The sequence below is a fragment of the Halomonas sp. 72 genome (assembly GCF_052379785.1).
GTDB classification, from domain to species: Bacteria; Pseudomonadota; Gammaproteobacteria; order Pseudomonadales; family Halomonadaceae; genus Vreelandella; species Vreelandella citrativorans.
On record NZ_JBQSYY010000002.1, the window covers coordinates 169,476 to 284,818 of the forward strand.

Sequence of the window (115,343 nt, forward strand, 5' to 3'; positions counted from 1 at the left end):
ACGGGCTGGCGCTCAAACATAAAGGACACCAGGGTTAGTACGGTGCCCACGGATAACAGCTGAAGTGTGGTGAGCGGTAGGGCGGCTACGTTTCGCACGACGCGGGTATTAATATTGATGAGTAACGCAAAGCAGAGTGCTGCGCAGACCATCAAAAGCTGGCTGGTTTCTACCTTGAAACCAGCATTAAGGGAAAGCAACGCGAAGCCCAGCAGAGCAACGGGCAGGGCGATCCAAGTGGTGCGTGGAGGTCTATCGCCAAACAGCAGCTTGGCAACGATAGGCACCAGTAATATCCCCAGGCTATTGATAAACGCACTTTCGCCCAGGTGATTTGACGTCGCAAGCCCCATGATCCAGAAGCCAATGGCGCCGCTAAACAGAAAACCCACAAAAATACCGCGCCGAATACGCCGTGCTGGCATGGCGCTTAAGGCGGGCCAGGCAAAGCCCAGCAGGATGAGCCCAGCCAGCAAAAAGCGAGTGCCGATAAACAGCATCGGCGGCATACCGGCAAGCGCTTCCTTGGAGAAAATCCATCCGGCTGCCGCCAGTATGGTTACCAGCAGTAGCAAGGCATCCGCCTGCCAGGGCGAACGTTTAAGCGTACTCACGCCGCGCCGCTACCAAACAAGGCACCTACAATTCGAAAGCCTGCGACCCAAGTGCCCACGGCTGAGCCGAGCGTGGCGAGGATAAAGACCAGCAGCGTGCGCGACACCCGGTTTTTCCACCACCCTTTGAGGTGGGTGACATCCTGACGTAGCGAAGCGAAGTCGCGCACCTTGGGTTTGCGCATGTAAAGCTCCACCCCGGCGGCGACAAAACCGGCCCCAATCGTTGGGTTAAGCGAGGTAAGCGGTGCGGCAAAGAAAGTGGTAATAACGGTGACCGGGTGAGCAAGCGCAATAAGGGTCGCCCCGCCGGACAGAATCCCGTTGATCAAGAACCACTCCAGCACCAACTGCCAACCCAAATCGGTATTGCGTGAGAAGCCAATGGCAAAGCCGGTAATGACCAGCGCCGTAATCAGCCAAGGCAAGGCTTTCCAGAGTTTGGAGGGCGGCGGTGAAGCTTCCAGCGCTTCGCGTTCTACCGTTGGGTTCTCGGGTAATGGTGCTTCCAGGTGCTCAGCGGTGCCTTTCAGGTGGCCAGCACCCAGCACCACTAACACGTTCTTGAAGCGCCCAGGCGGCGCCTGTTCGGCAAGGCGTAGCACCATGTAGCGGTCGCGCTCGCGAATCAGCGGGGTGTAAAGGGCTTCCGATTCAGCGGCAAACTCGCTAAACGTGGCTTCCAGCATATCGCCTTCTTTTAGCTTTTCGATCTCTTCCTTGGATACGTCCTGGCGCGATAGTACGCTGCCAATCAGGCCTGAAAAGAGTGAAAAGCGTTGCCACCAGGGCACGTTGCGGTAGATGCGCTTAAGCGTTATCCCGACATCGCGGTCAACCAGTAAAAGCGGCAGGTTACGGTTACGGCACTCTTCAAGCGCGGCGCGCATCTCGGCACCTGGCTCAATGCCGGACTGCTCAGCGATACGCTGTTGAAAAGCGCCCAGTGCCAGGCTTGCCGCGACCATACCCGCTTTGCCCTGCTTGAATACCTGAAAAAGGTCCTGCTCACCCATGGCATCCGGGTTCGTCATGCTGTGATGGCGGGCGTCGCACAGCTCAATTGCTACGGCGTCATAAAGCCCGCTGTCAGCCAGCATTTTTACATCGTCAGCACTTTGTGCCGACACGTGCGCCGTACCCAGCAAAGTGTAGGTAGTGCCGCCCACGGTAACCGTTTTCAGCGGCCCGCTAGTGGCGGGTAGTGCGTCAGACGCCGTGGCTAGCGGGGTGGTGTCGTCTTGGGTCATTAGGTGTCTCAACTCAAATAGTAAACGGCATCATCCGAATTAGCGCCGCCAAAAAGCGGGCGTAAATAACACTAACACGGTAAAAATTTCCAGGCGGCCTAGCAGCATGGCAAGCACCAGTATCCATTTGGCAAGATCAGGTAGCTCGCCGTAGTTGCCGCTGGCTTCTCCGAGTGCCGGGCCAAGGTTATTAAGCGCTGATCCCACGGTCGACCAGGCGGTGACCTGGTCCACGCCGGTTGCCATAACGCCCATCAGCATTAAAAAGAACAGCATGACGTAGGCGGAGAAGAACCCCCAAACGGCCTGGGCGATGCTGTCGGGTACACTCACTTTGCCGACTTTAACCGCGATAACCGCATTGGGATGGATCAAGCGCATAACCTCGCGCATGCCCTGCTTGAGAATCAGGATAATCCGGATGACCTTCATTCCCCCTGCTGTTGAACCGGAGCAGCCGCCCACAAAAGCGGCAATAAACAGTAAAAAAGGGATAGCGCCAGGCCAGGCCGAGAAGTCGGCGACGGAAAAGCCTGCTGTGGTCGCGACGGACACCACCTCGAAAAGCGCGTAGCGCAAGCCGCTTAGCGTATCGTAGGTGTGTGTCAGCCACAGGGTAATCGCGGTAATCGTGACAAGTCCTGCCAGAAACAGCATTAAAAAGCGTGCTTCCGGGTCTTGGAAGTAGTGCAGCAAGCGCTTTTCACGCCAGGCGATAAAGTGCAGGCTAAAACTGAACGCGGAAATGAGTATAAAAGCCGCGCAAATCAGCTCAATCGCTGCGCTGTTGAAGTAACCGATGCTGGCATCATGAGTAGAAAAACCGCCAATCGCCACGGTAGAGAAACTGTGCCCTATGGCATCAAACCAATCCATGCCGGCCAGCATATAGGCCACCATGCAGGCCATGGTGAGAGTGGCGTAGATGTACCAAAGCGCTTTGGCCGTTTCGGTGATTCGTGGCGTTAGTTTGGAGTCTTTCAGAGGTCCTGGAATTTCGGTGCGGTAAAGCGCCATGCCGCCGACCCCAAGCGTAGGCAGAATCGCGACGGCCAGCACCACAATCCCCATCCCGCCAAGCCACTGCAACTGTTGGCGATAGTAGAGAATCGATTTGGGCAAAAAGTCGATCCCCGTAATCACCGTGGCGCCTGTCGTGGTCAGGCCTGAAAATGATTCAAACACCGCATCGGTAATGCTCAGCGACGTATCGCCAAACAGCATCAGCGGTAGCGAACCAAACAGCGCCAGAACCGTCCAGAACATCGCCGCGATTAAAAAACCATCACGGATGCGTAGCTCTTTGTGGGCACGGCGGTTGGGTAGGTACAAGGTTAAGCCGGTGATCGCCGTAATGGCGATACCGATCATAAATGCGTACCAGACCCCATCGCGAAACCACAGGGAAATCAAAATGGGGGGGAGCATCGTCAGGCTGAACAGCATCAGCAGCAGCCCTAAAATGCGTAAAATGACCCGCAGACTCATGGTAGGTGCATGCTCCTAAAAGAACGTCAAACCGACCTGGAACATACGCTCGACATCGCGGATGCGGCGCTTATCGATCACAAACAGAATCACGTGATCGCCGCTCTCCACCGTGACATCCCCATGAGCGATAATGACGTCCTTGCCGCGCACAATCGCTCCGATCGTGGTGCCTTCGGGCAGGCCGATCTCGCGAACGGTACGACCGACAACTTTCGAAGAGTGTTTGTCGCCATGAGCAATGGCTTCAATGGCTTCTGCCGCTCCACGGCGTAGTGAATGCACATTGACGATATCGCCTCGGCGTACGTGGGTTAACAGGCTGCCAATGGTGGCCTGCTGGGGCGAAATTGCGATATCGATCTCGCCACCTTGAACGAGGTCTACGTAAGCGGCGTTGTTGATCAGCGTAAGCACCTTCTTGGCCCCCAGCCGTTTGGCTAGCAGCGACGACATGATATTGACTTCGTCGTCGTTGGTCAGCGCGCAGAAAATGTCGCAGTCCTCAATGTTCTCTTCTTCCAGAAGCCGCTTGCTGGTCGCGCTGCCGTGAAGCACGACGGTGCGGTCAAGCCGTTCGGAGAGCGTGGTACAGCGCTCAAGGCTATGCTCGATAATCTTGACCTGATGGCTGTGTTCCAGATGCTCGGCCAAGCGTTCGCCAATGTTGCCGCCGCCCGCAATGACGACGCGGCGAAAGCCCCGTTCGATTCGCCGAAGCTCGCTCATGACCGCGCGAATGTCTCTCCTGGCAGCAAGGAAAAACACCTCATCGTCGGCTTCAATGACCGTGTCGCCGCGGGGGATGAGGGGCCGGTTACGCCGATAAATAGCCGCGACGCGAGTATCCACGTTGGGCATATGACTGCGCAAAAAGGCCAGGTCCTGACCCACCAGTGGCCCGCCATACACCGCTTTGACCGCCACTAGCTGCACCAGGCCATCCGCAAAGTCCAGCACCTGCAACGCACCGGGGTGCTCAATCAAGCGGCGGACGTGATCGGTGACCACCTGTTCGGGGCTGATCAATACATCAATGGGGATCGCTTCGTGGGCAAAAAGCCCCTTGCGAGTCAGATAGGGCGTGGCGCGCACACGGGCAATTTTGGTAGGCGTGCGGAACAGCGTATGCGCGACCTGACAGGCGATCATGTTGACTTCGTCGCTGTTGGTCACCGCAATTAACATGTCAGCATCTTCGCAGCCAGCTTGCCGCAGAACGATAGGGTAGGAACCCGCGCCGGTGACGGTACGAATATCGAGCTTGGTGTGCAGCTCGCGCAGCTTATTGGCGTCGGTATCGACAACGGTGATGTCATTTTCCTCGCGAGCGAGGTGCTCCGCCAGGGTGCCGCCGACCTGGCCGGCGCCGAGAATGATGATTTTCATTACTGAGCATCGGTTCCATTGAAAGCGCCAGCGCAATAGGTAGCGTTGTATATCTAACGTAATGCGCTGCAATAAAGACGGCGGCCAGTGTAAACCAGCCGCCGTCGAAATGCAGGTAAGGATTATTCCAGCGTGAAACCGACTTTAACGGTGACCTGCCAGTGGGCCACGCGGCCGTCTTCAATATGGCCACGTGTATCGGTCACTTCTAGCCAGCGCATGTGCTGGATAGACTCGGACGCCTTGGCGATTGCATTCTGCACGGCTTCCTCGATGCCTTTCTCGGAAGAGCCGGTGATTTCTATGTGCTTGTAGGTGTGGTGAGTCATGGTATCTCCATCCTTAGTCATGAGTTCACTGCCTTGGCACCAGAACGCGCCTAGGCAGACTGCTTCTCAAGCCTGGCATAAAAAAAGCCGTCATGACGTCCTTGCTCTGGAAATAGCTGGCGGCCCTGACCGCTTTGGATACCCCAGGCCACATCGCTGGGCGTGGTCACTTTGGCATCAGGTGTGCGCGCCAGGAAGGCCTCGATCTGTTGGGCATTCTCCTCAGGCAGTACCGAGCAGGTGGCGTATAACAGCGTGCCGCCTTCGCGCAGCATGGGCCATAAATTGTCCAGTAGCTGCTGCTGTAGCTTGGCCAGCTTGCGGATGTCCTCTTTGCGTCGCAGTGTTTTGATATCCGGATGGCGCCGTATAACGCCGGTGCCCGAGCAAGGAGCGTCAAGCAGAATAGCCTCAAACGGTGTGCCGTTCCACCAGGCGCGCTGGGTGGCATCCACATTCTGAAGCGTGGCGGATAGGCCTAATCGGTCTAGCGTACTCTCTACCCGCGAAAGGCGTTGGTTATCGCTATCCAGGGCGGTTAGCGCAATATCAAACTGTTCAAGCAAGTGGGCCGTTTTGCCGCCAGGCGCGCTACAGGCATCCAATACCTGCGCACCGGGGCGAGGTGCCAGGGCCGGGCCAAGTAGCGCAGCACACAGCTGGGCTGCCTCATCCTGTACGCTAACGTGGCCCTCGGAAAATCCGGGTAGCAGGGTGACATCGCAGGGCGTGTTAAGGGTAATGCCATCCGGCGAGTGGGCGCAGAGTTCACCGCTTAAGCCTTGTTCGGTCAGCCGTTCTATATAGGCTTCGCGGTCATTGTGATGCTGATTGACGCGCAGCGTCATAGGGCCAGGCTGATTATTTGCCTCAACAATTGCCCGCCACTGCTCCGGCCAGGCGTTGCGTAGTGCCTCCAGCAGCCAGCGGGGGTGGGCCAGCGCAATACTCTCATCCTTATCAACGGCGGCCTGGAGTTCATCCGACTCGCGCTGTAGGCGGCGCAGGCAGCCATTGAGTACGCGGGTCGCCCACTCTTTACCCAACAAGCGCGCGGCACCGGCGGTTTCGCCGACGGCCGCGTGGGCGGGAATACGCATATACAGCAACTGATAAATACCCAGCAGCAGCAGCGCGTGAATATCACTGTCACGCTTTTTAAAGGGCTGCTTTAGGAGGCTGTTAGCCAGCGCTTCCAAACGTGGAAGCTGGCGACAGGTGCCAAAGCAGAGCTCTTTTAAAAGGCCCCGGTCGCGGGCAACGACACTGTTCTCATCCAACGCGGCCAGTGAACCTTGCTGAGAAATAACCGGCGCTAACGCACGGGCGGCGGCGGCGCGCACGTCCTGGCCGCTATTGCCTGATGCGCGTTTACCGTGTTGTGAGCGTTGCTGACTCATAAAGCGTCTCCTTGCTGGGATTCAGGCTGACCAAGGCGGTTACCGGGCGTCAAACGGGCATGGCGGGCATTGAGTAAGTCGCGCACAGCCATGGCCTTACCGCCAGGAAGTTGGGCGCTGCTGATACATAAAACCTCGCGGCCTTCCGGGCCACAGGCAATACGCAGATGGTCTTCACCGTTTTCAAGCAGCGTGCCGGGCGGCGTTGCGCCCTGTTCACCGGCTGCAACGCTTGCCATGAGTAAGCGTAAGCGGTCATCACCCATCTGACACCACGCCACCGGCCAGGGGTTAAAGGCGCGGATTTTACGCGCAAGGCGTTCAGCAGGCTGAGTGAAGTCCAGCTCGGCCTCTGCTTTGCTGAGCTTGGTGGCGTAGGTAACGCCTTCTTCCGGCTGGGGTGTCGCACTGGCGTTACCGTTGGCCAGTTTATCCAGCACGCTGGTGAGCGCAGTGGCGCCTTGAAGCGCCAGGCAGTCATGCAGGTCGCCACCGGTGGTTTGCTCGGTGATCGGGGTGCGTACTTCGTGCAGCATGGCGCCGGTATCAAGCCCTGCATCCATTTGCATGATGGTAACGCCCGAGGCGTTATCACCGGCTTCAATCGCGCGCTGAATCGGGGCGGCGCCGCGCCAGCGGGGTAGCAGTGAGGCGTGGACGTTAATGCACCCCAGGCGCGGTGTGTCCAATACTGCCTGAGGCAGCAATAAACCGTACGCCACGACCACCATAATATCGGCGTTTAAGGCGGCAAGCTCCGCTTGAGCGGCCGGGTCTTTTAGCGTTTGTGGCTGGTAGACCGGAAGCGCATGCTCAAGAGCAAGCTTTTTAACGGGGCTTGGCGTGAGTTTGCGACCACGACCTGCCGGGCGGTCGGGTTGGGTATAAACCGCCACTACCTTATGTTTGCTAGCCAGTAGGGCCGCAAGGCTTGAGGCAGCGAAATCAGGCGTGCCAGCAAAAACAACGCGCAACTGTGACATGACAACAGGTACCTGGTGACAGGGGAAATGAGAAAGCCTGGGGCAACAATAAAGGCCGAGAAGCAGGGTATACAACGGCTGTTGTACCGTTGTATGGAGTACCAGGCTTCTCGGCCTTAAGCGTTTTAAATACGCTCATTTACAAAACTTCTACAAAAACCGAAGTAAACTGTGCTAAAACGGATGGCTGTTAAGCGTCGTCTTTCATCAGCTTATGACGTTTCTGCATTTTTTTCATGATGCGGTCGCGCTTTAGTGGCGAAAGATAATCAACAAACAGTACACCTTCAAGGTGGTCGTACTCGTGTTGAATGCAGTGCGCCAGCAGGCCATCGGCCTCAAGCTCATACGCCTCGCCGTTACGGTCAAGCGCGTTGAGTTTTACCGTAAGGAAGCGCGGCACTTCCGCGTAGTGCTCGGGAATCGACAAGCAGCCTTCAGAAAGCGGCTCTTGGTCTTCGCCGACCGGCGTATAGCGAGGGTTGATCAGCACCAGCGGCTGCGAGTTATCTTCGCTTACGTCCATGACGACGATACGACGATGGACATCAATTTGGGTGGCTGCAAGGCCAATGCCACGCGCGTCGTACATGGTCTCTAACATATCGTCGACAAGCTGGCGGACCTCGTCGTCAACGGTTTCCACCGGTACCGCCTTGGTGCGCAGGCGCTCATCGGGGAATTCGAGAATAGGAAGTTTGGCCATGGGGATTACCGTCATCGTTAAGCTAAATCTTGGATAATCAGGCCGAATAGCGGCGGCCTGGTACTTTGCTAATCGCCACTATATCACGCTGGCAGCGCTCCTGGGCATCAGCACATGCGGTGAAGCGCCATGAAAATGATCGAAACATCCTTCACGGAGTACGGGATAGTGCTAGCCAACTTTATGCGCCGCGCGGCAAGACAAAACGCGCTTTGTGGCGTGCTCAAGAGGGTAGTAAGCCTGCTGTCTGGGTTGTTAATAAGTCTTCACGCCGTTGGCGCTGAAACGCTGCCGGTGGTGACGCTTTCTCCCCAAATACGCACCTTGCCAATGCCCGATGGAGCGCTAGACGCGAGGGTAAGTGAACTCGGCGCACTCTCGCTTGAAAGCCTTAACGCTTTTTGGCGTGAACACCGAGTAATAGAAGCCGGAGTGCGCCAGCCTGAGATGGCCTATGTGTTGGCCGGCGAGCATCAGCGATTGATCAACGGTGCAGGTGACCGGATTTACGCCCGTGGCGCTATGCCGAGCCACGCACTGGAAAGCGTACCGAGCAACGTGACGAATAGAGCAACGACGGGCCTTGCCACCTTCGGTATTTATCGTCAGACACAGACCTATACCGCTGACGACGGCGCGGTGTTGGGGCAGGCGTTAAGTCACATCGGCGAAGCTCGCCTTGTACGCAGTGAGGAGGATATTGCCCTGCTGGAAGTGCTTAGCGCTCATCAAGAGGTGCGTAGTAACGATCTTATTCTTGCCCTGGAACCCGATGCGCCTCGAACGGCGCTTCAACCCCGCTTGCCGAGCAGTGCAATAAACGGTCGTATTCTCGCCGTGCCCGGCGGCGTACGTTTTATAGGTGCCTTGCACATCATTGCTTTGGATGTAGGCGCGCAAGACGGCCTGGAGCCAGGGCATCTGCTTCAAGTGAATTCGCCCAGCGAAACTGTTTTCGACGCGCGTCGCCAGGCAGTAACGCCGTTGCCACCGAGCCCAGCGGGCTGGGCAATGGTAGTGAAGCCTTACCAGCAGGTGAGTTATGCGCTGGTGATGCAAGCGTCCAGCATGCTGGAAGTGGGTGATCGTGTGGTGACTCCGGATTTATAACGCAATGGGGATATTCAGCATGCACGTTGAGGAGCGTCGATGAATACCAGTGAGTGGTTAGTGGTCAACGCCTTGCCGGGCATGGGCGCACTGCGCATTACCCAGATGGTGGCACGCCAGCCGCGCTGGCCGGAAGGTTGGCTGGCGACACTGCCCGCTAACGCCGCCAGTGCCTTACGGCTGTGGCTTGAACACCCCGAGCGCAGCCCGCTTCAGAGATGCGTAGACGATGCGCGGGCATGGCAGCAGAGCGGACCAGCGCGACATATTCTGCATCGTCACCACCCGGCCTGGCCTGAGCTGCTCAACGAGTTACCGGACCCGCCCACCATTCTTTGGGCTCAAGGGGATTTACAGGCGCTTGAAGGGCCAAGGATTGCCATGGTGGGAACCCGCAAACCCACCTCGGAAGGTAATGCCAATGCCCAGGGCTTTGCGCGGGAACTGGCTCGCCGAGGCTGGTGCGTGGTCAGCGGTATGGCGCTGGGCATTGATGGCATCGCACAGCGTGCCGCGCTGAGTGCCGGTGGAAGCAGTATTGCGGTGTTAGGCTGTGGCGTGGACGTTATTTACCCGGCTCGACATCGCGACCTGCATGAGCAACTGAGCTGCGCGCCTGGCGGGTTATTGTTATCAGAGCATCCGCCGGGCACCAAGGCACGTCCCGCGTTCTTCCCGCGCCGCAACCGGATTGTGACCGGGCTTTCATTGGGGACGTTAGTGATCGAAGCCACCGAGAAAAGCGGCTCGTTGGTCAGCGCTCGCTTGGCCCTGGAGCAGAACAAGGAGCTTTTTGCCCTGCCTGGGTCTTTGCACAATGTCCAGGCTCAAGGCTGCCTGCACTTGTTGCGGAATGGCGCAACGCTGGTGCGCCATGTCGACGATATGCTTGAAGAGTTGCAGCAGTGGGCGGGTAGCTTTTTACCCGCGTCCGTGAAGGCTTCGTCTCCCCCTTCAGGGGCGATGGCGCCATCAAGCGAACCACTGCCTGATGAGCTGCTTAACGTTTTATCGGCAACGCCGGTGCCGCTTGATTCACTGGTTCAGCATACCGGGGAGTCTGTCAGCAGCTGCCAGCAGCGGTTATTGATGCTGGAGCTTGATGGATGGGTCGCTCAGCAGGTGGGTGGTTGGGTACGCTTACCCAGGCCATGATAGGATGTGAGCATTCTCTTATCGCTAATTGCTTGTAGAGCAGGAGAGCCAATGAAACCGGCTGTCGACCTCGAAGCTGCCATTCATGCACTGCATGCTGGCGGTGTTATTGCGTGCCCCACCGAAGCCGTGTGGGGGCTTAGCTGTGACCCGGATAATGATGAAGCGCTTACCCGGTTAATGCGCATGAAAGAGCGCGATCCTTCCAAAGGCATTATTTTGGTGGCGGCCAGTATCCAGCAGTTTCAGCCCTGGCTAAACCAATTGCCGCTTGAACTGCATGCTCCACTTGCGGCCAGTTGGCCTGGCCCTAACACCTGGCTGGTGCCGGATAACGGTCGCAGCCATGCGCTGGTTCGCGGTGCTCATCAACGCGTGGCCTTACGCGTGACCGACCACCCCTTAATGAAAGCGTTATGCGAAGCGTTTGGCGGGCCACTGGTGTCGACATCGGCCAATCGTGCGGGTGAGGCACCTGCCATGAGCGATGAAGAAGTCGCCGCTATTTTTGGGCAGGAAGTCGCCGCGATAGTAGCGGGCGAGCTGGGTGGGAATCCACGACCCAGCACTATCCGTGATTTAGCCAGTGGCCAGGTAATGCGCGCTTAAAGAGATACGTAAACGGCTTAAGTACCAAGTGCTTAAACGCGCTATGGTGAAGATTACTGTGTAGTAAGAATTTTGAACGGGAGTCATCGTGGCGCACGAGCATTTAGACGACGTTAAGCAGTACCTGCTCGGCCTTCAAGACCGGCTTTGTGAGGGGCTGGCCGCGGCTGACGGTAAAGCTGCGTTTAAGGAGGACAGCTGGCAGCGTGAGGAGGGTGGTGGCGGACGCTCACGTGTGATTGAGCAGGGCGGTGTCTTTGAAAAAGGCGGCGTCAACTTTTCCCATGTGTATGGTGCTCAACTGCCGCCCTCGGCAACGGCAGCCCGGCCGGAGCTTGCCGGTCGCAGCTTTCATGCGGTTGGAGTTTCTTGGGTGCTGCATCCTGAAAACCCGCATGTCCCTACCAGCCACGGCAACGTACGCTTTTTTATTGCTGAAAAAGAGGGCGAAACGCCCGTCTGGTGGTTTGGTGGAGGCTTTGACTTAACGCCCTACTACCCGGTGCTTGAGGACGTGGTGCACTGGCACCAGGTGGCCAAAGCCGCCTGCGACCCTTTTGGCGATGATGTTTATGATCGCTATAAAGCGTGGTGCGACGAGTACTTTTATTTAAAGCACCGTGATGAGACCCGTGGGGTGGGCGGGCTGTTTTTCGATGATTTGAATGCTGGCAGTTTCGAGGAGTGTTTCGCCTTTCAACGCGCCGTGGGCGATAGCTTTTTAGAGGCTTACGTGCCGATTGTTAAGCGCCGCCAACAGGATGATTGGGGCGAGCGTGAGCGAGCGTTTCAGCTTTACCGTCGCGGCCGCTATGTAGAATTTAACCTCGTATGGGACCGAGGAACGCTGTTTGGCTTACAAAGCGGCGGGCGCACCGAGTCAATTTTAATGTCGATGCCACCACTGGCGCGCTGGGAGTATGCCTATACGCCTGCCCCTGAGAGTGCTGAAGCCACGCTAAATGATTACCTGGTGCCAAGAGACTGGCTCAACGTGTCGGATAGGGCTTAAACATCGTGATCCACAGAAATATAAAACAGCGTACAGGAACGAGTTGATGAGTGACCTTTACTGCGTATTGGGTAATCCCATTGAGCACTCAAAATCCCCCCTCATTCATAACGAATTTGCCCTGCAAACACAGCAAAAAATTGAATACACAGCACAACTGGCGCCGTTGGATGGCTTTACCGATGCCTGGCGCACATTCGTTGATAAAGGCGGGCGGGGGGCCAACGTTACCGTACCCTTTAAGGAGGAGGCGTTTGCGCTCTGCGATACCCTGAGCAGGCGTGCCCAGCGGGCTGGTGCGGTGAATACGCTGATAGTCGGAGGTAATGGCCTTACTTACGGCGATAATACCGATGGCGTTGGCTTGTTACGCGACCTTGCATATAACCGTGTAGCGCTTGCCGATAAGCGCATCCTGGTGGTGGGCGCTGGTGGGGCCGTGCGGGGAATTTTAGAGCCGTTACTCGCAGAAAAGCCTGGCGAGGTGGTGGTCGTTAACCGAACGGCTGAAAAAGCCCAACAATTGGCCGACGATTTTGCTGATTTGGGCGAGATTCACGGCGGAGGGTTTAAGGCAGCAAAAGGCCCTTTTAGTGTCGTGATCAACGGAACCAGTGCCAGCCTAACGGGCGATTTACCCCCTCTGCCGGGTCATCTGTTTGCAAACGATACCTGGGCCTACGACATGATGTATGGCGCTACGCAAACGGTTTTCTTGAAGTGGGCAGGAACGCATGGTGCCCAGCGGTTGGATGGCCTGGGAATGCTGGTAGAGCAAGCCGCTGAAGCATTTTATCTATGGCGAAATGTACGCCCCGAGACGACTCAGGTACGCCAGATGCTGCGCAGAATGCTCAACGCGGGTTAGCCGCTTGCATGTGTTCATCAAAAAAGGGCCGAGATGGATCGGCCCTTTATCGTTACAAATTAAAGCAAAGGGTTACGGACGCTGGCAGTTAGGTGTGTGCCCGCTGTTGCGCGCCTGCTCGTAGGTGGCAAGCGCTGTGTCCATATTGGCTTGTAGGCCCTCAATGCGCTGCCCCTGGCTTGGGTGCGTCGACATCCAGGCCGGTGGCGCGCCACCGCCCGAGGCGGCCTGCATGTTTTCCCAGAGCGTAACGCTTTGACGCGGGTCAAAGCCTGCCTGTGCCATCAGGTCCAGGCCAATCACATCCGCTTCGCTTTCATGGCTACGTGAGAACGGCAAGGCAATGCCGTATTGCGCGCCCATGCCCAGCACGCCCATCAGCTGTTGTCCGCCAGGGGTTTGCATACCCGATGCGCTGGAAATAACCGAAAGCCCTAGTGACGTAGCGTTTTCGGTCGATGCCCGCTCATTGGCGTGGCGGGCAAGTACGTGACCAATTTCATGGCCTACCACGGAGGCCAGTTGATCCTGGTTGGTGGCAACATTCAGCATGCCGGTGTTGACCCCCATATAACCGCCTGGCAGTGCGAAGGCGTTGGGCTGTTCGGCTTCAAATACCCGGATTTGCCAGTCAAGGTTACGCTGTTCAGCCGGTAATACATCCACGATGGCATTGGTGATGCACTGCACATAGCGGTGGCTTGCCTGGCCTGCGGTAGGAATATCCTGCTGGTACTGGGCGAATGCCTGTTGGCCCATCTCGTTAAGCTGGTCATCAGAAAGCAGCAATAATTGCGAGCGTCCGGTAGGGGACGTTGAACAGGCCGCTAAAGAAGCGCATAGCGCAGTAACAGCAAAGGGACGAAGCCAACGCATGAGATGATTTCCTTAAAGATGATTGAATTCCATGCACACAAGATAACCACTGTGCAGGGTAAATCAATCCCCTTGTTGCCACTTAATGCACTTGAGGACAGTGATTAAGGACAGGGATTGAGGCTAGGGGGAAACGCTGAACTGAGCCGACATTTAACCAGATGACTTGACCACGTGGAGCATTGGCTAGCCTCTGTTGCCATGCTGGGCAGAAACAGCTTAACGCTGAGGGATTAGCTGACCATCTTCACCCACATTAAGGCGAATGGTCGGTGTGAGTAGCCCCGCCGGTAGCGTCATGCCTAGGCCGCGTAAATCGCCCGGCGTGATCGCAAGCTCACTGCCTGCGGGTAGTGAGCCTTGAGAGGCAAGCTTCTGGACCAGGTTCAGCATTGGCGCCATTTTTTGGGCATCGGTGCCCAGGATATCAAATGCCACCGGCAGGCGTAGATTGGCGCCGTCGCCCGAGGTTAATGAAACATCCTGGGTATACTCCCCTTCCACGGGGTCAACACCTGGCATGTCCAGCGTCCAGTTAAAGCCTGACATGGCTACCGCCGGCATCCCCGCAGGCAGCCCAAGGCCCATCGCGAGTGTTGCCTGAACCGGCAGGCTACCCATGCCCAGGCTTGAAGCCAGCAGGCTGGTCAAGTCGCTGGTGTCCAGGCCTGCGTCAACGGAGTAGGGGCCAATACGCACATCCTCCACGCCGAGTGAGGTAATGGCCAAGCGAAAGGCAAATAGGCCCGTTTGGGGGAGTGCAAGGCAGCCGGTAAGCAGGCTTGCCAAACTCAGCATCACAAGCCAGCGCCAGTAACGAACGGCATATAACATAAGGTTCCCTCCTGAGAAGGGTGGTGGCGGCAAGCGCCGGGGAGCATGAGCGAGAAGCGCGGCTATTTGAGGGGCCGCGCTGGTTTCTGTCAAGCAGCTTTGTACATGTTAGCTTAAAACAAAAAACGCCTGCTTAAACAAGCAGGCGTTATTACTGCGGGATAGCGCATAGAGCGTTTAGCGACGGCTTTTCCGCGCATCTTTAGTGCGGGTAAGCTCGCGCTTTTTGGCTTTCTCTTTATCACTGGCCCCGGCCATAGAGTCAAACGGGTTATCGCCTGAGCGGAACTCAAACCGCATGGGCGTGCCGCGCACCTTCAACACTTTACGGAAAGTATTGATCAGATAGCGGCGATACGCTTCAGGAACCGACGCGGTCTGATTACCGTGCACAACGATAATCGGCGGATTACTGCCGCCCTGGTGGGCCATACGCAGCTTAATACGCCGCCCGTTAACCATCGGGGGCTGGTGCTGGCTGACCGCATCCTGTAAAAGGGTCGTCAACCGGTTGGTCGACCAGTGTGCGTTGGCCGCATTAAATGCCCGCTCAATGGAGGGGTATAAATCACCCACTGCGGTACCGTGCAGAGCTGAAATAAAGTGCATTTCAGCGTAGTCGGCAAAGCCCAGGCGGCGCTTGATATCGGCACGCATCTTGTCTTTTGCTTCGCTCTCCAGGCCATCCCACTTGTTGATCGCCAGTACCAGCGCACGCCCTGTTGTCAGCACGTAATCCAACAGGTGAAGATCCTGCTCAACCAGGCCGCTGCGGGCATCCAGTACCATCACTGCCACATGACACTCTTTAATCGCGTCAAGGGTTTTGATAATGGAAAACTTCTCGGCAATCTCGCTAACGTTCTTGCGGCGGCGAATACCGGCGGTGTCGATCAACACATACGGCTTGCCGCGGCGCTCGAAAGGAATCTCGATAGCATCACGCGTGGTACCGGCTTCATCGAACACCACGACACGATCTTCACCCAGCAGGCGGTTGACCAGCGTGGATTTGCCCACGTTGGGGCGACCAATGACCCCAATGCGGATGCCTTTGGAACCGATATCCGCTGGAATGCTGGGGTCGCGCTCGGGAAACGGCTCAAGCACGGTATCAATCAGCGTTGAAACGTTACGTCCGTGCGCGGCAGCAATGGCCCAAGGGTCGCCAAGGCCCAGCTTCCAGAAGTCGGCCATGGCCGAGTGCTCTTCCAGACCATCGGTCTTGTTCACCACCAACCAGGTTTTTTTCTGGTTAACGCGTAGGTGGTTGGCAATCGCTTCATCCGCTACGTTAAGCCCGGCACGGGCATCGACCAGGAACAGGACAATATCGGCTTCATCAATCGCGGCAAGCGACTGTTCTGCCATCGCCGCATCAATGCCTTCCTCATCACCACTGATACCGCCGGTATCAATCACCGTATAGGCTTTGCCGCCCAGCATGCCGTTGCCATACTTGCGGTCGCGGGTGAGGCCGGGAAAGTCGGCCACGAGTGCATCACGCGAACGCGTTAGGTGGTTAAAAAGTGTCGATTTGCCCACATTGGGGCGACCGACCAAAGCAATGACGGGTGTCATGGAGTGACTTCCAGGGTTTCCAGACGACCATTGTCGGCCTGGACATGAATGGTGCTGCCATCAGTAATGGGGGACACGCTAATGCCGGATTTATGCACCCGGGTGCGGCCCACGATGTTACCTTCACGCGCGTCGACCAAATGGACATAACCTTCAAAATCGCCAACCACGATACGGCCATCAGCAAAGGCTGGGGCGGTAAGCCAGCGATCTTCAAGTTCATTGTTACGCCATATTTCTTGGCCATTTTCGGCATCAAGCGCGACGAGGTGGCTGTCGTCGGTAACCACATAAAGATAGTTACCCACCATCAGCGGTGAATGGCGGCTAGAGAGATTACTTTCCCAGAGTACGCTGCCGCGTGTGGCTTCCAGTGCCACCACGCGACCGTTGTAACTGGTGACAAACAGGCGGCCGTCAGGCGTAATCAGCGGCTGGCCGGCAATATCGACCAGTCGCTCAACTTCGCTACGGCCACTGGGGGTGGCGATTTGCATATCCCACAGCGGCTGGCCGCTACGGTTATCAAGCGTGGCCAGGCGTCCGTTTGCGAGGCCGACGAAAGTGACCGGGTCAATGACCATCGGCGTCCCGGTACCGCGAAGGGTAAGGGCAGGCTGAGAACTGGTATAAACCCAGCGCTCTTGGCCGTTGGTGCGGTCTAGCGCCGTTATCTGACCATCAACGCTTTGTACGACCAGCAATTGCTGGTTGGCTTGAGGCGCGGCCAGCACTTCGCTGGATACTCTGGAGCGCCAGCTGACGCTGCCATCGCGTTGATCCAGTGCAATTACTTCACCGTTGCGAGTGCCCAGGTAGACCTGGCCTGCAATCGCGGTCAGCGCGCTGGAGATCGGTGTATCAAGCTCTACGCGCCACTCACGATTACCGGTATTAGCGTTTAACGCCATGACCAGGCCTTGTGCATCGGCAGCAAAGATCGTGCTGCCTTCACGGGAAGGGGCGATAGGGTAACGCGCACGGCCCAGGCCGCTGCCGATATTCTGGCGCCACTGGGTGGTCAGATTTGATGTTTCATCAAAGCTACGCAGCTCTTTGGGCGTATACGCGGGTTCGCCTTTATTGGCACAACCTGCCAGCAGAGCAATAGCTACCGCACCTAGCGTCACGCGCATGATCTGTTTGGAAAGACGCAGATTCATCATTGTGTCGCCTCCTCGGCGCCAAGATCGTCAAGCTTGAATGGTACGCCGTAAAGCGTTTGGTCGAGGCTCTCTGCAAGTTCCTGCGCGTTTTGCCAAGCGCTCCGCGCCTGATCGGTTTGCCCTAAGGCTGCGTAGGCGTCACCGCGGACGTTGGCTTGCTGCGCCGCCAGGGCTTCGCTGATCGGCTCATCCAGTAAAGCAAGTGCCGCTTCAGGATTACCGTTGGCGACCTCAATGCGTGCCAGACGCAGCCAGGCCAGGCTTTGCACATAGCGACGCGATGAGTTATCAGCTACCTGCTCAAGAGAGACTTTTGCCGCATCGATATCGCCCTGTTGTACAGCTAACCGAGCGTCCATAAGCAGCGCCAATTCAGCATAGAGCGTTTTGCCGTAATCGTCGGTAAGCTCGCTAATGAGCTCGCGGGCGCTGGCCGTTTGCTGCTCATCCAGCTCGTTGGCCGTGGCAACGTTGACCAATTGCTGGTAGCGCACCGAGGCGGCTTCCGACTGGCCTTGCTGATAGTTTTGCCATGCATTCCAGCCAAAGACGCCCGCAGCAGCAAGAGCGGCACCTGCAATCAGAGAGGTTCCATTCTCTTTCCACCAGCGCTTAACGATGTCCAGCTGCTCTTCTTCGCTTCGATCCGCCACGGGCGGCCTCCTATTGCATAAAATCGCCGCAGCACAGCGGCGATTAGTTATTTGTAAGCGCACAGCGCCTGTTCGGTTGGCTTAGTGGGCCAGCAGGTCGCCTAGCGTGGCAGAAAGTGCCGCTTGGCTCACGCGCTGCTGTTCGCGGTCATCGCGCAAGAACTTAAGCGTGGCGGCGTGTTCGGCCAGTTCGTCCTCGCCCAGCAGGATGGCGATGGGCGCAGCGCTTTTATCGGCCTTTTTCATGCGGCTCTTAAAGCTACCGCCGCCGCAGTGCAGTTGAAGGCGCAAGTCGGGAAGCTCACTACGCAGCTGTTCAGCAAGCGTGAGCGCGGCAATCGTTGCGTTATCGTCCATAGGCAGGAGGTAGACATCGCAGCCGCCCAAGGCTTCGTCCGGCACCAGGCTTAGCGTCTCCAGCAACAGGATTAACCGCTCAATACCCATGGCGAACCCAACCGCCGGGGTCGGTTTGCCGCCCAGCTGTTCCACCATGCCATCGTAACGACCGCCAGCACATACCGTGCCCTGGCTACCCAGCGCACTGGTGGTCCATTCGAACACCGTACGGCAGTAGTAGTCGAGCCCGCGTACCAGGCGAGGGTTGATCACAAAGGGGATACCCGCCGCATCCAGCATGGCTTTCAGCTGCTCGAAGTGTTCGCGCGATGCATCATCAAGATGATCCATGAGCTGCGGGGCGCCGTTAAGCATGTCCGCCATGGCCGGGTTTTTAGAGTCCAGAATGCGCAGCGGGTTAGTGATCAAACGGCGCTGGGAGTCCTCGTCGAGAATCTCGCGGTGCTGCTCAAAGTAGGTCACCAACTTATCGCGGTAGGCGGCGCGCGCCTCGGACGAACCCAGCGAGTTAAGCTCAAGCGTGACATGCTCAAACAGGCCTAGCTCTTTCCACAGGCGCGCCGAGAGCAGAATCACTTCGGCATCGATATCCGGCCCTTCAAAGCCGTATGTCTCAACACCTACCTGATGAAACTGACGATAGCGGCCTTTTTGAGGGCGCTCGTGACGAAACATCGGACCCTGGTACCAAAGCCGTTGGGTCTGGTTGTAGAGCAGGCCGTGTTCCATCGCTGCGCGCACGCAGCTGGCAGTGCCTTCAGGACGCAGTGTCAGGCTATCGCCGTTGCGGTCGTCGAAGGTGTACATCTCTTTTTCGACGATATCGGTCACTTCACCAATCGAGCGGGCGAACAGCGCTGTTTGCTCGACAATCGGCGTGCGAATTTCATCGAAGCCGTAGCGATGCATTAACTGACGTACTTTGGTCTCAAAAAATTGCCAGCGAGGACTATCGCTGGGCAACAGGTCGTTCATACCACGGATGGCTTGAATCTTTTTAACAGCGGACTTGCTCAATGAAAACTCCTCGTTCTGCATCCTGGCTGATGCATGGCCCCGGCATTAAACGCTGCGGGCGATCATGTCATCTTCTTGCTGCTGTTTTTGGCGCACTTTTTCGCGGATCATCCGCTCAAGATCATCCACCAGGTGGTCATTACGCAGTTTGCTGGCCGGTTTGCCGTCGATATACACCAGGTTGGCGGGGCTGCCGCCGGTCAGGCCAATATCGGTCTCTTTTGCTTCACCCGGGCCGTTAACGACGCAGCCAATCACCGAAACATCCAGCGGCGTCATGATGTCTTCCAGACGCTCTTCAAGCTGATTCATGGTGCTGATAACGTCAAAGTTTTGGCGTGAGCAGCTGGGGCAGGCAATAAAGTTGATGCCCTTGGCGCGCAGGCGCAGGCTTTTGAGCATATCAAAGCCGACTTTAATCTCTTCTATCGGGTCGGCGGCAAGTGACACACGAATCGTGTCGCCGATGCCGTCCATCAGCAGCATACCCAGGCCAATAGACGACTTAACGGTGCCCGAGCGCAGCCCGCCTGCTTCGGTAATACCCAAGTGAAGCGGCTGCTCAATGCGCGTGGCAAGGTCACGGTAAGCCGCGACGGCCATAAACACATCAGAGGCTTTTACGCTGACCTTGTACTCTTGAAAATCGAGCCGATCCAGGTGGTCGATATGGCGCATGGCGGATTCTACCAGCGCGGCAGGCGTGGGCTCGCCATACTTTTTCTGAAGGTCTTTTTCCAACGAACCGGCGTTAACGCCAATGCGGATAGGAATGCCGTTATCGCGTGCGGCACTCACCACCGCGCGTACGCGGTCTTCACGGCCAATATTGCCGGGGTTGATGCGCAGGCAGTCAACGCCTAGCTCCGCGACGCGCAGGGCGATCTTGTAGTCAAAGTGAATGTCGGCCACCAACGGCACACCCACCTGCTGCTTGATTTTGCCAAAGGCTTCCGCAGCGTCCATGTCCGGTACGGAGACGCGTACGATGTCAGCACCGGCTTTTTCCAACTGCTGAATCTGCCCAACGGTAGCCGCCACGTCCAGCGTGTTGGTGTTGGTCATGCTCTGTACGGAAATAGGTGCATTTCCGCCTACCGCCACACTGCCGACGTGAATCTGGCGGGACTGGCGGCGTTTTATCGGAGAAGGGGCGTGCATAAGACGGGTCACTCTCCCAGGGTGAATCGGGCGACATTGTTGGCGCCTGCGCGTTCTGCAAGGTTGATCTGCTCACCTTGGTAACGCAGTACGACGCCAGTGGCGTTTCCTACGGTTAAACGAAACGGCGGCACACCTTCAACGGTTACATTGGTGCCGGGCGTTTGTAAGCCAACAAATACACGTTGATTGTTGGCATCGAAAATTTCAGTCCAGGACTGCTCGTTAAACGTGAGCTCCATCTGGCCTGGGTTGCCTGCCGGGGCCGTTGCCGCTTCCTCGGTGGCACCTTCATCAGCGTCTGCTGCATCAGTATTGGTCGCATCTGTATCTGCCGCAATATCAAGCGCGGCAGACTCGTCGACTGTCGCGGTCTGCTCCGCGTTATCGGTAGGCAGCGTTTCACTATTACCAGCGGTATCACCCGTGGCCGTATCGTTTTCCGGCTGGGCAGGCGAGGTGATGGCGGGCTGCTGAGGCGGCGTGGGCTCAGCGCCAGTATCCGATACCGGCGGTACTTCGCTACCTTCTTCAACGCTGGACGTCTCATTAAAGCCAGGCGGCTCGCTGCCACCACGGCTCTGCCACCACATGACGGTTACGCCGATCAGGCCAGCAATCACCAGCAAGGTCACCAGCTTAAATAGCCAGGCGCCCAGCTTTGAGGGGGGCCGACTAACCGCCACCGGAATAACTTTTCGCTCGGCATCCGCGGCGCCATAGCGCTCCTGGTAAGCGTCCAGGATCATATGCTCGCTCAGACCCAGGTATTTGGCGTAGGAGCGCAGGTAGCCACGACGGTAAGCAATAACCGGAATTTCGTCATAATGATCATGCTCAAGGCCAACAACGACGGCCGGGCGTAAATTAAGCGCGCGCGCCGCCTCTCCAATGGGCACGCCGAGCTCTTCTCGTTGGCGCAAGAGCATCTCGCCGGGAGAGGAGGTGGAACGGGAGGAAGTAACGCTATCTTGTAACTGTGTGTCGCTCATGGCTGAGCATCCTTAAAAAATTAAGTGGTCAGGGCGTCAGTTCATAAGGCCAAGCTGGCGCTGGTAATCGGCTGCCGTGGCATGGTCGCCTTGGGCATGAGCGATATCAATTGCCATTTCCAGCGCTGCCCGGTCTGGCCCGGCCAACTGCAAATAGGTGTGCAACGGTGACCAGGCCTCATGGTAATTGCCCTGTGAAACTTCCAGTTCGGCTAACGTCAAGTACCCCCGCGACTGCCGCGGGTCGATACGCTGCGCGCGGGCTAAACGCCCACGCGCTTTATCAAATTCTTCCAGCGCCAAATAACATTGGCCCAGGTTGGTAAAAAGCTGGGCACGGTTGGCGTACTGGGCATCGTTAGATGCGTTTTCCAACTGATCGCAAGCGGCAGCAATATGCCCCTGCTGATACAAAAATGCCGCGTAATTATTGCGGGCACGGGTAAATGTCGGGTCGGCGTCGATCGCTTGTTTAAAATATTGGTCGGCAAGTTCGATGTCGCCCTGCTGTTGATAGACCATGGCCAAGGCCTGCAATGCTTTGGCATGATGCGGGTCGATCTCCAGCGCGTGACCCAGGGCGGTGCGCGCCCGTGGGAGGTTGTTGCGCTCCAGGTAGGCAACGCCGAGCTGCGTATACGCATCCTTGGCGTCATTGCTTGCCTGGGAGGGTAACGTGTTTGATGTGGCACAACCGGCGAGCCATACGCTGCTCAACAGTACAGCGAACATGGGCACCCTAAACGGGTTAAAACGCCTGTAGTGACAGATCATGTTGATCCTCATGGTGTAAATAGCTAACTAACCGCCGGCACAACGAATAAACCGTGTCCATCAAAGCGCTGTGCTCGTCGGAAGTCAAGATAAGCACCGTTTAGTCAGCGTCAATCTGTACCGATTGGATATAGCGAGCGCTGCGCTTTGTTCGGTCTTTCACGCGTCCCACTAACTGACCGCAGGCTGCGTCGATATCCTCACCCCGAGTCATACGAACCGTCGCGTTATACTCCAAATCATACAGCCACTGTTGAAAGCGCATGACCTGGTTGCGTGATGGTTTTTCATATCCTGAGTTAGGAAACGGGTTAAACGGTATCAAATTAATCTTACAGGGCAACTCTTTAAGCAGCGCGGCGAGCTGTTCGGCATGCTCTTGCTGGTCGTTAACATCCTTGATCAGGGTGTATTCAATAGTGACCTGGCGATTGTCCGGGCACTTGGACAGGTAGCGATGACACGCATCCAGCAACATTTGGATGTTGTATTTGCGGTTGATCGGCACCAGTTCATTGCGCAGCTCGTCAGTCGAGGCATGCAGCGAAATAGCCAGGCTTACGTCCATCTCGTCGCCGAGCTTGTCGATCATCGGCACAACGCCTGAGGTCGACAGCGTAACGCGACGCTTGGAGAGCCCGTAGCCGTTGTCATCCAGCATTAACTTCATGGCCGGCACTACGTTGTCAAAGTTGAGCAGGGGTTCGCCCATGCCCATCATGACCACGTTGGTAACCGGGCGGTTAGCGGTGTCACGGCGCGGCCCGACGCTGCGTTGTGCAACCCATACCTGGCCAATGATTTCGGCGGCGGTAAGGTTACGCTGAAAGCCCTGTTTGCCGGTGGAGCAGAAACTACAGTCCAGCGAGCAGCCCACTTGAGAAGAGACGCACAGCGTGCGCCGCTTGCCGTTTTCAGCGGGAATCAGCACGGTTTCAACGTAGCTGCCATCCTCTACTTCTAATACCCACTTACGGGTACCGTCGGCTGAGGTGCCTTCGTAAATAACGCTGGGACCACGAATTTCGGCCACTTTTGCCAGCTTTTCGCGCAACGGTTTGGACAGGTTGGTCATCGCGGTGAAGTCATCGCTACCTTCCTGGTGGATCCACTTCATCAACTGAGCGGCGCGGAATTTCTTCTCGCCAATCGACAAAAAGAACGCTTCCATCTGTTCGCGCGACATGCCAAGCAGGTTCTGGCGCTCAGGCGCTTTTGCCGCTGGCGTTTCACTGTCAGGCGCAGATTGGGGAGCGGGCGTATGTTGGGCTACGGTGGTGGTCATGGTGGTCAGCGTTCTAGAAAGGGCGGGGGCCAGGCCCCCGCGAAAATGGCCGGCAACGAATGTTGAAACGGCGCCGCTAAAAATTAGCGCGGGCAGATTTCGTCATTACCGAAGAAGTAGCTAATTTCGCGCGCAGCGCTTTCTGCAGAATCGGAACCATGGACAGCGTTAGCGTCGATTGTTTCCGCGAAGTCAGCACGAATAGTGCCCGGGGCCGCTTCTTTAGGGTTGGTAGCACCCATCAGATCACGGTTTTTGGCAATCGCGCCTTCACCTTCAAGTACTTGAACAACCACCGGGCCGGACGTCATGAAGCCCACCAGGTCTTTAAAGAACGGACGCTCTTTGTGCTCGGCGTAGAAACCGCCCGCTTTCTCTTCAGAAAGGTGGGTCATTTTAGCAGCAACAACCTGCAGGCCGGCTTTTTCAAAGCGAGCGATGATGTCGCCAATGGCGTTTTTGGCAACGGCATCGGGCTTGATGATAGACAGAGTGCGTTCAGTAGCCATGTAAATATCTCCTTGAGGCCTTTAGAGAAAGGGATAAAGCAGAAATTGCCGCCTCGGCAAACCGGGGCGGCGAAGGAAAATCGTTTCGGCAAAATGACGGTAGTGCCCACCGATTACCGAGTGGGCGCGATTATAGCGCCTCAAACGGGGGTTGAATACCGATGATGACATTGGCGCCTACGGTTTACACCGTAAAGCTTTCACCGCAGCCGCATTCATCTTTAACATTTGGGTTGTTGAACTTGAAAAAGCGGTTCAGCCCTTCGCTGACATAGTCCACTTCGCTACCATCCAGCATCTCAAGTGCATCAGGTGCCACATAAACGCTGGCGCCGTGATCTTCAAAGAGAACTTCGTCACTACCGACTTCATCGGCAAAGTCCAGCACATAGCTGTAGCCCGAGCAGCCGCTGGGCTTGACCGATACACGCAGCCCCAGGCCTTGGCCACGTTCATCAAGCACATGGCGGATCTGTTGTGCGGCAGCTGGGGTAATGTTGAGTGTTGCCATAAGGCGTGCTCCTTGTAAAAGCGCTAGCCGCTTAGCGTGGCAGTATTCGTAAACCGCTCACCGCATGGCGAATGAGGGTTAGCGCGTGATCAATATCGTCTTGCGTGGTGAAGCGTCCAAAACTAAAGCGTAGCGATGAAAGTGCTAGCGTGCGCGGAACGCCTACCCCGAGTAAGACGTAAGAGGGGTCAACGCTTGCCGAGTTGCAAGCGGAGCCGGTAGAAACGGCCACATCGCGCAGGGCCATCAACAGCGACTCACCGTCGATGCCCTCAAACGCGAGGTTCAAAATATTGGGTACTGCGCGGTCAAGTGGAGTATTGGCCACCACGCCATCCAGCGTTTCAAGCCCCTTTAAAAAGCGCTGCTGTAGATGCGTGATATGTGCCTGATCGTTGGCATGCTCTTTTTGCATTAACAAAAATGCTTCACCCATCCCGGCAATTTGATGCGTTGGGAGGGTGCCGGAGCGCATGCCGCGCTCATGCCCGCCACCGTGAATCAATGCCTCAAGGCGAATGTCCGGGTGGCGTTTTACATACAGCGCGCCCACGCCTTTGGGGCCATAGGTTTTATGCCCGGAAAGGGACATTAAATCGATCTTTTGCGCCACCACGTCCAACGGGATTCGGCCAACGGCCTGAGCTGCATCGGTATGGAAAACCGCGCCAAATTCATGAGCGACCTCGGCAAGCACGGCAATATCGTTAATACTGCCTAGCTCGTTGTTGACCGCCATTAACGAAACCAGTGCGGTGTCATCTCGCATGGCAGCGCGTAGCATCTCCGGCGAAATGGTGCCGTCGTGCGCGGGCGTAAGCCAGGTAACGTCAAAGCCTTCGCGCTCAAGCGCAGCCGCTGTATCAATGATTGCCTTATGCTCAATGGTAGAGGTAACCAGGTGCATGCCGCGTTCACGGTTGGCACGCAGGTAGCCAATCAGCGCCAGGTTGTCAGCTTCCGTAGCACCGCTGGTCCAGACAATCTCACGCGGGTCGGCGCCAATGGTATCGGCTACCTGGCGACGCGCCTGCTCCACCACCTGTTCAGCCTGCCAGCCCAGCATATGGCTGCGCGAGGCAGGATTGGCAAATAGCTGGTCAGCGGTCAGGTAGCGCTGCATAACCTCGGCCACGCGGGTATCCACCGGCGTAGTGGCGGCGTAATCCAGATAAATAGGCAGTGAAGGTGTGGTTGTCGTCGTCATGAAGACCCGCTTAATTCAATAGCGCCAGGGCAGCGGTAATAACGCCCTTGGCCATTACGGTGATGAGGCGAGAATACCCGCTTCAACGCGATTTTTTTGCCGTGAGGCAATACGTAGAACATCGGGGCGCTGCATCAATTGGGCAAGGGTGATGTCATCAAGAAAATGCCGAATCTGGCCGGATAATTCGCACCACAAGTGGTGGGTCAGGCAAGTGTTTCCCTGCTGGCAGTCGGATAATCCTTGGCAGCGGGTGGCATCTACCGTTTCATCAACGGCATCAATAACCGCTGAAACGCTAATATCGGCCGCCGGTTTGGCCAGCAAATAGCCGCCGCCCGGGCCGCGAACGCTGCGGACAAGCCCAGAACGGCGCAGGCGCGCAAACAGCTGCTCAAGGTAGGAGAGGGAAATTCCCTGACGCTGCGAAATATCCCCCAGACTGGTCGGGCTGAGCTCGCCGTTCAACGCCAGGTCGAGCATGGCGGTAACGGCGTAACGGCCTTTGGTAGTTAAACGCATGACAGGCACCTCGACACTGAACGTTCAGCGTGCTCCCGGCAAATGTGCTGCCATTATGGGAAAGCCTGAGTAGTTTGGTCAACCTTTAGCCGGAGGCGGCGTGTTGTCATCCGAGCTTTTGGGGGCGCAACCGGTATCGTTTTCATCCAGGATATCGGCGAAGTCTTCATCACGCAGCGCGGGCAGGCTTCCTTCATGGTAACTGCCATCAAGCTTACGCAGCGTTGAGCACATGCGTTCAATGCGCTCATCCACCGCGTGCATGTGATCCAGCATTGCCTGCATGGAGCGGGCCACCGGGTCGGGCATGTCCTGGCTGACACCGTAGGCGTCAAAACCAAATTTTTGGCAGATGGCCTCGCGACGAACCGGGTCTACCTCTAGCGCTTCTTCAACATCGGGGTCGGTGCGTTTAACAATCTTGCCGGGAATGCCCACCACCGTTGCGCCAGGCGGTACTTCCTTGGTGACCACCGCGTTCGAGCCAACCTTTGCACCCGCACCCACGGTAAAGGGGCCGAGAATCTTGGCTCCCGCGCCGACAATGACGCCATCCCCTAGCGTGGGGTGGCGCTTGCCCTTGTTCCAGCTGGTGCCGCCGAGTGTGACGCCCTGATACAGCGTTACGTTGTCACCAACCTGCGCGGTTTCTCCAATCACGACCCCCATGCCGTGATCAATAAAAAAGCGCCTACCGATAGTGGCCCCAGGGTGAATTTCGATGCCGGTCAGCCAGCGGGAAAACGTCGACAGCGTACGGGCCAGCCATTTCAGGTTTTTTTTCCATAGCCAGTGACCGCAACGATGAATTAACAGCGCGTGAAGGCCGGGGTAGTTGGTCAGTACCTCTAAAAAATTGCGGGCCGCCGGGTCGCGGTCAAATACGCTGTTAATGTCTTCACGTAGGCGTTGGAACATGAGTGATCCTTGGTCAGGGCTGGCACGCGGTCATTTAAGGCATCGCGGATGACGTAACGCATCGTTCATCGTTAGCAGGATAGCGAGGTTGGGGCGCGGGTGCGTAACTTCAAGTTATGCCTCACCCCAGGTTTGCGGATGCCGGTTATTGTTTGTCTGCTGATTTTTCCGTTGCGGTTAAAATGCCGCGTAAAATGTTCATCTCCATTTTTTCGGGGCGGGCGCGCAAATAGAGCCTGCGTAGCCGCGCCATCAGCTGACGAGGTTGGGCCGGGTCATGAAATTCAATGGTAATCAGTGTGCGCTCCAGATGCTCGAAATAACGCTCCAGTTCTTCGTGGGGCACTAGCTCATCATCAGCATCTGGTGTGGGCGCTGCGTCCTGCTGGCTTAACCAGGCCATGCGGCTCTCGTAGGCAAGCACCTGTACGGCGGCGGCCAAATTTAGCGAGCTAAAGTCAGCATTGGTGGGGATATGGACATGGGCATGGCAACGCTGCAGCTCGGCGTTGGTCAGGCCGCTATCCTCCCGGCCAAACACCAGTGCGACGCGTGATGTTGGTGCCTGACATTCGCCGGGTAGGCGGTCTGCCAGTTCGCGCGGTGTCAGCATGGGCCAGGGCAGGGTGCGTGAGCGTGCACTCGCGCCAACGGCCAGCGTGCAGTCGGCAACGGCCTCTTCAAGCGTTGTATGTACGCTGGCCTGATGGAGCAGATGATCCGCGCCGGAAGCGCGCGAAATGCTGTCCTGAGTAATGATCTCGCAGCGCGGAGCTACCAGCGCCAAATCGGCCAGACCCATGTTGTGCATGGCGCGAGCAACGCCGCCGATGTTGCCTGGATGGCTGGTGCCGATTAAAACGATACGAATGCGCTCAAGCATAATGATAGGGCTCGATAAATGTGAACAGGGCTTGATGAAGAACAGGGCTTGATACAGAACATAGCGAACAAACGCGGAAAACGAGCAGTTTAGCACGAGTCGATAGCGTGCCCGAGAGGGGTCTGCTAGAATTGCGCGCCATAGGCAATTATTCCTTCGCCTAACGTTCTTTAACATCACTGTGACAAGGCCCGATCATGAATCCGATGGTCCAATTTACGTTGCGCGCAGCGCGCAGCGCAGTTGAACAGTTTCAACGTGTTCGTGAGCGTATCGAAAACGCTCATGAAGAATCCAACCTTGACCGTCTGCTTGAAGACACGGCGCGCAAGGCCGAGGCGACCATTATCCACCAGTTGGAGCGTGGCTACCCCCAGCACGGCTATGTGGGTCGTTACACCTCGCATAAAGCGGGTGAAGGCGAAGGTAGTGAGACCGTTTGGAAGATCGAACCCATTCATGGCTACTCTAATTTAGCGGTAGCGGGTAAAGGCTTTGCTCTCTCAGTGGTGTGTCTGGTTAAAGGCCGCCCGGAACACGCGGTGGTTATCTCACCGTTTGGCGATGATGAATATATCGCCAGCCGTGGTCGTGGCGCTCAACACAATGGCAAGCGTATGCGGGTTAGCAAACCCACCGCGATTACCGGTACGCGTTTAGCCATGAGCCTGCCCGAAGCGTGGCTGCGTCCTGGCAACTTGCCGGCATTTCTTACCGTTACCCAACAACTTGCACCTCAGGTAGAAACTCTTGTCGCGACGGGCTGTGGCCTGCTGGACATGTGTGAGCTGGCCAGCGGCCGAGTGGACAGCGCCTTTGTGCTGGGTATGGAAGAGCAGGATATGCAGGTGGGCTCACTGTTTTTGAAAGAAGCCGGCGCGCTAATGGGCACGCCCGATGGTCAGCCGAGCGTTAAGGTGGAAGGCCAACTGATGGCCGCAGGTCCACGTCTTTACAAGGCGCTGATCAAACAACTGGCGCCGCATTTTTGATGGGCTGGTAGTAAATGAATAGTTGGAAATGAATGGCTGGTAGTTAATAGCACGCTGTGAATGTTGAGTGGTAGACGTTCCAGGTTGCCAGCCAACCACTAAAAAGGCTCTGCCGGGTTATCCCGGCAGAGCCTTTTGTCGTTATACAAGAACGGTTTGTTACGGCAGCTCTTCTTCCTCTTCATCAAGCTCTTTTTTGGTGGGGATCAAGTCCTCACGCGAAAGCTTGAGCGGCAGAAGCAGCGCGCCAGAGATGTAGATGGAGGAGAACGTGCCGACGCCAATACCGATCAGCAAGGCGATAGCGAAGTTCTCGATCATATCGCCACCGAGGATTAACAGGGCAAACAGTACCAGCATGGTCGTGCCGGAGGTTGCCAGCGTGCGCGATAGTGTGGCGTTGATGGCTTCGTTGATGATCTGCGTCATATCGTCGATACGTGACGTACGGATATTCTCACGAATACGGTCATAGACGACGATTGTGTCGTTCAATGAGTAGCCGATAACCGCCAGAATCGCCGCCAGCACGGTCAGGTCGAACTCAAGATGAAAGAGTGCGAACACGCCCACGACGATAATCACATCGTGAAGCAGCGCCAACAGCGCACCGATGGCAAACTTGTACTGGAAGCGGAAAGCGACATACAGCATGACCACACCGAGCGCGACCAGCAGGCCAAGGCCGCTTTGATCGCGCAGCTGATCGCCCACCTGGGCGCCAACAAACTCAGCACGCACCAGAGTAACGCTGTCGCCGCTGGCACTTAGCAGGTTGACAACGTCGCTGCCCACGTCAGGATCAAAGGCCTGTTGCAAGCGAATAAGCACCTCGGTTGATGCGCCAAACGTTTGCACCGAAACGTCCTGGAAGCCGCTTTCCACCAGCAGAAGGCGAATGGCATCCAGCGAGGGTGCGGCACCGTAACGAACTTCCACCAGCGTGCCGCCAGTGAAGTCGAGCCCCAGGTTGAGCTGTTGGAAGAGCAGGGCGCCAATCGACACGATGAGCATCACTGCCGAGGCGATAAACGCAATGTTGCGCCGCCCCATAAAGTCGATTTGCAGTTGTGATAGGGGTTTCATTGCCACCTCTTACATTCGGGGCTGAGCACGGGGTTCAGGTCCATGTTCTTCAGATCCATGTTTTTCAGATCCATAGCTTTTTGACGGGTCGGCTGCCATAGGTCAGGTTGACCAGGGCACGCGTCACCATTAGCGCGGTGAACATGGACGTCAAGATGCCGATAGACAGCGTGACCGCAAAGCCTTTGACGGGGCCGGTACCAATCGAGAACAGAATGATCGCCACTAACAGCGTGGTGATATTGGCATCGACAATCGAGGTAAAGGCGCGCTCATAGCCTGCATGAATGGCCTGCTGAATCGACAGCCCGTTACGCAACTCTTCACGTATTCGCTCAAAGATCAGGACGTTGGCATCCACCGCCATGCCCAGCGTTAGCACGATGCCCGCAATGCCAGGCAGGGTGAGCGTGGCGCCCAGCATCGACATGACCGCGACCAGAATCGTCAGGTTAAGGGCGAGCGCAATGTTGGCAAAAATGCCAAACACTTTATAGCGCGCCAGCATAAACAGCACGAGCAGCAGTAGGCCCACCTGAACAGAGAGCAGGCCGCGCTGAATATTTTCCGCACCCAGGCTTGGGCCGATAGTGCGCTCCTGTACAAAATAGATCGGCGCCGCCAGCGCACCTGAACGCAGCAGCAGCGACAATTCGGCAGCTTCAGTGGGAGAGTCGAGCCCGGTGATTCGGAAGCTGTTGCCCAGCGCGCTTTGAATAGTGGCTAGGCTTATCAGGCCGCGCTCTACATAAGGCTCACGCTCAATCGTCTCTTCGCCGGTCTCAGGGTCAATGACGACCGTATCTTCGCTTTTATGCTCGATAAATAGCACTGCCATATTGCGCCCAATATTGGTGCGCGTGGCGCGGTTCATCAGCGTGCCGCCAGTGCCATCCAGGTTGATATTCACCTGCGGGCGGCCGTTTTCATCAAAACTGTTACTGGCGCTGGAAACGCTGTCGCCGGTAATGATCACATCGCGCATTAGCTCAGCAGAGCGTGATGCATCATTGCGGAATACGTGAGTTTCCGTTTCCATGTTCGGCGTGTCGTTACGAGCTTCCAGGCGGAACTCAAGGTTGGCGGTCGCGCCCACGATCCGTTTGGCCGCCACTGTGTCCTGTACGCCGGGGAGTTCAACCACGATCTGATTAGGACCTTGACGCTGCACCATCGGCTCGGCAACACCCAACTCGTTCACCCGGTTACGCAGGGTGGTCAAGTTTTGGTTAATGGCGTAGTCCTGAATTTCGTTAATGGTCTGATCGCTCAGCGCCATCACCAGCCTGGAGGAGCGGCCGCTGCCTTCATTGGTATAGTCAAAGTTGGGAAAGTCACGGCTGATCAAACGGCGTGCCTTGTCGCGGTCTTCAGTGCTTGCAAAGTCGATGGAGAGAGAGCGGCCTTCTACATCGGTATTGCGGTAGCGAATACGCTCGCTACGCAACAGCTCGCGCATGGCGCTGGCATTCACTTCCAGGCGCTGAGTAAGCGCTGCGTCCATATCTACTTCCAACAGGAAGTGAACGCCACCGCGCAGGTCAAGCCCCAGTGTCATGGGGGAAGCGGAAAATGCTTGCAGCCAAGCCGGCGTGGCTTCTGCCAGGTTTAGCGCGACCGTCGCGTCATTGCCTAAAAGGTCGGCGGCAATATCACGGGCGTTGAGCTGGTCGTTGTCGTTACGCAGGCGAATCAGCCACAGGCCGTTAACTTCTTCGACGCCTTTAACAGCAATGCCGTTTTCGCCGAGTGCGTTCTCAACGCGTTCAATTTGGCGCTCATTCAGCGTTTCGCCTTGGGCGCTACTGAGCTGAATAGCGGGATCTTCGGGGAATAAGTTGGGAAGCGAATAGATAAGGCCAACCACCAGGACGACCAGTATCAGCAGATACTTCCACAGGGGGTAACGGTTGAGCATGCAAGCCCTGCCTTCAATTACAAACGGAATTGCTGTGCGGGGAGTCCCACGCACAGCAAAATTTACCATCGTATCTACCATGGCACCCCTGCCGGGGTGGCTGGCACTGAATCGGCAGGGGTGTTTTAAGCGTTAGATGGACTTAATGGTGCCCTTCGGCAGCACGGCAGCAACGGCGTTTTTCTGTACGTTGACTTCGGTGCCTTCAGATACTTCCAAGGTCAGGAACTCATCACTGACTTTGGTGACGCGGCCAACCAGGCCACCGCCGATCACGACTTCATCGCCTTTGTCCAGGCTGGTGACCAGCTGTTTGTGCTGCTTGGCACGTTTAGCTTGGGGGCGCCACAGCAGGAAATAGAAAATCAGCACAAAGCCGACCAACATAACGATTTGTGCGATGCCACCGCCAGCTGCCCCTTCTTGGGCATGGGCTGATGAGATGAAGAAATCCAGCATTGCAGAGAACTCCTGGGTTAAGACCCTTAATGGGTGAAAGGGTTAGAGGGGGCGCTAATTAACAATTATGTTGATAAGCGACCCTTGATTCACCCGCCAAAGCGGGTGATGACTATTCGGCCAGGGGAGGCACAGGCAGGCCGCGCCGAGCATAAAAGCCTTCCACAAAGGCCGTCAATGTACCCGCTTCGATTGCCGCGCGCAAATCAGCCATTACACGCTGGTAGTAGCGTAAGTTATGGATGGTATTGAGCATCGAGCCCAGCATTTCATTGCAGCGGTCCAGGTGATGCAAATAGCCGCGCGAGAAATTCTTGCAGGTATAGCAGTCACAACCCTCTTCAAGGGGGCTGGTGTCATGGCGATGCTTGGCATTACGAATCTTGACTGTACCGTCAGCGGTAAACAGGTGGCCATTACGTGCGTTGCGGGTCGGCATGACGCAGTCGAACATGTCGACGCCCCGGCGCACGCCTTCCACCAGGTCCTCCGGTTTACCTACGCCCATCAGGTAGCGTGGTTTATCGTCTGGCATCCAAATGGGCAGGTAATCCAGTACCTTGATCATCTCTTCTTTGGGCTCGCCAACGGAAAGCCCGCCAATCGCCAGGCCGTCAAAGCCGATCTCCAAGAGGCCTTTGAGCGAGCGCTCGCGAAGCTCGGGGTGCATACCGCCCTGAATGATGCCGAAAAGTGCGGAAGGCGAGTCACCGTGGGCATCGCGTGAGCGTTTGGCCCAACGTAGCGACAGCTCCATGGATTTCTCGGCTTCCTCATACGTGGCCGGGTAGGGCGTGCACTCGTCAAAAATCATGACCACATCAGAGCCCAGCGAGCGCTGCACGGCCATGGACTCTTCCGGCCCCATAAAGACCTTGCTGCCATCCACCGGCGAGCGGAAGTGCACGCCCTGCTCGGTGATCTTGCGCGTCTCGCCTAATGAGAACACCTGAAAGCCGCCGGAGTCGGTGAGGATCGGCTTGTCCCACTGGGCGAAGTCGTGCAGGTCGCCGTGGGCTTCAATGACCTCGGTACCCGGGCGCAACCACAGGTGGAAGGTGTTGCCCAGAATGATTTCAGCGCCGATCTCCTTGATGGAGTCTGGCGTCATGCCTTTTACCGTGCCGTAAGTGCCCACCGGCATAAACGCAGGGGTTTCGACCGTGCCACGGGGGAAGTGGAGGCGACCGCGACGAGCGCGGCCATCGTCGGCCAAGCGCTCAAAGCGCATAAAGCATTCGTTTCGCATTGTGGTAACTCGTCAAAAAATCATCGGTAAAACGCTAAGGGCAACGTAAAGGCGCTTAGCGGGTGAGCAGCATCGCATCGCCATAACTAAAGAAAGCGTAGCGTTCGGCAACGGCTTCACGGTAGGCGTTCATCATCGTGTCATAACCGGCAAACGCCGACACCAGCATCAAAAGTGTCGATTCCGGCAGGTGGAAGTTGGTAATCAACGCATCCACACAGCGCCACTCGTAGCCGGGGTAGATGAAAATATCCGTATCCCCGCTGTAGGGCGCTATCTGCCCATCGCTGCTTTTCTGGCAGGCGCTTTCCAAACAGCGCACGCTGGTGGTGCCCACGGCAATCACCCGGTTGCCTGCGGCTTGCGCCTCGCGTACCTGCTGGCAGGTGGCTTCTGACACCTCGATCCACTCACTGTGCATATGGTGTTCAAGAATATTGTCCACCCGCACCGGCTGAAAAGTACCCGCGCCCACATGCAGAGTGACAAACGCGCTGTTGATGCCTTTTTCAGCCAGGGCATCCAGCAGTGGTTGGTCAAAATGTAGGCCCGCCGTGGGAGCGGCCACGGCGCCATCTCGGCGGGCATAAACGGTTTGATAGCGCTCGCGGTCGCTGAGTTCATCTTCCCGAGTGATATAAGGCGGCAGTGGCATATGGCCGTGCTGCTCCAGCAGCGCGATCATTGGCGTCTCGCCTAAAAAGCGCAGCTCAAACAACGCGTCGCGGCGGCCTTCTACCACGGCGTGAATATCACCTTCAAAGATCAGCTCGGTGCCGGGCTTGGGCGACTTGCTTGAGCGGATATGTGCCAGGCCCCGGTGGCTGTCCAGCGGACGCTCAAGCAGCATCTCCACTTTGCCGCCGCTGGCTTTATGGCCGTGTAGGCGGGCAGGGATCACTCGTGTGTCATTAAACACCAGCAAATCACCGGGGTTTAAACGCTCAAGAAGGTCCGTAAACTGGCGATGCTCAAGCGCGCCGCTCTGGCCATCCACGCACAGCAAACGACAGTCGCTGCGCTGCTCAGAAGGGTAGCGAGCAATCAGCTCATCGGGTAGCTCGAAATAAAAGTCCGCGCGCTGCATGGGTTGGCTCTTAACGGTGGTCAAACAGGCGGCATAGGATACCCCCTTAGCTAGATAAAGTCAGTCAATGTGATTGACCTGCGTGGTTATCTCCGTATAATGCGCATCCATTGCCGGTGTGGCGGAATTGGTAGACGCAGCGGATTCAAAATCCGCCGCCTTTACGGGTGTGCCAGTTCGAGTCTGGCCACCGGCACCAAATTTTAGGGCTTAGCGTTCATCGCTAGGCCCTTTTTTGGTTTTGGCATTCCAAAAATACCATGAAGCATTGGCAAACATTGCTCATACCCTCCTTTTCTCACACCATCCATTGGCTCGATATCTAACATTTGATGACACCCACCTAAACTACACTCCACAGTGACAGCGCCGTTGTTGTAGACGGCTATTGCATGCCATGGATACAGGTGCTTCATTTGTTGCCTGAAAGGCTTTATGACGAGCAGGGAGCTCAATAATGGCCGAGCACACGACGCGGGTACTCAGCGAGGTTCTGAATCACCTTGAACACTCGGTTCAAGGGCAAAAAGTAACGATCGGGTCGCTTGTGGACGAGCTTGGTGCGCACTCCTTTGCGTCACTGATGCTCATGTTTGCCCTCATTTCGACGTCTCCTGCAAGCTCGATTCTGGGGGTTACTGCCATTGTGGCCTTCATTGAGTTTATTCTCGTGGCGCAGATAATGCTGGGGCGGGATTACCTCTGGCTGCCAGGCTTCATTTCACGCAAAGCGCTGTCTACCCATAAACTCTGTAAAGGGATTAACTGGCTGCGCAAACCGGTGCACTTTGTTGAGCGTTTTCTCAAACCGCGCTGGGTGTTTTTCGTCAAGCCGCCCTGGTTGTACCTGCCACTCGCCGTTATCCTGGCCGTGACGCCCTTCATGCCGTTTATGGAAGTCATCCCCACGTCGGGTTCAATAGCATCTGCGGCTATCGCCTGCTTCGCGGCCGGGCTCTTAACCAGAGACGGGTTGCTTGCCATGGTCTCTATTCTGTTTTTGGCTGCGGTGCCTTTCGTGATCGGGTATGTAGGGTTCAGTGGGTAGGTAAATCGTTTGTCTGAATTCAGCAAGAAGTTGGCGTATCTGCAGGCAAGCATTTTAAATGTAAACGCGGTAATCTCGGCTGTATTTCTTATGACGGAGAGATTCCATGAGCGTTACTTATTACGAAAGCAATGCACGTATGAGCCAAGTGGCTATCCATAACGGCACGGTTTATCTAGCAGGCCAGGTGCCCGCCGACGCCACGGCAGATATGCGTGGCCAGACCGAACAAGTGCTTGCGCGCATTGATGAGTTGCTGGCTCAGGCAGGGTCCTCAAAAGAGCACCTGATTTCTGCCCAGGTATGGGTAACCGATATGGCCGAGTTTGATCAGATGAACGCGGCATGGGAAGCGTGGGTAGTCGCAGGGCGTGCCCCGGTTCGCGCCGCGCTTGAAGCCAAGCTTGCCAAGCCTGAGTGGAAAGTGGAAATCATGGTTATCGCGGCACTGCCTAACACTTGATTTGTAACGTTCGGGTAGCGCTAGTATCGAGAAAGCCCCTGCCTTGGCAGGGGCTTTCCTGTAAAAAGAGTTGCCTTATCAAGCGTGCGCTTTAATAGCCTGCTCAAGCGTTGCCAGCCGGCCCGGCACCAGGGCATCCGCTACAGCAGTAATGCGTATCACATTGGCGAGCGCCGGGTGCGCCAGGCGAGCGACCAGCACACCTTCTGAAAGCAGCTGCTGATGTACGTGGGCGGCCAGTTCCTCACTGGGCAGGCGAATGCCGATGAAGTTGGTGGCGCTCGGCAGTACATCGGCCCCTAAAGCACGAAAGTGCTCGGCCAACTGCTCTCGGCGGGCTTTTACATCTGCCACGTGCTGGCGCACTTCTTCAGGATGGTCGAGTACTACTTCGGCGGCGGCCAGTGTCAGTGCGGAAACCGCGTAGTGAATACGCACCTTCATCATCATGGCCAGTACGTCAGGCTCTGCAATGGCGTAGCCAATGCGCAGCCCCGCTAAACCGTGGGCTTTGGAAAGTGTGCGCAGGCGAATCACGCCGGGCAGCGCGTTAGCCGAAAACTCACTTCCCGCATCATCACGAAAATCGCCATACGCTTCATCCAGCAGCAGCCAGCAGGTATCCGGTAGCGCCTCGCGAAACTTGATAATGGCGCTGTCGCTGTGCAGGTGGCCGCTAGGGTTATCCGGGTTGGCCAGGTAAACGAGGCGGGCGTTTTCCTGTTGAGCGGCGGCGGCCAGTGCTTCCAGGTCCGGCGCCAGTACGCCGGGCGCTTCATGGTAGCCAGGTTCAATCAGGCGGCAGCCTTGGCCTTTCGCAAAGTAGCCAAACGTGGGGTAGGTGCCCGCCGTGCACACCACCGTAGCGCCGGGCTCGCAGGTAGTGCGTAGCGCCAGCGCAATCAGGCTATCGGCACCTGCATCAACCAACAGGTGATCAAAAGGCGTGCCCAGCTGGGCGCTTAACCGGGTACGCACACCAAACGCCTCGGCGTCGCCATAGCTGTAAGCGTGCGCCGCTAGTGCATCACCAAAGTGCGCGCGCAGTGCCTGGTGAGGCATGTCCAGCCCTTCGTTGGAACCCAGCTGATGGGGGATCGCTCGGCCCAAGCGGCGTTCAAGTACTTTAATTCCCGGAAAGGGGTTAACCGGGCCTTCGCCGGTAAGGTGCTCGGGGTAGCGGGGCATAGAAAGTCCTAAAACTGTGTCAATGATTAACTTAAAACGCTTCTTGAAGTACTTTACCGCGATTCAATAGATCAAGCGGATCCTGGGCTTGCTTAAGTATAGGCATTAGCTTGATCTCTAACGCGCTTTCTAGCGCTTCGCTGAACGGGTTGGCGTTGTGCTTGGTGTCGCTGGAAGGGCTGGCAGCCAACGAGGTGCATTTTTTGAGGGGGGCTAAGCAGAGTAGAAGGCACTAACGGCTAAGCCAGTATTTCTAATCCTTTTTCGGCCACCAGGTTCAGCAGCTTTAGCGAGGAGCCATTGGGTTTCTTTTGGCCTTGCTCCCATTTCTGAACCGTTGAAACACTGGTATTCAGGTACGCTGCAAAAACGCCTTGGCTGGCGTGATTTTTGGTACGAATCCGCTTGATTTGTAGCGCTGTGTACTCTTTTACTGGGGGCAGACAAAGCGCATCGAACTCGCGCAGTGTTATTTCTTTCATTACACCCGCCGCGTGCAGGTCTTGAGCTGTTTCATGCACCATGTCCAGGATTGATTTATCCATCGTTTTCTACCTCAATTAACACGCCATGATTAATGGCTTCTACTAAAGCTTCGTCACTGTAAGCCAGTAGTTCTTTTGCCAAATATTTCAATGCGTTTAGTTCATTAGCGCTGATGTTGGTGCGAGCATTTTTGGCAAAGCCATAAACAAAAAACGCCTTATTACTGACTTTGTAAGCTAACAGGGTTCTGACCCCGCCGCTTTTACCTCGACCACCGACCGCCACGCGCTTTTTCACCACATGAGCACCCAGGTTGGCATCAATCATGCCGCGTTCCATTTCTTCAACGGCAGCTAGCAAGGCAGCATCACCCAGCCCTTCCTTTGCTGCCCATTTAGTGAATACTTTGTTCTTAAATACTCGCATTTGATACCTTTACTGCCACCTTTTATTTATAGCACTAAGTGCTATGGTGGAACAGCTTTTTTTAGACGCGTAGCTGCTATGGCGCGTGTCTGGCAAGATAGTCGTTTTCGAAACCCTATCGATCAAGGACACGGCATGGCCCACCTGCTACGCATCGTGATGATTCACGGCCACCTTGAAGGCGTGGTTGAACTCAGTGTGGACGGCCACACCAATATTTGCGGCACCAACGCTTCGGGTAAAACCACGCTTCAGCGCTTGGTGCCGGTGTTTTACGGCGAGCTGCCTAATAAGGTAGTGCCCAAAACGCGCATGAAGTTTGATGCGTTTTACCTGCCGCATCGCAACAGCTACCTGGTGTATGAATACCGTCGCGAGGCGGGCAACATCTGCCAGGCAGTGCTGACCCGCAAAGCCGAAGGCGGAGTAGAGTACCGCTTTGTGGGCGGGCCTTATCAGCCGGAAGATTATTTGGTGGAGAGCGAGGCGGGCGTGACCGCACTCGACTACACACAGTGGGCCAGCGGCCTGCGCCGCAACGGTACGCCGGTGTCGTCCAAGCTGGGCGCGACCTCTGAATTTCGCTCGGTGATCCAAAACGACTTTACCCAGCTGCACGGCAATAGCCGCGACGGCCTCAAACTGCGCCAGATCGCCGCGCAGTTCAGTCTGGTCAAGCCCGAGCGGCGTATTCGCCATATTGAAAAGTTGGTGTCGGCGGTGCATGCCAAAGAGGGCAAGATGGATACCCTCAAAACCATGCTGGCGGCGATTTTCGAAGAGGATGGCGTTGAGCTGCCGGTCACGCGGATACGTAACACCAAGGCGCGTGAATGGATTGCCCAGATGCGCCAATCCATGCGCCTGGAGCCGCTACAGGCGTCGCTCGCCCGGCTTGCCGGGATTGACCGCGAGCTTGCCCATCTTGATGCCACCCTTTGGCAGCTTAAGCCCCAGCTTGAAGATGACCGCCAGCAGGCTGAGCGGCGTATGGCCGATGTGGACGCCGAGCTTGCCCGCCATCAGCGCGATTTTCAGCAGCGGGAAAGCGACTACGCCCAGGCGCGGGATGAGCTTAACGACCGCCACAGCGAAGTGGTCAGCGATTTACAGCAGACCCAGCGCCGCCTTAATGATCTGCAAACCCAATACGAGCACTATTTCGAGGCGGACATGCCCGCCCTGGAGCGTGATATCAACGCGCTGCCTCAGTGGCGCGAACAGCGCGACCAGCTGCGTGCTCACCTGAACGTGATGCAGGATGCGGTAAAAGAGAGCCAGGCGCGGCTTGATGGGCGCCTGCGTGAGCTTTCCGAGGCGCTGGCCCGCCAGACAGGTGAAGCCCAGGAGCTGATTGACGCCCTGGTGGAAGAGAAAGCCCTGCGCCGTGAACAGCAGTGGGAAGCCGAGCAGAAGCTTAATGAGCGCTATCAACAGGAGCGCCAGCGCCTGGACGGTGAGTATCAGGCGCAGCTTGAATTGGGCGTTGAGCAGCTGGCCGAGCTAAAAGCCCAGCTCTCACTTTCGACTCAAACCGCCGAAGAAGCTGCTGATGCTGAGCTTGCCCAAGCGCGCCTGGACCAGGCCCAGCAGGAGCGTAACGCATCGGCCGCCACGCTAGACGGCCTGCGCCGCGAGTTTGAAAGCAACCGCCGCGCCCGGGACGATGCCGAGCAGCAACTGGTTCAGCTTCGTCAACAGCTTGAGCGCGCCGAGCAGCGCTGCTATGCGCTTTACCAGCAGCGTGACCCCGAGCAGGGCAGCCTGCGCCATTTTCTGCGCTACCACCGCCCAGGCTGGGAGCAGCAGTTGGGCAAAGTGATTGCCCCGGAGCTTTTAGAACGACGCGATTTAGCGCCTCAATTAGCCGGCGGCGGCAGCGATGATCTGTTTGGGCTGGCGCTGGATCTCTCGGCCATTGCCTTGCCCGACTACGCCCAGGACGAAGCCACGCTGCTTGCCGCCATCGAAGAATCAGATAGCGCCAAGCGGCGCGCGCAGGCAGAGTGCCAAACGGCCGAGAAAGCGCTTAAACAGCATAACGAGCGCGTCCAAAAAGCCGATGAAACTCAAGACCAAGGCCGTATGGCCCATAAGCGTGCCGAGCAGGAAGTTGAGTTTGCGACCGAGGCGCGCCGCCAGCAGCAAGAGCGCCACGCCAAGCATCAACAGGAGCGCCGCGCCACTCGTCAAGCCGCGTTAGCCCGCTTGGAACAAACACAAACCGAGCTGCGTGAAGAGAAACAGCAAGCCCTTAACGCGCTGGGTGAAACCCATCAAAGCCAGCTGTTAGAGCTAAAAGCCGACGGCCAAAGCCAGCTGGACAGCCTGGATGCTCAGCTGCGCCAGTACAAGCAGCAGCTAAGCGACGCCAACACTGAACACCAGCGCCAGCGGGCGGAGCTGGAAGAAGCCTTTAGCCAGGAGCTGGCCGAACAGGGCGTCGACCCGGCAAAGCTAAAAGACACCAAGGCGCGCCTGGCAAGCCAGGAGGAACGCATCCGCGTTACCGCCGCCCGTCAGGATGAACTCACCGAATACACCCGCTTTATGCGCGTGGAGTGGGGCCAGCACAAGCCGCAGCTGGTCACCCAGGAAGCCGAGCTGGAGCAAACCGAACAGCAGCTTCAACGCGATAAAGAGCGTCTGAAAAACGATTTTCAGGCAGCGCGTAAAACCCACCAGAGCACGGTCAGTACGCTGAAAACACAGCGGGAGAGCGAACACACCAGCCTGGAAGCCTTAAAGCCACTGCTAACCCAGTTGGAAGGCCTCGCCATTGAACCCGACGGCCAGACCCCGGCGGCGCCGCTGGGCGATGTGGACGAGCGCATTGAGCGCGCCCGCCAGGCATTGGGCAATCGCCACCAGCTCATCGAGCAGCTGCGCCGTGGCTGCCTGGAGGTTGAAAGCCAACTGATCAAGGACGCCAGCAGCGGCTTTGCCGAAGCGCTGGAGAGCGAGCGCAGCAAGCTGCAAAGCGACAACCCGCGCCTCCAACTGCCGCTACTGCGCGACATGCTCAAACTGCTTGAAGACCAACAGCAGCAGTTGATTCAGGAAGGCCGCAACCTGAGCGATGACCTGGATAAATTCTTTACCGTGTTCCGCGACTTGAACCGTCGCATCAGCGCCCAGAGCCGTCGGCTTTCAGAAGAAGTCGCCGACGACCTGCGCCTGGAAGGCATCACCAAAGCCGAAGTGCGTATTCAGTCCACCATCGACGAGCTGGGCTTCTGGGAGCCGTTGAAGCTGTTCGCTCAGCGCTATAAAGAGTGGCGCGAATCCGGCCAGACGCTGCCCAGCGACGACTACTTGAATACCCTGGCGGACGTGGTCGATCTGCTGCGCAGCGACCAGCAGTACAGCTTTGAAAGCCTGCTGCGTCTGGAGCTGCACTTGAACGAAGGCGGCACGGACCTGGTGATCAAGAACGACCGCCAGCTGCTGGAGTCCTCCAGCCACGGCATGGCGTACCTGATTCTGTGTAAATTCCTGCTCGCGTTTACCCGCCTGCTGCGCGGCGACGCAGAAATCGCCATCCACTGGCCCATCGATGAGATCGGCACCTTGGCCTACCACAACGTCGAAAAGCTGTTTGAGGCCTGTGACAGCAACCGCATTCATATTGTCGGCGCGTTCCCCAATCCTGAATCCGACGTGCTGCTGCTGTTCGCCAATCGCTACTTGATTGACCGCGATAACGCTAACGCCAATAAACGGGTGTTAAAACGCATTGAACCGCGCCTGAGCCGCTTGGCCGAGCGGCTCCAGGAACGTCAGCAGGAGGTGACGGTATGATCGAACATGGCCCACTGCTTGAGCGTTTACTCGCCGGGGAGTTTATCTGCCCGGTGAGCGATGAAAGCGGCTATCGCCACTTGAGCAACGCAGAGACCCGCGAGGAGATCGATACCTACCTGCGGCCACTTAACCGCCGCCTGGCCAGCAATGAAGAGGGCAGCGTCTACTTTCTGGCCTGGCGTCAGCTCAACGACAGCGCCCGGGATCAGCTTTCGCGCCAACTGGGCGAGACGCTTAACAGCCTGCTGCCGCTGCTGGAGTGGCTACAGCTGGTGCAAGAAGCGCTGGGCCGCGATACTCTGGCGGCCCCCGGTGATGTACTCAAACCGGCCGAGTTCAGCGCCAAGTGTGAAGACAACCAAAGCCTGCGCGAGCGCCTGGAACGCCTGGCCACCGACAGCTTTTTTGGCTCGCAAAGCGACCAGCTAGATGCCCAGGTAAAACAGGTCTTCAAGCGCCTGAAAGAGCACGGCTACCTGCTCCAGCCGCATTCCGAGCGCCAGGTATTTGTGATCACCGGCAAGATTGATTACCTGGTGGACCTGGTGCGCTTTATTCGCGATGAAGAGAACCTGCCGATTGATGCCGAAGGAGAAGAAGGCACGCAGGAGGCCCTGTTGTGAATAAGAGCGTGGGCAAGAGTGTGAGTGAGCTGGAGAGCCGCCTGCTAAAAACAGGCGCTGAGCGCCTAGCGCTACTGGGCAAGCATTCTGAAACGCTGATGCAGGCCTACACCCGCGATGAAGTGCCGCTGGAATCGCTCAGCGATAGCGCGCTGCGCAAGATGCTGGCGGCGCGTATTCTGTGGCGCCCGGATGAGCAGAGCGGGGTGAAGCTCTCGCCCAAAGTGCGCGAACTGATCGCCGAAATGCTCGCCGATGAAACCCGCCGCCATGTGAATGCCGACGTGGCGGAAACCCTGGAGCTGATTCGCTCATTGGTACACAGCTACCGCGAAGCGCGTAGCCGAGGCGAGCACTGGCGGTTAGAGCAGCAGCTAATGCGCCTGCGCCAGGAAGTTGACGACCTTAACGGCCGCTTCGCCGATGCCATCGACAGCTTATGGCAGCGGCTGAACAGCGATTTTGGTTTCGTCAGCCAACTCAACGATAAAATTCGTGAGAACGACCGCGCCCAGAAACAGATCGCAAGGCTTCTGGATGGCCTGGCACTGATTAACTTTGACGAGTTGATTGAACTGGTGGGAAGCGACGGCAGCCTGCGCAAGCTCTTGATCAGCCAGCTTCAGCAGCAGTTAAGCCACCACTACACCGGTTTGCGCGAAGTGCAGCGGCGCTTGATCGAGCTAATGGCGCGCTTCCGCAAACAGCAGGCGCGCAGCCGCCTGATTAGCGGCATGGCAGCGTTTATGCGCGAGCACCCAGGCTTTGTGCCCAGCAATTACGCTCGGCGCAGCGAGGTACCCGCGCTGGTTAACCAAGCCACCCCGCTAAACGCAGCGGCCGCCCCGGCGCTGGATCGTAACCTGGAGTGCCAGGTACTCGCCGACCTGCTCCACCAACTTCCCCAGCCGCGCCACACCACGCAAACGGTGGAAGCCGCCGCACCCGCCCAAGCGCAGGAAAGCAGCCTGGCCGCCGCCCGCCAACAGGCGCTAAAGCAGGATGTCGAACACTTCTATTTAAGCGTGATCGACCAGCCCCAGGCAGCGCCGGTCAGCGCCCTTGAATACCTACACGAAAGCCCACTGGAATGGCCGGATGAGATCTGGCTATTCCAGGTGATTTCCGAATACCAGGGCCTGCCGCGCAGCGATCAGAAGGCGTTCCGGCTCAAGCAGCAGGAGAGCCAGGCCAGCCAATTTAATCACCTGCGCCTGATCCACGACGTTGAGCTGCAGCTAGCCGTATGAACCTACCCGGTCGCGCCCGCAATGGGCTAAACGGTGTGGCCCGCGAACTGCTCCGCCAGCCCACGGTGGAAAAGCCCCGCAGCCAATGGGTAGGCGACGTAGTGGCCTGGTGCCATCAGCATGATATTGACCTGACCTCGCGCATAACCAGCAAAACGCTGCGCTTTGACGCCGCGTTGCTGGCGCAGATAAACGATGTATTAGACAGCGCCCGCATAGCGCCGCTAGGCCGATCTCTCAGCGGCCTGACCAGCGCCGCCCAAGCAAAAGAAGGCGTGGAAGAGGATAAAGCCACCCGCGAAAGTCCCCGAGCGCGGCGGGTACTCGTCAGCTTTCCGCCGCAGCTAACAACCGGGCTTGCTAACGAGCCACGGGCTATTCGCGATGTGGATGTACTGGGGTTAAAGCTGAGTGCGTTTAGCGCCTTAATTCAGGTTGAAAACCTGGACAGCTTCTATGAATTTTCGCCGGATATTGCAGCGCTAAGCGGCTACGTTAATCCACTGGTCGTCTACCGAGGCGACAGCCACTATGGCGGCGGTTTCACATTATTGGCCGAGGCATGGCGCAAAACCCACCGGCCGCATATCTACGCCGGTGACTTCGATGTAAAAGGCGTCACGCTAGCCCTCGATAGCAACGCCACCCGCTTGCTCCTGCCTGACATCGAATGGCTCTCTCAAAACGCCACGCCGCTGCATGTGCCCGCTGAACAGTTTTCCTATCAACGCAGTTTGCGTAAGCACTTTGCTGCGCTGCCAACAACACATCCACTGCGTGAATACCTAACACTGTTGTTGGAAAAGCAGCGTGGGTTAAAGCAGCAGTGGTTTGGTGGGGAGATGGGATGTGTGGGGCTCAGTTAGAAGCCGACAGCCCATCAAATCGGCGGTGAGGCGTTTGCCCTCTAAGCAGCTATCTAAGCGTTGCTTCAGGACGGCTGATAGTTTTTGAACTAGTGTCAAATAACTGGTTTCTACCTCTAAATATTACTTTTAAATGAAGTCTTTTTAGGCGGAGCAAAGCGGCACCTGCACGCGACCTTTGGATATAGTGCCAATATTTGCTTTGCCTCGAAGCGAATCAATGGGATAGAGTCAGGTCATGTGGCTGCAAAACTTCAATCAATGCTCCGTCGCATTTGTTGAGGTTTTGCAGGGAAGCGTAAAATCTCTGTTATAACGCAGAATTGAACATCGTACCAAGAGGGCCATGATGGAAAAGTATCGGAGTTGGGAGACAATAAAATGTGTCACTATTGGCTCCTATCAAATTAAAAATGGGTAGATATTAGCTAAATAATTTTACCCTAAACGGCTTAGTGTAGAATTGAATCCATCTTTAATTAAACCATGTGCTCTGCATTATATATTCACTCAGCAGGTACCACCTTATAGATTTTCAAGCGGTAAGCCATGTATTCGATTTACTTTGTCGTCGAAAAATTTTAAAGGGCGATGGCTTGCTACGTGATGATTAGTAGGCGATAAGAAATAAGCAGAAATTTTTTAGCTAATATTTAAGTTATATTTTATGATAAATGAGTGTTTTTTAATATTGGGATTTAACTAAAGCCACATAAGATGAATGGATAGTAAGATGTTAAAGATAATAATGAATAAAGCTGGTAATGGTGATTGTATTTCTATTGAAAGTCGAACGGAATTCGTTTTGATTGACGGTGGCACAGCTCAGTCTTTTTCTTGCTGGAAATCTAATGTTGTGGGTAGGGATAAGATTGATTGTGTAATAGTCACTCACATCGACAATGATCACGTTAATGGAATCATTAAGCTACTGCAGAGTAACAGTTGCCCTAATATTGATCAATTCTACTTTAATGGTGCAGAACAATTGTTTGGTAATGTGAATTATAACGTAGAATCGGATCGTATAACAGATACTAAATTACGTGCGATATCAGAAGAGTCATCAGTAATAGGCAGCCGTGATCAGATAGGTTACTCAGAAGGTACTTCACTTTCATATTTGCTTTTGGATAAGAGAATTACTTCAAACCCCTCTGTTGGGGGAGCTGCGCTATATCGAGAGAGCTGTGATACCTTTTATGTTGGTGATATGAAGTTTTCAGTTATAGGTCCTTCTAAGTTAGTTTTACAAGAGCTAAAAGACCGCTGGGAGGATAAGTTGTCAGAAAGAAGAATTAGGCCAAAGGTTATAAGCAAAGCGTTTTATGAAGCTTTCGAGCACTACGCAAAGGCTCTACAAGAAACAGCGTCTAATGTAATTTATGTTGCATCTACTGAAGAAAGAAGTATCGAATCATTAGCAAATATTGAGTTTGAAGATGACCATTCAATGACTAACAAAAGCAGCTTGTCATTTCTAATTGAATCAAATAGCAAACGTTTGTTGTACTTATCTGACTGTGACGCAGGGACAGTGATTTCATGGCTAGACAGTTTAGGCTTAGAACAAATAGAAGTTGATGCAGTGAAAATATCACATCATGGAAGTAAGAATAATACTAGCCTAGAACTGTTAAATCGTATTGTTTGTCAAAAATACTTGATAAGTACAAATGGAAACTCTCATGATCACCCAGATTTGGAAGTCTTGGCAAGAATTGCTATTGTAAAAAAGCACTCTGGGGCTGAGATTATTATGAACTATAAGGTCGACCATATCCCTGTCTGGTTCACGAGTGAACTACAAACGAGTTACCCAAATATCAAGCTAACTATGGATTCTTGCGAGTTTGATTTATGAATAAAAGAGTAATCGAAGAGTTCAAGGTTGAGTCGATTTACATCGTTGAAGCGTTACTGTCTAATGCCGTCTCTAAAAGAGGAACTTGTTTTTCAATCTCGGGTAATTTGATTCTAACTGCTAATCACGTAGTTGAGGAAGCAACTTCGCTAAAAGTGTATTTATCGAGTGATGCTTATGCTGAAGGAGACTCAATTGACGCGACTTGCTTATATAGCAATGCTCAAATTGATGTGGCAATACTGAAAGTTGAAGATAGTATAACTAGTAGTTCAATTGATCTGTATAGGACAACAGTTAACCTAGACAATGAGGTTAAGTCATGTGGTTATCCTATAGAGAAGGAACATTATCATGCGCCAATCACCGTTAAGGTTACGAATACATTCGCACACATGACTTCGAAAGAATGGAGTTTTGAAATATCACAGTCAAATACTGTTAGTCAATACAAAGGAATGTCCGGCTCTCCCATAATGTATGATGGAAAATGCATCGGTATACTTCTAGTGCAGCAAGGAAACAATACTTTATATTCAGTATCAACTAATGACTTACTCAATGATCAATCGATTCATGAAATTGTTGAATCAGCTGGCATTCAAATTATCGCTCAGGAGGGTATTGAGTACAAAGCCCCTTCACATCCAACCTCACCATTTAGCTATTGTATAAATTGCATTAGTGATGTTCCAAATTTTAAAGGGGTCGATATTGGCTTTACTTTCGAGAAATGGAACATGACTAATTTCACCGAAGCTGTATATGACTGGATTATAGATTACAGCCTTTCACATAAGGACAGAGCTAATTTTAAAGGAAATCCAAGGAGTCTATTTAAATATGCAAGAGCTAACTACCCAGCTTCAGTTTTAAATGCTCTAGGAGATCTTTGTTTACATATCTCTATTAGAGAGTCGTATTCTACTATACCGATAATGAACCGTATGTTTGATCAGAATAATAAAACGTTTTCTTGTACACATGCCATTTTGAACTTCGACAATATTGAGCTTTGGATTGGAGCATCTTCTGTTAGCACCAGTATTGAAGAGGCTGTAAACCAAGCGGTTGATAACGTCAACTACATTTCAAATTTACAGTCTCTTCAAACTCGCTTGTACGCTCTTACATCAGAGATTGATCCATCTTGGCCTCATAAAGAAAAACTGGAAAGGCTTGCTGATTACAGGCTTGCTATAGATAAAAGGTTCGATAAGATCGTCATACCAATTTTTATTATGCATGATAGTGAACTTATTAACGATTATGACAAACATGATTTCTTGAATGCCTTTGAAGCAAAGATCCAAGAATGTCGAGGGTTGCTTCAAATTGGGGGCATAAATCAAGAATTAATAAGCTTAATCGATCTAAAGGTGTTTTATTTCCCTGTATCGAGTGTTAATCAATTGAACGATTCGCTGGTTGAGGAGTTGAACTCATGAGTGAATGGTATAAAGAAGCAAAAGAACACTTGAATGACTGCTCATTTAGTGATTGGAATAGTTTTTTGCCATCATTAATCAATGAGTTCAATAGTCATACCAATGAATCACTAGTTCAAGATATAGTTATTAGGGCATTAGAGCGAAAACAAGAAATACCCAATGCTTTTATTTTGGATCACCTACTGTGTGAGTTAGGTCTGTTTCCATATGTTGATAAAGAAAGTTCGACTACAAAGGATAAGATTAGACAGAGTTTGTTTACAACTCCTCAGGATAATGAAAAGACGTTCCATATCCGACAAGCAGAAGTATTCCATCGGATAATGAACGGAGAAAACATTGTTCTCAGCGCACCAACTAGTTTTGGCAAGAGCCTGATCATTGAAGCACTGGTCGCTAGTAACGAATTTAATAATATGGTGATTGTTGTACCCACAATAGCATTGATTGATGAACTTAAGAAAAAACTATTCAAATACAGTAAAAAATACAAAGTGGTTACCCAAGTTACTCAGCAACCTAGTGATAGAAATATTTTCATTTTTACTCAAGAGAGGGTGCTAGAATACAAGCAATTTTCTTCTATAGATTTCTTTATTATTGATGAGTTCTACAAACTCGCACCGACTAGAAATAACGATGAAAGATGCGACAGATTAAATCTTGCATTTAGAAATTTATATAGGAAGTGTCAACGCTTTTATATGTTAGGTCCTAATATTAGTGGATTGGTTTCTGGGGTTGCAGAGGAACTAAGGTGTACTTTTCTCAAGTTCGATTCTTACGCTACAGTAGCAACTAATGAGTATTTCTATCCATTGGAAACTAAAGGTAAGGATGCTGAAGTAGATGTTGAAAGAGAGGAGAAGCTATTTGAAATTTTGAAAGACATTGGTAGAGATGAGCAAACGGTAATTTACTGTAAATCTCCTCAGAGAACTAGTTTGCTGATTTCTAGACTATTGGAATCTGGGCTTCTAAAAACTGACGATAGTAATAATGCCTTATCTAACTGGCTATCTAATAATTTTCATGAAAGTTGGTCTCTTGTTGAGGGCGTCAAACATGGAGTTGCTTATCATCACGCTCAGTTACCCAGAGCTATAGGTGCTTTAATTGTTGACCTGTTTAATGATTCTAAAATAAATATTCTTATCTGCACTTCAACTTTGATTGAAGGAGTGAATACAAATGCTAAAAATATAGTTATATACGATGATTGTATTACAGGTAGACGAAAACTAGATATGTTTACTTTTAATAATATTTCTGGTCGTTCAGGTCGAATGTTTAAGCACTTCGTCGGAAATGTATATATCTTTGGTAACAAGCCGCAGGTTGAACTACCTTATATTGATTTTCCAGTTGTAACTCAGAGTGATAAGGCGTCAGAGTCTCTGTTGCTTCACATGGGAGAAGACGTAAAGGACGAAAACAAAAATAAAGTGCGTAAATTCTATGATCAGGAAGTTCTTCCAGTTAAGTTGCTTCTAAAGCACCAAGGAATCGACCCTAACAAGCTAATTAGATTTGCAGATGATTTGATCAAGAATTGTGGTACTTGGAATAGAAAAATGGTTTGGGATAGCATCTACCCAAATGCTGAACAATTACGCCATTTATCTATGATTCTCATGGATTATTTTAATGTTTCTTCTATGGGGGGTGGTACAGTAAGAACCGAGGCGCAACTAAACAAAAAGTTAAGAGATGTAATTAACAAGTCTGATGACAAAGATTTAATTATTCAAGATTATAGGTTTAGGAGTAAAATAGAAAAAAACTATACAATTGATGATGCGGTTCAATCTGTATTTAACTTCAAAAAAAATCTTGTGAATTACAACCTTCCTAAAATTATATATGCAATTAGCGATATTCAAGAAGTAATTTTTAAAAGATTCGAATACTCGCGCGGAGATTATATGCCATTTGCCGCATCATTAGAAAATTTCTACTTTCCTGCTGCGATTAACTCTCTCGAGGAGTTCGGTATTCCGAATCAAGTAGCGAAAAAACTGATAGAACGAGCTGACATCAAAGACTTGGAAAATATTGATTCGTTAATTGATGTTCTATCCAAAAAAAGAGAGGAAACCTTTTCTTACTTAACCAATTTTGAAAAGAGCTTTTTAAGAAAAGCGCTGTCTTATATGTGATAGAAATAATAGGTGAATTGCCTCGAGTATTCTAGACACCCATGATGCTGCTCCTTACCCACTGAGCTGGTTGCGTTTAGGTGTTGCTTGATTAAAGCCAAGACTTAGCGCAGTTTGTGCGCTGATGACCGAACCTAGCCAGGAGAGCCCTTATGCAAAAGTTGAGAATCGACCTAGTCTCTGATGTCGCCTGCCCGTGGTGCGCGATCGGCTACCGGCGCCTGGAACAAGCGCTGGAAACCTTGAAGGGCGAGATCGACGTCGAGCTCTTCTGGCAGCCCTTTGAGCTCAACCGGGACATGCCGCCCGAGGGCGAGCCGATCCTGGAGCATTTATGCCGCAAGTACGGTAAGGACGCGGCCAGCATGGAGCAGTCCCAGCGTGAGATCATGAAGGTTGCCGAAGAGCTGGGATTGAATTTCCGTGGCGCACTCGAGCGTCGGGCAAACAATACCTTTGCGGCCCACCGCGTGCTTGCTTGGGCGGCCACACAGAACCGGGAAACGCCCCTGCAACTGGCACTGTTCGAGGCCTACTTCGGTGAGGCGAAAAACCCTTCAGACCCAGAGGTTCTACGCGAAAAGGCCATTGAGGTTGGGCTTGACGGTGACACTGCCGAGGCCATCGCACGGTCTGATCAGTACGCGGACGAGGTTCGAGCGGCCGAGCAGAAATTCATGGAGGCAGGGGTGAGTGCTGTGCCGGGATTCATCCTCGACGGGCGCTACCTGATTTCTGGCGCCCAGCCCGTTAACGTGCTGGGCGATGCGCTTCGTCAGGTGGCGGAAGAAAACGCGAACGGCTAACGTCTCGCATTAGAGTGGTCACCGAGTCTACTGACTTCAATTCAACTGTGAAAAATGCCCATGACGTCATCACTTCATCGCCTTTACTCTTTTCGTCGCTGCCCCTATGCCATGCGTGCCCGGCTCGGCTTATTGTTTGCTGAGTTACCGGTGGAGCTGCGCGAAATCACATTGAAGAACAAACCGGCCCAGATGCTAGCGATTAGCCCGAAAGGCACTGTGCCTGTTTTACAGCTTTTTGATGGTACTGTGATCGAAGAGAGCCGAGAAATAATGGTGTGGGCGCTTGAGCAACAAGATCCGCAAGGGCTGTTAGATGCGAAGGTTAGCGCTCAGGCCAATGCCCTGATCGAGCAAAACGATAATGAATTTAAACATTGGTTGGATCGCTATAAATATGCCGACCGACATCTCGAAATGACCCAGGCAGAGTACCGGCAACGGGGCGAAGCTTTTTTACAGGTTTTAGAGGAGAAGCTGACTCAAAAGCCTTATCTTCTGGGAGATAACGCGACCATTGCTGATATTGGCATCATGCCTTTTATCCGCCAATTCGCCCATGTAGATCGCGATGTTTTTTATAGCCTACCTTATCCGCACCTGCAGCGGTGGCTACAACACTGGTTGGAACACGCATTTTTTCTGCAGGCCATGACCAAGTTTCATCCATGGCAAGAAGGGGATGACGTGGTGGTTTTTCCATTTTGAAAAGCGCTACCTGTTAATTCCTTGTCGGTTTTCTCACGAAGGCCATTGAGGTAGGGTTTTATGGTGACGCCGCTGAGGCTATCGCCCGCTCTGATCAGTACGCGCATGACGTTCGTGCGGCAGAGTAGTGATTCATGGAAGCCGGGGTGAATACGGTGCCGGGGATCATCCTCGACGGCTGCTACCTGATTTCCGGCGCAGGGCTAGTCGATCAATATGGCGCCACACACGTGGCGCCATGTGCCTTGTGGGCTTTACTCGCTCAAACCCACTTTCTCCATAAACGCCCGCGCATGCACATCCACTGCTTTAATAGCGTGAACAATCTGCTTGGGCGTTAGCTCATACGCCAGGTTATGGCTTGATTCACCCTCTTTAAGCGCCGCTTCGGCTACACGATAAAGATCTTCCTCGCTTGCCTGGTCAAGCTTGAGCGCTTTCAGCGTCACCGGTAGGCCCAGCGCCAGGTAGAGGTCTAAATACTCTTCCAGCTCCGCTTGCGGCGCTTGGTCGAGAATCAGCTGCGCGACCGTGCCGTAGGCCACTTTTTCGCCGTGGGTCAGGTTGTGAATCTCGCCGTGCAGGGCGGTAAAGCCGTTATGAATGGCGTGCGCTGCCGCCAAGCCGCCACTCTCAAAGCCCAGGCCGCTGAGCAAGGTGTTGGCCTCGACCACGGCTTCAAATGAGGGCGTGACGATCTGCGCTTCGTTGGCTTGATAGGCCAGCATGGCGTGCTCGAAAAGGATGTCTTCGCATTTCTCGCCAATGGTTGCGCCCAGCAACGTGGCTTTCCCGCCCGCCATGTTGTTGGCGTTAGCGCGAATGGCGGCGCGTGCTTCAACCCAGGTAGCCAGTGCATCAGCAATGCCCGAGGCCAGAAAGCGCGGCGGCGCTTTGCAGATGATGCCGGTATCGACCAGCACCAGGTCGGGATTCTTGCTGTAGAAGCGGTAGGACTCAAACTCGCCATCGTCACTGTAGATGACCGACAGGGCGCTGGTGGGTGCATCGGTAGAAGCAGTGGTTGGCAGTATGGCACAGGCCGCTTCGAGCTTTTCAGCCACACCTTTGGCAGTGTCGATGGCTTTACCGCCACCAAAGCCGATAACGACATCTGCCTGCTGCTTGCGTCCGAGCTCAACGAGGCGGTCGATTTCGCGGGTAGAAGCCTCACCTTCGAACACTGCTCGCTCGAAGCTAACGCCTTCGCCTTCCAGGCTCGCGCTAAGCTCCTTACCCGCGATGTCCCAAACCACATCGTCGGCAATCAGCAGCGCCGTTTTCCCGAGCGCTGACACATAGTGTCCGGCGCGGGCGGTAACACCTTCCCCCTGCACGTAGCGGCCGGGGCTGATGAAGACTTTCTCGTTGATGGCTGTCATGGCAAATCGTCCCTAAAAGAGAGTGGGTTGCCTGACCATTGGTAACACATGAAAGGTGCATGTGTATTGCGGTCGTGTGACGTATTAGTACTTATGTTGACCGCTGTCAGTTTAGGCGGCTGGATGCTTATTCCGCCTGAGGCCGTAACCAGAGCCGCCGCTTCAGAGCCGACATCAACCAGCGCGGCGCCCATAACCAGGCGGCAAACGCGATAACGCCATAAAGCAGCCACACGGGGAGTGCTAAAAGCAGTTTAGCGATAAGGGCCAATAGGTCGCCTTTATACACCATTTTGGTGCTGCGGCTGGCAAGCCTGGTGAATGTCAGCGCGCCTACCCTGTCTAGCACTCTTAAGCCTGTTTTGCCGAAGGTCGCCGCGAGCAAAATGGTCTCTTTTCCCAGGGTAGCGCTACGCTGGCTAATATCAACAGCGGCCTTGCCGCCCACTCGGTACAAGGTGGCGCTTTGGCTACCGAAGGTGTCGGCAAAGCGTGCCATTCGGCGTAGTTCGGTGGCATTTTGGGTATTGGCCAGCATATTTAAACCGCCACGCGTTTTGGCCAAACTATTGATGTCGCCGAGCATGTTGCGTAGTTGGCCCATGTTCCCGGTTTGTCGCACCTGTCTGGCGGCCGTCATTACCGAAGTTTTGAGCCAGCCTGGCAGCTTGCCAACTCTTTTTGCGGTCTTAAGCGCTATCAGGCTACTTTTGGCGATCGTGGTTCCTGCTACCGCAGGCGTTGCGGCACCTGCCGTAGCGCTGGCGCCCATCGTGCTTATTACTTGTGCGGATGTGGCCACCAAACCTAGCGTTGCCAGGGCGACTAAAAATTCGTCAACTTCTTCGCCTTGTGCAAGGTTTAAGCCCTGGTAAGCCAAGTCGCGCAGGTCACCAATCACAAAAAAATCCGAGGTAACGCTGGCAACTTGCCCAATGGTTTCGTCACTGCTGCCCTTTAATAAACCTTCGCCCAACTTATTGAGCTGGTAACGCCAATCGCTTCGCTGATCTTCAATACTTTGATAAAGCACCTGTGCTTCAGGGTCATCGCCCACGTAGTCATAGGGCATAAAGAAGCCCAAATAGTTAGCCGCTTCAGCGTATTGCTCCTCCTCGACCAACGCATAGGTTTCGGGTCGCGGATCAATGCGCGTTAATGCCATCAGCATAAACGTGGTTCGCTGCCAGATGACGCTTGCTGCCACCAGAGCAACCAGCAGGATCGTAAGCTTAAAGGGAAGCCTGAAGAGCATGTTTCTGTTCCTGATTTATTCATTTTTTAATGAGGCTGACGATTTTTTAAATCTTGAGAGCCAAGCCAATAGGGCAATGCAAAAGAGTGGTAGCGACTATCATATGCTGTTCAACCCCTTGTGGGCGTATTTTCCACATCGTTGAGCGGCGATACCACGCCCATGCCATAGAGATACTGGAAGGATATGAACTTACTGTTCCTGGGCACCTCCGCTGGTGTGCCCACCAAAAGCCGAAATGTGACTGGCATTGCTTTGCGCGAGAGCAAGGGCAAAGGCTGGTACCTGATCGATTGTGGAGAGGGCACCCAGCATCAGGTTTTGCGTACGAAGCTGTCGTTTCATTCATTAAACGCCATTTTGATTACCCATGTGCACGGCGACCACTGCTACGGGCTGCCGGGCATACTGGCGAGCGCGGGAATGAACGGTCGGAAAGCGCCGCTTACCATTGTCGCACCCGCAGGTATCAAAGCGTGGTGGGAGGCTACTTGCGAGGCCACGCAGCTAAGCTTGCCTTTCGCGCTGGAGTTTATCTGCTCAGATGACCTGCCGAGCATTGAGTTTGAAAACATGGCGGTTGCCACGTTCAAGCTTTCCCATGGGGTGGCATCTTATGCCTATGCGTTGACAGAGAAAAACGTCGACGCTGCCTTGGACATCGAAAAGCTCATCCAGAAGGGGGTTCCCAGAGGGCCGTTGTGGGGGCAGTTGAAAAGAGGGTTCGATATTGAGTTCGCGGGTGAGACATTAACAAGCCATGAGTGCTTACTCCTCAAGCATGAGGCCAGGAAAGTGGTCATCGCGGGGGACAATGCCCAGCCTGAGCTGTTGTGGGAAGCGTGCGCTGGGGCGCACGTGCTGGTGCATGAAGCCACGTATACGCAGGAAATGGCCCAGAAGGCGCTTGAGGTAGGGCATAGCTACGCCAGGCTTGTGGCTGGTTTTGCCGAATCGGTAGCGCTGCCCAACCTGGTGCTGACGCACTTTAGCCCGCGTTATCAGCTCAACCCCCTGGCATCGCCTTCCATCGAGGATATCCGCAAAGAGGCCCAAAGCGTCTATTCGGGCGCGCTTTACCTAGCGCGAGATTTTCTCGAATTTAGCCTGGATAAGGCGGGCCACTTTGCTGAAGTGGCGAGCGAATTAAAAGCGCAGCAATAGCTCACAGGTAACGCAGATAGCATTTCGCCCAGGGGCAAGCGCTCCTTGATGTTGTTCGCCGCCGATACCGACAGAGACCGCTTGAAGTGAGGGCTGCCCATCTCTCAATGTTCCATCAAGTATCAGTATTTCATTCGCGTGGCTTTTAAGCTGGTGGCCGTCTGTAAAACAGGTTTGCACCAGGCTTCCAAGGCCCATGATCTGTGCCGTATCAATCCCGTAACGTTTAGCGGTTGCTGCGATGGCGGCATTGAGGTCTTGATTCGGGCGTAGCGTCAGTAAAAGCGCATTGGGCTTAGCAGCACTGCTGGCACCCTGGTAAGGCGCAAAAAGAGGAAACCGGGTTTCTTCATCAGCCGTGACGGCCAAATAGGCGCCTTCTATCGCGATACACGACACCTCAATGTCATTGGCTAATATCGACGCGGGCGCTAGCAGATGGCCAACCGCGGTATGCCCATCGCCTTGCTGCCATATCCCGTGGCAATGCAGGAAAGGTTCACCATCACGCAGGCCTACATGAATGCCTGCGGTGTGTATGTTTGCCGGTGGTGATAAGCGATGCGTTTCACTATACCAGGCAGCATGTTGCCCACTTGGGTCATCGCCCGGGATGACATAGTGAAGCGTTTGCATCGCTGCATTATTGATCGTTAAGTACGCTGACGAGATGGCCTGCTTTTGAAGCGCCTGGACGATGGCGTCATGTAGCGTTTGGCCGCCTTCAAGCGTGAGTGATCGCTCTTGTGTATGGCAGAGCTGCGCCTGGTAGCGCGTTTGTGCAGGCGTGCCTGGGTGTTCGATATAGCCAAGCGCTACCGCATTGCTGGGAGGAGAACTCATGTTGCCTCCTGTAATTCACCACGCTCAGTTAATGTTTCACGAATGAGCTTTTTAGTGATTTTTCCGTAAGCCGTTTTGGGCATTTCTTCCCAGAATACGTAGCTTTTAGGCATCTTGTAGCGAGCAATGCGCTCACTCAGCCATGCATTCAAGGAGGCAGTATCCAGTGGCTGGCCGGGGTAAAGCACACACACGGCCATGCCGACTTCACCCCAGACAGGGTCAGGTACGCCCAATACGGCTGTTTCGGAAATGGCAGGATGGCTAAGCAGCTTCTCTTCGATCTCGCGAGGATAAATGTTGGAGCCGCCCGATATATACATATCCGAAACGCGCCCGGTCAGGTAAATGAATCCTTCTTCATCCCGATGGCCCAGGTCACCCGTTAAAAACCAGCCATCTCGAAAGCTCTTTTGATTGGCTTCGGCGTTATTGTAGTAGCCCGCAAAAACAGCCGGCCCGATGACGGCGATTTCTCCCGTTTCACCGGCGGCCACTTCAGCACCGTTGCTATCCTGAATTTGCACCTGCATGCCGGTACGCGAAAAGCCGCAGCTCCCGATTTTCATGTGGTTATCGTCAACGTGGTGAAGCGCAGGGGGTAGCACCGTTATATTGCCGGTTACCTCGCCAAGCCCGAAATACTGAACCAGCACAGACCCTAATGTTTCCAGCGCTTTCACCTGGTCGGACCGGTACATGGGCGCACCAGCGTAGACAACGTAGCGTAAGGAGGAGTGGTCATGCCGCTTTACACTGGAGTGCTCAATGAGCATTTTGACAATAGTGGGCACGGTGAATAGGTTGGTCACGTTCCACTTTTCCACAAGCTGCCAAATCACCTCGGGGTCAAATTTCTCGTCCGCCGGGAGTATGGTTTTAACGCCGTGAGCGACTTGGGCAAGCTGATGAACGCCCGCGCCGTGCGACAGAGGCGCGACGACGATAGACGCGTCAGAGGCGTTGGTTCCTGGCATCAAGTCACATAAATGGTTAGTGACAACGAAGGCCATTTGGCCATGGGTCAGTACGGCTGCCTTGGGGCGTCCGGTGGTGCCAGAGGTGAAGAAAAACCACGCAGGGTCATCGCGATTAACCGCGGCGGCTGGCATGTGCTGGCCTGAAAAGCGTTCAACCAGCGTTTCGTAATCGACGGCGAAATCACTCTCTCCAATCGAGATCGTCACATCAATAAGAGGGGCACAAGCGGCGGCGTGATGGGTAAAGCTGGCGCCACAAAGCAGGCCTTTTGCCCCAGAGGATTCAGCCAGGTAAGCCACTTCGTCGGGCGACTGACGATAGTTGGTCGGCACCCATACGGCGCCTATTCTCCAACAGGCAAACATCGCTTCAAACATTTGGTGGCAGTTGGAGGACTGAACCAGTAAGCGGTCACCCTTTTGCAGGCCCATTTCATGGCGGAGCGCGTACGCAAACGCTTGTGAACGCTCCTCCATCTCTTTCCATGTCCAGGTCTTTTCGCCCCACACAAAACCAATCTCATTCGAGAAGCGGCGCGAGCTTTCGGTGAGAAGGTGAGACAGATTCATCACTCGGGTAGAAACAGGCACGAGGCTATTGTGTTCATTCAGGCTCATTTCACACGCTCCAGAATAGACACGTAATTAGTGACCGCCGCGCCGCCCATATTGAAGACGCCAGCCAGGTTTGCATTGGGTATTTGCATTTGTTCCGCCTCACCCATTAACTGCATGGCGGCCATTACATGCATGGAAACCCCGGTAGCGCCGATAGGATGACCTTTGGACTTTAGCCCGCCGGATGGGTTGACGGGCAAGGCGCCATCTTTTTGCGTGATACCTTCCTGAATAACACGATAGCCCTCCCCCTTCTTGGCGAGCCCCATCGCTTCGTACTCAAGCAGCTCGGCGATAGTGAAGCAGTCGTGTGTTTCGACGAGGGATAAATCCATAATGTTGACGTCAGCGCTTGCGAGCGCTTTCTGCCAGGCCATCGATGCCCCACGAAACTCCAATATGTCTCGTCTTGAAAGCGCCATTAAGTCATTGGCTTGCGTTCGTGCCCGAAAGGCAATCGCACGCTTTAATTGAGCGGCCGTCTCAGCATCGGCAATAATCATGGCTGCGGCGCCATCCGATATGAGCGAGCAGTCTGTGCGACGCAAAGGGCCTGCGACCGTCGGGTTGTGGTCTGAAACGGTGGCGCAGAAATCGACGCCGATATCTTTGCGCATTTGGGCATAGGGGTTAAACACGCCGTTGGCGTGGTTTTTGGCCGCGATCATGGCGAGTTCGTAGGAGCGGTCCCCGTAGGTTTGGAAGTAACGTTCCGCAATTTCGCCGAACACCCCCGCAAAGCCCCCCGCAATATGGGCTTCTTCACGGTGATAGCTGGCGCTTAGCAGAATGTTGCCCACTTCAGCAGTGGGCGTTGCCGTCATTTTTTCAGCGCCGATGACCAGGGCGATGCGCCCACGCCCAGACTCTATAAAGTCGAGCGCGCCATGCAGCGCTGCGCTGCCTGTTGCGCAGGCATTTTCGTAACGCGTGGCGGGCGTGTGCGCAAAGCGCTCGTCGCCCATCGCCACCAGGGCTGCTTGGAAGTCCTGAGCCGAGAAACCGTTGTTATAGACACCGACAAAAATGCCGTCGATAGCCTCATGATCGACGCCTGCATGAACGAGCGCATCCTGAACCACGCTTTGCATCAGCGCTTGGGTGTCGGGTTCGGGCAATTTTCCAAAAGGGGAGTGGGCCCAACCGACGATCTGTGCTTTTGTCATTATTTGCTCCTGGCGAGGGGAGTGGGAGATGTTTGATGTCTTGTAAATTCAGCGGCTAACAGATGCTCAATCGCTAACGCCTCTTCTTTTAATCTCGGCACAAGCGTTTGGGAACGACGTGGTTCCTGCATACGGCTCTCTATCGCTGCTAGCGAAAGTGAGCCGGCCAGTACGCCATCAGGCCAACGTAGGGCAATGCCGATTCCCCATGAATCCGCAAACACCAGCCCAGGGTTAACGGCATAGCCCTGCAACCGCGTTTCGTTCACCAGGTTTACCATATGCTCTGGAGCCAGTTGGGGGTACTGCTGTTCAAGGAGCGGGCGTTGTGCATCTAATACGTGGGTAATTTCAGCGTCAGGCAGCGCTGCCAACATGGCGAGTGAGCCTGCGCCTACTCCCAGAGGATGATAGGCGCCTTGCACAAGGGCATGGGTCCGAATGGGATAAACGCCGTCTTCACGATACAGACACAGCGAGAAGTGGCCTCGGCGGATAGAAAGACAGGCGGCATCTTCCGTTCGCTGCGCTAAACGAGCGACATTGCACGTAGCCAGTCGCGTCAGGTTATGTTGCTCGGAAGCTCTGTGGCCCAGCAAATAGGCTTCTGGGCCTAATTGATAATGATGATTAGCGGGCGATTGCTCTACCATTCCTGCATTAATAAGTGCCAGCAGCAATCGTCTTACCGTGGGCTTGTTTAAACCACTGTGCCTGGTTAAATCGGCCAGTGAGCTGCCTTCGGCTTGTCGAGCAATCAGGCTTAATAACCCCAGTGCACGGTCGACGCTTTGTGCACCAGCGGTTGTGCTCTCCGTTATTAAGGCTTTGTGTTCCATATTATGGACCGATTGTTGTTTTAATGGCGCGTGTATTGAGCTTATTTTGCTGATACTTTGACTTTCTGGAGTGCTTTTGGCAAATTTTTATTGTCGTATATATAACGAATGGTCCATATTGTGGATTATAACAATCAAGTGCGTTAGCACGGATACGCCACGAGGAATAGAACATAATGAAACGCCATGCTTTTTTAAAAACTGTCTGGGCCACCTCTGCTGCAAGCTTGCTTTTTGCCAGTGCGGCATCCGCTGAAACATTAAGGCTTTCTCATAACACCGGTGACACCACCACGTGGCATGAAGCCGCTGAACTCTTTAACGACTTGTTAAATGAAGCCTCAGAAGGCGAACTGTCGGTTCGTACGTTTCCTAACTCGCAGTTAGCGGGTGGCGACCAGATGCGCCAGTTTGAAATGGTGGGTAGGGGCGCTATTGATTTAGTGATGACCTCCGCCATTAATGTCACGCCGTTAATACCTGAAATGGCTGTTTTTTCACTGCCTTATCTCTACGACGGTTATGATCAGGTAGACGCCACCATGAACGGCGAGCCGGTTAAGTTGCTTGAAGAGATCATGGATGAAAAGGGCGTTAAGGTGCTGGCCTGGGGTGAAAGCGGTTTTCGTGAACTGACCAATAGTAAACGGCCGATTCGTAGCCCTGACGATATGCGCGGGTTAAATATGCGCGTGGCAGGTCCTATGTATGTTGATGTTATGGATGCATTGGGCGCCAACCCGCAGCAAATGCAGTGGGTCGAGACGATCTCGGCATTGCAGCAAGGCGTTGTTGACGGTCAGGAAAATGGAATTGGTGCCGTTATCATTCCCCAGCGTATTTATGAAGTGCAAGACTATATAACGCTCTGGCACTACTCGTATGACCCTATCTTTTTAGGCATTTCCAAGCAGCGTTGGGAAAGCTTCGATGCTGAAACGCAGGAGATGGTTCAGCAAGCGGCTGACCAGGCCATGGCGCATCAGCTCGCCATTACACGCGAAAATACGGCTGAGGGCGTCGACTTCCTTCGTGAACAAGGCATGGATATTACCGAATTGACCCCGGAAGAGATCGAGGTATTTAGGCAAGCAACGGCACCTGCCTTTGATATCTGGGCTGAAAGAGTCGGTCCTGACATCGTTTCCAGCTTTGTCGAAACGATAGAAAGTTCCAAGCAGCAATAACGAATAGCATTTACTGACAATAACTCTGACTAACCTTAGTCAGAGTTATTGGTGTCAGTATAGGGTCAATGCCTTATGAAATTTATAATTAACGAATTTGAAAAAATAGTATGCACTGGCCTCTTCTTGAGTATGGCGCTACTTGGCTTCGCTAATGTCGTTGTTCGATACGGTACTAACTACTCGCTTGCCGCGACAGAAGAACTTCTTACCAATGGGTTTTTGATATTAACTATTTTTGGCGCGGCGATTGCGGCAAGGCGGGGTGAACACTTGGCGGTAACTGTTCTCTATAACGTATTGCCAAGGCACGCTAAAACAGTCGTCTTTATGTTGTCTGTGCTGCTGTCTGTAACGTTACTATGCATGTCAGCCTATTTCTCCTGGGAAGTGTTAAGCAATCAGTTTAATAGTGGAACCCGCTCTTACGGCCTAGGGTTACCCGCCTGGTACTACCACGTTGCGATACCTTTTGGCTTTATTCTCATTGCTATTCGATTTTTGCAGCGTGCATGGCAAGAAATGAACGGCAACGTGGAACCCACGATCGGAGGCGCAGATGTTTGATATCTTCGGCACGCTTTCGACAGGTTCACAGATGATTAGCGTCTTTTTCCTGCTGCTTTTGTTGAGGGTGCCCGTCGCATTCTCACTCGGTCTGTCCGCTATTTATGCCATGTGGCACATGGGGTTTGGATTAGATCTCGCCGGTGATTTGATTGCGACAGGTATTACCAAATTTTCATTATTAGCGATTCCCTTCTTTATTCTTGCTGGAACGTTGATGGGAAGGCTTGGAATCGCTGACCGGATGATCCGATTTTTCAGAGTACTGGTGGGTGGTCTTCCCGGTGGAATGGGCATCGTCGGTACGGTCGTTTGTTTGTTTTGGGGTGCTGTTAGCGGTTCTGGCCCGGCATCGGTTGCCGCCATTGGGCCCATGATCATAAAAGGCATGGAAGAAGACGGCTACCGCAAGGCCTATGCTGCAGGTTTGGTGTGTACGGGCGCGGCCTTGTCGATCGTTATCCCGCCTTCTATCGGGTTGGTGATTTACGGCGTTATTGCTGAAACCTCAATATCGAAGCTGTTTATGGCTGCCATTTTACCTGGCCTGATGATGGGCGGTTTAATGATAGTGACCCTGCCGTGGGGGCGCGTGAAAAACGCGGGAGCTGCGGGATCATCGGGCCTGTCATCTGAACCTTCCGTTATGTCGATGGGCGATAACCCTTACCCGCAACTGGGCTATGCAGGTCGATTATGGGCTTCCTTTAAAGACTCTTTTTGGGGCTTGCTCACGCCGGTCGTTATTTTGGGAGGGATATACGCCGGTGTGTTTACCCCTACGGAAGCCGCATTAGTGGCCACTATCTATGCGTTGCTGGTGGGTGCGGTCATCTATAAAACATTAAGCATCAAAAAATTGTATGAATCCGTTAGTGATGCGGCGGCATCGTCTGCCGTCGTTATGCTGGTGGTTGCTTACGCAAGCCTGTTTGGTTGGGTGGTGACGGTTGATGACCTGGTAGGCACTTACTCTTCCATGTTGTTAGGCATGAGCAACAATGAGTGGGTTGTTTTATTGGTTATCATGCTGATCCTGCTGATTATTGGCATGTTTATGGATGCGGTAACGGTGATGTTTATTTCGTTACCGGTGTTTCTTCCTATTGTGCACCAGCTTGGCTGGGACCCTGTCTGGTTTGGTGTTTTGGTGATGATTAACCTCTCCATTGGCCTGATAACACCACCTGTGGGTATTAATCTTTATGTCGCTGCGAATGTGACAGGTCTTTCCATTGAAAAAATAGCGCGAGGCACCTTTATTTGTGTTGGCGCGTGTTTGGTAGGGCTCGCATTAGTGGCTTTTTTCCCGCAGATATCCATGCTTTTGGTCAGTCAATAATAACGAGAGAAGAGGTGCTTGATGGTCACTAAAAAAGTTGCCGTTGTAACCGGTGGTGCGCGGGGAATCGGGCTTGCTGCCGTAGAGATTTTTCTTGCAAAGGGTTATGACGTAGCCGTGGTGGACATGAGCTACACGGTTGCCAGCGAATTGGCCGAGACGTACAGCGGCGTATTGCCAGTCGAATGTGATGTTTCTAACCCTGATGATGTTAGCGCCATGGCTGCGGTCATCGAGCGCCAATATGGGCGTGTCGACGCGCTAGTCAATAACGCAGGAATAGCCGCTCTTCATCCGATAGAGGAGACTGGCTTTGATAGTTGGAAAAAAATCATGTCGGTGAACCTGGACGGCACCTTTCTTGTCACGCAGGCCCTGACGCCGCTGATGAAAAAGGTATCCGGAGCGATTGTTAACGTAGCTTCTATCGCGGGTTTGCGCGCCAGTACGTTAAGAACGGCTTATGGTACGTCCAAGGCGGCGGTTATTCATTTAACCAAGCAGCAGGCAATGGAGTTGGGCGAGCACGGTATAAGAGCCAACTGTGTGGCGCCTGGGCCCGTAGAGACGGAGCTATTGGCAAAACTGGTGGAAGCCGCGCCGGAAATGAAAGCAAGCTACCTTGAGACCATACCTCTTAACCGGTTTGGCCAAGAGAAAGAAATAGCCGAGGTGATTGCCTTTTTATGCTCCCCGGAGGGCGGGTATGTCACGGGGCAGACAATTGCGGTTGACGGTGGTTTTCAGTCAGCGGGAGTGGGGCTCACCGCCTTACGAAGTGCTAATAACCCGTAAGTAGCTGGCGCAAGCTCCACTCTTGGCAGCATGCGCCACTGCGTTTACCGACCGGTTATGAAATAAATCTATCCCTTCTTAAACGGATTCAACCCATTGGCCTGTTGCATCATCATGCGCTTGGCGAGTGGGAAGCGTTCGGCCAAATGCAGGCTTAGATCACCCAACTGGCGCAGCGGTTTGGCACCGGTGAACAGGTGGTGGAAGCTGTCGGTCGCGGCGATCATGGCCTGGTTTGCCACGCGGCGCTGGCACTCGAAACGGTGCAGGTTAATGTGGTCGCCCGGGTCGCGGCCTTTAATAACCATCTCGGCCAATGTATCGGCATCGTGCAGGCCAATATTTAACCCTTGGCCTGCCAGCGGATGAACCACATGGGCAGCATCGCCAATTAACGCCAAGCGCTTGCCGATATAGCGGCGGGCGTGCTGGCGTTTAATCGGGAAGCTGGCGCGAGCGACAATGCGGGTCAGTTTGCCCAGCCGCTTGGGGTACGCGTTTTCAATCGCCGCTTTAAGCGCGTCGTCATCCAGCGCTTCGCGGGCTTTGGTCGTCTCATCATGGTCGTACCATACTAACGATGCCCGATGGCCGGGTAGCGGCAGCATGGCGATGGGCCCGGTCGGCGTAAAGTATTGCCAACTCACATCCTGCTGAGGAAGCGCTGTTTCCACGTTCACAATCAGCGCCCGCTGATGGTAGTTATGGCTAGTAACCTCGATGCCCGCTAGCTGGCGTAGCGTTGAACGCGCGCCGTCGGCACCGACCACCAGGCGCGCGCTCAGCATCTTGCCGTTATCCAGTTCGACCACCCGTTTGTCGCCAGCAATCAGCGTATTGATAGGCGCGCAGTGGGTATAACAGGTAACGCTGGGCAGCTCTTTAAGGCGCTGCCAAAGGGCGTACTGAAGCGTTCGGTTTTCAATAAACAGGCCAAAATCGTCCATGCCGCTATCACTGGCAGAGAACACGCTATGCCCAGTGCCGTCCAGGTTGGAGACATCGATATGGCGGAAGGGGCAGCAGCGTTCCTGGGGCAGTTCTGTACCGCTAAGCTTAACAAACGCCAGCGAGCGGGCGTTTAACGATGAAATACGCAGGTCATAATCGCCGCTCATGGGGGTAGGCGTGGCACCTCGCTCGATCAGTCCGATAGCGTAGCCCGCGTTACCCAACCGGGCCGCCAGCGCGGCTCCCACCATACCGCCGCCAACAATAATAATATCGTGATCGCTCTGCATGAGGCGCTCCTTCAATGCATGGTCAGGCATCGCTGCTCAGTACGCTGAGACCAGGTACGTTAAGACCAGGTACGTTGCATGTGCCCATAATGTCCTACAGTATCGTCGAGATAGGGGAAACTTGCCTAGGGCATCAATTGACGCAGGCCGTGGAAATGGAAAAAAGTGTGGCCCAAGCGGGGGTTGAACTTGCTCGCTTTATCGAACAGCACCCCAGATTGTGGGTAATTACCGGCGCAGGTGTCAGTACCGATAGCGGTATTCCCGACTACCGCGATGCTAACGGACAGTGGAAACGGCCACCTCCTGTTCAGCATGGTGACTTTATGGCATCGCTCAGCGTGCGTCAGCGCTATTGGGCGCGTGCGCTGGTCGGATTCAAAGCACTCCGCGAAGCCCAAATAAGTGGCGCTCACCAGGCGTTGGCAGCGCTGGAGGCGATGGGGTTTGTAGAGCTTTTGGTAACGCAGAACGTTGACCGCCTTCATCAGCGGGCAGGTTCAAAGCGTGTCATCGACCTGCACGGCCGGGCGGATCTGGTGAAGTGCATGACTTGCCATTACCAGATGATGCGCCACGCCATGCATAGCGAAATGGCCCGCATGAACCCTGCCTTTGCGGTACTTAATGCCACCCACGCGCCGGATGGCGACGCTGACCTGGAAACCGATTTCAGTACGTTTCGCGTGCTTGATTGCCCGCGTTGCGGCGGTATTTTAAAGCCGGACGTGGTTTATTATGGCGATGTGGTGCCTGCAGAGCGTCGCCAAGCGGCGCAGGCAGGCTTGAACAAGGCGGATGCGGTGCTGGCCGTAGGCACTTCGTTAATGGTGTTTTCGGGCTACCGCTTCTGTCGTGATGCTCATTCCATGGGCTTGCCCATTGCCTCGCTGTCGCTGGGTGTTACCCGGGCAGATACGCTACTCAGCCATCAATGGCGCGCCCCATTAACGCCGGTATTAACCCATGCCGTTAAGCGGTTGACGCTGGGTCAGCGCGCTTTGGATACCCACGGGTTGCCTTCCAGCCAAAACCGCCAGGGCGCATCACGGTCATGAGGCTCGGCGTAGTCGATGCCGACACGCGGACCGCTGGCAATGGGCGTCGAGTGGCTGCCTGCACATACCCACAACTGCTCGGCGCGTGTCATATCGTGGCCGTAAAGTGCTTTATCCACGCCAAGTGCCCGGGTGAGTTTGCCGGGCCCGTTACATAATTGCCTGCCCGGTATACTGCGCCGCTCGCGCATGGCGTGTTCGTTAAGCACGGGTTCAACAGCGCGGATCAGCACTGCACAAGGCGACCCTTCAGGTTCGGTGACGATATTAAGCAGCCAGTGCATGCCATACACCAAGTACACGTAGGCGTGACCGGGCTGGCCGAACATCGCCGCCGTGCGAGGCGTTAATCCACGGTGGGCATGGCAGGCTGAGTCGTGGGCGCCGCAATAAGCTTCTGTTTCGACAATACGCGCCGCCATCTGAACGCCGTCTATGACACGCACTAACCAGCAACCTAACAGGTCGTTGGCGACGGCGACGGTATCGCGTTGATAGAAGTCGCGTGACACCGGAGGCAAAGGTAGCCCATGAAGAGATGACATTATCTCACCGCCTGCTTAAGTGAACTGCTAGGGTATTAGGAGATAACGCCCAATGATAGAGGAGGTGACTGTGCTGACGTTTGAGCATTTTTACAAAACACTACCTGAGCCGCTGTGGATGGCGTGCCAGCCCACGCCGGTAAAAGCGCCCAGCTTAATTGCCTTTAATCACTCCCTTGCTCAAACCCTAGGGGCGAGTGAGGTACCTGATAACGCCACGCTGGCGCAGTGGTTTAGCGGCAATACGCTGCCCCCGGGCGCGGACCCTATTGCGCTTGGCTATGCGGGCCACCAGTTTGGTAATTTTGTCTCTCAGTTGGGGGATGGCCGGGCACTTTTGCTGGGCGAAGTGGTAGACGAGCAGGGTCAGCGGTGGGATATACAGCTGAAGGGCAGCGGGCGAACTCCTTTTTCACGCGGCGGTGATGGCCGCTCGCCCTTGGGGCCTGTGCTGCGTGAGTACCTGGTCAGTGAATTTATGGCGGCGATTGGCGTACCCACTACGCGGGCGCTGGCAGCGGTAGCCAGCGGAGAGGTGGTTAGACGCCAACTACCTGAGCCAGGGGCTGTTTTTACCCGAGTGGCTCGCAGCCACGTGCGCGTTGGCACCTTTCAGTTTGCTGCGGTGCTGCGTAATGAACAGACCCTAAAAGCCCTGGCAGATTACGCGATTGAGCGCCACTACCCAGACGCGGCCCAGGCCGATGATCCTTACCTGGCGCTGCTGGAGGCGGTTGTTGCCCGCCAGGCCGCGCTGGTGGCGCACTGGATGAGCGTAGGTTTTATCCACGGTGTGATGAATACTGATAACACCAGCATCACCGGGGAGACCATTGATTACGGCCCCTGTGCCTTTATGGAGCAGTTTGATCCGCAAAAGGTGTTTAGCTCTATTGACGAGGCAGGCCGCTACGCCTTTGGCAATCAGCCCGCGATTGCCCAATGGAACCTGGCCCGCCTAGCGGAAACGTTACTGCCGCTAATGCAGGCGCAGGGCGATGAGGCGGTGGAGCAGGCAACGCAAGCCATTCATCGTTTTACCGATATACATGCCGATGAGCAGCGCAAGCGTCAGGCGGATAAGCTAGGGCTTTCGTCTGATAGCGAGCAAGCCAATACGCTGATGGCGTCGCTTGAAATCCAAATGGCCCAAGGCAAGATGGATATGACGGCAACCTTTGACGCGCTGACCCAGTACGCCGCCTCACCGGGTGCCCAAACCCATGATGCCGTGCTTGCGTTAACCACTCAGCCTGACGCCTTGGGCGCGTGGATAGAAGCCTGGCAGGCCGAATGTGTTGCCCATCAGGATGCAGCGCGTTGGGAAGCGATGCGGCACGCCAATCCGGTCGTTATTCCGCGTAATCACCGCGTTCAGGAGGTCATTAATGCCGCTTACGAGGGCGACTACGCACCTTTTCATACCTTGCTTGCAGCGGTGACTAAGCCCTTCGAGGATTCACCGGAAGCGCGCCGCCTAGCCGTTCCCGCCACCAGCAGCGAACAAGTATTGAGAACGTTCTGCGGAACCTGAACAGGAAAAACCTGTGATAAACTGTGTTTTTTTACAGGTGAGAAGGGTGGCCAGTGCGCAAAATTATCCACTGCGACTGTGACTGCTTTTACGCGGCGGTAGAAATGCGCGACAACCCGGCGCTCAAGGATATTCCCATTGCCATTGGGGGGAGCGTCGAGCAGCGCGGGGTGGTCGCAACCTGCAATTATCCCGCCCGCGAATACGGCATTCATTCCGCCATGCCGATGGCTCAGGCACTGAAACGCTGCCCACATTTAACGCTTATCCGTGGCGATATGGCCAAGTACAAGGAAGTGGCGCGCCAGGTCTTTGCGATTTATCGCGAGGTGACCGATTTAATCGAACCGTTGTCGTTGGACGAGGCGTTTTTGGATGTCTCCGAGGTGACGCTGCACCAAGGCAGCGCCACGCGCATGGCGCAGGCGATCCGCGAGCGGGTTCGGCGGGAGGTAGGCATCACCGTGTCGGCGGGAGTGGCGCCCAACAAGTTCCTCGCCAAAATCGCCAGCGACTGGAATAAACCGGACGGCCTGTGTGTGATTACGCCTGATGAAGTGGAGCACTTTGTTCAGGCGCTGCCGGTGAAAAAGATTCATGGAGTGGGCCCACGCACCGCTGAAAAGATGGCGCGGCTGGATATCCATACCTGCGCTGACCTGCGCGCTCGCCCACTTACTGAGCTGGTGGAACAGTTTGGCCGCTTTGGTAAACGCCTGCACGAGTTAAGCCTCGGCCATGACGAGCGGCCGGTTAAAACCCATCGTGAGCGTAAATCGGTAAGTACCGAGCAGACCTATGCCAAGGACCTGCCCACGCTTGCGGCGTGCCGCCAACAACTCCCCGTGCTGTTAGAAGATTTAGAGCGCCGCTATGCCCGCCTGGACCCACCGCCTGGGGTAAGAGGGTTAATGGTCAAGGTGAAGTTTAACGATTTTACCCAAACCACGGTGGAGCATGCCGACCCCGCGCCCAACCTTGAGCAGTTCGAAACGCTGTTGAACGTTGGTTGGGCACGCGGCGAGCGCCCGGTGCGCCTGCTGGGGGTGGGGTATCGCTTGGCAGAAGCCGCCCCGGCCGAGCAGCTCTCTCTGTTTTAGAAATCAGCGCCTACCGATATTTTGTTAGCCTGTTAAACCTTATGTCGATTGACGCTCTTTAGTCCGCACGTTAAAACGGTTGTATGAAAATACTTATATGAAAACGCTTGTATGAGAAAGATTAAATGAAAACGGTATTGCCACGTGCACTGGCGACCATAACGGCGGCGTTAAAGGCCCAAGAGTTTTTTTATGACAACAACCCCCGCACGGCCTCATTTGATGTTTGCCCATGCCAATGGGTTTCCTGGGCTAAGCTATAAAAGTCTGCTCGAACCCTTGGCCGATACCTTTGAGATCCACCCCGTGGATCGGCTAGGGCATCATCCGGACTACCCGGTGAACCACAATTGGGCCAACCTGGTGGATGAGCTATTAAGCTATCTGCCGGATACCGAAGCACCCCTGCTAGGCGTGGGGCATTCGCTGGGCGGCACGCTGATGGCCATGGCGGCCGACAAGCAGCCCGAGCGTTTTTGCGGGGTGATCCTGCTCGACCCGCCGTTGATGTTGGGAGCCGATGCCTGGGCCATGAAAGTGGCCAAGCGTTTTGGTTTTATAGATCGCATCACACCTGCAGGTAAGACCCAAGGCCGGCGCAGCGTATGGCCAAGCCGCGAGGTGATGGCTAAATCCTTGAGCCAGCGCGGCCTCTTTAGCCGCTTTACCCCGGCAGCGCTTAACGACTACATTGAAGCAGGTACCCGGCTTTTAGAGGATGGCAGCGCAGAATTGACGTTTGATCCGCGTGTCGAGGTGGAGATTTTTCGCCACTTGCCGGACCACCTTTCGCGCTTGCCGAGCCGGGTAGGCGTGCCGCTGGCGATTATTGCCGGTCAGGAGTCGGATTTGCTTACCGCAGCTCGTATCAAACGTTTGAAGCGGAAAGGCTTAACCGTGAGCGACACGCCAGGAACCCATATGTTTCCGATGGAGCACCCCGACGAAACACGGTTAGCCATTCTGGCCGCTTGGCAGCGCTTTTCGAGTGCAGCGGGTAGGCCACCACACACAGCGTAAGGAGGCGTTATGTATCTTTCTGTGCAGCTTAGTTACTACCCGCTGGGCAATGATGTTAAACCGCTGGTAAAAGACGTGGTCAAGCGCCTTGAGGCGACGGGGCTAGAGGTGTATCCCAACCGCATGAGCACTCAGATATTTGGTGAGTTCGATGCGGTGATGGCAGCCTTGAGCGATGTGATGAAATGGTCGTTTGAGACCTACGGCAAAGCGGTATTTACGGCCAATTTCCTGGAGGGCGATCGACGACCCCGTGATTGATTTGGCGACGAAACGCCGCTCAATTTGAGCGGCGCGTTTGTTTTCGACACGTGGTCGCTCTAAACCAGCGATTCCAGGCATGACTCGATAATATCCAGCCCTTCGTTCAAAACGTCGTCTTCGATGGTAATGGGCATTAAAAAGCGGATGGTGTTGCCGTACATCCCGCAGGAAAGCAGAATCAAACCCTCTTCGCGGGCCTTCTTGCATAATGCGCTGGCAAGCTCTGCATTGGGTGCTCGGGTAGTTTTATCAGCGACGAGTTCAAAGGCGGCCATAGCGCCCATGTGACGAACATTAGCGACGCTTTCGTAACGTGCCTGCCACTGATTAAAATGCTTGGCCAGCTTATCGCCGAGGGCTTGGCTTTTCTCCAGGATGTTCTCTTTCTCAAACACTTCCATAACGGCAAGTGCGGCAGCGCAGGCGGTTGGGCTGCCTGTGTAGGTACCACCCAATGAGTTGGGGCCTGAGGCGTCCATTATTGTATCGGTACCTACCACGGCTGAAACCGGCATGCCGTCGGCCATGCTTTTGGCCATGGTCATGATGTCGGGCTCAACACCGCTGTGCTCAATGGCGAACATCTTGCCTGTGCGCCCGAAGCCAGACTGCACCTCGTCAATAATCATCAGAATGCCGTGCTCATCACAGATGTCGCGGATCTTTTTGAGGAACGAGGCCGGTGCCGGGTAAAAGCCGCCTTCGCCAAGCACGGGCTCCAGGATGATGGCGGCGGTATTGGACGGGCCCGCGTCGGTTTTAAGCGCCATCATCAGGCCGCGAAGGGCTTCATCTTCACTAACACCGTGATAATCGACCGGGTAGGGCGCCCGAAATACGGTGCCTGGCATGGGGCCAAAGTCGGTTTGATAGGGCGCTACTTTGCCGTTCATCGCCATGGTGAAGAAGGTGCGGCCGTGGTAGCCGCCATCAAAGCAGATGACGTTAGCGCGTCCGGTCGCTGCGCGGGCAATCTTGACGGCATTTTCCAGCGCTTCGGCGCCGGAGTTGGCCAGCATTACCTTGGCATGGCCACGAACCGGTACCAGGTGGCTAAGTTTTTCGGCTACACGAACGTAGCCTTCATAGGGCATGACCGTTTGGCAGGTATGCACTACCTTGTCGAGCTGTGCCTTCACCGCGGCAACCACTTTAGGGTGGCGGTGGCCGATGTTCAGGACGCCGATTCCGCCAGCAAAATCGATAAATCGGTTGCCATCAGCATCCCACACTTCAGCGTTTTCGGCATGGTCGGCAAACGCTGTGGCAGGGCTCGCTGCGCCGTTGGCAACGTATTTCCGCTTTAGTTCGTTTAGCTCAGCATTGCTCATGGCTCAACTCCTATCTAATAAGGGATAGGCTTTCAGCATAGTGCGTAATTAATAGGCGTAAACACCGTATACGCCGAGCAATCAAATAATACCTGCCTCACGCAGTGCCTGTTGTTGGGCCGGGCTAATGCCGATGTCTTTTAACACACGTTCAGTATGCTCACCCAAGCCTGGCGGTGCTGTGCTGGCGCTCATGGAGTGACCATTGACGCGAATAGGGTTAGCCACCAGGTCCACCTGGCCCGACTGTGAGTGGGGCAGGGTCTGTTTTAAGCCGCGCGCTTTTACATGCGGGTCATCAAATACGCGGTCCAGCGTATTGATGGGGCCGCTGGGCACGCCTGCTGCTTCAAAGGCGGTTAGCCATGTATCCATGGTTCGCTGAGCAAGGGCCGCTTCGAGTAGGGGAACGAGTGTTTCACGGTGGTTAACTCGGGCACCGTTGGTGGCGAAACGCTCATCGAGCGGCAGATCGCTTAGCGAGAGCACCTCACAAAAGCGCGCAAACTGTGCGTCATTGCCTACGGCCACAATGATGTGTCCATCCGCGGTCGCAAACGCTTGATAGGGCACGATGTTAGGGTGCGCATTGCCCAAGCGTTGAGGCACGTTGCCGGAGGTTAAGTAGTTAAGCGCTTGGTTGGCCAGCACGCCTACCTGGACATCCATCAGCGCCATATCAATATGGCAGCCGACGCCGCTGTCACGGCGTTGATAAAGCGCTGCCAGCACAGCGTTGGCGGCGTACAGGCCAGTAAAAATATCGGTAAACGCCACGCCGCTCTTCACCGGGCCGCCACCGAGTTCACTGTCGGGTTTGCCGGTCAAACTCATGATGCCGCCCATGGCTTGAATCATAAAGTCGTAGCCTGCGCGGTGGGCGTAGGGGCTTTGCTGGCCAAAACCGGTAATTGAGCAGTAGATCAGCGCCGGGTTAAGTTCTTTTAGGCTGGCGTAATCCAGGCCGTATTTCTTCAGGCCGCCGACTTTAAAGTTCTCAAGCAGCACATCTGACTGAGCGACGAGCTGCTTGATCAGCGCCTGACCCTCTGGCCTGGCCATATCAATCGTTACCGAGCGTTTTCCCCGGTTGGCGCACAGGTAATAGGCTGATTCTGCGGTGTCTTCAAGCCAGGGAGGCCCCCAGTGGCGCGTGTCGTCACCGCTGCCTGGGCGCTCGACCTTCACTACATCGGCCCCCAAGTCCGCGAGCATTTGGCCACACCAGGGCCCGGCCAGTACGCGAGAAATATCGAGTACCTTAATGCCCGCCAGCGGTTTGGTTACGTTGCTCATGATGATTCCTGTGGCCTGTTGTGGTTTGTGCGCGGCAGCTTAGAAAAATGCCTGAATGCCGGTTTGAGAGCGGCCAAGAATCAATGCGTGAACATCGTGGGTACCTTCATAGGTATTCACCGACTCCAGGTTCACCATATGGCGAATTACCCCATACTCGTCGGAAACGCCGTTACCGCCGTGCATATCTCGCGACATGCGCGCAATATCCAGCGCCTTGCCGCAGTTGTTGCGTTTGATCAGCGAAATCATTTCCGGCGCCCAGTTGCCGCTATCCATCAGGCGACCCACCTGAAGCGCGGACTGAAGGCCCAGAGTGATTTCCGTTTGCATATCGGCCAGCTTTTTCTGGATCAACTGGTTAGCCGCCAGCGGGCGATTAAACTGCTTGCGGTCCAGGGTGTACTGGCGGGCGGCATGCCAGCAGAATTCAGCGGTGCCCATTACACCCCATGCAATGCCATAACGCGCTTTGTTCAAACAGCCAAAAGGCCCTTTAAGGCCGCTGACGTTAGGCAGCAGGTTCTCTTCAGGGACAAAGGCGCCATCCAGTACGATTTCACCGGTAATCGAGGCGCGAAGTGACACCTTGCCTTCAATTTTGGGGGTGGAGAAGCCTTCTGTGCCACGTTCAACGATAAAGCCCTTGATCTGGTTGTCGTGGGCCGCCGACTTGGCCCATACCACGGCAATATCGGCAATCGGGCTGTTGGTAATCCACATTTTGGCGCCGGTTAACCGATAGCCGCCGTCGACTTTTTCCGCGCGGGTAATCATCCCGCCTGGATCAGAGCCGTGGTCGGGTTCGGTAAGGCCAAAACAGCCGACCATTTCACCGCTGGCAAGCCTGGGCAGGTACTTTTGTTTTTGCTCTTTTGAGCCATACGCTTCAATGGGATACATCACCAGCGACGACTGTACGCTCATGGCCGAACGGTAGCCGGAATCGACACGCTCCACTTCTCGGGCTATCAAGCCGTACGCAACGTGGTTAACGCCTGCGCCGCCGTACTCCGGGGAAACGGTCGCGCCCAGCAGGCCCAGTTCTCCCATCTCCGTCATGATCTCGCGGTCAAAGCGCTCTTCACGAAATGCACTTAATACACGGGGCTGTAGGTTGTTTTGGCAGTAGTCGTGGGCGGCATCACGAATCTGGCGCTCTTCCTCGGTGAGCTGGTGCTCCAGCAATAGCGGGTCGTCCCAATTGAAATGTGTCATTACGTAGTCTCCTGAGGATTCTTGAGGGAAGCAGGTTCGCGTCGACACATCCAGGCGCCCACGCCGATCCAGCGATCTACTTTGAAAGCTATTCCAATTTATCGCCGTTATTTAAAAATATCTACATTTTTTTGAAATGAAGAATTTATTGGATGCCGCGAGCCTTAAGCACTTGCGTAATGATGGGGACTGGCGTCATCAAGTGGTCGCGCATTAACGTGTCAGCCTGCTCAGCATTGCGGGCCAAAATAACCTCAACAAGGGCAGCGTGCTCTTGGCGCTTTTGCGCTAGTGCGGTGGGTGACATAACGGTTTCCTGTAGCCACAAGTGGCGGTAACGTTCCACCTGATCAAACAGAGTGTGGCGCATTTGCAGCAGGTGAGGGGAGTTGCAGCCGCTGGCAATCGCGGTATGGAACTCCTTGTGACGTGTATCCCAGCCATCAAGTAGTTCATCGGGCGAGCTGATATCGGTTACCCTGGAAAGCCGGTGTGCCGTGGCTACCACCGAGGCTTCCCACTCATCGTCGCCCCGCTCGATGGCCAGGCGCAAAATAAGCCCTTCCAGCTGGGCACGTGCGTCATAAATATCATTAAGCTCAGCAAGTGACATGGGCGCTACGCGGTATCCCCGCTGGCTAATAGCCACGACCAGGCGGTCGGCTACCAGTTGCGAAAGCGCCTCCCGTAGCGGCCCGGTGCTAACGCCGTAATGCTCCTTTAAGCGGCTCATAAGGAGCTTCTCTTCAGGCGCATAGCGGCCTCGGATAATGTCGTGCTTGAGCGTGCGGTAAGCGTTAATCGCTAAATTTTGACGTGGCGCATCTGGCTCCATGGCAATCTCCATTGCTATAACGTCGGCTCGCTGGTGAAAGGGTGGCAAACCGGCGAAGATATAAGAATAGCGGCTATTATTACTAAAAATTAACACTTTGGCATAAGAGGCGTGATTGATGTGGGATTTCATCATTATTGGCGGCGGAATCCTTGGGATGTCTACCGCAATGCAACTGCAGCAGACCTACCCTGATAAGCGTCTGCTGGTGCTTGAAAAAGAGCACGGCCCCGCTCAGCACCAATCCGGCCATAACAGCGGTGTTATTCATGCCGGGGTGTACTACACACCGGGCAGTTTGAAGGCGCGGTTTTGTCTTGAGGGCAACCGAGCAACGCGGGCGTTTTGTGATCAGCATGGGGTCGATTACGTCATTTGCGGCAAGCTGCTGGTAGCCACCGATGCCCTTGAAATCCAGCGCATGCAAGCGCTTTGGGAACGTACTGCGGCCAATGGTCTGGAGCGTGAGTGGCTTAGCGCGGAGGCGCTTAAAGAGCGTGAGCCGAATATCCGTGGCGAGGCCGCTATTTACGTCCCTTCAAGCGGCATTGTCGACTATGCCCAGGTGACTCGCGCCATGGCCGCTGAATTTGAGCGCCTTGGCGGGAAAATTCGCTATGGCGTTGAGGTGAAAGGGTTGGAAGAGCGCCGTGCCGAGGTGGTGGTCTCCACCTCCAACGATACGTTGAGCAGCCGCTACCTGGTGACCTGTGCCGGGTTAATGGCTGACCGGGTGATCCGCATGCTGGGTCAGAAACCAGGCTTTACCATCTGCCCGTTCCGGGGGGAGTACTATTTACTGCCCGAGCAGCATAATCATATCGTTAACCACTTGATTTACCCTATTCCAGACCCGGGCATGCCGTTTTTGGGCGTGCATTTAACCCGAATGATCGATGGCCGGGTAACGGTTGGCCCCAACGCGGTACTAGCGTTAAAGCGTGAAGGCTATCGAAAACAGGATATGTCGCTACGCGATATAGCTCAGATGTTGTCCCATCCCGGTATTTTAAAGGTATTGGGCAAGCACCTTAAGCCAGGAATCGGGGAGATGAAAAACTCGTTCTATAAGCGTGGCTACCTGGAGCTGGTCCGCAAATATTGCCCTGATATCACTATTGATGACCTTCAACCTTACCCCGCAGGCGTTCGCGCCCAGGCCGTATCCCGTGACGGTAAGTTGGTCGATGACTTTTTATTCGTCAATACACGGCGGACGGTGAACGTAGGCAATGCTCCTTCGCCAGCGGCAACGTCAGCGCTTCCTATTGGGGCGCATATTACTCAGCAGGTCGTGGCACTATTGTCCCATTAACATCAACGCAACAGCCGTGCTAACGTCACGTGGCCGCCGCTGCGAATGCAGCGGCAAGCACAATAAATATTCTGATCGTCACGCATACTTATAAGTCCAAGCCGGACGGAGGCAACTCGCATGCAAACACTAAAATATGCAGCCGCAGCATCCCTGCTCGCCATAGCACTGCCCGCCAGCGCCCAACAGCTTTCTATCGCCACTGGCGGTACCGGGGGCGTTTACTACCCTATTGGCGGCGGCCTGGCTGAAATGATCAATAACCATATTGAAGGTGCTCAAGCGACGGCGGAAGTGACCGGCGCCTCGGTTGAAAATATGGGGCTCATCATGCGCGGCGACGCCGATCTTGCCACCGCACTGGCCGACACGGTGTACCAAGCCTATACCGGCACCGACGATTTTGAAGGGCGTCAGGTGGAAAACACTCGGGCGCTGGCATCCCTCTACCCCAATGCGGTGCAGTTGGTGACGCTTGCCGAATCCGATATTCAAAGCATCAATGACCTGGCGGGCAAGCGAGTTTCGGTTGGCGCACCGGGTAGCGGCACCGAGCTTAACGCCCGCGCCGTACTGGAATCCAACGGCATTAGCTACGAAGACTTTACTCCCCAGCGGCTCAATTTCAACGAAACGGCCGATGCCATCCGCGATGGCGATATTGATGCTGGTTTCTGGAGTGTTGGCCCGCCCACCAGCTCCATTCTTAACCTGGCCGCCACGCGCGACATTCGCTTGATCAGCCTGTCCGATGAAGAAATTGCCAACGCGCAGGAAGAGGAAGCGGTGTTTGCTCCCTATGAGCTTGCCGCTGGCATGTACGACGGCATGGACGAAGCCGTTCAAACCATCGGCATCCCCAATGTCCTGGTGGTTAACGCCGAGATGGATGAAGAGCTTGCCTACCAACTGACCCAACTGCTGTTTGAGCACACCGATGAGCTGATTGCCGTCCACCCCGCCGCCAACGACACCACGATTGAGTTCACCATGAATTCAACGCCGGTGCCGCTGCACCCGGGCGCAATTCGCTACTTTGAGGAAATGGATGTCGAAATTCCGGACCGTTTGCGTCCGTAACGACGCCTTCATCTAACGGAGCATTCGTCATGCAGTGGCAACAAAAACTGATGGCGCTCCTGTTGGTCTGCTTACCGTTTGCCGAGGCTGGGGCTTCCCCCGCCTCGGCGTCTGCGTACCTTACGGTTACCACTGAAGATGGCGAAACGCTGTTGGAGGCGGCCGCTCCTGAAGGCGTGCGCTGGTGCATTCAGTGGCAGCATTCGGTCGAACACTTCACGGTGCTGGATTGCTATCGCAACGCCAGCGGTGTCATGCAGCTTGAGCGCAGCCACCAGCCCGACTTTGCCGCAGGACTTGGGCATATTGTTGGCCGAGGTGAGCAAGTGTCTGATGGCCAGGGCGGTTATTGGATCAATGCGATTAATGAGCCTGTCATCAATAACCGGTATGTACTTCGAGTCGGTGCTAATGCGGTCAACCATCAAGTGGTATGGCCCGATGGCGAGCACCCTGACATTAGCCTGAGCGAGCAAGCGGCAGGGCAGCGAGTCATCATCCAACTGGGTGAGCCAGAGCGCTTCTAAAAGAAACAAGCGAGACAACACTTCCGAGGACTTCATGAACGAATCCACTCCACCGCCGGTATTAATGCCGGGCGGTAATGCGATTCAACCCCGCCTGGTGCTGCGGTGTATCACCATTGTGGCTGTCGGGCTTTCCCTGTTTCAGCTCTACTCCGCCGGTATTCAGCCGTTGGGGCTGTTTTACCAGCGCGGTATCCACTTGGCGCTGATTATGCTGTTAGCGTTTTTAATGTTCCCGGTTTTTGGGCCGAACCGTAAGCGAGGTGTACTTGGCTGGGGAATTGATCTTGTCTTTTTAGCGGGCGCGCTGATTACCGGCGGCTATCTTGTGCTGTTTTTAGACGAGATTATCAATCGTGCGGGTTTCTGGAGTGAAACCGATATTCTGGTGGCCTGCATTGCAACGGTCACGGTACTGGAAGCCAGCCGCCGTGCCGTGGGCTTCGGGATGACGATTATTGGCGTGCTGGCCATCATATACGCCTTTGCCGGGCCACGCGGTGAGCTGCCTTGGCTTGGCGAGTGGCTGCCCGGTATTTTAAATCATCGTGGCTATTCTCTGGACCGAGTAGCAGGCCAGCTGTACTTGGGCCAGGAAGGTATCTTTGGTTTGCCGTTAGGGGTTGCCGCGACCTACATCTTTATCTTTGTGCTGTTTGGGGCGTTTTTAGAGAGCACCGGGGCGGGAAAATTCTTTATCGATATGGCCTACGCTGCAACGGGCCGCCAGCGCGGTGGTCCGGCGAAGGCGGCTGTGCTGGCGTCGGCGGGCATGGGGTCTATCTCGGGTAGCGCGATTGCCAACGTGGTCACCACGGGCGCGTTTACTATCCCGCTGATGAAAAAACTGGGCTATCAGCCCAGGCAGGCGGGAGGAATTGAAGCCGCTGCCTCCACCGGTGGGCAAATTATGCCGCCGCTGATGGGCGCAGGCGCCTTTTTGATAGCCGAGTACACCAATACGCCGTACCTGGATATTGTCAAAGTCAGTATTTTACCGGCGATCATGTACTTCGCGACGGTGTATCTGTTTGTACATATTATTGCCCTTAAACAGGGAATGCAGGGCATGCCGAGAAGCGAGCTGCCGAAAATGCGCCAGGTCATGAAGGATGGCTGGCATTTTCTGCTGCCGCTGGCCGTGCTGGTGTGGCTTCTGGTAATGAATCTTTCGCCTATGCGGGTCGGCTACTACGCGGTGATTACCATGATTGCCGTGGCGGTTTTACGTTACGCGTTATGGTACTTCTTTGTCGCGCCTGGCCAGGGTCAGCCAGTGACAGTCAGGCGGACCCAAGAGGTGGCTTGGATCGGTCTGGTGAAACTGGTGCAGGGCCTTGAGCTGGGCGCACGCAATGCCGTGGCGGTTTCCATGGCGTGTGCGGTGGCAGGCATTATCGTGGGTGTGGTTGGATTAACCGGCCTTGGGCTTAAGTTCTCCTCCATGATGCTCGCTTTCTCGGGCGGCAATCTGGTGCTTGCCTTGGTCATGGTGTTGTTGGCAAGTCTGATTCTGGGTATGGGCCTGCCGGTCACTGCAAGCTATATCGTGCTGATTGTTCTGGTGGGCCCGGCGCTTACGGCGGAGTTTGGCGTGCCGCTACTGGTGGCTCACCTGGTAGTATTCTGGTACTCCCAGGACTCTAACGTGACGCCGCCCATCGCCTTGGCAGGGTTTGCCGGGGCTGCAATCGCGGGCAGTAAACCGATGGAAACCGGCTTTCAGGCGTGGAAGTTTGCCAAGGGGCTTTATCTCATTCCGCTGTTTATGGTGTTCAATCCGGAGATTATTGTCGGCGGCCCGGTGCCGGTGGTGGTCTGGAATGCCGTCATTGCGATTTTTGCGTTGTGCGCCTTTGCCGCCGCCCTTGAAGGGTACTTGTTTACCCGTATGGGCTGGGTGCCGCGTCTTGCCATTGGCGCCGCTATTGTGGGGGTTTTCTACCCCAGCTTGATCACCGAGATTGCCGGTGTTGCCGTCATGATCGTTGCGATTGGCACAAACTGGCGAGCCAGTAAGCATGAAGCGCCGAGTGTTGCATAGCGCTTAAAACGATGGCGAAAGCTGGATGTAAAAAAGCCCGGAGACCATTAGGTTTCCGGGCTTTTGCGTTTCTTGAGTTAGCGGTTACTGGCTTCAGGCTTACTTAGAAGATGGATTCCGCTGTGCCCGAGCCTTGTGAGCCGCTGGCCTCTTCCAGCTCGCGGCTAATCCCGCGCGGCTGGTAGGCGGGCAAGTGGTCGCGGTGGAAGAACTCGCTGATGCCTCCCGGCTGATTGTCATGTAAGCGTCGGCCTGAGTTAGGGTCTACCCGCGCAGTCACCACCGTATCAGGACGCTCAGGCACGGCAGAGGGTGTGCCTTCAAGCGCCTTGCCCATAAAGGCGTTCCAAATAGGCAGTGCAGCGTTGGCGCCATACTCGGCAATGGTTTCGTTGCTGTCTTTGCCCACCCAAACGGTTGTCACCAGGTCGGTGTTAAAGCCTGCAAACCATGCGTCACGCTGGCTGTTGGTGGTGCCGGTTTTACCGACGATATCTTCACGGTTAAGGCTCAGTGCCCCACGGCCAGTACCCGAGGTAATAACATCACGCAGCATATCGCGCAGAATGTAGGTGGCCGCTGCGTTGGCAACGCGTTTGGCAACCGGGTATTCACGGCCATCAATCTCAACGGTTTCCTGACCCTCTGCACAGCTGGGGCAAGCCACCTGGGGTGTCGCTTCATCAATGAGCTCATGATCATCATTGCGAGTTACACGTTCAATAAACCACGGCGCCACTTGAAAGCCGCCATTGGCAATCACGGAGTAGGCGTTGGTCATTTCCATGGGCGTTAGGCTTGCGCTGCCCAAGGCCAAAGAGAGGCCATGAGGCAGGCGGCCTGGCGCGAAGCCAAAACCTTCCAGATAGTTGATCGTATGATCAAGCCCCATCGCCTGTAGAACGCGAATAGTGACCAGGTTGCGCGAACGAGCAAGCGCCGGGCGTAAGCGCATTGGTCCTGCGAAGTCGCGGCTGGAGTTAACAGGGCGCCAGAGCGAGTTACTGCCATCGTCCAGTACAACAGGCGCGTCATTGATCACGGTGGAAGCGTTCATTTCGCCATCTTCAAGTGCCGCAAGGTAAATGAAGGGCTTGAAAATAGAACCCGACTGGCGCTGTGCCTGAACCGCGCGATTAAACTTGCTGGCGTTAAAATCAAACCCGCCCTGCAAGGCGAGAATAGCGCCGGTACGTGGGTCTTGAGCAACGAGCGAGCCTTCTGCATCTGGCCGCTGAGAAAGGCGTACGGTGCCATCCTGAGTTTCGAGAATGCGAACCAGGTCACCGCGTACGGCAATCTGGTCGGCAGAGCTTGGCTCAGCACCACGACTGCGCGGGCTGTTATAGGTACGTGCCCAGCTTAGGCCGTCCCAGTTAATGGTTTTCAGCTCGCCACCACGGGTAAGTACCTGCATTTCACGACCACCGCTTTCCACGACGATGGCGGGTTTTAGCAGACCATAGTTGGGGGTGCGCTCAAGCACCTGCAGCCAGTTACTGACATCACCTTCAACGCCGGCGATTTCCGTTTGGCTACGCTCGGCGGCCTGGCGGGCTGTCTGACGAATTTCAGGCGACTCGGCAAGCTCTTCTTCCAGCCCCTGGGTTGCTGTACGCTCTTGGGCTTCAACGAGACTGGGAGCTATATCGTGCTGTTCAGCGCCCCGCCAGCCGTGGCGTAAATCATACTCAAGCAGGCCATTGGCCAAGGCCTCGCGGGCAAACGGCTGAAGCTCACTGTCCAGCGTCGTATAAATGCGGTAGCCGCCGGTGTACGCCGCATCGCCAAAGCGCTCAATCGCATATTGACGCGCCATTTCTGCCACGTAAGAAGCATCTACTTCGGTTTGGGTGAAGTGACGACGTGCAGTAACCGGCTCCTGTACGGCAGCCTGATAAGTGGTGTCATCAATAAAACCCAGCTCGCGCATACGGAACAGAATCCAGTTGCGACGAATCAGTGAGCGCTCGGAGTTGGCCAGCGGGTTAAACGCGGAAGGCGCTTTAGGCAACCCGGCAATCATGGCCGTTTCTGCAAGCGTCAGTTCGGAAAGCGGCTTGTCGTAATAGGTATCGGCAGCGGCTGCAATGCCATATGCTCGATTTCCTAAGAAAATTTTGTTAACGTAAAGTTCGAATATCTCATGCTTGCTGAGCAGTTTTTCCATCTGCAGAGCCAGCAGAATTTCACGCAGCTTACGAGTAAAGGTTTGGTCAAGCGTCAGCATATAGTTACGCGCGACCTGCATAGTGATGGTGGAGCCGCCTGATTGAATGGCACCACTTCGGGCAAGCTCAACGGCCGCCCTTGCGAGTCCTCGAGGATCAACCCCCGAGTGCTCAAAGTAATTGGTGTCCTCGGCGGCCACCAGAGCGTTGACCATGTTCTGAGGTATTTCGTCGAAATCAACGACGATGCGCCGTTCCTCACCAAACTCACCGATTAACTTACCGTCATTGGTGAAAATTCGTAGAGGTGAGTGAAGCTCGAAGTCTTGCAACTGACGAACATCAGGTAAGCCAGGCGAAAAATAGATAGCCGCGCCCACCATGGCTAACGCGGCGGCCCCGACTAACGACACGATAAGAAAGAACAGCGACAGAATGAGGGTTCGCAAAAACGTCATGAACAGAGGGCACCCATGAAAAGGAGAATAGGATCGGCATCCAAGCGGCCGTATCGCGCAATTGGCTGCCATTATAGGAAGGCGAGGCAGCGGCCACCAGTGTTGATATGCCGTAAATATAACGGCGCGTTACCTGACTAGCGCGTTATGCCACTACTTCTTGGGCATATCAGATGGCAGGAATAAACTCATAATGCGCCTGTTTAAAGCCAGTAAGGGATTGATCGGCATCGATATTACATCGACCGCCATCAAGCTGTTGGAGCTTAAAAAGAGTCACGACACCTACCAAGTGGAAAGCCATGCGGTTTGCTCACTTCGTGACGGTGCAGTGGCTGAACGGCGTATTCAGGACATTAATTACGTCACAGATAGTTTAAAACGTGCCATTGACCACGCCAAGCCCTCTACGCGTAATGCCGTGGTAGCACTTCCTGCCAGCATGGCGATTACTAAAATGCTCACGTTTGCTGCTGAGTTGAACGAGCAGGAAATCGAGGAGCGTTTGATGATCGAATCAGACCGTCATCTGCCTTTTCCGTTCAATGAAGTGGCGTTTGATTTTGCATGCCTGGGTCCCGCTCCCTTGGCTGTGCATTTACAACAAGTAATGTTGGTGGCTTGTCGTCAACAGGATGTTTGGCAACTGACAGAGCCCGTGGTGCGCGCAGGACTGGAACCCGTTGCGGTGGATGTCGAAACCTTTGCGATTGAACGTGCCTTTGCTGCGCTGCGCCCTCAGCTATCAGCGGCGTACGACTCTGCCGCAAGCGTTGCGTTGGTCGATATCGGGGCGCAGACAAGTACGTTTCGCGTTTTTCATAATGCACGCACCGTTTACGTCCGCGAAAACCTGCAGGGCAGCGAACCGTTAACCGCCGCGACTCAAGAGCGATACGCGCTCAGTCGAGAAGATGCCTTATGGGCTCGTCAGCATGGCGGCTTGCCAGATGATTTTCAGGACGTGGTCCTGAAGCCTTTTCTGGGTGCATTCGCACAAAGCATTGCGCGAGCCTTGCAGCTTTATATCGCCACCAGCCGCCAATCGCCTGTGGGTCATATCGTGCTAGCCGGTGATATAAATGCGCTGCCGGGGTTAGCGACCTTTATGGCTGATGCTTGTCAGCTACCGGTGACGCCGCTAAATCCGCTGCAGACGATGCCGGTCAACAAGCGCGTGGATAGGCAGGCGCTTACTCTGAATCTCCCCGGCTTGCTGACCGCAAGCGGCCTTGCGATGCGGGCACCTTTATGAGCATTACGATCAACCTGCTGGCTTGGCGGGAAGAGCGCCGAGAACAGCACACGCGACGCTTTTATACGGTCATACTGTTGTTACTGATCGCTGGTATCGCGCTGGGTAGTGGGGTTTCGCATGTCTATCAGAGGATGCTGGGCGCTCAGGAGCAGCGCAATGTGTATATCGCTGCTCATATAGAGCGTTATACACATGAAATTAGTGAAGCTGAACGCACTGTTCTGCAGGGAGAACAGCTGCGCCAGCAGTTAACCCGCTTCCAGCGCCTGCTTCAACAGCGAACACAGGCGGCTCAGCTGTTTAACAACCTTGCCGCAAGTCTTGGCGAGGGCGTGGTCTTTCAGCACCTTGAACAGCGCCATAATCGGCTAAGCGTATCCGCGGCCGCAGAAGATGAGCGTCAGATAACCGAGCAGTTACGTCGTCTTGCTGAAATGCCGGGGTTTGATATTCCGGTACTCTCCGAAATGGTCAGTGATCCGCAGGGCAGTGGGAGAACCTTCCATTTTGAAGTAACCCTCACCCAGCCGAGCGTTTCTTTGGCCGGTTCTGGAGTATCGCCATGAAATCAGGGGCGCCGCTATACCTGCTGCGATGGGGAAAAGTGTGGCAGCAAGAGTGGCAGCGTTTGCGTGCGCTTGACTGGCAGACGCTTGATCTACGTGATGCAGGCGCATGGCCCTGGTTGTTAAAAGTACTTAGCGGCGGGCTGGTGTTTCTAATGGCGTTAGTGGCGACCTGCGCATGGCTGGTGAGTGAGCATCGTGCGTCGCTGGCACAGGCACAGCAACAAGAGATAAGGCTGTTAAGCGATTACCGCAGCAGTGTTCATGCTGCCGGATTGCTGAACGGTGCGCGTACCCAGCTGGCTGGCCTGGAGGAGCAAATGGCCCGGATGCGTGCCCTGTTAACACCCCAGGCGGCGCTTCCAGCGTTACGGGATAGCATTAGAGACGCTGCTGATGAGAACCAGCTCACCATCGATGATATTTATCTGCGTCCTGTCGTTAGCCAAGTGTCAGAGCATCCTATTGATATTCAGGTAGTAGGCGACTATCACCAGTTGGCGCAGTTTATTACTGATATTAGTCAGTTGGAATACCTTGTCACGCAGCATGACATTACGCTTGCGCCGATTGATCAAGCTGCGAGCAGATTGTCTCTGTCGTTTGTGGCTAAGGCCTATAGCGACGCTGATGCTGTCAGCCAGGATGAAAGCGAAGAGGCTGAAGGCGAAAAGGGTGGCGGCGAAAATAGCTTAAATCGGCGGGAGGAGGATCAGTGAAGTGGCTTGCCCGCGTGATGAGCTGCCTGGTCAGCGTCGTTTTGCTTTCTGGTTGTCATGGGCCTGAGCTTGATCAACTGGATGACACGCTCTCAAGGATTCGCCAAACCCCAGGCACTCCCTCCGCTTCGCGTATTGAGCCACTGGTTGTATATCCCGTAGAGGCGTATGGCTACTCAGACACGCGCAGTCCTTTCCAAGCAGTGCAGTCGCCTTTGCAGATAGCTGACGTAACCCAGGATGCCCCGCTGGTGCCTGACGCACAGCGAACCCCCGAGCCGCTTGAGCGTTTCTCTATTTCGGAGCTTCGCCTGGTGGGCACGCTGGTTATGGGAGAGCGCCATGTCGCGTTGATAGAAACGCCAGATGGGCATGTAACCAGTGCTCGTACGGGAGACCATGCGGGCAGCAATGGCGGGCGTATCACGCATATTGAGGCGCACAAAGTCCGTATTACCGAGCGCATTACTACTCAGCAGGGGTGGCAAGAGCAGCAGGTTCTCCTTTCGCTGACATCGCCGCCATGATCAACCCAGGCAACTCGGTGAGCTTACCGAAAGCCTCTTTTTTTCTTATCGGAGCACGCCATGGCCGTGGTTAGTCGAATCATTATGCTTGTGTGGGTGGTACTGCCTTGGCAGGCAGTGGCGTCGGTGTTAACCGATATTGAGGTGCATCCTGTAAGTGCTGGCGCCGTGGATATTGATCTGCACTTCAGCGGTGGCGTCGCCAACGTTCAGGGTTATCGCCTGGAGGCTCCGCCACGCCTGGCGCTGGACCTGGCCAATACACAAAATGGCTTGGGTCATCGCCACATTGAGGTAGCGCGTGCGGGTGTAGAGCACATTAAGGTATTGGAAGGCAGTGGCCGTACGCGGTTAGTTATCGGCCTGGCCAACTCGTCGAATTACACCTCCCGGGTAATGGGGGATCGGCTACGAATTTCCTTGCGTGAATCGACAACGCTTGAATCGCCAATAGAGGGCTCCCTTGAAGCCCTCCAGGGCCCGCAGATTAGCGCTATTGATTTTGAGCGCGGGGCTGATCAGGCAGGTCGCTTGCTGGTGACGTTTGACCGTGAAGGCGTCGTCGCAAGCGTTCAGGAAAGCGGACATTCGAATGTATCGGGCGGCGAGGTAATTGCCACATTGCCTAACGTAACGCTGCCGGATGCGCTTAGCCAGATTTATGACGTTACCGATTTTGCGACACCGGTGACGCGGATCACCCCTCACGTTGATGCGCAGGAAACGCGTTTGGCACTTACCATCGACGGCCCCTATGCCATGCTCTCTTCACAACATGGCCGTGTGCTGAGTATCGAAGTGCAGCCTGCTGACCAGCAACGCTTGGTCGATCATGAGCTCCTACAAGATAGTTTTAGTGGTGAGCGGATAAGCCTGAACGTCCAGGATATGGAGGTACGTGCGGTGCTGGTAACGCTTGCTGAATTTACGGGGCTTAACCTGATCGCCAGCGAAAATGTGACCGGACGTGTCACGCTGAACCTTAATGAGGTGCCTTGGGATCAAGCGCTTGCCCTGATGTTAAAAAGCCAAGGGCTTGCAAGTCGTGAGCATGGCAACGTTATCCTGGTGGCGCCTGTCGCCGAGCTTGCTGAGCTCGAACGCCAGGAAATGGAGGCTCACCGCTATCATGAAGCGCTGTCACCAACCATTGATGAATTTATCGAGGTTAAGTACGCGCGTGCTGAAGATCTTGCCCAACTACTGCAGGGTGGGGATGGCTTTGGGCTTCTGACCGAGAAAGGGAGGATCAGTGTCGACCCAAGAACCAATGCCTTATTGGTTCAGGACACGGCGGACCAGGTAAGTATTATCAAGCGTACTTTGGAGCGCTTGGATGTGCCGGTGCGTCAGGTGCAAATTGAAGCACGCATCGTTATCGCCCGGGATACCGCCTCTCGAGCGCTAGGCGTTAACTGGGGCGCTTCGACGACGCGAGGTTTTCAGGCGTTAGATAACGGCAATGTTGGCCCGCGCAATATCAACCCCGATGGCTTGAGCCGTGCCCGCAGCGGTTTAGCGGTAGACCTGGGTGCGCCTTCAGGGCCAGGTACAGGATTTAGCTTTGGTTACTTGTCCGGCGACATTTTGCTGGACCTGGAGCTTCGTGCGCTGGAAAGTGAAGGCAAAAGCCAAACCATCTCGCAGCCAAGGGTCATCACGGCCAATCAGCGTACGGCAATTATTCGCCAAGGCGAGGAGCGCGCATTTCAGAGTGTCGATGCGCAGGGAAACCCCGATACTGAATTTAAAGAGGCCGAGCTTTCGTTGGAAGTGACACCGCAGATTACGCCGGATAATCGTATTATCATGGACCTGGTGGTGAAAAATGATAGTTTCAGGGAGTCGGGATTTGGCGGAGAACCGCCCATCGATACCAATCAAATTGAAACGCAGGTGCTGGTCGATAATGGCCAAACGGTTGTATTGGGCGGCATTTTGACCACGGAACAATTAAACCAAATGACCAAAACACCGCTTTTGGGTGATATTCCTTTGCTCGGACACCTGTTTCGCTATACCGAAGAGAGCAATGAAAAGGTAGAGTTGTTAGTCTTTATTACTCCACGACTACTTGACGATGGCTTGGCGGTTCGCTGATGCAGGATTTACCCAACCTTTTTTTGATCGGCCCCATGGGGGCTGGTAAAAGCACAATAGGTCGCTTGTTGGCGGCAGAGCTTACGCGCACATTTTATGATAGCGACCACGCCATACAGGATCGCTGCGGTGCGGATATCCCGTGGATCTTTGATGTAGAGGGTGAGCCCGGTTTTCGCCAGCGTGAGTTGCAGATGATCGATGAGCTGACAAGGCTCTCCTGCGTGGTGATGGCAACAGGCGGCGGCGCCGTGCTGCACCAGGATAATCGCCGGATGCTGCGTGAGCGCGGAACGGTGATTTACTTGATGACCACGGTTGAACAGCAGCTTAAACGCACGGCGAAAGACCGTAATCGCCCGCTTCTTCAGTGCGCAAACCGGGAGCAGGTGCTCAACGATATGTTTGCTGCCCGCGACCCGCTTTATCGCGCCACCTCGGATATTTCAGTGCGCACGGATAGGCGTAGCCCGCGCGCCGTAGTCAATGAGATATTGCGCCGAGTGCGGCGTTTGACCGACCCGCTGGAAAATAGCGCCACGCTTAACTCAAAGGTATCCCAATGACACAGCCCGCCAGTGCTCAGCGTACACTTCATGTTGCGTTGGGTGATCGCAGTTATCCGATCCATATTGGCGCCGGCCTGCTGAGCGACCCAGAGGCGATAACGCCCTATCTGGCTGGTAAGCAGGTGATGGTGGTGACGAATGAAACCATCGCGCCCCTTTATCTGGAGGCGCTGTGCGCCAATCTTCCTGACGATGTGGAGGTGCGTACCGTCGTTCTACCTGACGGGGAGCAGTACAAGAACATTGAGCAGGTTAGCCGCATTTGGGACGCGCTGTTGGAAGCAGGGTTTAACCGCCGCTGTACGCTGATTGCGTTAGGCGGCGGCGTAATTGGTGACATGGCTGGATATGCCGCCGCGTCGTACCAGCGTGGCGTGGCCTTCATTCAGGTGCCCACCACGCTGCTTTCCCAGGTGGACTCTTCTGTCGGAGGGAAAACGGGCGTTAATCACCCGCTTGGCAAAAACATGATTGGTGCCTTCTGGCAGCCGAAAGCAGTACTGATCGACATTGCAACGCTTGCGACACTGCCCGAGCGAGAGCTTTCTGCCGGGCTTGCTGAAGTTATCAAGTATGGCTTTATTCGTGATGAAGCGTTTCTTGGCTGGCTTGAGGCCAATATGGCCGCGCTGCGTCATATTAGCCCCGACGCCATTGTCGAAGCCATCGCACGCAGCTGCCAGATTAAAGCCGACATTGTGGCCGATGACGAAACGGAGCAGGGTGTGCGCGCATTGCTCAATCTTGGTCATACCTTTGGTCACGCGATTGAGGCCCACCAAGGGTATGGCAACTGGCTGCACGGCGAAGCAGTCGGTGCAGGCATGGCCATGGCGGCTGCCCTTTCTCAGCAGTTGGGGCGTATCAGTAGTGCAGATTTAACGCGTATCCAGGCGGTGATTGAAAGCGCTGGTCTTCCTCTTCATGCCCCAGCGGATATGCTAAGTGACGACTTTTTAGCCCGGATGCGTCTGGATAAGAAAAACGTGGATACCAGACTTCGGCTGGTGCTGCTAAACGCTACCGGCGATGCATGTGTTGATGACACGACGCCAGAGGCGTTAGTGCGTGCATTGTTGGATAACTACCCACGGCTGTAACCCGCCTGTAAATGTATTTTGTGCTCACTAAGCCCACCGACAAGGTGGGTTTTTTTATGGCCCGATATTACCAGGCGACGCGCCGAATAATGTTATTAGCATGCCGTATGCACTATCGGCATGGATATATTGGGGGTGTTTAGACTAAAGTTTAACGCTCGGCATCCTTCGTTGAAATAGCGTTATATGGCTTTTTAAGTGTTTGAAGTGTATGCATTTTTCGTTGAAGGGTGGTTTGCAACTATAGGATTTGAAAAGACTTTTCGGGGTTTTGATGTTGGCGGTGATTGCGCTGGCGGGGAGCAAGTCGCTATGCTGAGCGACCATTTTCTTGCGGCAGTGAATCGGGGAAACACCCAGTTATAGGCGGGTAGAGGTTTGTGTGTGAAAAGAAAAACCGTCTATTACATCATAATAACGCTGCTAATAAAACACCTTTGACTAGAGGCACGCCCATGAATAAAGGTCTTCACCAGCCCGGCGAGTTTCGCGATAACTGCGGCTTTGGCCTTATTGCCCATATGGAAGGGCAGGCCAGTCACGATTTGCTGAAAACCGCTATCGAATCACTCACCTGTATGACGCATCGGGGCGGGATTGCCGCTGACGGTAAAACCGGTGATGGCTGTGGGTTGCTGCTTAAAATGCCGACCCGTTTTATGCGCGAAGCCGCACAAGACGCGCTGGCGATTACGCTGGGCGATCAGTTCGCCGTGGGCGTTGTTTTTCTACCCAACGATGATGCCCGTGCCGAGGCTGCGCGCGAGACGTTTGCGCGCGAGCTGAGTGATCGTGGCCTAAATGTCGTCGGCTGGCGCGTTGTGCCCACTGATTCAAGCGTTTGTGGCCCCATGGCGCTTGACTGCCTGCCGCGTATCGAGCAGGTCTTTATCGAGCCTGGTGAGAGCGAGCAGTTCACTGTTGATCTGTTTATGGCGCGCCGTTATACCGAGCAGGCTTTACGGGCCGAAGAAGACTTTTATGTCGCATCGCTCTCCTCTGACGTGGTGTCGTATAAAGGCCTGGTCATGCCGGAAGATCTTCCGGCGTTTTATAAAGACTTAAACGACCCGCGTCTGGAAACCGCTATCTGTGTTTTCCACCAGCGCTTTTCAACCAATACGGCGCCGCGCTGGCCGCTGGCACAGCCGTTTCGACTGTTGGCGCACAACGGTGAAATCAATACGATCGAGGCTAACCGCGGTTGGGCGAACTCACGCAAGGCCAACTTCGTTAACGAGCGACTGCCCGATATCGCACAGCTGGATGAAATCGTTAACACCACGGGTTCCGACTCTTCCAGCATGGACAATATGCTGGAAGTACTTCTGACGGGAGGGATGGAGCTGCACCGTGCGGTGCGCATGATGGTGCCGCCTGCCTGGCAGAACGTTGAAACCATGGATGCTGAGCTGCGCGCCTTCTACGAGTACAACTCCATGCACATGGAGCCGTGGGATGGCCCGGCAGGTGTGGTCATGACTGATGGCCGCCAAGCCGTGTGTATGCTGGACCGTAACGGCTTGCGTCCCGCTCGTTGGGTCATCACCAAAAACGGCTATATCACCCTGGCATCTGAGATTGGTACTTACGGTTACAAGCCTGAGGACGTGGTCGCCAAAGGCCGTGTAGGCCCGGGTCAAATGCTGGCGGTGGATACCCAAACCGGCGAAGTACTGCATACCCAGGATATTGATGATCGCCTGAAGTCTGCCTATCCCTATAAGCGCTGGCTCAAGCAGGAAGCCAACTATCTGGAATCCGCACTCACCGAACTTGCACGCTTTCAGACCATGGGTGCTGATGCGCTGAACGTGCACCAGAAGATGTTCCAGGTGACGTTTGAAGAGCGTGACCAGGTGCTGCGCCCGCTGGCCGAAAGTGGCCAGGAAGCCGTGGGTTCCATGGGTGATGACACCCCCATGGCGGTGCTTTCTAGCCGTCCGCGCCTGTTAACCGACTTCTTCCGCCAGAAGTTTGCTCAGGTAACCAACCCGCCGATTGATCCGCTGCGTGAAGCGATCGTGATGTCGCTGGAAACCTGCTGCGGTGCTGAGCTTAACGTTTTCAAGGCAACGCCTGAGCACGCGCATCGGTTGATCCTGACAACACCGGTACTTTCACCACGTAAATTTACCGCGCTGGTTAGCCAGGACGACCCGGCCTTTGCAAGCCACACGCTGTCAATGGGCTACGACCCGGAACAGCAGAGCTTAAAGCAGGCGCTGAATGCGCTCTGCCAAGAGGCCGAAGCCCAGGTGAAAGCGGGCAAGGTAATCCTGGTACTTACCGATGCGGAGCTACCCAAGGGTATTATTCCTATTCAGGCGCCGCTCGCCGTTGGCGCGGTGCATACGCACTTGGGCCGCCTGGCATTGCGTCCCAATGCCAATATTATCGTTGAGACTGGCTACGCCCGGGATGCCCACCAGATGGCCGTGCTGTTTGGTATCGGTGCGACCGCCGTGTATCCGTGGCTTGCCTATCAGATTATGGCCGATATGCACCGTACGGGTGAGCTTACCGGCAACCCGGCCGACGATCGTGAGAACTATCGCAAAGGCTTGCAAAAAGGCCTGTTCAAGATTCTCTCCAAAATGGGCATCTCGACGTTGGCCTCCTATCGTGGCTCCATGCTGTTTGAAGCCGTAGGCCTTTCTGATGACGTGATGGATACCTGCTTTGCAGGCATGGCATCGCGTATTCAGGGCGCGGGTTTTACCGAGCTGCAAATGCAGCAGGAGCTGTTGGCCAAGGATGCCTGGATTCCCCGTAAAGGTATCTCCCAAGGCGGTATGTTCAAGTATGTGCATGGTCATGAGTACCATGCCTACAACCCTGATGTGGTGAAGTCGCTTCAGACTGCCGTGCAGGAGGGCAGCTACGCTAAGTGGAAGGCGTTTGCTCAGTTGGTTAATGAGCGCCCTGTCGCCACTATTCGTGATTTGCTGACGCTAAAGCCTGCCGCGACGCCGTTGCCGCTTGAAGAGATCGAGCCGGTTGAAGCGCTGCTGCCGCGCTTTGATAGTGCCGGGATGTCGCTGGGAGCGCTCTCTCCTGAAGCGCACGAGGCGCTGGCCCAGGCAATGAACGAGGCGGGCGGGCGCTCCAACTCGGGTGAGGGCGGCGAAGACCCGGCCCGTTACGGGACGATCCGCAGCTCTAAAATCAAGCAGATCGCCTCGGGGCGCTTTGGGGTAACGCCTGCTTACCTGGTCAATGCAGAAGTGCTACAGATTAAAGTCGCCCAGGGCGCGAAGCCGGGCGAAGGTGGCCAGCTACCTGGCGGTAAGGTCAACCAGCTTATTGCGCGTCTGCGCCACGCGGTGCCTGGCGTCACGCTCATTTCACCGCCGCCGCACCACGATATTTACTCGATTGAAGACCTCGCGCAGTTGATCTTTGATCTTAAGCAGATCAATCCGGACGCGCAGGTATCGGTCAAGTTGGTATCTGAGCCGGGGATCGGCACCATCGCCACCGGCGTTGCCAAGGCTTACGCCGACCTGATCACGGTGTCCGGTTACGATGGTGGCACCGCAGCAAGCCCGCTGACCTCTATCAAGCATGCGGGCTCCCCTTGGGAGTTGGGCCTGCCTGAGGTCCACCAGGCGCTGCGTATCAACGGTCTGCGCGACAAGATTCGCCTGCAAACCGACGGCGGCCTTAAAACCGGTCTGGACGTGATCAAAGCGGCCATTCTGGGGGCGGAAAGCTTTGGTTTTGGTACCGCACCGATGGTGGCGCTGGGCTGTAAGTTCCTACGCATTTGCCACTTGAACAACTGCGCTACCGGGGTTGCTACCCAGGACGACTTCCTGCGCGGCGAGCATTTCCGCGGCACGGTGGATATGGTCAAAAACTACTTCCGCTTTATCGCTGAAGAAGTGCGTGAGCTGATGGCCATGTTGGGCGTGCGCCAACTGACCGACCTGATCGGGCGTACTGACCTGCTGGCAGTGCTTGAAGGCAACACGGCAAGCCAGCGCAAGCTCGATCTGATGCCGTTATTGGCCAATGACTTTGTACCCGCCGAAGCGCCTCAGTTCTGTACGGTGAGCCGCAACGTGCCGCACGACCCGGGTGCCAAAAATCAGGAAGTGCTGGAGGCGCTTAAAGAGGCTATTGAGAGCCAGTCGGGCGGTGAGTTCAGCTTTACGATCACCAACTGCGACCGTAGCGTAGGCGCACTTACCTCCGGCGCTATCGCCAAGCGTTATGGGGAAGAGGGCCTGGAAAACGCGCCCGTTACTGCACGCTTTACCGGTGTGGCAGGTCAGAGCTTCGGCGTCTGGAATGCCCGAGGCCTTAACCTGTACCTGGAAGGCGATGCCAACGACTACGTGGGTAAGGGCATGAACGGCGGCAAGATCGTTATCGTGCCACCCAGGGTCAGCCAGTTCGAAAGCTATAAAACCGCGATTATCGGTAACACCTGCCTGTATGGCGCAACCGGCGGCACGTTGATGGCCGCGGGCACCGCAGGCGAGCGTTTTGCAGTGCGTAACTCCGGCGCCACGGCGGTGATTGAGGGCGCTGGCGACCACTGCTGCGAATACATGACCGGCGGCCTGGTGTGCGTGCTGGGTGAGACGGGCGTTAACTTTGGCGCAGGCATGACCGGTGGGTTCGCTTACGTGCTGGATGAAGACCGCACCTTCGTGGACAAGTACAACCACGAGCTGGTCGAAATTCATCGCGTCAGCACCGAAGCCATGGAGGCCTATCGTCGCCACCTTCGCGAGCTGATTAGCACCTACGTCGAGGAGACGGGTTCTAGCCGTGGGGCAGCGATTTTAGAAGACTTTAGCGACTACTTGCGTCACTTCTGGCTGGTGAAGCCAAAAGCGGCGAGCCTGGGTAGCCTGCTGGATCAATCTCGGCGTCAGCCGCAATAAACCGCCTGTGTCTACGCTTCGAGGAGAAATATCATGGCTAACCGTTTAAATAACGATTTCCAGTTTGTTGATGTGGGTCGTCAGGACCCACAGAAAAAAGCCGCCCATACGCGTGCCAAAGAGTTCGCCGAGATTTACGAGCCGTTCAAACCCACGGATGCGGCAAGCCAGGCGCACCGCTGTCTGCACTGCGGCAACCCGTACTGCGAGTGGAAATGCCCGGTTCACAACTATATTCCCAACTGGCTGCAGCTGGTGGTGGAAGGCAACATCATTGAAGCTGCGGAACTGTCGCACAAGACCAACTCGTTGCCGGAAGTGTGTGGCCGCGTCTGCCCGCAAGACCGGCTGTGTGAAGGCGACTGTACGCTTAACGACGGCTTTGGCGCGGTCACCATCGGCTCGGTTGAGAAGTACATTACCGATACCGCGTTTGCCATGGGCTGGCGCCCGGACATGTCCAAGGTCGTGTGGACAGATAAAAAAGTCGCCATTGTAGGCGCAGGCCCTGCCGGGCTTGGTTGCGCTGATATTCTGGCGCGCAACGGCGTTAAACCCGTGGTGTTTGATAAGTACCCGGAAATCGGTGGCCTGCTAACCTTCGGCATTCCTGAGTTCAAGCTTGAAAAGAACGTCATGGAGCGTCGCCGGGCGGTGTTCGAGGAAATGGGCATTGAATTTCGTCTGAACACTGAAATCGGCACGGATATCGAGTTCGACACGCTGCTTCAGGAGTACGACGCGGTTTTCCTGGGCATGGGAACCTATAAGTACATGGAAGGCGGCTTCCCCGGGGAAGACTTGCCCGGCGTATATAAAGCGCTCGATTTTCTGATCGCCAACGTCAACCGCTGCCTTGGGTTTGAAAAAGATCCCAGCGATTACATCTCAATGGAAGGCAAGCGCGTTGTGGTGCTTGGCGGTGGTGACACCGCCATGGATTGTAACCGCACCTCTATTCGTCAGGGCGCTGAGAGCGTTACTTGTGCTTATCGCCGTGATGAAGAGAACATGCCCGGTTCACGCCGTGAGGTGACCAACGCACGTGAAGAGGGCGTCGAGTTTCTGTTCAACCGCCAGCCGGTGGCGGTGGTGGGCGAAGATAAGGTCGAAGGCGTCAAAGTGGTGCGCACTCGCTTGGGCGAGCCTGATGAAAATGGCCGCCGCCGTCCTGAGGTGGTGCCGGGTTCTGAAGAGACTATTGTCGCCGATGCCGTGGTCGTGGCATTTGGTTTTCAGGCAAGCCCTGCGCCCTGGTTTGAAGGTTCGCGGATTGATCTGAATGAGCGTGACCTGGTGAAAGCCCCCGAGCACGGTCAGTACGCTTTCCAAACCAGCAATGAAAAAATCTTTGCCGGTGGCGATATGGTGCGCGGCTCCGACCTGGTCGTGACCGCTATCTATGAAGGGCGCCAAGCGGCAGAAGGCATCATGAACTACCTGGGCGTTTAAGCGATGAGCAGGCCGTGCTGCTACGGCCTGCTCATGGTGTATGGAAGCAGGCTTCAGCCAGCGATTGTTGGAGGCGGTGCTCAAAACAGAAGCTATGGCTTATCCGATATTGACAGTTCAAATTGAGCCTTGGGGCGTAGTCTGCTATTCTGTCGTCCCATCCTGGTGTGGCTTTCTGTTACGCCTTTTGATCACGTTTCGACAGGTTTTCCATGACACGATATATCTTCGTGACCGGCGGCGTTGTGTCCTCTCTTGGCAAGGGCATCGCGTCGGCCTCGCTGGCGGCGATTTTAGAGGCCCGCGGCCTTAAGGTCACCATGCTCAAGCTCGACCCGTACATCAACGTGGACCCGGGCACCATGAGCCCGTTCCAGCACGGCGAGGTGTTCGTCACTGAGGATGGCGCCGAAACCGATCTGGACCTTGGCCACTACGAACGCTTTATTCGTACCAAGATGACCCAGCGTAATAATTTCACCACTGGCCGTGTTTACGAGCACGTGCTGCGCAAAGAGCGCCGTGGTGATTACCTGGGCGGCACGGTGCAGGTAATTCCGCACATCACTGATGAAATCAAGCAGCGCGTTTATGCCGGCGGTGAAGGCTTTGACGTGGCGCTGGTGGAAATTGGTGGCACGGTCGGCGATATCGAATCGCTGCCGTTTTTGGAATCCATCCGTCAGATTCGCAGCGAGCTGGGCGCTAACCGCGCACTGTTTATGCATTTGACCTTGGTGCCCTATATCAAGACAGCCGGTGAGACGAAAACCAAACCGACTCAGCACAGCGTTAAAGAGCTGCGCTCCATCGGTATCCAGCCGGATATTCTGATTTGCCGTAGCGAAGTTGAGCTGGAAGAGAGCGAGCGTCGCAAAATCGCGTCGTTCACCAACGTTGAAGAGCGTGCGGTCGTTCCGCTTCAGGATGCCGATACGATCTATCGCATTCCGTTGATGCTCCACGAGCACGGCCTGGACGATATCGTGTGCGACAAGCTGCGTCTGGAAGCCGAGCCTGCTGATCTTTCCGAGTGGGTAAAAGTGCTGGATGCCAAGCTAAACCCGCTGAAGTCGATCAGCATCGCCATGGTCGGTAAGTACATGGAGCTGCTGGATGCGTACAAGTCGCTTAATGAAGCGCTGATCCACGCTGGTATTCAAGGGCGTATCAAGGTCAACGTCGACTACATCGACGCTGAAGACATCGAGCGCCACGGCACTGAGCGTCTGGCAGGTAAAGATGCGATTCTGGTACCTGGCGGCTTTGGTGAGCGCGGCGTGGAAGGCAAAATTCTGACCGCCCAGTTTGCGCGTGAAAATAACGTGCCTTATCTGGGCATCTGCTTAGGTATGCAGGTAGCGGTGATTGAGTTTGCGCGTAACGTGGCGGGTTGGAAAGATGCCAACTCCACCGAGTTTACCCACGATACTCAGCACCCGGTGGTCGGCCTGATTACTGAATGGCTGAACGCTGAAGGTAAAATCGAGCTGCGTGATGCGGCGTCCGATTTGGGCGGCACCATGCGCCTGGGCGGCCAGGTATGCCACCTGACCTCGGGCAGTAAAGCACGCGAAGCCTACGGCTCTGATGAGATTGTCGAGCGCCACCGTCACCGCTTTGAGGTCAATAACCAGTTTATTGATGAGCTGGAAAAAACCGGCCTGGTGATTTCGGGTAAAAGTGTCGATCAGTCGCTGGTCGAAATGGTTGAGCTTGCGGATCACCCTTGGTACGTGGCGTGTCAGTTCCATCCGGAGTTTACCTCCACCCCGCGTGACGGGCATCCGCTCTTCTCGGGTTTTGTGAACGCAGCGCTTGAGTACAAAACAGCGCGGACCAGAACTCACACGACACCTCAGGAATAAGGGGGAAGCCAATGTCTTCTCAAGCACCTTTCCAAGAGCGTCATATCAACATTGCCGGCCTAACCGCCGGCAATTCTTTGCCTCTCATGTTGCTGGGAGGCATGAATGTACTGGAGTCGGCAGAACTTGCCGATGAAGTCGCCCAAGCCTACGTTAGCGTGACGCAAAAGCTCGGCATGCCTTATGTGTTTAAGGCAAGCTTTGACAAAGCCAATCGCAGCTCGATTCATTCGTACCGTGGTCCAGGTATCGAGAAAGGCTTGCAGATACTCGCTGATATTAAGTCGCGTTACGGCGTGCCGATCATCACCGATGTCCACGAACCCTGGCAGGCGGCCCAAGCGGCAGAAGTGGCGGATATTATTCAGCTGCCTGCTTTCCTGGCACGTCAGACGGATCTCGTGGTAGCGATGGCCAAAACCGGTGCGGCGATTAATATCAAAAAGCCGCAGTTTCTGGCGCCTCATGAAATGCGCCATATTCTCAGCAAGTTTCAGGAAGCCGGTAATGATCGCCTGATGCTGTGCGAGCGCGGTTCAAGCTTTGGCTATAACAACCTGATTGTCGATATGCTTGGGTTTGGCGATATGAAGCAGACTGGCTACCCAGTGTTCTTCGATGTTACCCATGCGCTGCAACGCCCCGGCGGGCGTGCTGATAGTGCGGATGGGCGGCGTGCCCAGGTCGCCGAGCTTGCCCGTGCAGGCGTTGGCGTCGGGCTTGCGGGGCTGTTTTTAGAAGCGCATCCTGATCCGGATAACGCCAAGTGCGATGGTCCCTGTGCGTTGCCGCTTGACCAGCTTGAGCCATTTTTAACGCAGCTATCTCAGCTTGATTCATTGGTGAAAAATTTTGCGCCGTTGACCATTCGCTGATCGCGGCCATCATGCGATACATAACCTTCTAATAGACCGCCAACCAAGGAGACTGTCATGACCAAAATTGTAGATATCAGTGCACTGGAAGTACTCGATTCACGCGGTAACCCGACGGTGCTAGCGCGTGTGCGCCTTGAAAGTGGGGCAACGGGCGAAGCCTGCGCACCCAGCGGTGCTTCGACCGGTTCGCGTGAAGCGCTTGAGCTACGTGACGGTGACAAAGCACGCTATCTCGGCAAAGGTGTACTGACAGCTGTCGATGCGGTCAATGGCAAAATCCGTGAGGCGCTGCTTGGTATGGACGCGCGCGATCAGCGTGGTCTGGACGATGCCATGCTGGCGCTGGATGGCACTGACAACAAAGCCACTCTGGGTGCGAATGCAATTCTCGCGGTATCGCTGGCGGCCGCTAAAGCCGCGGCTAACGCCAAGGGCGTGCCGCTTTATGCACACATTGCCGAGCTTTACGGTCAGCCAGGTCAGTACAGCATGCCCGTGCCGATGATGAACATCATCAACGGCGGCGAGCATGCGGATAACAACGTGGATATTCAGGAGTTTATGGTGCAGCCGGTCGGCGCCAAAAACTTCCGTGAAGGCCTGCGTATGGGCGCTGAAATTTTCCACGCGCTGAAGAAGGTACTGTCTGCCAAAGGCCTGTCTACCTCTGTGGGCGATGAGGGTGGCTTTGCCCCTGACTTGGCGTCCAATGCGGATGCCTTGGCTGTTATCAAGCAGGCGGTGGCGGATGCTGGTTATTCGCTAGGCAGTGATGTCACGCTGGCACTCGACTGCGCGTCGTCTGAGTTCTACAAGGATGGCCAGTACAATCTTTCCGGTGAAGGTAAAAGCTACGATGCACAAGGCTTTACTGACTACCTGGCGGGCTTGTGCGAGGACTATCCGATTGTCTCTATTGAAGACGGTATGGATGAGTCGGATTGGGATGGCTGGAAAGCCCTCACCGACAAGCTGGGCGATAAAGTGCAGCTGGTGGGCGACGATCTGTTCGTTACCAATACCAAAATTCTTAAGCGCGGTATCGACGAGCAGATTGGTAACTCGATTTTGATCAAGTTTAACCAAATCGGTTCGCTGTCTGAAACGCTGGACGCCATCAAGATGGCTCAGGATGCAGGCTTTACGGCGGTTATTTCGCACCGTTCCGGTGAAACAGAAGACACCACCATTGCTGATTTAGCGGTGGGCACCTGTGCAGGCCAGATTAAAACCGGCTCCTTATGCCGCTCTGACCGGGTTGCCAAATATAACCGCTTGTTGGTGATTGAGTCAGAACTTGGCGATGTCGCTTATCCCGGCTTGAAGGCTATCAAGGGTCAATAACGGGGTTTGTTAGCAGCCTTGTAAGAAATGTCGCAAGATTTTGTAAGACATGTCCTACAAAAACCGACGAAAATCGCTCGATATGGGTAGGAAAAATAGAAGTTTTCGTCTAATTTAAGTTTATCTAATTGATTTTAAGTTGTTTTTTATTGAAGGGCAGGCCGCTTAGGCTTGCCCTTTTTGTTATAGGCCGCCTTGAGATGACGTTGTTATCTGCCACAATGCATTCAGGACAGGGGAGGCAGGGATGCTTTAGACAGAATGCAACGCAATGGGGTGTAAACAGGCACACCGAATGACACACTGAGGTGAATTTCGGTAGGGAAGCGGCCTGAGGAAGTTGACACATGGAGCGGTCAGAGGAAGTGTTTGGAGCGGGCGACCTAAGGGTCGCCTTTTTTTGTGCTTACGTTTTATACCTACGTACGTTGAATACCTGGCAAGAGGGTTGTTCCCGGTGTTTCTTACAACCGGCCGACGCAACCAGCCAAATGATTCCTAGGTTATAAGTAAAATCCATTTTTATTCTTCTTCGCTATTACTTACCATGGCCCGCAGAATTAGCAGGCTATGCTTCTGCTGCTGCGCTTGTCACACGGTACATCGTTGATGTGCCGTTTTTTGTTATTCAGGAGGTGCGTTACATGCATGGGTTGATTGCGATCAACGTGTTGGTCTTTATACTGGCGATTGCACTGCTGGCGCGTTGGCAGCGGCGTGGTGCCAGCCTGTCTCGCGTGGTGCTTGCAGGCCTGGTCGTTGGGGTGGTGCTTGGCGCGCTATTGCAATGGGGATACGCCGGTTCAGAGGTGCTTGAGGGCACCATCGACTGGGTAAACCTGGTAGGCGGTGGCTATGTCCAACTGTTAAAAATGATCATTATGCCGTTGGTGCTGGTGACCATTTTATCTGCTGTTACGCGCTTACATGATGCCAGTGCGCTGGGCAAGATTAGCCTGGGGGTACTTGGCATGCTCATGCTGACAACGGCGATTTCTGCCGTTATTGGCATTAGTATGACTCAGCTGTTTGGATTGTCTGCCGAGGGGCTGGTACAAGGCGCTCGCGAGCTGGAGCGCGGCCAAGCGATTGTCGAGCGCAGTGTTCAGGTGGCAGATCTGACCATCCCACAGCTTCTGCTCTCGTTTATTCCCAGCAATCCGTTTCAGGATTTAGCGGGCGCACGACCCACCTCCATTATCAGTGTGGTGATCTTTGCGACGTTTCTCGGCTTGGCCGCTCTGGGCATCAAGCGTGAAAATGCCGCGATTGGCGGCAAGCTTATCGAAGGCATCGATATTGTGCAGAAGTGGATCATGCGTTTGGTGCGCATGGTGATCCGCCTTACGCCCTACGGGGTACTGGCGTTAATGGCCAAAGTGGTTTCTACGTCGAACCTCAACGATATCTTTAATCTGCTCGGATTCGTCGTTGCCTCCTACGTTGGCTTGGCACTTATTCTGGTCATGCATGCACTATTTTTGATGGGCGTTGGGGTTAACCCCAAACGCTATTTTCAGAAGGTCTGGCCGGTACTCACCTTTGCCTTTACCTCACGTTCAAGCGCGGCCACGATTCCTTTGAATATCGAGGCGCAGGTAGACCGGATTGGCGTACCCCCTGCGATTGCCAACTTTTCAGCCTCCTTCGGAGCGACCATCGGCCAAAACGGTTGCGCGGGGCTTTATCCGGCCATGCTGGCCATGATGATTGCGCCCACGGTGGGGATTGATCCGTTTTCACTGGAGTTTCTGGCAACGCTGGTACTGGTCGTGACGCTGGCCTCGTTCGGCATTGCCGGTGTTGGCGGCGGGGCAACCTTTGCCGCGATTATCGTGCTCTCAACGCTTGATCTACCGATTGCTTTGGCGGGGCTTCTCATCTCGATTGAGCCGTTGATTGACATGGGCCGCACCGCCATCAACGTCAATGGTTCAATGACGGCGGGTACGGTGACCAGTCGTTTGCTCAAGCAGCACGACGCGGCTATTTTTGCTTCCAACGATGACCAGTTGGACGAGCCGAAAGCAGCGTGATTCAACCGACAAATTAAGCAAGCTACAAAAAGCCGCCTTCGGGTGGCTTTTTGCGTTTGTCACGTGCGTTATCCTTGAAGAGGAGGGACAAGCAGATATAAAAAAACCAGCGCGGACGCTGGTTTTTAAGCCGATGGCTAACGACACGGTACTAAAAGCGTGCTGTGTTATCGCTCCAGCTTGTCGATCTTGCCGCTCTTGCCATCCCACTCTTCGGCATCCGGCAAGGCATCTTTCTTTTCAGCGATGTTGGGCCACACTTCGGCCAGCTCAGCGTTGATCTCGATAAACGGTTCTTGCCCATCCGGCAGCTCATCCTCTGAGAAGATGGCTTCGGCCGGGCACTCAGGCTCGCATAGCGCACAGTCAATGCACTCATCCGGGTGAATCACCAGGAAGTTGGGGCCTTCATAAAAGCAATCGACCGGGCAAACCTCTACACAGTCGGTGTATTTGCATTGGATGCAGTTTTCGGTAACGACAAACGTCATCGCGCTATCCCTCTTGCGGGACCGGGGGAGGTCCCGGTCATAGGTCAATCATGAATGGTTATAAAACGGCTGTTTCTTATAAGCTAAAAAGTATGGGCGACATTCTAGTGGCGCCCATACCTCACGGCAAGCACTTGGCTATCTTCTCTTGTACCGGTTACAACAAATCTCGCCATTGATAGACCAATGCCAGCGCCTCGCGGGGCGATAAATCATCAATGTCGGCACGCTCCAGTGCTTCTAAAACCGGATGTGGCGCACTGGCAAATAGATCGTTTTGCTGAGGTGACGGGCTATTGGCAGGAGCCTGTTGTGCCGGGCCTGGGCGCGCCTGATGAGTGTCTACATCGCGCTGTTCCAGGGCAATCAACTTTTCACGGGCGCGCTTGATAACGTGGCTTGGAACACCGGCTAGTTGGGCGACCTGTAAGCCGTAGCTTTGGCTGGCCGGGCCTGCCTCAATGCGATGCATAAATACAATGCTATCGCCATGCTCTGTAGCGGTTAAATGAATATTTTCCACGCCTTCGGCCTGCTCGGGAAGGGCGGTCATTTCAAAGTAGTGCGTAGCAAAGAGCGTCAGTGCCTGCGCCTGCGCCAAGTGCTCAGCGCTTGCCCAGGCCAAGGAAAGTCCGTCGAAAGTACTGGTGCCCCGGCCGATTTCATCCATCAGCACCAGGCTATGCTCTGTGGCATTGTGCAGGATATTAGCCGTTTCGGTCATCTCGACCATAAAGGTGGAGCGCCCACCGGCAAGGTCATCCGAGGAGCCTATGCGGGTGAATATCCGGTCGACAGGACCAATCTCAGCCGCATCGGCAGGCACAAAGCTACCGCTATGGGCTAGCAGCGCGATCAAGGCGGTCTGGCGCATATAGGTCGATTTACCGCCCATATTGGGGCCGGTAATAATCAGCATGTGACGATCAGGCGAAAGCACAACGTCATTGGGCACAAACGGCTTGTCGCTGACTTGTTCTACCACTGGGTGGCGGCCAGCGGTAATGCTAATGCCGGTCGCGTCGCTCAGGGTCGGGCGCACCCAGTTAAGCGCATCGGCACGTTCGGCAAATGCACACAGTACATCAAGTTCGGCAAGCGCCCGGGAAGTGCTTTGTAGCGCCATGAGATGTTCGTTGAGTTCGCTTAGCAGGCGCTCATACAGCCACTTTTCACGGGTCAGTGCGCGTGACTTGGCGGAAAGCGCTTTGTCCTCAAACTCCTTGAGCTCGGGGATAATAAACCGCTCAGCATTTTTCAGCGTTTGGCGGCGGATGTAATCAGCCGGTGCTTGCTGGGCCTGGGAGCGGGGTAGCTCTATAAAGTAGCCGTGCACCCGGTTGTAACCCACCTTGAGGTTGGCAAGGCCAGTACGCTCACGCTCACGTAGCTCCAGTTGAACCAGGTAACTGCCAGCGTTTTCGGCCATACCGCGATGTTCGTCAAGCTCGGCATCATAGCCATCGGCAATCACACCGCCATCGCGGATCACCACCGGTGGGTTCTCGATCAACGCCCGGCTCAACTGGTCGGCGATATCTGGATAGGGGCGAATATGCGGACGCAAATTATCCAGCGTACTGCCGCTTTCTACGCCACCTAACTGCTGCTCAAGTGCTGGCAACGTATTAAGGGCGTCTCTTAAGCGGGCCAGGTCGCGTGGGCGGGCGCTATAGAGCGCGACGCGGGCCAAAATACGCTCTACATCACCCACATCATTGAGTGTGTCGCGTAGCGTCATGTATGCAGCATCGAGGCTTAAAAGCGCCACCCCCGCCTGGCGGCCCTGCACGGTTTCACGCTGGCGTAGGGGGCGATTCAACCAGCGCTTTAAAAGCCGCGACCCCATGGCGGTGGTGCAGGTGTCCAGTACGCTGGCAAGCGTATTGTCCGTGCTACCGCCAAGGTTGATGTCGATTTCTAAATTACGTCGGCTGGCAGCATCAATGACCACCGCATCATCACGGTTTTCAACGCTGAGTGCCGTTACGTGGGGCAAGCGCGAACGTTGAGTATCACGGGCATAGTCAATCAGTACCCCGGCGGCCACCAAAGCGGTGGTAAGGTGGGCGCAGCCAAATCCACGCAGGTCCTGAACTTCAAATTGGTCGCACAGGCTGCGATTGGCGCTTTCCAAATCAAACAGCCACTCGCCCTGGCGACGCAAGCTGCGCTTCTGCGACCACACGTCGGGCAGCGTCAGGCTCTCAGGCACCAGTAGCTCGGCAGGTGAAAGGCGGGTCAGCTCGGCAAGCATTTCGGCTTCGCTCTCGACTTCCAGCACGCTAAAACGCCCGCTGGATAGCTCAAGCCACGCAAGCCCCCAGCGGTCGCTGCCGGGTGCCAACGCGACCAGCACGTTGTCGCGCCGGGCATCCAGGAGCGCCTCATCATGCAGTGTGCCGGGTGTTACGATGCGCACGACTTGCCGCTCAACCGGACCCTTGCTGGTTGCCGGGTCACCAATTTGCTCGCAAATGGCCACGGATTCACCGGTAGCCACCAAGCGGGCCAGGTAGCCTTCGGCGCTATGATAAGGAACGCCCGCCATCGGGATGGGTTTGCCACCGGATTGGCCACGCTGGGTAAGCGTGATATCCAACAGCGCAGCCGCGCGCTTGGCATCATCAAAAAACAGCTCGTAGAAGTCCCCCATCCGGTAGAACAGAAGGACGTCAGGGTGTTCGCGTTTGATCTTTAAATACTGCGTGATCATGGGCGTATTGGGGGGGATGGCCTGTGACATGGGCGTCCTGATTGAGCGTGGCGTAAGCGCATCTCGCTTACGGCATGTTCATTAAATAAAAGCGTTAAATACGTTCTTTGAGCGATTTCGTTGAGAAAGCTAAACGCAGTATTCTACGCTGACTGATATCTTACATGAAGGAGCGACCATGACGCCCAGCATAACGAGCCTAAAAAATCTGGATTTGTCCCTGCTGGCGCAGCGGCTTGGAAAGCTTTGCCAGCAGTTGGATATAGAGGTGACCACGGCAGAGTCGTGTACCGGTGGCGGCATTGCCAGTGCGATCACCTCGGCTGCCGGCAGCTCGGCCTACTTCACAACGGGTTACGTGACGTATGCTAATGCGGCTAAAACGCGGCTGATCGGCGTCTCAGACGTTACACTACACGCCCATGGCGCTGTCAGTGAAGCGGTGGTGAATGCCATGGTGGCCGGTGCCTGCCGTGATAGCGGCGCGCAGTTGGGCGTGGCGGTCAGTGGTGTGGCAGGCCCCGAGGGCGGCAGCGATGAAAAGCCGGTGGGTACGGTGTGGCTGGCCTGGGGCGATGTTAATCACCAGGACGCCAAATGTTTTCATTTTCCCGGTGATCGCCAAGCGGTACGCGAGCAGGCCGTTCGCGAGGCGTTGGCAGGGTTGGTGGCGCGCCTGGATATGCTGGCTGAGGGTCAGGAAGAGAAATAATCGTTAAAAACCACGTTGAGGATTTGTTTAGCGACGAATTTTTGGCATAATACTGGTTAATTATACAGTCTGTGATGAGGGTGTTTGCATGGCTCAGGATGACAACCGTACGAAAGCGCTAAACGCCGCACTTAGCCAAATTGATCGTCAGTTCGGAAAAGGCACGGTAATGCGCTTGGGTGACGCGCCTCGCGTTGTGATGCCGTCAGTATCCACTGGCTCGCTGGGGCTGGATATTGCGCTTGGCATTGGAGGATTACCCTTTGGCCGAGTAGTCGAAATCTTTGGCCCTGAATCCTCCGGTAAAACCACCCTGACGCTTTCCGTGATTGCTCAAGCACAGAAGCAGGGCAAGGTGTGTGCGTTTGTTGATGCCGAGCATGCGCTTGATCCAAGCTATGCGGAAAAACTGGGTGTTAACCTCGATGATCTGCTGGTTTCCCAGCCAGACACGGGTGAACAGGCGCTTGAAATCACCGATATGCTGGTGCGCTCAGGCGGCGTTGACGTGATTATTATCGACTCCGTGGCAGCGCTTACTCCGCGTGCGGAGATCGAAGGGGAGATGGGGGATACCCACGTAGGCCTGCAAGCACGTTTGATGTCTCAGGCGCTGCGTAAAATCACCGGTAATATTAAAAACGCCAACTGTTTAGTGGTCTTTATCAACCAGATTCGCATGAAAATCGGCGTTATGTTTGGTAGCCCGGAAACCACTACAGGCGGTAACGCACTGAAATTCTACTCCAGTGTTCGGTTGGATATTCGCCGCACCGGCTCGGTGAAATCGGGCGATGAAGTCACCGGTAACGAAACGCGCGTTAAAGTAGTTAAAAACAAGGTAGCTCCGCCGTTCCGTCAGGCCGAGTTCCAGATTCTTTACGGCAAGGGTATCTACCATGCCGGTGAGGTGGTCGACTTGGGCGTACAGTGCAACCTGGTCGACAAGGCGGGTGCCTGGTATAGCTATAAAGGCAGCAAAATCGGTCAGGGCAAGGCAAACGCGGCTCAGTACCTTGAAGAGCATCCGGCCATTATGGAGGAGATCGAAAGCCAGATCCGCGAACAGTTGCTTGCCAAGCCTGACCCCAAGAAAGAAGAGGCATCGGCTGCTGATGTTGCCGCCGATGCTGACGACGACCTGCTGTAACGCTTATGTTTGCTTCGTCACGTGATGCCACCCCACGCGACATCGCACTACAGCTGCTATCTCGGCGCGAGTACTCTCGCGCTGAGATAGCGCAAAAGCTAAAACAAAAAGCCGTTGCTACTGCTGACATTGAGGCGTGCCTGGACACCCTTGAAGAGCAGGGGCTTCAGTCAGACGTCCGCTTTGCTGAAAGCTTTATCCGTTCACGCATTATGCGCGGTCAGGGCGTGATACGGATTAAAGGCGAGCTGCGTCAACGCGGCATCAGTCAGGAAATATTGACGGAAACTCTCGCCGCCGTAGAAGAGAATGAAGGTGTCGATTGGTTTGAACTGGCCCGTGATACCCTTTCGCGGCGCTTTTCCTCCCCCGGTGAATCCCCCAAAGAGCGCGCTAAACGTGAGCGCTTTCTAGCGTCACGAGGCTTCGATTTTGAACAAATTCGTTACGCGCTCTCTTGCCTGTAAAGCCTTCTTTCATCACTATTGTGGGTTATCGTTTTCTGACGTCTTTAGCTCTTAGCCATTAACTGCCGCTTTAGTCGTTAGACAACTGCGCTATAATGGCGCTTTTGCGACCCCAGCGGGTAGCGGCGACAGCGCCCTGGGGCATCATGCTTTATTGTTACGGATACCCTATGAGAAGCGCAGAGATCAGACAGGCCTTTTTATCCTTTTTCGAAGAGCAAGGGCATACCATTGTGCCCACAAGCTCTCTGGTGCCAGGTAACGACCCGACATTGCTGTTTACCAACGCGGGCATGGTGCCGTTCAAAGATGTGTTTCTTGGCCGTGACCCACGCCCTTATGTGCGTGCCACCTCGTCTCAGCGCTGCGTGCGTGCCGGTGGTAAGCATAACGACCTGGATAACGTTGGCTATACCGCCCGCCACCATACGTTTTTTGAGATGCTGGGTAACTTCAGCTTTGGCGATTACTTCAAGCGGGACGCTATCCGCTTTGCGTGGACGTTTTTAACCGAAACGCTGGGTCTGCCTAAAGAGAAGCTGTGGGTCACCGTACATATTAGCGATGACGAGGCCGAGCGCATCTGGAAAGATGAAATCGGCATCGACCCGGAGCGCTTCTCCAGGCTTGATGAAGATAACTTCTGGCAAATGGGCGATACCGGCCCCTGCGGCCCCAGCTCAGAAGTCTTCTTTGATCACGGCCCTGACGTATGGGGTGGTCCTCCCGGCAGCGCTGACGAAGATGGTGACCGCTACATTGAGATCTGGAATCTGGTCTTTATGCAGTTTGATCGCGATGCCCAGGGCACGCTGAACCCGCTGCCCAAGCCCTCTATTGATACCGGTATGGGGCTTGAGCGGGTAGCGGCCGTTATGCAGGGCGTGCACTCCAACTACGAAATCGATCTGTTCCAGAATTTGCTCCAGGCGGCCGCCAAGGCGACCGGGCATGCCGATATGGCAACGCCTTCGCTACGCGTTATTGCGGACCATATTCGTTCGTGTGCATTTTTAATCGCCGACGGCGTGCTGCCTTCAAATGAAGGCCGTGGTTATGTGCTGCGGCGCATTATCCGCCGAGCGGTTCGTCATGGTCACAAGCTGGGCGCCACCAAGCCGTTCTTCTATACCCTGGTGGATGCACTGGATGCCGAGATGGGCGATGCCTATCCCGAACTGCGTGAGGCGAGCGCCCAAATTGCCCGTATTTTGCTGAAAGAAGAGGAGCAGTTTGCGCGCACGCTGGACCACGGCATGGGCTTATTGAATACCGCGCTTGAGGAGCTTGATGGTAACGTGCTGTCGGGTGAAACCGTGTTCAAACTGTATGACACGTACGGTTTCCCGTTTGACCTTACGGCGGATGTTTGCCGTGAGCGTGGTGTGACGTTGGATGAAGTTGGTTTCCAGCGCGAGCTTGACGCTCAGCGCGAGCGTGCCCGTGCGGCCAGCCAGTTTGGCGCCGACTACAGCGCCTCTATTGAACTGGATGGCGAAACCCAGTTTACGGGGTATGACCAGCTTGAAGATCAGTCCACGGTAACTGCTATTGTGGATAGCGAAGGCAACGCCCTTGTTACGCTGGAAGCAGGCCAGAAAGGCACTGTCGTATTAGACCGTACCGCGTTTTATGGTGAATCGGGCGGCCAGGTGGGCGATACCGGCTACTTATACGTAGAGGGCGGCCGCTTCGAAGTTACCGATACACAAAAGCAGAACGGTCATCATCTGCACCAAGGCGTGATGATAGAAGGCACGTTGAACGTGGGGGCCAGCGTTCGTGGCGAGGTTGATGCCAGCTTGCGCTCTGCGACCATTCGCAACCACTCGGCCACCCACCTGCTGCACAAAGCCTTGCGCATGGTGTTGGGCGATCACGTGCAGCAGAAAGGCTCACTGGTAAATGCTGAACGTCTGCGCTTCGATTTCAGCCACTTCGAGCCTCTGAGTGCTGATCAGTTGGCAGAGGTGGAGCGTCTGGTTAACGAGCAGATCCTTGCTAATGCGCCGACGTACGTTGAGCAGATGAGCCTGGAGCAAGCCAAGGCCAAAGGGGCTGCGGCGTTGTTTGAAGCCAAGTATGCGGAAAATGTTCGCGTATTGACGATCGGTGCTGACGGCTTTTCGATTGAACTGTGTGGCGGTACTCACGTTGCACGAAGTGGTGATATCGGCTGCTGCCATATCGTCAGTGAAGTAGGTATTGCCTCTGGCGTGCGGCGCATTGAAGCCATTACCGGCGAGAATGCGTTGGCGTACTTCCGCGAGCAGGAAGCGCGCGTGCAGCGGTTGGGTGATCGCTTGAAAACCAAGCCCGAGCAGGTGGAAGCCCGCGTAGAGTCATTGGTCGAGCGTAATCGCAGCCTGGAAAAAGAGCTTGAGCAGTTGAAGGCTAAGCTGGCAAGCGCTGCGGGTAGCGACATGCTGAGCCAGGCGCAGGAGATCGGCGGCGTTAAGCTGCTGGCGACTCAGTTGGAGGGAGTATCCGGTAAGGATCTGCGTGGCGTGCTTGACCAACTTAAAAACAAGATTGGCTCTGGCGTTATTATCCTGGGCGTTGCCGATGAGGCGGCGGGCAAGGTCAGTCTGATTGCAGGCGTGACTCAAGACCTGACCGAGCGCGTTAAAGCCGGTGAGCTGGTTAACCATGTCGCCTCGCAAGTTGGCGGTAAAGGCGGTGGTCGTGCTGACATGGCGCAGGCGGGTGGCAGTCAGCCAGAAGCGCTGGCTGGCGCGTTAAGTAGCGTCCCCGCGTGGCTGGAAAACATACTTAGCTAATCACAAAGGCCGGTGGCAATTATCTGCAACCGGCCTTTTGCTAACTTAATATAACTACTTTCATCCTCCATTCCCGAACGAATAGGAAAAAACGGCATATGGCACTATACGTACAGAAGTTCGGTGGCACCTCGGTAGGTTCTGTTGACCGTATCAAAGCCGTGGCGGAAAAGGTCAAGGGCTTTCGTGACCAGGGCCACCAGGTCGTGGTCGTGGTCTCCGCCATGAGCGGAGAGACCAACCGGTTGACCGATATGGCCAATGCGCTTAACGATGACCCCGCCCCGCGTGAAATGGATATGCTGCTCTCGACCGGTGAGCAGGTAACGATTTCATTGCTCGCCATGGCGCTCCAGCAGGTTGGCGTTGCGGCCACTTCGCACACCGGTGCCCAGGTCGGTATTCATACTGACAATGCTTACACCAAAGCGCGTATTCAGCGCATTGAAACCGAAGACCTTAAGGCTGACCTCGATGCAGGCAAGGTCGTGGTTGTGGCTGGTTTTCAGGGCGTTGATGAAGACGGCAATATCACTACGCTAGGACGTGGTGGCTCGGACACTACCGGGGTAGCGCTTGCTGCGGCACTCGGCGCCGATGAGTGCCAGATCTATACTGACGTTGATGGGGTTTACACCACTGACCCCCGCGTATGCACCAAGGCACAGCGCCTGGAGTGCATTACGGTGGAAGAAATGCTGGAGCTTGCAAGCCTGGGCTCCAAAGTGCTGCAAATTCGTGCGGTAGAGTTTGCGGGCAAGTACAACGTTCCCCTACGGGTACTGTCGAGCTTTGAAGATGGCCCCGGTACCCTAATTATTGCAGATGCTGACCAAGACGAGGACTCCATGGAAGAACCGCTGATTTCCGGTATCGCGTTTACCAAAAATGAAGCCAAACTGACACTGCTGCACACGCCCGATGTACCAGGTGTTGCGTCGCGCATTCTTGGCCCTATCGCTGATGCCAACATTGAAGTCGATATGATCGTGCAGAACGTAGCACCGGCGGGTGACTACACCGACTTTACCTTCACCGTGGCGAAGGGCGACTACAAGACCACCAAGAAGCTGCTTGAAGAAACGGTCATTCCTGACCTGGGCGGTGGTGAGCTGCGTGGCGATGACAATATCGCCAAGGTATCCTTGGTCGGTGTTGGCATGCGCTCTCACGCCGGTGTTGCCTCGAAGATGTTCCGCGTTTTGGCTGATGAAAACGTCAATATCCGTATGGTTTCCACCTCTGAAATTAAAATCTCAGTGGTGATTGATGAAAAGCATATGGAACTTGCCGTTAACGCGTTACACAAGGCATTTGGCCTGGATAAGTCAGATATAGAATCTGAATAACATTTCTGCCTTAAACCTTCTACGCTGAAAAGGTACTCGCTACTTGCCGGTGGTGAGCTTTCTTTCAACGGGAGGTTTGGGTGTCATGGAGTCAGAGGCATTGGTTAGCGCGCCGCTATGCCGCATAATGGCTTAGTGGCGCCTCTGGTGGACACAACCCGTTGTATAAAACGTCTGAGAAGGAGATCAGCCATGCTCATCCTAACCCGCCGAGTTGGCGAAACATTGATGATAGGTGATGAAATCACCGTCACAGTGTTAGGTGTGAAAGGTAATCAAGTGCGTATCGGCGTCAATGCGCCGAAAGACGTGGCTGTACACCGTGAAGAGATCTATCAGCGCATCCAGCGCGAGCGTAGCAGTGAAGAAAGCGAAGCAGAATAAATGGTCGCTTTTATCGCGCCCAATACAGGGCGTATCAACGGTAAGATGAAGCTGGCGCGAAAAAAATCGGCATAGGACTAGACAGCAGTCGCTGAAATCGGTAACATTCGCGCCGTGCTGTTGAGGAGAGGTGGCCGAGTGGCTGAAGGCGCTCCCCTGCTAAGGGAGTATAGGGTTTATAGCCCTATCGAGGGTTCGAATCCCTCTCTCTCCGCCAGCCGCACATTAGAAGATGCGCCCGTAGCTCAGCTGGATAGAGTACCTGACTACGAATCAGGGGGTCGGAGGTTCGAATCCTCCCGGGCGCGCCATCTTCTAACCTGATGTAAGGCGGAAGCCTATAAGTATTTCATTACAAGTATTTAAGCATAAGCACTTCATCATGTTTAGTAATGAGTATTTACATCACTAAAGCGCCCGTAGCTCAGCTGGATAGAGTACCTGACTACGAATCAGGGGGTCGGAGGTTCGAATCCTCCCGGGCGCGCCAGATTCTAAACCCGTTCTCTTTTATGAGAGCGGGTTTTCTGTTTTCTAGCCTGACCAGGGCGGCTCGCGCTTTGGTTTTGGATCGTTTTAAGCGCCCCGCATTGCGAGGGCGCTTTTTTTTGGTCAATGCGCTTGCTTAGTGGCAGCTGACAGCCGCCTCAGGGTGCGCTGTGTCGATGACCAGGCTTTTAAGCAGGGTGTCAAGGTCTGTTAGGCGTTTAACGCGCTGAAAGTGCTGGTTGGCTTCTTCATTGCCCTGACGCATCTGTGCGAGCCACTGCTTTACCAGCGAGACCACAACTCGGTCGGGTAGATGCTGCCGCTGAAGGTGCGCGTACTCCTTGATCACGCTGGCACGCATTGGCCATGTGGTTTCAGGCAGTCGTTCGCCGGTTCGCTGCCAGTGCCGGATACGTGGCGCAAGCCAGGGGTCTGCTAGCGCGCTACGGCCTAACATCACATCTCTGCAGCCTGACAGGGTGCGCGCTTTCCAGTACGCCTCCAGCGTCCATATATCGCCATTGGCAACCACGGGTATCGATACCTGCTGGCGCACTCGGCCGATCCACTCCCAGTGGGCCGGAGGGCGATAGCCTTCATCACGTGTGCGGCCGTGAACAACCAGACGAGCGGCACCGCCTGCCTGGGTCGCCTGGGCGCAGGCGACGGCTAAGCGCCGGTCTGAAAAGCCCAGGCGGATTTTAGCGGTGACCGGAATTTGACCCTCAAGTGCTTCGGAGACGGCCTTCACTGCCTGGTAGACGCGTTCAGGGCGGCGTAGTAACGAGGCGCCTCCATCATGCCGATTAACCAGCTTGGCCGGGCAGCCGAAATTCAAGTCCACGCTGACAGCGCCTAGCGCTAACGCCTGGCGAGCATTTTTAGCCAGCGCCTTGGGGTCAGAGCCAAGCAGTTGCAAATGCACGGGAATGCCGCTGGCGGTCGCAACAGGGCGGTTGGTAAGCTCAGGGCAGTGCTTGTAAAACACTCGGGGCGGGAGGCGCGTGTCGACCACGCGGACAAATTCGGTAACGGTCCAATCAAAGCCTGCCTCACGCGTTAATAAGTCGCGGGTGAGGGCGTCGATAACGCCCTCCATCGGGGCGAGGCCAATTTTTCCGTTTTGTAGTAAATTAACAACCATGACTTCCACTATGGCGCGATTGCGTTTTATGCTGGGTGTGGCAGGTTAGTGTATTACTTTGACGGCGCCAAGGGACTTTTAGAACCCTTTAAGCGTTAATTTATGCTCTACAACAAGAGAGACATTATGCAGAATGCAGAACTACTCCAGGAGGGGCTCGCAATTATGGGGCTTGGGATGGGCTTTGTTTTTGTTTTTCTTACTATTTTAGTCATTAGCGTTACGTTGATGTCAAAACTGTTAGGACGTTTTCAGCCGACGCCTGTGCCGACGTTAGCAGGTACAAAGCCTTCGTCTGCTCCCGCGTTGAGTGGCGAGGACGAGGAAGCGACTGCAGTTATCAGTGCTGCGGTGCATCGTTACCGCTCATTAAAGCGTCACTAATCGGTAATTTTTTAGTCAGCCTATCCCCTTATTTGCCTTTATTTTGTTAGTTTTACTACATATCAATAATTTTAACGTGTGAGCTACTGCTATGAATGAGACAAAACGCCCGCTGGGAATTACCGATGTGGTACTGCGTGATGCCCATCAATCACTGTTTGCGACCCGCTTGCGTCTGGACGATATGCTGCCCATCGCTGAAAAGCTGGATCGTGTTGGCTACTGGTCGCTAGAGACCTGGGGTGGCGCCACCTTTGATGCATGCATTCGTTATTTAGGCGAAGACCCATGGGAGCGTATTCGGGCATTAAAAGAGGCGATGCCCAATACGCCTCAAGCCATGCTACTGCGTGGTCAAAATCTGTTGGGCTATCGCCACTATGCGGATGACGTAGTCGATAAGTTTGTCGAACGGGCCAAAACCAACGGCGTTGATGTGTTCCGTGTGTTTGATGCCATGAATGACCCGCGCAACCTGAAGCGCGCGATTAAAGCGGTTCGTCAGGTGGGTGGGCATGCGCAGGGCACTATTTCCTACACGGTAAGCCCGGTACATACCCTGGATAGCTGGGTCGATCTAGCGACCAATATTGCCGAAATGGGCGCAGACTCGCTGGCTATCAAGGATATGGCGGGGCTGTTAACGCCTTACACCGCATTTGAGCTGGTAACGCGGCTGAAGAAAAATCTGT

The 115,343-nt window shown here is 55.0% G+C and carries 101 protein-coding genes and 4 tRNA genes (2 of these 105 cut by a window edge); 56 read left to right on the plus strand and 49 right to left on the minus strand.

Annotated features, from left to right (window positions below):
* The 8 genes from ACT3T6_RS02715 to def form a co-directional block, all read right to left on the minus strand.
* Positions 1-614: the 5' portion of a DMT family transporter gene (locus ACT3T6_RS02715; RefSeq protein ID WP_193055264.1), read on the minus strand. Its footprint begins 292 nt before the window's first position; 614 of the gene's 906 nt are visible here — the first part of the coding sequence; the start codon lies at positions 612-614; its stop codon lies off the left edge, out of view.
* Positions 611-1,864, minus strand: coding sequence for a TraB/GumN family protein (locus ACT3T6_RS02720; RefSeq protein ID WP_193055265.1), 1,254 nt, complete (start codon positions 1,862-1,864; stop codon positions 611-613). Before ACT3T6_RS02720 ends, ACT3T6_RS02715 begins: the two co-directional genes overlap by 4 nt.
* 39 nt (positions 1,865-1,903) lie before the next feature.
* Positions 1,904-3,352, minus strand: coding sequence for a TrkH family potassium uptake protein (locus tag ACT3T6_RS02725; protein ID WP_172118599.1), 1,449 nt, complete (start codon positions 3,350-3,352; stop codon positions 1,904-1,906).
* A 15-nt stretch (positions 3,353-3,367) separates the two neighbouring features.
* Entirely contained in the window at positions 3,368-4,741 is a 1,374-nt protein-coding gene (gene trkA / locus ACT3T6_RS02730) for a Trk system potassium transporter TrkA (RefSeq protein WP_172118600.1), read from the minus strand.
* A gap of 122 nt (positions 4,742-4,863) precedes the next feature.
* Positions 4,864-5,070: a dodecin gene (locus tag ACT3T6_RS02735; protein ID WP_172118637.1), complete on the minus strand. Its 207-nt coding sequence runs from the start codon at positions 5,068-5,070 to the stop codon at positions 4,864-4,866.
* 50 nt (positions 5,071-5,120) lie between these two features.
* Positions 5,121-6,470, minus strand: a complete 1,350-nt coding sequence (rsmB, locus tag ACT3T6_RS02740; protein ID WP_193055266.1) for a 16S rRNA (cytosine(967)-C(5))-methyltransferase RsmB — start codon at positions 6,468-6,470, stop codon at positions 5,121-5,123.
* Positions 6,467-7,453 (minus strand): methionyl-tRNA formyltransferase, encoded by a 987-nt coding sequence (fmt, locus tag ACT3T6_RS02745; RefSeq protein WP_193055267.1) that lies wholly within the window; start codon positions 7,451-7,453, stop codon positions 6,467-6,469. Before fmt ends, rsmB begins: the two co-directional genes overlap by 4 nt.
* Before the next feature lie 190 nt (positions 7,454-7,643).
* Positions 7,644-8,159, minus strand: coding sequence for a peptide deformylase (gene def / locus ACT3T6_RS02750; RefSeq protein ID WP_193055268.1), 516 nt, complete (start codon positions 8,157-8,159; stop codon positions 7,644-7,646).
* A gap of 129 nt (positions 8,160-8,288) precedes the next feature.
* Here def and ACT3T6_RS02755 point away from each other — a divergent pair, with 129 nt between their 5' ends.
* From ACT3T6_RS02755 to aroE, 5 genes are all read left to right on the plus strand, one after another.
* Positions 8,289-9,269 (plus strand): peptidoglycan-binding protein, encoded by a 981-nt coding sequence (locus ACT3T6_RS02755; RefSeq protein ID WP_193055269.1) that lies wholly within the window; start codon positions 8,289-8,291, stop codon positions 9,267-9,269.
* Positions 9,270-9,308: 39 nt separating this feature from the next.
* Positions 9,309-10,424, plus strand: a complete 1,116-nt coding sequence (dprA, locus tag ACT3T6_RS02760) for a DNA-processing protein DprA (protein WP_193055270.1) — start codon at positions 9,309-9,311, stop codon at positions 10,422-10,424.
* A gap of 51 nt (positions 10,425-10,475) precedes the next feature.
* A complete protein-coding gene (locus ACT3T6_RS02765; protein ID WP_193055271.1) occupies positions 10,476-11,033 on the plus strand; it encodes an L-threonylcarbamoyladenylate synthase in 558 nt (185 codons plus the stop codon).
* An 88-nt stretch (positions 11,034-11,121) separates the two neighbouring features.
* Complete coding sequence (hemF, locus tag ACT3T6_RS02770; RefSeq protein ID WP_193055272.1) at positions 11,122-12,045, plus strand: oxygen-dependent coproporphyrinogen oxidase; 924 nt, start codon at positions 11,122-11,124, stop codon at positions 12,043-12,045.
* Positions 12,046-12,091: 46 nt separating this feature from the next.
* A complete protein-coding gene (gene aroE / locus ACT3T6_RS02775; protein WP_193055273.1) occupies positions 12,092-12,913 on the plus strand; it encodes a shikimate dehydrogenase in 822 nt (273 codons plus the stop codon).
* Between the two features lie 72 nt (positions 12,914-12,985).
* Here the strand turns inward: aroE and ACT3T6_RS02780 are convergent, their stop codons facing one another.
* The 16 genes from ACT3T6_RS02780 to trmJ form a co-directional block, all read right to left on the minus strand.
* Positions 12,986-13,789: a M48 family metallopeptidase gene (locus ACT3T6_RS02780; protein WP_172118609.1), complete on the minus strand. Its 804-nt coding sequence runs from the start codon at positions 13,787-13,789 to the stop codon at positions 12,986-12,988.
* 219 nt (positions 13,790-14,008) lie between these two features.
* On the minus strand, positions 14,009-14,623 hold the full coding sequence (locus ACT3T6_RS02785; RefSeq protein ID WP_193055274.1) for a hypothetical protein: 615 nt from the start codon (positions 14,621-14,623) through the stop codon (positions 14,009-14,011).
* Between the two features lie 177 nt (positions 14,624-14,800).
* On the minus strand, positions 14,801-16,204 hold the full coding sequence (gene der / locus ACT3T6_RS02790) for a ribosome biogenesis GTPase Der (RefSeq protein WP_193055275.1): 1,404 nt from the start codon (positions 16,202-16,204) through the stop codon (positions 14,801-14,803).
* Positions 16,201-17,370 (minus strand): outer membrane protein assembly factor BamB, encoded by a 1,170-nt coding sequence (gene bamB, locus ACT3T6_RS02795; RefSeq protein ID WP_193055276.1) that lies wholly within the window; start codon positions 17,368-17,370, stop codon positions 16,201-16,203. Before bamB ends, der begins: the two co-directional genes overlap by 4 nt.
* Positions 17,367-18,023, minus strand: coding sequence for a YfgM family protein (locus ACT3T6_RS02800; RefSeq protein WP_193055277.1), 657 nt, complete (start codon positions 18,021-18,023; stop codon positions 17,367-17,369). Before ACT3T6_RS02800 ends, bamB begins: the two co-directional genes overlap by 4 nt.
* 81 nt (positions 18,024-18,104) lie before the next feature.
* Positions 18,105-19,400 (minus strand): histidine--tRNA ligase, encoded by a 1,296-nt coding sequence (gene hisS / locus ACT3T6_RS02805; protein WP_193055278.1) that lies wholly within the window; start codon positions 19,398-19,400, stop codon positions 18,105-18,107.
* Positions 19,401-19,445: 45 nt separating this feature from the next.
* Positions 19,446-20,561, minus strand: coding sequence for a flavodoxin-dependent (E)-4-hydroxy-3-methylbut-2-enyl-diphosphate synthase (gene ispG, locus ACT3T6_RS02810; RefSeq protein WP_193055279.1), 1,116 nt, complete (start codon positions 20,559-20,561; stop codon positions 19,446-19,448).
* Between the two features lie 8 nt (positions 20,562-20,569).
* Positions 20,570-21,553: a RodZ domain-containing protein gene (locus ACT3T6_RS02815; protein ID WP_193055280.1), complete on the minus strand. Its 984-nt coding sequence runs from the start codon at positions 21,551-21,553 to the stop codon at positions 20,570-20,572.
* Between the two features lie 36 nt (positions 21,554-21,589).
* Positions 21,590-22,327 carry a type IV pilus biogenesis/stability protein PilW gene (gene pilW, locus ACT3T6_RS02820; protein WP_193055281.1) on the minus strand — a complete coding sequence of 246 codons (738 nt, stop codon included), beginning with the start codon at positions 22,325-22,327 and terminating at the stop codon, positions 21,590-21,592.
* Positions 22,328-22,427: 100 nt separating this feature from the next.
* Positions 22,428-23,612, minus strand: coding sequence for a 23S rRNA (adenine(2503)-C(2))-methyltransferase RlmN (rlmN, locus tag ACT3T6_RS02825; RefSeq protein WP_193055282.1), 1,185 nt, complete (start codon positions 23,610-23,612; stop codon positions 22,428-22,430).
* A gap of 83 nt (positions 23,613-23,695) precedes the next feature.
* Entirely contained in the window at positions 23,696-24,121 is a 426-nt protein-coding gene (gene ndk / locus ACT3T6_RS02830) for a nucleoside-diphosphate kinase (RefSeq protein WP_087106555.1), read from the minus strand.
* A 184-nt stretch (positions 24,122-24,305) separates the two neighbouring features.
* Positions 24,306-24,632, minus strand: a complete 327-nt coding sequence (locus tag ACT3T6_RS02835) for a HesB/IscA family protein (protein ID WP_087106557.1) — start codon at positions 24,630-24,632, stop codon at positions 24,306-24,308.
* Between the two features lie 31 nt (positions 24,633-24,663).
* Positions 24,664-25,839 carry an aminotransferase class V-fold PLP-dependent enzyme gene (locus tag ACT3T6_RS02840; protein WP_193055283.1) on the minus strand — a complete coding sequence of 392 codons (1,176 nt, stop codon included), beginning with the start codon at positions 25,837-25,839 and terminating at the stop codon, positions 24,664-24,666.
* Between the two features lie 54 nt (positions 25,840-25,893).
* A complete protein-coding gene (locus tag ACT3T6_RS02845) occupies positions 25,894-26,361 on the minus strand; it encodes a Fe-S cluster assembly transcription factor (RefSeq protein ID WP_193055284.1) in 468 nt (155 codons plus the stop codon).
* Between the two features lie 78 nt (positions 26,362-26,439).
* Positions 26,440-27,279, minus strand: coding sequence for a serine O-acetyltransferase (gene cysE, locus ACT3T6_RS02850; protein WP_193055285.1), 840 nt, complete (start codon positions 27,277-27,279; stop codon positions 26,440-26,442).
* Positions 27,280-27,424: 145 nt separating this feature from the next.
* The gene (trmJ, locus tag ACT3T6_RS02855; protein ID WP_193055286.1) at positions 27,425-28,162 is read right to left on the minus strand and encodes a tRNA (cytosine(32)/uridine(32)-2'-O)-methyltransferase TrmJ; all 738 of its coding nucleotides are present in this window, start codon (positions 28,160-28,162) and stop codon (positions 27,425-27,427) included.
* Positions 28,163-28,359: 197 nt separating this feature from the next.
* Between trmJ and ACT3T6_RS02860 the strand changes: the two genes are divergently transcribed.
* Positions 28,360-29,154 carry an inositol monophosphatase family protein gene (locus ACT3T6_RS02860; RefSeq protein ID WP_193055287.1) on the plus strand — a complete coding sequence of 265 codons (795 nt, stop codon included), beginning with the start codon at positions 28,360-28,362 and terminating at the stop codon, positions 29,152-29,154.
* Positions 29,155-29,313: 159 nt separating this feature from the next.
* Here ACT3T6_RS02860 and secF read toward each other — a convergent pair whose 3' ends face one another.
* From secF to queA, 5 genes are all read right to left on the minus strand, one after another.
* Entirely contained in the window at positions 29,314-30,240 is a 927-nt protein-coding gene (secF, locus tag ACT3T6_RS02865; protein WP_193055288.1) for a protein translocase subunit SecF, read from the minus strand.
* Between the two features lie 64 nt (positions 30,241-30,304).
* Complete coding sequence (gene secD / locus ACT3T6_RS02870; RefSeq protein WP_193055289.1) at positions 30,305-32,158, minus strand: protein translocase subunit SecD; 1,854 nt, start codon at positions 32,156-32,158, stop codon at positions 30,305-30,307.
* Positions 32,159-32,290: 132 nt separating this feature from the next.
* Complete coding sequence (yajC, locus tag ACT3T6_RS02875; RefSeq protein ID WP_193055290.1) at positions 32,291-32,617, minus strand: preprotein translocase subunit YajC; 327 nt, start codon at positions 32,615-32,617, stop codon at positions 32,291-32,293.
* 112 nt (positions 32,618-32,729) lie between these two features.
* Positions 32,730-33,848, minus strand: a complete 1,119-nt coding sequence (gene tgt, locus ACT3T6_RS02880; protein ID WP_441316935.1) for a tRNA guanosine(34) transglycosylase Tgt — start codon at positions 33,846-33,848, stop codon at positions 32,730-32,732.
* A 73-nt stretch (positions 33,849-33,921) separates the two neighbouring features.
* Positions 33,922-34,953 (minus strand): tRNA preQ1(34) S-adenosylmethionine ribosyltransferase-isomerase QueA, encoded by a 1,032-nt coding sequence (gene queA / locus ACT3T6_RS02885; protein WP_193055292.1) that lies wholly within the window; start codon positions 34,951-34,953, stop codon positions 33,922-33,924.
* A gap of 112 nt (positions 34,954-35,065) precedes the next feature.
* On the opposite strand from queA, the gene ACT3T6_RS02890 reads away from it, so the two are divergent.
* From ACT3T6_RS02890 to ACT3T6_RS02900, 3 genes are all read left to right on the plus strand, one after another.
* A tRNA-Leu gene (locus ACT3T6_RS02890) sits at positions 35,066-35,152 on the plus strand.
* 258 nt (positions 35,153-35,410) lie between these two features.
* Positions 35,411-36,001, plus strand: a complete 591-nt coding sequence (locus ACT3T6_RS02895; protein WP_193055293.1) for an exopolysaccharide biosynthesis protein — start codon at positions 35,411-35,413, stop codon at positions 35,999-36,001.
* Positions 36,002-36,107: 106 nt separating this feature from the next.
* Positions 36,108-36,464: a RidA family protein gene (locus ACT3T6_RS02900; protein WP_193055294.1), complete on the plus strand. Its 357-nt coding sequence runs from the start codon at positions 36,108-36,110 to the stop codon at positions 36,462-36,464.
* A 78-nt stretch (positions 36,465-36,542) separates the two neighbouring features.
* Here the strand turns inward: ACT3T6_RS02900 and ACT3T6_RS02905 are convergent, their stop codons facing one another.
* Genes ACT3T6_RS02905 through ACT3T6_RS02920 form a run of 4 tightly spaced genes read right to left on the minus strand, consistent with a single transcriptional unit; the run spans position 36,543 to position 38,564 of the window.
* Positions 36,543-37,652, minus strand: a complete 1,110-nt coding sequence (locus ACT3T6_RS02905; protein ID WP_193055295.1) for a pyridoxal phosphate-dependent aminotransferase — start codon at positions 37,650-37,652, stop codon at positions 36,543-36,545.
* A gap of 31 nt (positions 37,653-37,683) precedes the next feature.
* The gene (locus ACT3T6_RS02910; protein WP_192527115.1) at positions 37,684-37,842 is read right to left on the minus strand and encodes a hypothetical protein; all 159 of its coding nucleotides are present in this window, start codon (positions 37,840-37,842) and stop codon (positions 37,684-37,686) included.
* Between the two features lie 49 nt (positions 37,843-37,891).
* Complete coding sequence (locus ACT3T6_RS02915; RefSeq protein WP_192527114.1) at positions 37,892-38,197, minus strand: helix-turn-helix domain-containing protein; 306 nt, start codon at positions 38,195-38,197, stop codon at positions 37,892-37,894.
* Positions 38,190-38,564: a type II toxin-antitoxin system RelE/ParE family toxin gene (locus tag ACT3T6_RS02920; protein WP_193055296.1), complete on the minus strand. Its 375-nt coding sequence runs from the start codon at positions 38,562-38,564 to the stop codon at positions 38,190-38,192. The genes ACT3T6_RS02915 and ACT3T6_RS02920 overlap by 8 nt, the downstream gene beginning before the upstream one ends.
* Positions 38,565-38,699: 135 nt before the next feature.
* On the opposite strand from ACT3T6_RS02920, the gene ACT3T6_RS02925 reads away from it, so the two are divergent.
* From ACT3T6_RS02925 to ACT3T6_RS02965, 9 genes are all read left to right on the plus strand, one after another.
* A complete protein-coding gene (locus tag ACT3T6_RS02925; RefSeq protein WP_193055297.1) occupies positions 38,700-42,365 on the plus strand; it encodes an ATP-binding protein in 3,666 nt (1,221 codons plus the stop codon).
* The gene (locus ACT3T6_RS02930; RefSeq protein ID WP_193055298.1) at positions 42,362-42,991 is read left to right on the plus strand and encodes a condensin complex protein MksE; all 630 of its coding nucleotides are present in this window, start codon (positions 42,362-42,364) and stop codon (positions 42,989-42,991) included. Before ACT3T6_RS02925 ends, ACT3T6_RS02930 begins: the two co-directional genes overlap by 4 nt.
* Complete coding sequence (locus tag ACT3T6_RS02935; RefSeq protein WP_193055299.1) at positions 42,988-44,241, plus strand: hypothetical protein; 1,254 nt, start codon at positions 42,988-42,990, stop codon at positions 44,239-44,241. Before ACT3T6_RS02930 ends, ACT3T6_RS02935 begins: the two co-directional genes overlap by 4 nt.
* Entirely contained in the window at positions 44,238-45,107 is an 870-nt protein-coding gene (locus ACT3T6_RS02940; protein WP_193055300.1) for a DUF7281 domain-containing protein, read from the plus strand. The genes ACT3T6_RS02935 and ACT3T6_RS02940 overlap by 4 nt, the downstream gene beginning before the upstream one ends.
* A gap of 748 nt (positions 45,108-45,855) precedes the next feature.
* Complete coding sequence (locus ACT3T6_RS02945; protein ID WP_193055301.1) at positions 45,856-46,971, plus strand: MBL fold metallo-hydrolase; 1,116 nt, start codon at positions 45,856-45,858, stop codon at positions 46,969-46,971.
* On the plus strand, positions 46,968-48,419 hold the full coding sequence (locus ACT3T6_RS02950) for a Hachiman antiphage defense system protein HamA (RefSeq protein WP_193055302.1): 1,452 nt from the start codon (positions 46,968-46,970) through the stop codon (positions 48,417-48,419). Before ACT3T6_RS02945 ends, ACT3T6_RS02950 begins: the two co-directional genes overlap by 4 nt.
* Positions 48,416-50,581: a DEAD/DEAH box helicase gene (locus ACT3T6_RS02955; protein ID WP_193055303.1), complete on the plus strand. Its 2,166-nt coding sequence runs from the start codon at positions 48,416-48,418 to the stop codon at positions 50,579-50,581. Before ACT3T6_RS02950 ends, ACT3T6_RS02955 begins: the two co-directional genes overlap by 4 nt.
* A gap of 152 nt (positions 50,582-50,733) precedes the next feature.
* On the plus strand, positions 50,734-51,387 hold the full coding sequence (locus ACT3T6_RS02960; RefSeq protein ID WP_193055304.1) for a DsbA family oxidoreductase: 654 nt from the start codon (positions 50,734-50,736) through the stop codon (positions 51,385-51,387).
* A gap of 60 nt (positions 51,388-51,447) precedes the next feature.
* Positions 51,448-52,095 carry a glutathione S-transferase gene (locus tag ACT3T6_RS02965; protein WP_193055305.1) on the plus strand — a complete coding sequence of 216 codons (648 nt, stop codon included), beginning with the start codon at positions 51,448-51,450 and terminating at the stop codon, positions 52,093-52,095.
* A 254-nt stretch (positions 52,096-52,349) separates the two neighbouring features.
* Here the strand turns inward: ACT3T6_RS02965 and ACT3T6_RS02970 are convergent, their stop codons facing one another.
* Positions 52,350-53,477, minus strand: coding sequence for a glycerol dehydrogenase (locus ACT3T6_RS02970; RefSeq protein ID WP_087110182.1), 1,128 nt, complete (start codon positions 53,475-53,477; stop codon positions 52,350-52,352).
* A 127-nt stretch (positions 53,478-53,604) separates the two neighbouring features.
* Complete coding sequence (locus ACT3T6_RS02975; protein ID WP_193055306.1) at positions 53,605-54,732, minus strand: hypothetical protein; 1,128 nt, start codon at positions 54,730-54,732, stop codon at positions 53,605-53,607.
* Between the two features lie 186 nt (positions 54,733-54,918).
* Between ACT3T6_RS02975 and ACT3T6_RS02980 the strand changes: the two genes are divergently transcribed.
* Positions 54,919-55,896, plus strand: a complete 978-nt coding sequence (locus ACT3T6_RS02980; RefSeq protein WP_193055307.1) for a ribonuclease Z — start codon at positions 54,919-54,921, stop codon at positions 55,894-55,896.
* Here the strand turns inward: ACT3T6_RS02980 and ACT3T6_RS02985 are convergent.
* Genes ACT3T6_RS02985 through ACT3T6_RS03000 form a run of 4 tightly spaced genes read right to left on the minus strand, consistent with a single transcriptional unit; the run spans position 55,879 to position 60,342 of the window.
* Entirely contained in the window at positions 55,879-56,739 is an 861-nt protein-coding gene (locus ACT3T6_RS02985) for a DUF296 domain-containing protein (RefSeq protein ID WP_193055308.1), read from the minus strand. The two genes, ACT3T6_RS02980 and ACT3T6_RS02985, sit on opposite strands and share 18 nt — an antisense overlap.
* Positions 56,736-58,337 (minus strand): acyl-CoA synthetase, encoded by a 1,602-nt coding sequence (locus tag ACT3T6_RS02990; RefSeq protein ID WP_193055309.1) that lies wholly within the window; start codon positions 58,335-58,337, stop codon positions 56,736-56,738. Before ACT3T6_RS02990 ends, ACT3T6_RS02985 begins: the two co-directional genes overlap by 4 nt.
* A complete protein-coding gene (locus tag ACT3T6_RS02995) occupies positions 58,334-59,503 on the minus strand; it encodes an acetyl-CoA acetyltransferase (protein WP_192526544.1) in 1,170 nt (389 codons plus the stop codon). The genes ACT3T6_RS02990 and ACT3T6_RS02995 overlap by 4 nt, the downstream gene beginning before the upstream one ends.
* The gene (locus ACT3T6_RS03000; RefSeq protein WP_192526545.1) at positions 59,503-60,342 is read right to left on the minus strand and encodes an IclR family transcriptional regulator; all 840 of its coding nucleotides are present in this window, start codon (positions 60,340-60,342) and stop codon (positions 59,503-59,505) included. Before ACT3T6_RS03000 ends, ACT3T6_RS02995 begins: the two co-directional genes overlap by 1 nt.
* Before the next feature lie 176 nt (positions 60,343-60,518).
* On the opposite strand from ACT3T6_RS03000, the gene ACT3T6_RS03005 reads away from it, so the two are divergent.
* From ACT3T6_RS03005 to ACT3T6_RS03020, 4 genes are all read left to right on the plus strand, one after another.
* Positions 60,519-61,529, plus strand: a complete 1,011-nt coding sequence (locus tag ACT3T6_RS03005) for a DctP family TRAP transporter solute-binding subunit (protein ID WP_192526546.1) — start codon at positions 60,519-60,521, stop codon at positions 61,527-61,529.
* A 75-nt stretch (positions 61,530-61,604) separates the two neighbouring features.
* Positions 61,605-62,096: a TRAP transporter small permease gene (locus ACT3T6_RS03010; protein ID WP_192526547.1), complete on the plus strand. Its 492-nt coding sequence runs from the start codon at positions 61,605-61,607 to the stop codon at positions 62,094-62,096.
* Positions 62,089-63,438, plus strand: coding sequence for a TRAP transporter large permease (locus ACT3T6_RS03015; protein WP_193055310.1), 1,350 nt, complete (start codon positions 62,089-62,091; stop codon positions 63,436-63,438). Before ACT3T6_RS03010 ends, ACT3T6_RS03015 begins: the two co-directional genes overlap by 8 nt.
* A 21-nt stretch (positions 63,439-63,459) precedes the next feature.
* Positions 63,460-64,233: an SDR family NAD(P)-dependent oxidoreductase gene (locus ACT3T6_RS03020; protein WP_193055311.1), complete on the plus strand. Its 774-nt coding sequence runs from the start codon at positions 63,460-63,462 to the stop codon at positions 64,231-64,233.
* Positions 64,234-64,301: 68 nt separating this feature from the next.
* Here the strand turns inward: ACT3T6_RS03020 and ACT3T6_RS03025 are convergent, their stop codons facing one another.
* Positions 64,302-65,474, minus strand: a complete 1,173-nt coding sequence (locus ACT3T6_RS03025; protein WP_193055312.1) for a UbiH/UbiF/VisC/COQ6 family ubiquinone biosynthesis hydroxylase — start codon at positions 65,472-65,474, stop codon at positions 64,302-64,304.
* A gap of 155 nt (positions 65,475-65,629) precedes the next feature.
* Here ACT3T6_RS03025 and ACT3T6_RS03030 point away from each other — a divergent pair, with 155 nt between their 5' ends.
* Positions 65,630-66,532, plus strand: a complete 903-nt coding sequence (locus ACT3T6_RS03030) for an NAD-dependent protein deacetylase (RefSeq protein WP_193055426.1) — start codon at positions 65,630-65,632, stop codon at positions 66,530-66,532.
* Here ACT3T6_RS03030 and ACT3T6_RS03035 read toward each other — a convergent pair.
* Positions 66,466-67,077 carry a DNA-3-methyladenine glycosylase gene (locus tag ACT3T6_RS03035; RefSeq protein WP_193055313.1) on the minus strand — a complete coding sequence of 204 codons (612 nt, stop codon included), beginning with the start codon at positions 67,075-67,077 and terminating at the stop codon, positions 66,466-66,468. The two genes, ACT3T6_RS03030 and ACT3T6_RS03035, sit on opposite strands and share 67 nt — an antisense overlap.
* 52 nt (positions 67,078-67,129) lie before the next feature.
* Between ACT3T6_RS03035 and ACT3T6_RS03040 the strand changes: the two genes are divergently transcribed.
* The 4 genes from ACT3T6_RS03040 (at position 67,130) to ACT3T6_RS03055 (ending at position 70,992) form a co-directional block, all read left to right on the plus strand.
* Entirely contained in the window at positions 67,130-68,611 is a 1,482-nt protein-coding gene (locus tag ACT3T6_RS03040; protein WP_193055314.1) for a protein adenylyltransferase SelO, read from the plus strand.
* Between the two features lie 53 nt (positions 68,612-68,664).
* Complete coding sequence (gene dinB, locus ACT3T6_RS03045) at positions 68,665-69,711, plus strand: DNA polymerase IV (RefSeq protein WP_193055315.1); 1,047 nt, start codon at positions 68,665-68,667, stop codon at positions 69,709-69,711.
* Positions 69,712-69,903: 192 nt separating this feature from the next.
* Positions 69,904-70,731, plus strand: coding sequence for an alpha/beta fold hydrolase (locus ACT3T6_RS03050; protein WP_193055316.1), 828 nt, complete (start codon positions 69,904-69,906; stop codon positions 70,729-70,731).
* A 9-nt stretch (positions 70,732-70,740) separates the two neighbouring features.
* Positions 70,741-70,992: a thiamine-binding protein gene (locus ACT3T6_RS03055; protein WP_193055317.1), complete on the plus strand. Its 252-nt coding sequence runs from the start codon at positions 70,741-70,743 to the stop codon at positions 70,990-70,992.
* A gap of 59 nt (positions 70,993-71,051) precedes the next feature.
* On the opposite strand, the gene gabT is transcribed toward ACT3T6_RS03055, so the two are convergent.
* From gabT to csiR, 4 genes are all read right to left on the minus strand, one after another.
* Complete coding sequence (gabT, locus tag ACT3T6_RS03060; RefSeq protein WP_193055318.1) at positions 71,052-72,326, minus strand: 4-aminobutyrate--2-oxoglutarate transaminase; 1,275 nt, start codon at positions 72,324-72,326, stop codon at positions 71,052-71,054.
* 81 nt (positions 72,327-72,407) lie between these two features.
* Complete coding sequence (locus tag ACT3T6_RS03065) at positions 72,408-73,622, minus strand: CaiB/BaiF CoA transferase family protein (RefSeq protein ID WP_193055319.1); 1,215 nt, start codon at positions 73,620-73,622, stop codon at positions 72,408-72,410.
* A 39-nt stretch (positions 73,623-73,661) separates the two neighbouring features.
* Entirely contained in the window at positions 73,662-74,840 is a 1,179-nt protein-coding gene (locus tag ACT3T6_RS03070; RefSeq protein WP_193055320.1) for an acyl-CoA dehydrogenase, read from the minus strand.
* Between the two features lie 145 nt (positions 74,841-74,985).
* Positions 74,986-75,675: a DNA-binding transcriptional regulator CsiR gene (csiR, locus tag ACT3T6_RS03075; protein ID WP_193055321.1), complete on the minus strand. Its 690-nt coding sequence runs from the start codon at positions 75,673-75,675 to the stop codon at positions 74,986-74,988.
* Between the two features lie 118 nt (positions 75,676-75,793).
* Here csiR and lhgO point away from each other — a divergent pair, with 118 nt between their 5' ends.
* The 4 genes from lhgO (at position 75,794) to ACT3T6_RS03095 (ending at position 80,641) form a co-directional block, all read left to right on the plus strand.
* Entirely contained in the window at positions 75,794-76,990 is a 1,197-nt protein-coding gene (gene lhgO / locus ACT3T6_RS03080; RefSeq protein WP_193055322.1) for an L-2-hydroxyglutarate oxidase, read from the plus strand.
* Positions 76,991-77,110: 120 nt separating this feature from the next.
* A complete protein-coding gene (locus tag ACT3T6_RS03085; protein ID WP_193055323.1) occupies positions 77,111-78,070 on the plus strand; it encodes a TAXI family TRAP transporter solute-binding subunit in 960 nt (319 codons plus the stop codon).
* Between the two features lie 29 nt (positions 78,071-78,099).
* Complete coding sequence (locus ACT3T6_RS03090) at positions 78,100-78,597, plus strand: DUF1850 domain-containing protein (protein WP_192526560.1); 498 nt, start codon at positions 78,100-78,102, stop codon at positions 78,595-78,597.
* Between the two features lie 34 nt (positions 78,598-78,631).
* Positions 78,632-80,641, plus strand: coding sequence for a TRAP transporter permease (locus ACT3T6_RS03095; protein WP_193055324.1), 2,010 nt, complete (start codon positions 78,632-78,634; stop codon positions 80,639-80,641).
* 103 nt (positions 80,642-80,744) lie between these two features.
* On the opposite strand, the gene ACT3T6_RS03100 is transcribed toward ACT3T6_RS03095, so the two are convergent.
* The gene (locus tag ACT3T6_RS03100; protein WP_193055325.1) at positions 80,745-83,270 is read right to left on the minus strand and encodes a penicillin-binding protein 1A; all 2,526 of its coding nucleotides are present in this window, start codon (positions 83,268-83,270) and stop codon (positions 80,745-80,747) included.
* 193 nt (positions 83,271-83,463) lie between these two features.
* On the opposite strand from ACT3T6_RS03100, the gene pilM reads away from it, so the two are divergent.
* From pilM to ACT3T6_RS03165, 13 genes are all read left to right on the plus strand, one after another.
* On the plus strand, positions 83,464-84,525 hold the full coding sequence (gene pilM / locus ACT3T6_RS03105) for a type IV pilus assembly protein PilM (protein WP_193055326.1): 1,062 nt from the start codon (positions 83,464-83,466) through the stop codon (positions 84,523-84,525).
* Positions 84,522-85,094 carry a PilN domain-containing protein gene (locus ACT3T6_RS03110; RefSeq protein ID WP_193055327.1) on the plus strand — a complete coding sequence of 191 codons (573 nt, stop codon included), beginning with the start codon at positions 84,522-84,524 and terminating at the stop codon, positions 85,092-85,094. The genes pilM and ACT3T6_RS03110 overlap by 4 nt, the downstream gene beginning before the upstream one ends.
* Positions 85,091-85,813 carry a type 4a pilus biogenesis protein PilO gene (locus ACT3T6_RS03115; RefSeq protein WP_193055328.1) on the plus strand — a complete coding sequence of 241 codons (723 nt, stop codon included), beginning with the start codon at positions 85,091-85,093 and terminating at the stop codon, positions 85,811-85,813. Before ACT3T6_RS03110 ends, ACT3T6_RS03115 begins: the two co-directional genes overlap by 4 nt.
* The gene (locus ACT3T6_RS03120; RefSeq protein WP_287078461.1) at positions 85,810-86,340 is read left to right on the plus strand and encodes a pilus assembly protein PilP; all 531 of its coding nucleotides are present in this window, start codon (positions 85,810-85,812) and stop codon (positions 86,338-86,340) included. Before ACT3T6_RS03115 ends, ACT3T6_RS03120 begins: the two co-directional genes overlap by 4 nt.
* Positions 86,341-86,400: 60 nt before the next feature.
* The gene (gene pilQ / locus ACT3T6_RS03125; protein WP_193055329.1) at positions 86,401-88,440 is read left to right on the plus strand and encodes a type IV pilus secretin PilQ; all 2,040 of its coding nucleotides are present in this window, start codon (positions 86,401-86,403) and stop codon (positions 88,438-88,440) included.
* Complete coding sequence (gene aroK / locus ACT3T6_RS03130; protein WP_192526567.1) at positions 88,440-89,006, plus strand: shikimate kinase AroK; 567 nt, start codon at positions 88,440-88,442, stop codon at positions 89,004-89,006. The genes pilQ and aroK overlap by 1 nt, the downstream gene beginning before the upstream one ends.
* The gene (gene aroB, locus ACT3T6_RS03135; RefSeq protein WP_193055330.1) at positions 89,003-90,109 is read left to right on the plus strand and encodes a 3-dehydroquinate synthase; all 1,107 of its coding nucleotides are present in this window, start codon (positions 89,003-89,005) and stop codon (positions 90,107-90,109) included. Before aroK ends, aroB begins: the two co-directional genes overlap by 4 nt.
* A gap of 455 nt (positions 90,110-90,564) precedes the next feature.
* The gene (gltB, locus tag ACT3T6_RS03140) at positions 90,565-95,007 is read left to right on the plus strand and encodes a glutamate synthase large subunit (protein WP_193055331.1); all 4,443 of its coding nucleotides are present in this window, start codon (positions 90,565-90,567) and stop codon (positions 95,005-95,007) included.
* Between the two features lie 33 nt (positions 95,008-95,040).
* Positions 95,041-96,459 carry an FAD-dependent oxidoreductase gene (locus ACT3T6_RS03145; RefSeq protein WP_172118670.1) on the plus strand — a complete coding sequence of 473 codons (1,419 nt, stop codon included), beginning with the start codon at positions 95,041-95,043 and terminating at the stop codon, positions 96,457-96,459.
* Between the two features lie 212 nt (positions 96,460-96,671).
* Complete coding sequence (locus tag ACT3T6_RS03150; protein ID WP_193055332.1) at positions 96,672-98,327, plus strand: CTP synthase; 1,656 nt, start codon at positions 96,672-96,674, stop codon at positions 98,325-98,327.
* Positions 98,328-98,338: 11 nt separating this feature from the next.
* A complete protein-coding gene (gene kdsA / locus ACT3T6_RS03155) occupies positions 98,339-99,202 on the plus strand; it encodes a 3-deoxy-8-phosphooctulonate synthase (RefSeq protein WP_087107934.1) in 864 nt (287 codons plus the stop codon).
* A 57-nt stretch (positions 99,203-99,259) separates the two neighbouring features.
* Complete coding sequence (gene eno / locus ACT3T6_RS03160; RefSeq protein ID WP_087107936.1) at positions 99,260-100,549, plus strand: phosphopyruvate hydratase; 1,290 nt, start codon at positions 99,260-99,262, stop codon at positions 100,547-100,549.
* A 644-nt stretch (positions 100,550-101,193) separates the two neighbouring features.
* Positions 101,194-102,585 (plus strand): L-cystine transporter, encoded by a 1,392-nt coding sequence (locus ACT3T6_RS03165; protein ID WP_193055333.1) that lies wholly within the window; start codon positions 101,194-101,196, stop codon positions 102,583-102,585.
* A 167-nt stretch (positions 102,586-102,752) separates the two neighbouring features.
* Here the strand turns inward: ACT3T6_RS03165 and fdxA are convergent, their stop codons facing one another.
* Both fdxA and mutS read right to left on the minus strand, forming a co-directional pair.
* Positions 102,753-103,076 carry a ferredoxin FdxA gene (gene fdxA, locus ACT3T6_RS03170; RefSeq protein ID WP_087107940.1) on the minus strand — a complete coding sequence of 108 codons (324 nt, stop codon included), beginning with the start codon at positions 103,074-103,076 and terminating at the stop codon, positions 102,753-102,755.
* 157 nt (positions 103,077-103,233) lie between these two features.
* Positions 103,234-105,822, minus strand: coding sequence for a DNA mismatch repair protein MutS (gene mutS, locus ACT3T6_RS03175; RefSeq protein WP_193055334.1), 2,589 nt, complete (start codon positions 105,820-105,822; stop codon positions 103,234-103,236).
* Positions 105,823-105,970: 148 nt separating this feature from the next.
* On the opposite strand from mutS, the gene ACT3T6_RS03180 reads away from it, so the two are divergent.
* The 9 genes from ACT3T6_RS03180 to ACT3T6_RS03220 all read left to right on the plus strand — a co-directional run bounded on the left by ACT3T6_RS03180 (position 105,971) and on the right by ACT3T6_RS03220 (position 113,124).
* Positions 105,971-106,504 carry a CinA family protein gene (locus tag ACT3T6_RS03180; protein ID WP_193055335.1) on the plus strand — a complete coding sequence of 178 codons (534 nt, stop codon included), beginning with the start codon at positions 105,971-105,973 and terminating at the stop codon, positions 106,502-106,504.
* A gap of 88 nt (positions 106,505-106,592) precedes the next feature.
* A complete protein-coding gene (recA, locus tag ACT3T6_RS03185; protein ID WP_087107947.1) occupies positions 106,593-107,654 on the plus strand; it encodes a recombinase RecA in 1,062 nt (353 codons plus the stop codon).
* Between the two features lie 5 nt (positions 107,655-107,659).
* Entirely contained in the window at positions 107,660-108,121 is a 462-nt protein-coding gene (locus tag ACT3T6_RS03190) for a regulatory protein RecX (protein ID WP_193055336.1), read from the plus strand.
* Between the two features lie 170 nt (positions 108,122-108,291).
* Positions 108,292-110,901 (plus strand): alanine--tRNA ligase, encoded by a 2,610-nt coding sequence (gene alaS / locus ACT3T6_RS03195; protein ID WP_193055337.1) that lies wholly within the window; start codon positions 108,292-108,294, stop codon positions 110,899-110,901.
* A 98-nt stretch (positions 110,902-110,999) separates the two neighbouring features.
* Positions 111,000-112,250, plus strand: a complete 1,251-nt coding sequence (locus ACT3T6_RS03200; protein WP_087107953.1) for an aspartate kinase — start codon at positions 111,000-111,002, stop codon at positions 112,248-112,250.
* A gap of 192 nt (positions 112,251-112,442) precedes the next feature.
* Positions 112,443-112,634 (plus strand): carbon storage regulator CsrA, encoded by a 192-nt coding sequence (csrA, locus tag ACT3T6_RS03205; RefSeq protein WP_087107955.1) that lies wholly within the window; start codon positions 112,443-112,445, stop codon positions 112,632-112,634.
* 124 nt (positions 112,635-112,758) lie between these two features.
* Positions 112,759-112,851: transfer RNA gene (locus ACT3T6_RS03210), tRNA-Ser, on the plus strand.
* Positions 112,852-112,868: 17 nt separating this feature from the next.
* Positions 112,869-112,945, plus strand: a tRNA-Arg gene (locus tag ACT3T6_RS03215).
* A 102-nt stretch (positions 112,946-113,047) separates the two neighbouring features.
* Positions 113,048-113,124, plus strand: a tRNA-Arg gene (locus ACT3T6_RS03220).
* A gap of 135 nt (positions 113,125-113,259) precedes the next feature.
* Here the strand turns inward: ACT3T6_RS03220 and ACT3T6_RS03225 are convergent.
* Positions 113,260-114,267 carry a tRNA dihydrouridine synthase gene (locus tag ACT3T6_RS03225; RefSeq protein ID WP_226913703.1) on the minus strand — a complete coding sequence of 336 codons (1,008 nt, stop codon included), beginning with the start codon at positions 114,265-114,267 and terminating at the stop codon, positions 113,260-113,262.
* A gap of 126 nt (positions 114,268-114,393) precedes the next feature.
* On the opposite strand from ACT3T6_RS03225, the gene ACT3T6_RS03230 reads away from it, so the two are divergent.
* Entirely contained in the window at positions 114,394-114,651 is a 258-nt protein-coding gene (locus ACT3T6_RS03230) for an OadG family protein (protein WP_193055338.1), read from the plus strand.
* 91 nt (positions 114,652-114,742) lie between these two features.
* Positions 114,743-115,343, plus strand: partial view of a sodium-extruding oxaloacetate decarboxylase subunit alpha gene (oadA, locus tag ACT3T6_RS03235; protein ID WP_193055339.1) — the 5' end (the start) only. It continues 1,208 nt past the right edge of the window; 601 of the gene's 1,809 nt are visible here — the first part of the coding sequence; its start codon is at positions 114,743-114,745; its stop codon lies beyond the right edge, outside the window.

Excerpts from the sequence above, each read along its gene's own strand:
- gabT (WP_193055318.1), bottom strand. The coding sequence starts at position 72,326 with ATGAGCAATGCTGAGCTAAACGAACTAAAGCGGAAATACGTTGCCAAC.
- eno (WP_087107936.1), top strand. The coding sequence starts at position 99,260 with ATGACCAAAATTGTAGATATCAGTGCACTGGAAGTACTCGATTCACGC.
- ACT3T6_RS02930 (WP_193055298.1), top strand. The coding sequence starts at position 42,362 with ATGATCGAACATGGCCCACTGCTTGAGCGTTTACTCGCCGGGGAGTTT.
- ACT3T6_RS02780 (WP_172118609.1), bottom strand. The coding sequence starts at position 13,789 with ATGCGTTGGCTTCGTCCCTTTGCTGTTACTGCGCTATGCGCTTCTTTA.
- mutS (WP_193055334.1), bottom strand. The coding sequence starts at position 105,822 with ATGTCACAGGCCATCCCCCCCAATACGCCCATGATCACGCAGTATTTA.
- ACT3T6_RS03095 (WP_193055324.1), top strand. The coding sequence starts at position 78,632 with ATGAACGAATCCACTCCACCGCCGGTATTAATGCCGGGCGGTAATGCG.
- ACT3T6_RS02950 (WP_193055302.1), top strand. The coding sequence starts at position 46,968 with ATGAATAAAAGAGTAATCGAAGAGTTCAAGGTTGAGTCGATTTACATC.
- der (WP_193055275.1), bottom strand. The coding sequence starts at position 16,204 with ATGACACCCGTCATTGCTTTGGTCGGTCGCCCCAATGTGGGCAAATCG.
- ACT3T6_RS02985 (WP_193055308.1), bottom strand. The coding sequence starts at position 56,739 with ATGAGTTCTCCTCCCAGCAATGCGGTAGCGCTTGGCTATATCGAACAC.
- pilM (WP_193055326.1), top strand. The coding sequence starts at position 83,464 with ATGCGCCTGTTTAAAGCCAGTAAGGGATTGATCGGCATCGATATTACA.
- queA (WP_193055292.1), bottom strand. The coding sequence starts at position 34,953 with ATGCAGCGCGCGGACTTTTATTTCGAGCTACCCGATGAGCTGATTGCT.
- ACT3T6_RS03190 (WP_193055336.1), top strand. The coding sequence starts at position 107,660 with ATGTTTGCTTCGTCACGTGATGCCACCCCACGCGACATCGCACTACAG.
- recA (WP_087107947.1), top strand. The coding sequence starts at position 106,593 with ATGGCTCAGGATGACAACCGTACGAAAGCGCTAAACGCCGCACTTAGC.
- ACT3T6_RS03025 (WP_193055312.1), bottom strand. The coding sequence starts at position 65,474 with ATGCAGAGCGATCACGATATTATTATTGTTGGCGGCGGTATGGTGGGA.
- fmt (WP_193055267.1), bottom strand. The coding sequence starts at position 7,453 with ATGTCACAGTTGCGCGTTGTTTTTGCTGGCACGCCTGATTTCGCTGCC.
- ACT3T6_RS03145 (WP_172118670.1), top strand. The coding sequence starts at position 95,041 with ATGGCTAACCGTTTAAATAACGATTTCCAGTTTGTTGATGTGGGTCGT.
- ACT3T6_RS02735 (WP_172118637.1), bottom strand. The coding sequence starts at position 5,070 with ATGACTCACCACACCTACAAGCACATAGAAATCACCGGCTCTTCCGAG.
- ACT3T6_RS02960 (WP_193055304.1), top strand. The coding sequence starts at position 50,734 with ATGCAAAAGTTGAGAATCGACCTAGTCTCTGATGTCGCCTGCCCGTGG.
- csrA (WP_087107955.1), top strand. The coding sequence starts at position 112,443 with ATGCTCATCCTAACCCGCCGAGTTGGCGAAACATTGATGATAGGTGAT.
- ACT3T6_RS02925 (WP_193055297.1), top strand. The coding sequence starts at position 38,700 with ATGGCCCACCTGCTACGCATCGTGATGATTCACGGCCACCTTGAAGGC.
- lhgO (WP_193055322.1), top strand. The coding sequence starts at position 75,794 with ATGTGGGATTTCATCATTATTGGCGGCGGAATCCTTGGGATGTCTACC.
- ACT3T6_RS03165 (WP_193055333.1), top strand. The coding sequence starts at position 101,194 with ATGCATGGGTTGATTGCGATCAACGTGTTGGTCTTTATACTGGCGATT.
- ACT3T6_RS03055 (WP_193055317.1), top strand. The coding sequence starts at position 70,741 with ATGTATCTTTCTGTGCAGCTTAGTTACTACCCGCTGGGCAATGATGTT.
- def (WP_193055268.1), bottom strand. The coding sequence starts at position 8,159 with ATGGCCAAACTTCCTATTCTCGAATTCCCCGATGAGCGCCTGCGCACC.
- rlmN (WP_193055282.1), bottom strand. The coding sequence starts at position 23,612 with ATGACCACCACCGTAGCCCAACATACGCCCGCTCCCCAATCTGCGCCT.
- pilW (WP_193055281.1), bottom strand. The coding sequence starts at position 22,327 with ATGATCTGTCACTACAGGCGTTTTAACCCGTTTAGGGTGCCCATGTTC.
- ACT3T6_RS02815 (WP_193055280.1), bottom strand. The coding sequence starts at position 21,553 with ATGAGCGACACACAGTTACAAGATAGCGTTACTTCCTCCCGTTCCACC.
- ACT3T6_RS03090 (WP_192526560.1), top strand. The coding sequence starts at position 78,100 with ATGCAGTGGCAACAAAAACTGATGGCGCTCCTGTTGGTCTGCTTACCG.
- tgt (WP_441316935.1), bottom strand. The coding sequence starts at position 33,848 with ATGCGCTTTGAGCGCTTGGCCGACGATGGCCGCGCTCGTCGCGGTCGC.
- trmJ (WP_193055286.1), bottom strand. The coding sequence starts at position 28,162 with ATGCTTGAGCGCATTCGTATCGTTTTAATCGGCACCAGCCATCCAGGC.
- ACT3T6_RS03010 (WP_192526547.1), top strand. The coding sequence starts at position 61,605 with ATGAAATTTATAATTAACGAATTTGAAAAAATAGTATGCACTGGCCTC.
- ispG (WP_193055279.1), bottom strand. The coding sequence starts at position 20,561 with ATGCACGCCCCTTCTCCGATAAAACGCCGCCAGTCCCGCCAGATTCAC.
- ACT3T6_RS03180 (WP_193055335.1), top strand. The coding sequence starts at position 105,971 with ATGACGCCCAGCATAACGAGCCTAAAAAATCTGGATTTGTCCCTGCTG.
- ACT3T6_RS02860 (WP_193055287.1), top strand. The coding sequence starts at position 28,360 with ATGAATCCGATGGTCCAATTTACGTTGCGCGCAGCGCGCAGCGCAGTT.
- alaS (WP_193055337.1), top strand. The coding sequence starts at position 108,292 with ATGAGAAGCGCAGAGATCAGACAGGCCTTTTTATCCTTTTTCGAAGAG.
- bamB (WP_193055276.1), bottom strand. The coding sequence starts at position 17,370 with ATGATGAATCTGCGTCTTTCCAAACAGATCATGCGCGTGACGCTAGGT.
- ACT3T6_RS03070 (WP_193055320.1), bottom strand. The coding sequence starts at position 74,840 with ATGACACATTTCAATTGGGACGACCCGCTATTGCTGGAGCACCAGCTC.
- ACT3T6_RS03200 (WP_087107953.1), top strand. The coding sequence starts at position 111,000 with ATGGCACTATACGTACAGAAGTTCGGTGGCACCTCGGTAGGTTCTGTT.
- aroE (WP_193055273.1), top strand. The coding sequence starts at position 12,092 with ATGAGTGACCTTTACTGCGTATTGGGTAATCCCATTGAGCACTCAAAA.
- ACT3T6_RS03020 (WP_193055311.1), top strand. The coding sequence starts at position 63,460 with ATGGTCACTAAAAAAGTTGCCGTTGTAACCGGTGGTGCGCGGGGAATC.
- ACT3T6_RS03040 (WP_193055314.1), top strand. The coding sequence starts at position 67,130 with ATGATAGAGGAGGTGACTGTGCTGACGTTTGAGCATTTTTACAAAACA.
- ACT3T6_RS03065 (WP_193055319.1), bottom strand. The coding sequence starts at position 73,622 with ATGAGCAACGTAACCAAACCGCTGGCGGGCATTAAGGTACTCGATATT.
- ACT3T6_RS03150 (WP_193055332.1), top strand. The coding sequence starts at position 96,672 with ATGACACGATATATCTTCGTGACCGGCGGCGTTGTGTCCTCTCTTGGC.
- secF (WP_193055288.1), bottom strand. The coding sequence starts at position 30,240 with ATGAAACCCCTATCACAACTGCAAATCGACTTTATGGGGCGGCGCAAC.
- ACT3T6_RS02900 (WP_193055294.1), top strand. The coding sequence starts at position 36,108 with ATGAGCGTTACTTATTACGAAAGCAATGCACGTATGAGCCAAGTGGCT.
- ACT3T6_RS03000 (WP_192526545.1), bottom strand. The coding sequence starts at position 60,342 with ATGGAACACAAAGCCTTAATAACGGAGAGCACAACCGCTGGTGCACAA.
- ACT3T6_RS03110 (WP_193055327.1), top strand. The coding sequence starts at position 84,522 with ATGAGCATTACGATCAACCTGCTGGCTTGGCGGGAAGAGCGCCGAGAA.
- ACT3T6_RS02840 (WP_193055283.1), bottom strand. The coding sequence starts at position 25,839 with ATGACGACGACAACCACACCTTCACTGCCTATTTATCTGGATTACGCC.
- ACT3T6_RS03015 (WP_193055310.1), top strand. The coding sequence starts at position 62,089 with ATGTTTGATATCTTCGGCACGCTTTCGACAGGTTCACAGATGATTAGC.
- ACT3T6_RS03050 (WP_193055316.1), top strand. The coding sequence starts at position 69,904 with ATGACAACAACCCCCGCACGGCCTCATTTGATGTTTGCCCATGCCAAT.
- ACT3T6_RS02785 (WP_193055274.1), bottom strand. The coding sequence starts at position 14,623 with ATGTTATATGCCGTTCGTTACTGGCGCTGGCTTGTGATGCTGAGTTTG.
- ACT3T6_RS02915 (WP_192527114.1), bottom strand. The coding sequence starts at position 38,197 with ATGGATAAATCAATCCTGGACATGGTGCATGAAACAGCTCAAGACCTG.
- gltB (WP_193055331.1), top strand. The coding sequence starts at position 90,565 with ATGAATAAAGGTCTTCACCAGCCCGGCGAGTTTCGCGATAACTGCGGC.
- ACT3T6_RS03030 (WP_193055426.1), top strand. The coding sequence starts at position 65,630 with ATGGAAAAAAGTGTGGCCCAAGCGGGGGTTGAACTTGCTCGCTTTATC.
- ACT3T6_RS02755 (WP_193055269.1), top strand. The coding sequence starts at position 8,289 with ATGAAAATGATCGAAACATCCTTCACGGAGTACGGGATAGTGCTAGCC.
- aroB (WP_193055330.1), top strand. The coding sequence starts at position 89,003 with ATGACACAGCCCGCCAGTGCTCAGCGTACACTTCATGTTGCGTTGGGT.
- ACT3T6_RS03085 (WP_193055323.1), top strand. The coding sequence starts at position 77,111 with ATGCAAACACTAAAATATGCAGCCGCAGCATCCCTGCTCGCCATAGCA.
- aroK (WP_192526567.1), top strand. The coding sequence starts at position 88,440 with ATGCAGGATTTACCCAACCTTTTTTTGATCGGCCCCATGGGGGCTGGT.
- ACT3T6_RS02765 (WP_193055271.1), top strand. The coding sequence starts at position 10,476 with ATGAAACCGGCTGTCGACCTCGAAGCTGCCATTCATGCACTGCATGCT.
- csiR (WP_193055321.1), bottom strand. The coding sequence starts at position 75,675 with ATGGAGCCAGATGCGCCACGTCAAAATTTAGCGATTAACGCTTACCGC.
- ACT3T6_RS02895 (WP_193055293.1), top strand. The coding sequence starts at position 35,411 with ATGGCCGAGCACACGACGCGGGTACTCAGCGAGGTTCTGAATCACCTT.
- ACT3T6_RS02720 (WP_193055265.1), bottom strand. The coding sequence starts at position 1,864 with ATGACCCAAGACGACACCACCCCGCTAGCCACGGCGTCTGACGCACTA.
- ACT3T6_RS02965 (WP_193055305.1), top strand. The coding sequence starts at position 51,448 with ATGACGTCATCACTTCATCGCCTTTACTCTTTTCGTCGCTGCCCCTAT.
- ACT3T6_RS02990 (WP_193055309.1), bottom strand. The coding sequence starts at position 58,337 with ATGAGCCTGAATGAACACAATAGCCTCGTGCCTGTTTCTACCCGAGTG.
- ACT3T6_RS02835 (WP_087106557.1), bottom strand. The coding sequence starts at position 24,632 with ATGGCAACACTCAACATTACCCCAGCTGCCGCACAACAGATCCGCCAT.
- ACT3T6_RS02725 (WP_172118599.1), bottom strand. The coding sequence starts at position 3,352 with ATGAGTCTGCGGGTCATTTTACGCATTTTAGGGCTGCTGCTGATGCTG.
- ACT3T6_RS02955 (WP_193055303.1), top strand. The coding sequence starts at position 48,416 with ATGAGTGAATGGTATAAAGAAGCAAAAGAACACTTGAATGACTGCTCA.
- ACT3T6_RS02995 (WP_192526544.1), bottom strand. The coding sequence starts at position 59,503 with ATGACAAAAGCACAGATCGTCGGTTGGGCCCACTCCCCTTTTGGAAAA.
- ACT3T6_RS02945 (WP_193055301.1), top strand. The coding sequence starts at position 45,856 with ATGAATAAAGCTGGTAATGGTGATTGTATTTCTATTGAAAGTCGAACG.
- cysE (WP_193055285.1), bottom strand. The coding sequence starts at position 27,279 with ATGTTCCAACGCCTACGTGAAGACATTAACAGCGTATTTGACCGCGAC.
- ACT3T6_RS03230 (WP_193055338.1), top strand. The coding sequence starts at position 114,394 with ATGCAGAATGCAGAACTACTCCAGGAGGGGCTCGCAATTATGGGGCTT.
- secD (WP_193055289.1), bottom strand. The coding sequence starts at position 32,158 with ATGCTCAACCGTTACCCCCTGTGGAAGTATCTGCTGATACTGGTCGTC.
- ACT3T6_RS02980 (WP_193055307.1), top strand. The coding sequence starts at position 54,919 with ATGAACTTACTGTTCCTGGGCACCTCCGCTGGTGTGCCCACCAAAAGC.
- ACT3T6_RS02975 (WP_193055306.1), bottom strand. The coding sequence starts at position 54,732 with ATGCTCTTCAGGCTTCCCTTTAAGCTTACGATCCTGCTGGTTGCTCTG.
- pilQ (WP_193055329.1), top strand. The coding sequence starts at position 86,401 with ATGGCCGTGGTTAGTCGAATCATTATGCTTGTGTGGGTGGTACTGCCT.
- ACT3T6_RS03115 (WP_193055328.1), top strand. The coding sequence starts at position 85,091 with ATGAAATCAGGGGCGCCGCTATACCTGCTGCGATGGGGAAAAGTGTGG.
- trkA (WP_172118600.1), bottom strand. The coding sequence starts at position 4,741 with ATGAAAATCATCATTCTCGGCGCCGGCCAGGTCGGCGGCACCCTGGCG.
- ACT3T6_RS03035 (WP_193055313.1), bottom strand. The coding sequence starts at position 67,077 with ATGTCATCTCTTCATGGGCTACCTTTGCCTCCGGTGTCACGCGACTTC.
- ACT3T6_RS03100 (WP_193055325.1), bottom strand. The coding sequence starts at position 83,270 with ATGACGTTTTTGCGAACCCTCATTCTGTCGCTGTTCTTTCTTATCGTG.
- rsmB (WP_193055266.1), bottom strand. The coding sequence starts at position 6,470 with ATGAGTCAGCAACGCTCACAACACGGTAAACGCGCATCAGGCAATAGC.
- kdsA (WP_087107934.1), top strand. The coding sequence starts at position 98,339 with ATGTCTTCTCAAGCACCTTTCCAAGAGCGTCATATCAACATTGCCGGC.
- ACT3T6_RS02970 (WP_087110182.1), bottom strand. The coding sequence starts at position 53,477 with ATGACAGCCATCAACGAGAAAGTCTTCATCAGCCCCGGCCGCTACGTG.
- ACT3T6_RS03225 (WP_226913703.1), bottom strand. The coding sequence starts at position 114,267 with ATGGTTGTTAATTTACTACAAAACGGAAAAATTGGCCTCGCCCCGATG.
- ACT3T6_RS02940 (WP_193055300.1), top strand. The coding sequence starts at position 44,238 with ATGAACCTACCCGGTCGCGCCCGCAATGGGCTAAACGGTGTGGCCCGC.
- yajC (WP_193055290.1), bottom strand. The coding sequence starts at position 32,617 with ATGCTGGATTTCTTCATCTCATCAGCCCATGCCCAAGAAGGGGCAGCT.
- ACT3T6_RS02905 (WP_193055295.1), bottom strand. The coding sequence starts at position 37,652 with ATGCCCCGCTACCCCGAGCACCTTACCGGCGAAGGCCCGGTTAACCCC.
- dprA (WP_193055270.1), top strand. The coding sequence starts at position 9,309 with ATGAATACCAGTGAGTGGTTAGTGGTCAACGCCTTGCCGGGCATGGGC.
- ACT3T6_RS03005 (WP_192526546.1), top strand. The coding sequence starts at position 60,519 with ATGAAACGCCATGCTTTTTTAAAAACTGTCTGGGCCACCTCTGCTGCA.
- ACT3T6_RS02845 (WP_193055284.1), bottom strand. The coding sequence starts at position 26,361 with ATGCGTTTAACTACCAAAGGCCGTTACGCCGTTACCGCCATGCTCGAC.
- fdxA (WP_087107940.1), bottom strand. The coding sequence starts at position 103,076 with ATGACGTTTGTCGTTACCGAAAACTGCATCCAATGCAAATACACCGAC.
- ACT3T6_RS02920 (WP_193055296.1), bottom strand. The coding sequence starts at position 38,564 with ATGCGAGTATTTAAGAACAAAGTATTCACTAAATGGGCAGCAAAGGAA.
- ndk (WP_087106555.1), bottom strand. The coding sequence starts at position 24,121 with ATGGCTACTGAACGCACTCTGTCTATCATCAAGCCCGATGCCGTTGCC.